The organism is Pseudaminobacter salicylatoxidans, from assembly GCF_003148475.1.
Taxonomy (GTDB): domain Bacteria; phylum Pseudomonadota; class Alphaproteobacteria; order Rhizobiales; family Rhizobiaceae; genus Pseudaminobacter; species Pseudaminobacter salicylatoxidans.
Map to the genome: position 1 here is coordinate 1 of NZ_QGGG01000015.1, position 113,548 is coordinate 113,548.

At 61.9% G+C, this 113,548-nt stretch carries 106 protein-coding genes, 2 tRNA genes and 1 pseudogene (1 of these 109 cut by a window edge); 61 read left to right on the forward strand and 48 right to left on the reverse strand.

All coding sequences use genetic code 11. From position 1 onward, the window contains the following. Positions 1-95 precede the first annotated feature (95 nt). Both C7441_RS18550 and C7441_RS18555 read left to right on the forward strand, forming a co-directional pair. Positions 96-458, forward strand: a pseudogene (locus C7441_RS18550) (transporter); the annotation flags it as partial. A gap of 645 nt (positions 459-1,103) precedes the next feature. Further along, positions 1,104-1,928 carry a tetratricopeptide repeat protein gene (locus C7441_RS18555; RefSeq protein ID WP_109614234.1) on the forward strand — a complete coding sequence of 275 codons (825 nt, stop codon included), beginning with the start codon at positions 1,104-1,106 and terminating at the stop codon, positions 1,926-1,928. A 295-nt stretch (positions 1,929-2,223) separates the two neighbouring features. Here C7441_RS18555 and xth read toward each other — a convergent pair whose 3' ends face one another. Together xth and erpA are read right to left on the reverse strand one after the other, a co-directional pair. Further along, on the reverse strand, positions 2,224-3,033 hold the full coding sequence (gene xth, locus C7441_RS18560) for an exodeoxyribonuclease III (RefSeq protein WP_109614164.1): 810 nt from the start codon (positions 3,031-3,033) through the stop codon (positions 2,224-2,226). 210 nt (positions 3,034-3,243) lie between these two features. Continuing rightward, a complete protein-coding gene (gene erpA / locus C7441_RS18565; protein ID WP_019170479.1) occupies positions 3,244-3,594 on the reverse strand; it encodes an iron-sulfur cluster insertion protein ErpA in 351 nt (116 codons plus the stop codon). A gap of 76 nt (positions 3,595-3,670) precedes the next feature. Here erpA and C7441_RS18570 point away from each other — a divergent pair, with 76 nt between their 5' ends. From C7441_RS18570 to C7441_RS18630, 13 genes are all read left to right on the forward strand, one after another. Then, positions 3,671-4,885: a deoxyguanosinetriphosphate triphosphohydrolase gene (locus C7441_RS18570; RefSeq protein ID WP_109614165.1), complete on the forward strand. Its 1,215-nt coding sequence runs from the start codon at positions 3,671-3,673 to the stop codon at positions 4,883-4,885. 50 nt (positions 4,886-4,935) lie between these two features. Then, complete coding sequence (gene argS / locus C7441_RS18575; protein ID WP_109614166.1) at positions 4,936-6,693, forward strand: arginine--tRNA ligase; 1,758 nt, start codon at positions 4,936-4,938, stop codon at positions 6,691-6,693. Between the two features lie 114 nt (positions 6,694-6,807). After that, a complete protein-coding gene (locus C7441_RS18580; protein ID WP_109614167.1) occupies positions 6,808-10,002 on the forward strand; it encodes an SPOR domain-containing protein in 3,195 nt (1,064 codons plus the stop codon). 124 nt (positions 10,003-10,126) lie between these two features. Further along, positions 10,127-11,146 (forward strand): beta-N-acetylhexosaminidase, encoded by a 1,020-nt coding sequence (nagZ, locus tag C7441_RS18585; protein WP_109614168.1) that lies wholly within the window; start codon positions 10,127-10,129, stop codon positions 11,144-11,146. Positions 11,147-11,217: 71 nt separating this feature from the next. Beyond that, positions 11,218-12,018: a segregation and condensation protein A gene (locus C7441_RS18590; protein WP_109614235.1), complete on the forward strand. Its 801-nt coding sequence runs from the start codon at positions 11,218-11,220 to the stop codon at positions 12,016-12,018. Beyond that, positions 12,015-12,758: an SMC-Scp complex subunit ScpB gene (gene scpB, locus C7441_RS18595; RefSeq protein ID WP_109614169.1), complete on the forward strand. Its 744-nt coding sequence runs from the start codon at positions 12,015-12,017 to the stop codon at positions 12,756-12,758. The genes C7441_RS18590 and scpB overlap by 4 nt, the downstream gene beginning before the upstream one ends. A gap of 304 nt (positions 12,759-13,062) precedes the next feature. Next, complete coding sequence (locus tag C7441_RS18600) at positions 13,063-13,290, forward strand: twin-arginine translocase TatA/TatE family subunit (protein ID WP_019170472.1); 228 nt, start codon at positions 13,063-13,065, stop codon at positions 13,288-13,290. A gap of 30 nt (positions 13,291-13,320) precedes the next feature. Further along, positions 13,321-14,001, forward strand: coding sequence for a Sec-independent protein translocase protein TatB (gene tatB, locus C7441_RS18605; RefSeq protein WP_109614170.1), 681 nt, complete (start codon positions 13,321-13,323; stop codon positions 13,999-14,001). Then, positions 13,998-14,864 (forward strand): twin-arginine translocase subunit TatC, encoded by an 867-nt coding sequence (gene tatC, locus C7441_RS18610; RefSeq protein WP_109614171.1) that lies wholly within the window; start codon positions 13,998-14,000, stop codon positions 14,862-14,864. Before tatB ends, tatC begins: the two co-directional genes overlap by 4 nt. A gap of 59 nt (positions 14,865-14,923) precedes the next feature. Next, positions 14,924-16,234, forward strand: a complete 1,311-nt coding sequence (serS, locus tag C7441_RS18615; protein ID WP_109614172.1) for a serine--tRNA ligase — start codon at positions 14,924-14,926, stop codon at positions 16,232-16,234. Continuing rightward, positions 16,234-16,992, forward strand: a complete 759-nt coding sequence (surE, locus tag C7441_RS18620; protein WP_019170469.1) for a 5'/3'-nucleotidase SurE — start codon at positions 16,234-16,236, stop codon at positions 16,990-16,992. The genes serS and surE overlap by 1 nt, the downstream gene beginning before the upstream one ends. Beyond that, entirely contained in the window at positions 16,989-17,642 is a 654-nt protein-coding gene (locus C7441_RS18625) for a protein-L-isoaspartate(D-aspartate) O-methyltransferase (protein WP_109614173.1), read from the forward strand. The genes surE and C7441_RS18625 overlap by 4 nt, the downstream gene beginning before the upstream one ends. Positions 17,643-17,799: 157 nt before the next feature. Then, entirely contained in the window at positions 17,800-19,032 is a 1,233-nt protein-coding gene (locus C7441_RS18630) for a M23 family metallopeptidase (protein WP_109614174.1), read from the forward strand. A gap of 92 nt (positions 19,033-19,124) precedes the next feature. Here the strand turns inward: C7441_RS18630 and C7441_RS18635 are convergent, their stop codons facing one another. Beyond that, entirely contained in the window at positions 19,125-20,000 is an 876-nt protein-coding gene (locus C7441_RS18635; protein WP_109614175.1) for an ATP-binding protein, read from the reverse strand. Between the two features lie 268 nt (positions 20,001-20,268). Here C7441_RS18635 and yajC point away from each other — a divergent pair, with 268 nt between their 5' ends. Genes yajC through C7441_RS18650 form a run of 3 tightly spaced genes read left to right on the forward strand, consistent with a single transcriptional unit; the run spans position 20,269 to position 21,868 of the window. Continuing rightward, entirely contained in the window at positions 20,269-20,610 is a 342-nt protein-coding gene (yajC, locus tag C7441_RS18640) for a preprotein translocase subunit YajC (RefSeq protein ID WP_019170465.1), read from the forward strand. 24 nt (positions 20,611-20,634) lie between these two features. Further along, the gene (locus C7441_RS18645) at positions 20,635-21,021 is read left to right on the forward strand and encodes an Mth938-like domain-containing protein (protein WP_019170464.1); all 387 of its coding nucleotides are present in this window, start codon (positions 20,635-20,637) and stop codon (positions 21,019-21,021) included. A gap of 1 nt (position 21,022) precedes the next feature. Then, positions 21,023-21,868: a phytoene/squalene synthase family protein gene (locus C7441_RS18650; RefSeq protein ID WP_109614176.1), complete on the forward strand. Its 846-nt coding sequence runs from the start codon at positions 21,023-21,025 to the stop codon at positions 21,866-21,868. 21 nt (positions 21,869-21,889) lie between these two features. Here the strand turns inward: C7441_RS18650 and C7441_RS18655 are convergent, their stop codons facing one another. The 4 genes from C7441_RS18655 to C7441_RS18670 form a co-directional block, all read right to left on the reverse strand. Beyond that, the gene (locus C7441_RS18655; RefSeq protein ID WP_109614177.1) at positions 21,890-22,402 is read right to left on the reverse strand and encodes a GNAT family N-acetyltransferase; all 513 of its coding nucleotides are present in this window, start codon (positions 22,400-22,402) and stop codon (positions 21,890-21,892) included. 14 nt (positions 22,403-22,416) lie between these two features. Beyond that, positions 22,417-23,826, reverse strand: coding sequence for a methylenetetrahydrofolate--tRNA-(uracil(54)-C(5))-methyltransferase (FADH(2)-oxidizing) TrmFO (gene trmFO / locus C7441_RS18660; protein ID WP_109614178.1), 1,410 nt, complete (start codon positions 23,824-23,826; stop codon positions 22,417-22,419). A 340-nt stretch (positions 23,827-24,166) separates the two neighbouring features. Next, entirely contained in the window at positions 24,167-24,307 is a 141-nt protein-coding gene (locus C7441_RS18665) for a DUF1127 domain-containing protein (RefSeq protein WP_019170460.1), read from the reverse strand. A 71-nt stretch (positions 24,308-24,378) separates the two neighbouring features. Beyond that, positions 24,379-24,519 carry a DUF1127 domain-containing protein gene (locus C7441_RS18670; protein ID WP_019170459.1) on the reverse strand — a complete coding sequence of 47 codons (141 nt, stop codon included), beginning with the start codon at positions 24,517-24,519 and terminating at the stop codon, positions 24,379-24,381. 235 nt (positions 24,520-24,754) lie between these two features. On the opposite strand from C7441_RS18670, the gene C7441_RS18675 reads away from it, so the two are divergent. Both C7441_RS18675 and C7441_RS18680 read left to right on the forward strand, forming a co-directional pair. Then, positions 24,755-25,867, forward strand: coding sequence for a DUF2157 domain-containing protein (locus tag C7441_RS18675; protein ID WP_170125186.1), 1,113 nt, complete (start codon positions 24,755-24,757; stop codon positions 25,865-25,867). Then, complete coding sequence (locus C7441_RS18680) at positions 25,867-26,442, forward strand: GDYXXLXY domain-containing protein (protein ID WP_109614180.1); 576 nt, start codon at positions 25,867-25,869, stop codon at positions 26,440-26,442. The genes C7441_RS18675 and C7441_RS18680 overlap by 1 nt, the downstream gene beginning before the upstream one ends. 68 nt (positions 26,443-26,510) lie before the next feature. Here the strand turns inward: C7441_RS18680 and C7441_RS18685 are convergent, their stop codons facing one another. Together C7441_RS18685 and C7441_RS18690 are read right to left on the reverse strand one after the other, a co-directional pair. Continuing rightward, the gene (locus tag C7441_RS18685) at positions 26,511-27,398 is read right to left on the reverse strand and encodes a class I SAM-dependent methyltransferase (protein WP_244916201.1); all 888 of its coding nucleotides are present in this window, start codon (positions 27,396-27,398) and stop codon (positions 26,511-26,513) included. A 165-nt stretch (positions 27,399-27,563) separates the two neighbouring features. Beyond that, positions 27,564-27,648: transfer RNA gene (locus C7441_RS18690), tRNA-Leu, on the reverse strand. 368 nt (positions 27,649-28,016) lie between these two features. On the opposite strand from C7441_RS18690, the gene tig reads away from it, so the two are divergent. Beyond that, entirely contained in the window at positions 28,017-29,492 is a 1,476-nt protein-coding gene (gene tig, locus C7441_RS18695; protein WP_109614236.1) for a trigger factor, read from the forward strand. A 104-nt stretch (positions 29,493-29,596) separates the two neighbouring features. Here tig and radC read toward each other — a convergent pair whose 3' ends face one another. Together radC and map are read right to left on the reverse strand one after the other, a co-directional pair. Further along, on the reverse strand, positions 29,597-30,352 hold the full coding sequence (gene radC, locus C7441_RS18700) for a RadC family protein (RefSeq protein WP_109614182.1): 756 nt from the start codon (positions 30,350-30,352) through the stop codon (positions 29,597-29,599). A 48-nt stretch (positions 30,353-30,400) separates the two neighbouring features. Continuing rightward, complete coding sequence (map, locus tag C7441_RS18705; RefSeq protein WP_019170453.1) at positions 30,401-31,228, reverse strand: type I methionyl aminopeptidase; 828 nt, start codon at positions 31,226-31,228, stop codon at positions 30,401-30,403. A 582-nt stretch (positions 31,229-31,810) separates the two neighbouring features. On the opposite strand from map, the gene guaB reads away from it, so the two are divergent. Beyond that, positions 31,811-33,313 (forward strand): IMP dehydrogenase, encoded by a 1,503-nt coding sequence (guaB, locus tag C7441_RS18710; RefSeq protein WP_109614183.1) that lies wholly within the window; start codon positions 31,811-31,813, stop codon positions 33,311-33,313. A 137-nt stretch (positions 33,314-33,450) separates the two neighbouring features. Here guaB and rnd read toward each other — a convergent pair whose 3' ends face one another. Both rnd and C7441_RS18720 read right to left on the reverse strand, forming a co-directional pair. Next, complete coding sequence (gene rnd, locus C7441_RS18715) at positions 33,451-34,605, reverse strand: ribonuclease D (protein ID WP_109614184.1); 1,155 nt, start codon at positions 34,603-34,605, stop codon at positions 33,451-33,453. A gap of 93 nt (positions 34,606-34,698) precedes the next feature. Continuing rightward, complete coding sequence (locus C7441_RS18720) at positions 34,699-35,931, reverse strand: MFS transporter (protein WP_019170451.1); 1,233 nt, start codon at positions 35,929-35,931, stop codon at positions 34,699-34,701. A 198-nt stretch (positions 35,932-36,129) separates the two neighbouring features. Here C7441_RS18720 and aspS point away from each other — a divergent pair, with 198 nt between their 5' ends. Then, a complete protein-coding gene (aspS, locus tag C7441_RS18725; protein WP_109614185.1) occupies positions 36,130-37,920 on the forward strand; it encodes an aspartate--tRNA ligase in 1,791 nt (596 codons plus the stop codon). 114 nt (positions 37,921-38,034) lie between these two features. On the opposite strand, the gene C7441_RS18730 is transcribed toward aspS, so the two are convergent. Beyond that, complete coding sequence (locus C7441_RS18730; protein ID WP_109614186.1) at positions 38,035-39,216, reverse strand: hypothetical protein; 1,182 nt, start codon at positions 39,214-39,216, stop codon at positions 38,035-38,037. A 172-nt stretch (positions 39,217-39,388) separates the two neighbouring features. On the opposite strand from C7441_RS18730, the gene parC reads away from it, so the two are divergent. Beyond that, complete coding sequence (gene parC / locus C7441_RS18735) at positions 39,389-41,668, forward strand: DNA topoisomerase IV subunit A (RefSeq protein WP_109614187.1); 2,280 nt, start codon at positions 39,389-39,391, stop codon at positions 41,666-41,668. A 165-nt stretch (positions 41,669-41,833) separates the two neighbouring features. On the opposite strand, the gene C7441_RS18745 is transcribed toward parC, so the two are convergent. After that, positions 41,834-42,118 (reverse strand): winged helix-turn-helix transcriptional regulator, encoded by a 285-nt coding sequence (locus C7441_RS18745; protein WP_170125191.1) that lies wholly within the window; start codon positions 42,116-42,118, stop codon positions 41,834-41,836. Positions 42,119-42,576: 458 nt separating this feature from the next. Here C7441_RS18745 and C7441_RS18750 point away from each other — a divergent pair, with 458 nt between their 5' ends. Then, positions 42,577-43,041 carry an aminoacyl-tRNA deacylase gene (locus tag C7441_RS18750; RefSeq protein ID WP_109614237.1) on the forward strand — a complete coding sequence of 155 codons (465 nt, stop codon included), beginning with the start codon at positions 42,577-42,579 and terminating at the stop codon, positions 43,039-43,041. A gap of 414 nt (positions 43,042-43,455) precedes the next feature. Next, positions 43,456-44,439 (forward strand): cell division protein FtsZ, encoded by a 984-nt coding sequence (gene ftsZ / locus C7441_RS18755; protein WP_019170444.1) that lies wholly within the window; start codon positions 43,456-43,458, stop codon positions 44,437-44,439. A 52-nt stretch (positions 44,440-44,491) separates the two neighbouring features. Here ftsZ and C7441_RS18760 read toward each other — a convergent pair whose 3' ends face one another. From C7441_RS18760 to gpt, 6 genes are all read right to left on the reverse strand, one after another. Then, a complete protein-coding gene (locus tag C7441_RS18760) occupies positions 44,492-44,770 on the reverse strand; it encodes an acylphosphatase (protein WP_109614190.1) in 279 nt (92 codons plus the stop codon). Between the two features lie 231 nt (positions 44,771-45,001). Continuing rightward, a complete protein-coding gene (gene groL / locus C7441_RS18765; protein ID WP_109614238.1) occupies positions 45,002-46,630 on the reverse strand; it encodes a chaperonin GroEL in 1,629 nt (542 codons plus the stop codon). A gap of 385 nt (positions 46,631-47,015) precedes the next feature. After that, entirely contained in the window at positions 47,016-50,804 is a 3,789-nt protein-coding gene (locus C7441_RS18770) for a vitamin B12-dependent ribonucleotide reductase (protein ID WP_109614191.1), read from the reverse strand. A gap of 610 nt (positions 50,805-51,414) precedes the next feature. Then, positions 51,415-52,950 (reverse strand): inorganic phosphate transporter, encoded by a 1,536-nt coding sequence (locus C7441_RS18775; RefSeq protein WP_109614192.1) that lies wholly within the window; start codon positions 52,948-52,950, stop codon positions 51,415-51,417. 97 nt (positions 52,951-53,047) lie between these two features. Beyond that, positions 53,048-53,539, reverse strand: coding sequence for an NUDIX hydrolase (locus C7441_RS18780; RefSeq protein WP_109614193.1), 492 nt, complete (start codon positions 53,537-53,539; stop codon positions 53,048-53,050). A gap of 213 nt (positions 53,540-53,752) precedes the next feature. Further along, the gene (gene gpt, locus C7441_RS18785) at positions 53,753-54,250 is read right to left on the reverse strand and encodes a xanthine phosphoribosyltransferase (protein WP_026060044.1); all 498 of its coding nucleotides are present in this window, start codon (positions 54,248-54,250) and stop codon (positions 53,753-53,755) included. 227 nt (positions 54,251-54,477) lie between these two features. On the opposite strand from gpt, the gene C7441_RS18790 reads away from it, so the two are divergent. Beyond that, complete coding sequence (locus C7441_RS18790; protein ID WP_109614239.1) at positions 54,478-55,098, forward strand: glutathione S-transferase family protein; 621 nt, start codon at positions 54,478-54,480, stop codon at positions 55,096-55,098. Positions 55,099-55,104: 6 nt separating this feature from the next. On the opposite strand, the gene C7441_RS18795 is transcribed toward C7441_RS18790, so the two are convergent. Further along, complete coding sequence (locus tag C7441_RS18795) at positions 55,105-55,944, reverse strand: universal stress protein (RefSeq protein WP_170125187.1); 840 nt, start codon at positions 55,942-55,944, stop codon at positions 55,105-55,107. A gap of 84 nt (positions 55,945-56,028) precedes the next feature. After that, positions 56,029-56,778: a competence/damage-inducible protein A gene (locus C7441_RS18800; protein ID WP_109614195.1), complete on the reverse strand. Its 750-nt coding sequence runs from the start codon at positions 56,776-56,778 to the stop codon at positions 56,029-56,031. Positions 56,779-56,960: 182 nt separating this feature from the next. On the opposite strand from C7441_RS18800, the gene wrbA reads away from it, so the two are divergent. Continuing rightward, the gene (gene wrbA / locus C7441_RS18805) at positions 56,961-57,560 is read left to right on the forward strand and encodes an NAD(P)H:quinone oxidoreductase type IV (protein WP_109614196.1); all 600 of its coding nucleotides are present in this window, start codon (positions 56,961-56,963) and stop codon (positions 57,558-57,560) included. Positions 57,561-57,660: 100 nt separating this feature from the next. Here wrbA and C7441_RS18810 read toward each other — a convergent pair whose 3' ends face one another. From C7441_RS18810 to C7441_RS18820, 3 genes are all read right to left on the reverse strand, one after another. Next, the gene (locus C7441_RS18810) at positions 57,661-58,761 is read right to left on the reverse strand and encodes an NADH:flavin oxidoreductase/NADH oxidase (RefSeq protein WP_109614197.1); all 1,101 of its coding nucleotides are present in this window, start codon (positions 58,759-58,761) and stop codon (positions 57,661-57,663) included. Between the two features lie 60 nt (positions 58,762-58,821). Next, a tRNA-Leu gene (locus tag C7441_RS18815) sits at positions 58,822-58,906 on the reverse strand. Between the two features lie 59 nt (positions 58,907-58,965). Next, positions 58,966-59,847, reverse strand: a complete 882-nt coding sequence (locus C7441_RS18820) for an alpha/beta fold hydrolase (protein WP_170125188.1) — start codon at positions 59,845-59,847, stop codon at positions 58,966-58,968. 245 nt (positions 59,848-60,092) lie between these two features. Here C7441_RS18820 and ade point away from each other — a divergent pair, with 245 nt between their 5' ends. Continuing rightward, positions 60,093-61,907 carry an adenine deaminase gene (ade, locus tag C7441_RS18825; protein WP_109614199.1) on the forward strand — a complete coding sequence of 605 codons (1,815 nt, stop codon included), beginning with the start codon at positions 60,093-60,095 and terminating at the stop codon, positions 61,905-61,907. Between the two features lie 28 nt (positions 61,908-61,935). Here the strand turns inward: ade and C7441_RS18830 are convergent, their stop codons facing one another. Continuing rightward, positions 61,936-63,093 carry an alpha/beta hydrolase gene (locus C7441_RS18830; protein WP_244916202.1) on the reverse strand — a complete coding sequence of 386 codons (1,158 nt, stop codon included), beginning with the start codon at positions 63,091-63,093 and terminating at the stop codon, positions 61,936-61,938. 143 nt (positions 63,094-63,236) lie between these two features. Further along, positions 63,237-64,694 carry a TrkH family potassium uptake protein gene (locus C7441_RS18835; protein ID WP_109614201.1) on the reverse strand — a complete coding sequence of 486 codons (1,458 nt, stop codon included), beginning with the start codon at positions 64,692-64,694 and terminating at the stop codon, positions 63,237-63,239. A 181-nt stretch (positions 64,695-64,875) separates the two neighbouring features. Here C7441_RS18835 and ilvA point away from each other — a divergent pair, with 181 nt between their 5' ends. From ilvA to C7441_RS18850, 3 genes are all read left to right on the forward strand, one after another. Then, on the forward strand, positions 64,876-66,132 hold the full coding sequence (ilvA, locus tag C7441_RS18840; RefSeq protein WP_109614202.1) for a threonine ammonia-lyase IlvA: 1,257 nt from the start codon (positions 64,876-64,878) through the stop codon (positions 66,130-66,132). Further along, positions 66,129-66,671 carry a DUF1697 domain-containing protein gene (locus tag C7441_RS18845; RefSeq protein ID WP_109614203.1) on the forward strand — a complete coding sequence of 181 codons (543 nt, stop codon included), beginning with the start codon at positions 66,129-66,131 and terminating at the stop codon, positions 66,669-66,671. The genes ilvA and C7441_RS18845 overlap by 4 nt, the downstream gene beginning before the upstream one ends. Before the next feature lie 381 nt (positions 66,672-67,052). Beyond that, the gene (locus C7441_RS18850; protein WP_109614204.1) at positions 67,053-68,456 is read left to right on the forward strand and encodes a DEAD/DEAH box helicase; all 1,404 of its coding nucleotides are present in this window, start codon (positions 67,053-67,055) and stop codon (positions 68,454-68,456) included. Positions 68,457-68,546: 90 nt separating this feature from the next. On the opposite strand, the gene C7441_RS18855 is transcribed toward C7441_RS18850, so the two are convergent. Then, complete coding sequence (locus C7441_RS18855) at positions 68,547-69,368, reverse strand: SDR family NAD(P)-dependent oxidoreductase (RefSeq protein ID WP_109614205.1); 822 nt, start codon at positions 69,366-69,368, stop codon at positions 68,547-68,549. Between the two features lie 162 nt (positions 69,369-69,530). Here C7441_RS18855 and C7441_RS18860 point away from each other — a divergent pair, with 162 nt between their 5' ends. Then, positions 69,531-70,565 (forward strand): cysteine synthase A, encoded by a 1,035-nt coding sequence (locus tag C7441_RS18860; RefSeq protein ID WP_109614206.1) that lies wholly within the window; start codon positions 69,531-69,533, stop codon positions 70,563-70,565. Next, positions 70,565-71,308: an alanyl-tRNA editing protein gene (locus C7441_RS18865; protein WP_109614207.1), complete on the forward strand. Its 744-nt coding sequence runs from the start codon at positions 70,565-70,567 to the stop codon at positions 71,306-71,308. The genes C7441_RS18860 and C7441_RS18865 overlap by 1 nt, the downstream gene beginning before the upstream one ends. 28 nt (positions 71,309-71,336) lie before the next feature. Here C7441_RS18865 and C7441_RS18870 read toward each other — a convergent pair whose 3' ends face one another. Beyond that, entirely contained in the window at positions 71,337-71,591 is a 255-nt protein-coding gene (locus C7441_RS18870; protein WP_146201528.1) for a hypothetical protein, read from the reverse strand. A gap of 313 nt (positions 71,592-71,904) precedes the next feature. Here C7441_RS18870 and sseA point away from each other — a divergent pair, with 313 nt between their 5' ends. From sseA to C7441_RS23855, 4 genes are all read left to right on the forward strand, one after another. Then, the gene (gene sseA, locus C7441_RS18875; protein ID WP_109614240.1) at positions 71,905-72,756 is read left to right on the forward strand and encodes a 3-mercaptopyruvate sulfurtransferase; all 852 of its coding nucleotides are present in this window, start codon (positions 71,905-71,907) and stop codon (positions 72,754-72,756) included. Between the two features lie 36 nt (positions 72,757-72,792). Then, on the forward strand, positions 72,793-73,359 hold the full coding sequence (locus C7441_RS18880) for a GNAT family N-acetyltransferase (protein ID WP_210205678.1): 567 nt from the start codon (positions 72,793-72,795) through the stop codon (positions 73,357-73,359). Positions 73,360-73,477: 118 nt separating this feature from the next. Beyond that, on the forward strand, positions 73,478-74,035 hold the full coding sequence (locus C7441_RS18885; protein WP_109614209.1) for an OmpA family protein: 558 nt from the start codon (positions 73,478-73,480) through the stop codon (positions 74,033-74,035). 331 nt (positions 74,036-74,366) lie between these two features. Then, the gene (locus C7441_RS23855; protein ID WP_146201529.1) at positions 74,367-74,639 is read left to right on the forward strand and encodes a hypothetical protein; all 273 of its coding nucleotides are present in this window, start codon (positions 74,367-74,369) and stop codon (positions 74,637-74,639) included. 104 nt (positions 74,640-74,743) lie between these two features. Here C7441_RS23855 and ald read toward each other — a convergent pair whose 3' ends face one another. Beyond that, the gene (gene ald, locus C7441_RS18890) at positions 74,744-75,859 is read right to left on the reverse strand and encodes an alanine dehydrogenase (RefSeq protein ID WP_109614210.1); all 1,116 of its coding nucleotides are present in this window, start codon (positions 75,857-75,859) and stop codon (positions 74,744-74,746) included. A gap of 147 nt (positions 75,860-76,006) precedes the next feature. Between ald and C7441_RS18895 the strand changes: the two genes are divergently transcribed. Together C7441_RS18895 and C7441_RS18900 are read left to right on the forward strand one after the other, a co-directional pair. Beyond that, complete coding sequence (locus C7441_RS18895; RefSeq protein WP_109614242.1) at positions 76,007-76,480, forward strand: Lrp/AsnC family transcriptional regulator; 474 nt, start codon at positions 76,007-76,009, stop codon at positions 76,478-76,480. A 130-nt stretch (positions 76,481-76,610) separates the two neighbouring features. Beyond that, on the forward strand, positions 76,611-78,590 hold the full coding sequence (locus C7441_RS18900; protein WP_109614243.1) for a bifunctional 2',3'-cyclic-nucleotide 2'-phosphodiesterase/3'-nucleotidase: 1,980 nt from the start codon (positions 76,611-76,613) through the stop codon (positions 78,588-78,590). Positions 78,591-78,709: 119 nt separating this feature from the next. Here C7441_RS18900 and C7441_RS18905 read toward each other — a convergent pair whose 3' ends face one another. Both C7441_RS18905 and C7441_RS18910 read right to left on the reverse strand, forming a co-directional pair. Next, positions 78,710-79,072: a hypothetical protein gene (locus C7441_RS18905; protein WP_019170416.1), complete on the reverse strand. Its 363-nt coding sequence runs from the start codon at positions 79,070-79,072 to the stop codon at positions 78,710-78,712. A 463-nt stretch (positions 79,073-79,535) separates the two neighbouring features. Next, positions 79,536-79,760, reverse strand: coding sequence for a hypothetical protein (locus C7441_RS18910; protein WP_019170415.1), 225 nt, complete (start codon positions 79,758-79,760; stop codon positions 79,536-79,538). 385 nt (positions 79,761-80,145) lie between these two features. Between C7441_RS18910 and C7441_RS18915 the strand changes: the two genes are divergently transcribed. Together C7441_RS18915 and C7441_RS18920 are read left to right on the forward strand one after the other, a co-directional pair. Continuing rightward, complete coding sequence (locus C7441_RS18915) at positions 80,146-80,439, forward strand: Dabb family protein (protein WP_109614244.1); 294 nt, start codon at positions 80,146-80,148, stop codon at positions 80,437-80,439. Between the two features lie 357 nt (positions 80,440-80,796). Then, on the forward strand, positions 80,797-81,045 hold the full coding sequence (locus C7441_RS18920) for a ParB N-terminal domain-containing protein (RefSeq protein WP_019170413.1): 249 nt from the start codon (positions 80,797-80,799) through the stop codon (positions 81,043-81,045). A gap of 16 nt (positions 81,046-81,061) precedes the next feature. Here the strand turns inward: C7441_RS18920 and C7441_RS18925 are convergent, their stop codons facing one another. Further along, a complete protein-coding gene (locus C7441_RS18925) occupies positions 81,062-81,910 on the reverse strand; it encodes a protein-L-isoaspartate O-methyltransferase family protein (protein ID WP_109614211.1) in 849 nt (282 codons plus the stop codon). Between the two features lie 274 nt (positions 81,911-82,184). Between C7441_RS18925 and C7441_RS18930 the strand changes: the two genes are divergently transcribed. Next, the gene (locus tag C7441_RS18930; protein WP_109614212.1) at positions 82,185-82,397 is read left to right on the forward strand and encodes a hypothetical protein; all 213 of its coding nucleotides are present in this window, start codon (positions 82,185-82,187) and stop codon (positions 82,395-82,397) included. 62 nt (positions 82,398-82,459) lie between these two features. On the opposite strand, the gene C7441_RS18935 is transcribed toward C7441_RS18930, so the two are convergent. Continuing rightward, positions 82,460-83,992, reverse strand: a complete 1,533-nt coding sequence (locus C7441_RS18935; RefSeq protein WP_109614213.1) for an acyl-CoA carboxylase subunit beta — start codon at positions 83,990-83,992, stop codon at positions 82,460-82,462. A 132-nt stretch (positions 83,993-84,124) separates the two neighbouring features. Next, positions 84,125-84,565, reverse strand: coding sequence for a lactoylglutathione lyase (gloA, locus tag C7441_RS18940; protein WP_109614214.1), 441 nt, complete (start codon positions 84,563-84,565; stop codon positions 84,125-84,127). Between the two features lie 216 nt (positions 84,566-84,781). Between gloA and C7441_RS18945 the strand changes: the two genes are divergently transcribed. The 5 genes from C7441_RS18945 (at position 84,782) to C7441_RS18965 (ending at position 88,247) form a co-directional block, all read left to right on the forward strand. Next, on the forward strand, positions 84,782-85,375 hold the full coding sequence (locus C7441_RS18945; RefSeq protein ID WP_109614215.1) for a cold-shock protein: 594 nt from the start codon (positions 84,782-84,784) through the stop codon (positions 85,373-85,375). A 145-nt stretch (positions 85,376-85,520) separates the two neighbouring features. After that, positions 85,521-86,018: a DUF192 domain-containing protein gene (locus tag C7441_RS18950; protein ID WP_109614216.1), complete on the forward strand. Its 498-nt coding sequence runs from the start codon at positions 85,521-85,523 to the stop codon at positions 86,016-86,018. Between the two features lie 94 nt (positions 86,019-86,112). Next, complete coding sequence (locus C7441_RS18955) at positions 86,113-86,883, forward strand: alpha/beta fold hydrolase (protein WP_109614217.1); 771 nt, start codon at positions 86,113-86,115, stop codon at positions 86,881-86,883. Between the two features lie 170 nt (positions 86,884-87,053). Beyond that, positions 87,054-87,902: a serine O-acetyltransferase gene (gene cysE, locus C7441_RS18960; protein ID WP_109614218.1), complete on the forward strand. Its 849-nt coding sequence runs from the start codon at positions 87,054-87,056 to the stop codon at positions 87,900-87,902. Positions 87,903-88,043: 141 nt separating this feature from the next. Then, positions 88,044-88,247, forward strand: a complete 204-nt coding sequence (locus tag C7441_RS18965; protein ID WP_019170404.1) for a DUF3126 family protein — start codon at positions 88,044-88,046, stop codon at positions 88,245-88,247. Positions 88,248-88,275: 28 nt separating this feature from the next. Here the strand turns inward: C7441_RS18965 and C7441_RS18970 are convergent, their stop codons facing one another. Beyond that, complete coding sequence (locus C7441_RS18970) at positions 88,276-89,004, reverse strand: hypothetical protein (RefSeq protein ID WP_109614219.1); 729 nt, start codon at positions 89,002-89,004, stop codon at positions 88,276-88,278. A gap of 170 nt (positions 89,005-89,174) precedes the next feature. On the opposite strand from C7441_RS18970, the gene C7441_RS18975 reads away from it, so the two are divergent. After that, positions 89,175-89,705, forward strand: coding sequence for a gamma carbonic anhydrase family protein (locus C7441_RS18975; RefSeq protein ID WP_109614220.1), 531 nt, complete (start codon positions 89,175-89,177; stop codon positions 89,703-89,705). Positions 89,706-89,811: 106 nt separating this feature from the next. Here C7441_RS18975 and C7441_RS18980 read toward each other — a convergent pair whose 3' ends face one another. From C7441_RS18980 to C7441_RS18990, 3 genes are all read right to left on the reverse strand, one after another. Continuing rightward, positions 89,812-90,420, reverse strand: coding sequence for a transglutaminase-like cysteine peptidase (locus C7441_RS18980; RefSeq protein ID WP_170125189.1), 609 nt, complete (start codon positions 90,418-90,420; stop codon positions 89,812-89,814). A gap of 275 nt (positions 90,421-90,695) precedes the next feature. Next, positions 90,696-91,328 carry a PilZ domain-containing protein gene (locus C7441_RS18985; RefSeq protein WP_109614245.1) on the reverse strand — a complete coding sequence of 211 codons (633 nt, stop codon included), beginning with the start codon at positions 91,326-91,328 and terminating at the stop codon, positions 90,696-90,698. Positions 91,329-91,431: 103 nt separating this feature from the next. Beyond that, positions 91,432-92,067 (reverse strand): PAS domain-containing protein, encoded by a 636-nt coding sequence (locus C7441_RS18990; RefSeq protein WP_019170399.1) that lies wholly within the window; start codon positions 92,065-92,067, stop codon positions 91,432-91,434. Between the two features lie 357 nt (positions 92,068-92,424). Here C7441_RS18990 and C7441_RS18995 point away from each other — a divergent pair, with 357 nt between their 5' ends. Then, a complete protein-coding gene (locus tag C7441_RS18995; RefSeq protein WP_109614222.1) occupies positions 92,425-93,159 on the forward strand; it encodes a rhomboid family intramembrane serine protease in 735 nt (244 codons plus the stop codon). Between the two features lie 121 nt (positions 93,160-93,280). After that, complete coding sequence (locus C7441_RS19000; RefSeq protein ID WP_109614246.1) at positions 93,281-93,712, forward strand: CBS domain-containing protein; 432 nt, start codon at positions 93,281-93,283, stop codon at positions 93,710-93,712. A gap of 137 nt (positions 93,713-93,849) precedes the next feature. Here C7441_RS19000 and C7441_RS19005 read toward each other — a convergent pair whose 3' ends face one another. Next, positions 93,850-94,107, reverse strand: coding sequence for a YjhX family toxin (locus C7441_RS19005; protein WP_109614223.1), 258 nt, complete (start codon positions 94,105-94,107; stop codon positions 93,850-93,852). A gap of 301 nt (positions 94,108-94,408) precedes the next feature. Between C7441_RS19005 and gatB the strand changes: the two genes are divergently transcribed. The 4 genes from gatB to C7441_RS19025 all read left to right on the forward strand — a co-directional run bounded on the left by gatB (position 94,409) and on the right by C7441_RS19025 (position 97,482). Next, entirely contained in the window at positions 94,409-95,911 is a 1,503-nt protein-coding gene (gatB, locus tag C7441_RS19010; RefSeq protein WP_109614224.1) for an Asp-tRNA(Asn)/Glu-tRNA(Gln) amidotransferase subunit GatB, read from the forward strand. 1 nt (position 95,912) lies between these two features. Then, positions 95,913-96,395, forward strand: a complete 483-nt coding sequence (locus C7441_RS19015; protein ID WP_019170394.1) for a GNAT family N-acetyltransferase — start codon at positions 95,913-95,915, stop codon at positions 96,393-96,395. A gap of 123 nt (positions 96,396-96,518) precedes the next feature. Next, a complete protein-coding gene (locus C7441_RS19020; RefSeq protein WP_026060036.1) occupies positions 96,519-96,917 on the forward strand; it encodes an NADH:ubiquinone oxidoreductase subunit NDUFA12 in 399 nt (132 codons plus the stop codon). 121 nt (positions 96,918-97,038) lie between these two features. Further along, positions 97,039-97,482 carry a DUF2155 domain-containing protein gene (locus tag C7441_RS19025; protein ID WP_109614225.1) on the forward strand — a complete coding sequence of 148 codons (444 nt, stop codon included), beginning with the start codon at positions 97,039-97,041 and terminating at the stop codon, positions 97,480-97,482. Between the two features lie 9 nt (positions 97,483-97,491). Here C7441_RS19025 and aat read toward each other — a convergent pair whose 3' ends face one another. The 6 genes from aat to C7441_RS19055 form a co-directional block, all read right to left on the reverse strand. Further along, positions 97,492-98,109: a leucyl/phenylalanyl-tRNA--protein transferase gene (gene aat, locus C7441_RS19030; protein WP_019170391.1), complete on the reverse strand. Its 618-nt coding sequence runs from the start codon at positions 98,107-98,109 to the stop codon at positions 97,492-97,494. A 114-nt stretch (positions 98,110-98,223) separates the two neighbouring features. After that, entirely contained in the window at positions 98,224-99,567 is a 1,344-nt protein-coding gene (gene accC / locus C7441_RS19035; RefSeq protein WP_019170390.1) for an acetyl-CoA carboxylase biotin carboxylase subunit, read from the reverse strand. A gap of 7 nt (positions 99,568-99,574) precedes the next feature. Continuing rightward, the gene (accB, locus tag C7441_RS19040; protein WP_109614226.1) at positions 99,575-100,048 is read right to left on the reverse strand and encodes an acetyl-CoA carboxylase biotin carboxyl carrier protein; all 474 of its coding nucleotides are present in this window, start codon (positions 100,046-100,048) and stop codon (positions 99,575-99,577) included. A gap of 30 nt (positions 100,049-100,078) precedes the next feature. Further along, positions 100,079-100,510: a type II 3-dehydroquinate dehydratase gene (aroQ, locus tag C7441_RS19045; RefSeq protein ID WP_026060035.1), complete on the reverse strand. Its 432-nt coding sequence runs from the start codon at positions 100,508-100,510 to the stop codon at positions 100,079-100,081. Between the two features lie 160 nt (positions 100,511-100,670). Beyond that, the gene (locus tag C7441_RS19050; protein WP_019170387.1) at positions 100,671-101,465 is read right to left on the reverse strand and encodes a DsbA family protein; all 795 of its coding nucleotides are present in this window, start codon (positions 101,463-101,465) and stop codon (positions 100,671-100,673) included. Between the two features lie 158 nt (positions 101,466-101,623). Continuing rightward, a complete protein-coding gene (locus C7441_RS19055) occupies positions 101,624-103,021 on the reverse strand; it encodes a M48 family metalloprotease (protein WP_109614227.1) in 1,398 nt (465 codons plus the stop codon). Between the two features lie 139 nt (positions 103,022-103,160). Between C7441_RS19055 and C7441_RS19060 the strand changes: the two genes are divergently transcribed. Further along, positions 103,161-104,309, forward strand: coding sequence for a pyridoxal phosphate-dependent aminotransferase (locus C7441_RS19060; RefSeq protein ID WP_109614228.1), 1,149 nt, complete (start codon positions 103,161-103,163; stop codon positions 104,307-104,309). Between the two features lie 22 nt (positions 104,310-104,331). Further along, entirely contained in the window at positions 104,332-105,261 is a 930-nt protein-coding gene (locus C7441_RS19065; RefSeq protein ID WP_109614229.1) for a glutaminase, read from the forward strand. Between the two features lie 107 nt (positions 105,262-105,368). Here C7441_RS19065 and C7441_RS19070 read toward each other — a convergent pair whose 3' ends face one another. Continuing rightward, complete coding sequence (locus tag C7441_RS19070; protein WP_109614230.1) at positions 105,369-108,440, reverse strand: Rne/Rng family ribonuclease; 3,072 nt, start codon at positions 108,438-108,440, stop codon at positions 105,369-105,371. A 119-nt stretch (positions 108,441-108,559) separates the two neighbouring features. Between C7441_RS19070 and C7441_RS23860 the strand changes: the two genes are divergently transcribed. The 4 genes from C7441_RS23860 to prfB all read left to right on the forward strand — a co-directional run. Then, positions 108,560-108,805: a hypothetical protein gene (locus tag C7441_RS23860; protein ID WP_146201530.1), complete on the forward strand. Its 246-nt coding sequence runs from the start codon at positions 108,560-108,562 to the stop codon at positions 108,803-108,805. 286 nt (positions 108,806-109,091) lie between these two features. Continuing rightward, the gene (locus C7441_RS19075) at positions 109,092-110,324 is read left to right on the forward strand and encodes an N-acetylmuramoyl-L-alanine amidase (RefSeq protein WP_425326601.1); all 1,233 of its coding nucleotides are present in this window, start codon (positions 109,092-109,094) and stop codon (positions 110,322-110,324) included. Between the two features lie 213 nt (positions 110,325-110,537). Then, positions 110,538-113,000 (forward strand): penicillin-binding protein 1A, encoded by a 2,463-nt coding sequence (locus C7441_RS19080; RefSeq protein ID WP_109614232.1) that lies wholly within the window; start codon positions 110,538-110,540, stop codon positions 112,998-113,000. A gap of 127 nt (positions 113,001-113,127) precedes the next feature. Then, positions 113,128-113,548, forward strand: a protein-coding gene (gene prfB, locus C7441_RS19085; protein ID WP_109614233.1) for a peptide chain release factor 2 whose coding sequence is annotated in 2 segments (ribosomal slippage) — positions 113,128-113,193 and positions 113,195-113,548 — 1,131 coding nt in all (it continues 711 nt past the right edge of the window). Because the reading frame shifts where the segments join, the coding sequence is not laid out codon by codon here.

A 113,548-nucleotide genomic window follows, 5' to 3' on the forward strand; every position in this document is an offset into this window, starting at 1 on the left:
CTTGACCAGTCATCATCGAGAGAAAATGCGCGTTTCATCTCGATGTTGAATCATCGAAAGCGCAAAACGCCAACCCTTAAGTTAGCGCCTATGGGCCTTGCACCCCTCACCATAGAGATACGTCGCTCGACCTCCTTTACCGTGACGGCTGGACCGTTATCGGCGGCGTCGGCCACAAGTTCAGCGACCAGTTGGCAGGGGCTGTCAGCCTTTCCTGGGATAGAGGCACCACCACCGGGTTTGGCTATCAGACCGACAGCTGGACGCTAGCCAGCGCGGCCGCTTACACGCCCTTTCCCAATGTCGAGCTGCGGCTGGCCGGTGCGCTGGGTGTTCTTACCAGCGGCTCCTCCCGGAAGGTCGTGCGTGACGGAATCGAATACGGCAAGGAAATCTCCTACGATTTCGGTAACGATGTTGTCACGGCTTTCCAGGCCGGTCTAAAGATAAAATGGTAACCATTTGGAAATGCTGCATGAAAAAGCCGGGTTCAGCCCGGCTTTTCCATATTTGGAACACGGCATTTTGTTAAGGGACCGGAGAGGAGAATGCCCCCGCGCTTTCCCGATGGGCGAGCGGAAGGCGGAGTGGACCCTGTGGCTTGTGGTTTTTGCGCAACAGTCCTTATGGAAGCAATCCGCTACAAGGGGCGCGGGCCAATTTGCCCCGTTGCCGCCACAAACCCGGAGCACCTCCAAAGGGTCTTCGGCGAGGAATGAGACCGGGACGAAGCGACCGCGTTTTCGCGGCATGGGAAAAGATGGACGCCAGGCTGCTGCATTCGATAGCGACATCGCCGAACCGCTCTGCATATGGAGCGGCAGCATATGCTTTCGAATCCGTGCCGGCGCCGAAGTTTTGCTTTCATAGCCGTGGCGAGAGTTGCCGCGGCATTCGCGCGCTCTACACTTCTTCGCTGCGTCTGCGCGAAACGCGGGAAGTGGCTGTTGCCACCGCGACCGGTCGCCAATGCGGGATTGTCGCGGCAACGGGCGGGATACCTGCCCGGCGCGAAGTGGGAATTTTTGCCCGCCATCGGGTTTGCCCGACCGTGGGCCGTCATGCGGACAGGCATGACGGTGGTACGAAAGAAACGCACTGCCATGCAGATAAGTGATGTCGTGAGAAACGCCGTTTTGTCGGCGGTCGTCGTTGCTGCGGCGAGCTTTGGCTTTGCCAGCGGCGCGATGGCATTCGACGACCAGGTGTTTGACGATAGCGGCGCGGTGAAGCCCAAGTCGAGCCCATGGGCGGTGTTCCAGTTCGGTTTCTCGGCCTACAAGAACGGTCACAAGGACCAGGCCGTGGAGGCCTATCGTTACGCGGCAGAGAACGGTCAGATCGGCGCGACATGGAAGCTTGCCCGCATGTATGCGGAAGGCGATGGCGTTGATCGCAACGACTACGAAGCCTTCAAGTTCTTCAGCGAAATCGTGGATCAGGACGTCGAGCCGGGCAGCCCGGAGGAAAGCTATGTGTCCGACGCGCTGGTGGCGCTTGGCAGCTATCTGAAGAAGGGCATCCCCGATAGCCCGGTCAGGGCGAACAAGATTGCCGCGCAGGAGTATTTCATGCGCGCCGCCGCCAACTATCGCAACCCGGACGCCCAGTACGAAATGGGCAAGATGTTCCTGAAAGGCGAGGGCGGCGTGAAGGCCAGCGTTCGCCAGGCCGGGCGCTGGCTGCAACTGGCGGCGGAGAAGGGACATGCCGGCGCGCAGGCAACGCTCGGCAACCTGCTGTTCCAGTCGGGCAAGGTCGTTCGCGGGCTTGCCATGATGACGGCCGCCCTGGAGCGCGCAACGCCGGACGATCAGATCTGGATCCGGAACATGCAGGAAGAAGCTTTTGCCCTTGCCGGCGAAGCCGACCGGCGCACCGCGATCGCCCTTGCGGAAGATATTTTGACCAAGGGCAGCACGCAGTAAGCTCGGCAAGTATTCGGGATGCCGGTTTTTTAATCTATCGTAAAATCAATCAGATAGAACAGTTTTCGGATTCAATCTGGTAGCGGATTTTGCAGCCAGACGGCATCGTCTGGCGTCGCGTAAACGTAGCTAAGAAAACCAAGCTGGACAGCGGAAACCGCGCTCGTCAGAATGCCCGCTGCTCCAGACCGTGATGCCGAAAAGTCCGAAGGGTTTTCGGGCGACATCATGGTCTATCTAATTGATTTTTCTGCATGTATGTGACGCCAAGCGCTTCCATTTGGCTGCAACATGCCTAAGCGGCCTTGTCTGTTGCCGCCGGGGCAAGCGCCAGTTCCGCCACGACCGGAACGTGATCTGATGGTTTTTCCCACGCGCGCACATGCTTTTCGATGGTCGAGGATGAAAGGCGGTTTGCAGCCTCCGGCGACATCATCAGGAAATCGATGCGGATGCCGTTGTTCTTCTGCCAGGCACCGGCCTGATAGTCCCAGAAGGTATAAGTGTCGGCTGCGTCGGTCACCGCGCGCGTGGCATCTGTGAAGCCGAGATTGACGAGCCGTCGCAGGCCTTGCCGGCTCTCCGGCTGGAACAGCGCATCCCCCAGCCAGGCATCGGGGTTGCGGGCGTCGATGGGTTCTGGGATCACGTTATAGTCGCCGCCCAGCACAAGCGGTTCTTCCAGCAGCAGCCTTTCGGTCGCCCATTTCTCCAGCCGTGCCATCCAGGCGAGCTTGTAGGGGAATTTCTCGGTGTCGATCGGATTGCCGTTGGGCAGGTAGAGCGAGACCACGCGCAGCACGCCCTTGTCGGTCGAGAACACGCCTTCGATGAAGCGCGCCTGCTCGTCGCTATCGTCTCCCGGCAGACCGCGAATAACCTCATCGAAGCGGAGCTTCGACAGGATCGCGACGCCGTTGAAACCCTTCTGGCCATGCGTTTCGACATGGTAGCCGAGCGCCTCGATCTCGGCGCGCGGGAACTGCTCATCCACCGATTTGATTTCCTGGAGGCACACGATGTCGGGCGCGCTGTCCCTCAGCCACACAAGCAGATTCGCCAGACGCGCCTTCACGCCATTGATGTTCCAGGTGGCAATTTTCATGAAAACCGAACGATTGTTGGAGCTGAGTCTTGAATCGGGGCCGATAGGTGGCCGAGTCTGCAATATCCGACGGCGGAAGGGAACCCGCAGCCCACACGCTGCGCCCGCTTGTTGACATTTCGGCAGATGGGCGCGTCATCCGAATGTTTGCTGGGGGCAGCAAAAAAGCCGTCCGAAGACGGCCTTTTCATGCAAGTGGATTTCGACCGGTCAGATCGAGAAGCTGGTGCCGCAACCGCAGGAGGCTACGGCATTCGGATTGCGAATCTGGAAGGACTGGCCCATCAGGTCATCGACGAAGTCGATGACCGAGCCGCCCATATAGACCAGCGACAGGTCGTCGATCAGCACGACGGCGCCGTCTTTCTCGATGGCGACATCATCGTCGTTGCGGGCATCGACGAGATCGAATTTGTAGGAAAAGCCGGAGCAGCCGCCGCCTTCTACCGCGACCCGAAGGGCGATCTTGCCGGGGTCGGCGGAAACGATTTTGGCGATCCGCTTTGCCGCGGCGTCGGAGATTTCTACATTCTTCATGGTGGTCTTGGCGTCAGCGCCCATCGGCGTCACCTTGCTTTCGCGTTGTTACCATAGGTATGAAGCGACACGAGGCAAGTCAACCGCGACGGCACGGGACATGGCGAACGAGCTTGGCAATATCGGTTTCGGATACCGACCGCGTGCGCCCTATGCATGCGATCCCTCGCGTTCGCGCGGCCGCCTGGTGCCTGAGATCGAGAGCCCGACGCGCACGCCCTTCCAGCGTGACCGCGATCGCATCATCCATTCGACGGCCTTTCGGCGGCTGAAGCACAAGACGCAGGTTTTCATCGCCCATGAGGGCGACCATTACCGCACGCGGCTGACCCACACGATCGAGGTGGCACAGATCGCCCGGGCACTCGCGCGTGCGCTGCGTTGCGACGAGGATCTGGCAGAGGCGGTGGCGCTGGTACACGATTTCGGCCACACGCCCTTCGGCCATACCGGCGAGGATGCGCTCAACGAGAAGATGGCGGAGTGGGGTGGGTTCGATCACAACGCCCAGTCGCTGCGCGTGGTGACGCGGCTGGAGCGTCGCTATGCCGAGTTCGACGGTCTCAACCTGAGTTGGGAGACGCTGGAGGGGCTGGTCAAGCACAACGGCCCGCTGGTGGACGCCAACGGCAACGGCTTGCATGGCGAGGTGCCTCAGGCCGTTCTCGATTTCAGCGAGTTGTTCGATCTGGAGCTCGACAAATTCGCCAGCCTCGAAGCGCAATGTGCGGCAATTGCCGACGACATCGCCTACAACACCCACGACATCGACGATGGCTTGCGTGCAGGCCTGCTTACATTCGACATGCTGGAGGATGTAGCGCTGCCGGCATCGATCCTGAAGGTCGTGCGCGACCGCTATCCGGCGCTGGACGAGCCGCGTATCGGTCATGAACTCATGCGCCGCCAGATCACCATCTTCGTTGAAGATGTCATCCGCACCGCGACTGCGCGGCTGGCCGCACTTTGTCCGACGAGCGTGGAGGAGATCCATGCCGCCAAGGCAGCCATGGTCACGTTCTCGGACGAGATGATCCCGGTGGAGAAGGAATTGAAGGCCTTCCTCTACAAGAACATCTACCGACACGACGAGGTGATGCGGGTTCGCCAGGGCGCGGACCAGATCGTGCGGGAGCTTTTCGACGCCTATTTCGATGATCCGCGGCAGATGCCGGAAGGCTGGCGCGAGGGGCTGGATCGCGCCGAAAAACGGGTCAAGGCACGCCATGTCGCCGATTTCCTCGCGGGCATGACCGACACCTACGCGATCAAGGAACACCGACGTTTGTTTGACCGAACGCCCGATTTGGGTTAGGCGAAATCGTTTTTCCCGGCTCTTGCAGCCGAATTTCCAGAGCAGGCATCATGAATATCTTCGCCGATTTCAACGAGCGGGTCATAAAGGTCGTGGAAGGACTCGACCTCAACGACAAGGATGGCAATGCGGTCGACCTGACGCGCATCGCCGTCGAGCCGCCGCGAGATGCCTCCCATGGCGATCTGGCGACCAACGCTGCCATGGTGTTGGCCAAGCCCACTGGACAAAATCCGCGCGCGCTGGCCGAGAAGATCGCCGAGGCGCTGCGTCAGGACAAGGATGTGGCGGCGGTCGATGTCGCCGGTCCGGGGTTCGTGAATATGCGGCTCACCGACGGCTTCTGGCAGTTGCACCTGCAGGGTGTGCTTAAGCTCGGCACCGATTTCGGCCGCTCGACGGTCGGTAAGGGCACCAGGGTCAATGTCGAGTATGTCTCGGCCAATCCGACCGGACCGATGCATGTCGGCCATTGCCGCGGCGCGGTGGTGGGTGACGCGCTGGCCAACCTGCTCGGCTTTGCCGGTTTCGAGGTGACCAAGGAATATTACATCAACGACGCCGGCGCGCAGATCGACGTGCTGGCCCGCTCGGTCATGCTGCGCTACCGCGAGGCGCTGGGCGAGGACATCGGTGAAATACCGGCTGGCCTCTACCCGGGCGATTATCTGGTGCCGGTCGGGCAGGCGCTTGCCAGGGAGTTTGGCGACAGCCTGCTGCGCAAGCCGGAAGCCGAAGCGGTCGCCATCGTCAAGGAACGCACCATCGAGGCGATGATGGCCATGATCCGCGAGGATCTGGCGATGCTCAACGTGCATCACGAAGTGTTCTTCTCCGAGCGCAGGCTGCATGCCAATGATGCGGCCGCGATCCGTTCGGCTATTACCGACCTGACGCTGAAGGGCCATGTCTACAAGGGCAAGCTGCCGCCGCCCAAGGGCCAGAAGCCCGAGGACTGGGAAGACCGCGAGCAGACCCTGTTCCGCTCGACCGAGGTTGGTGACGACATCGACCGGCCTCTGGTCAAGTCGGATGGAAGCTTCACCTATTTCGCCGCCGACGTCGCCTATCTGAAAGACAAGCTGGAGCGCGGCTTCGACGAAACGATCTTTGTGCTGGGCGCTGACCATGGCGGTTACGTCAAGCGCATGGAGGCGCTCGGGCGGGCTCTGTCGGGCGGGAAGCTCAAGCTGACGGTGCTGCTGTGCCAGCTCGTGAAGCTCTACCGCAATGGCGAGCCGGTGCGCATGTCCAAGCGCTCGGGCGATTTCATCACGCTGCGCGAGGCGGTGGAGGAGGTCGGTCGCGATCCGATCCGCTTCATGATGCTCTATCGCAAGAACGATGCGCCGCTGGATTTCGACTTTGCCAAGGTGACGGAGCAGTCGAAGGACAATCCGGTGTTTTATGTGCAGTACGCTTCGGCGCGCTGCCATTCGGTGTTCAGGCAGGCCGGCGAGCAACTGGGGGAGGCGGCCTTCGACCGCGCTGTGCTGGCGTCCCACGCCGCGCTATTGACCGACGAAAGCGAAATCGGGCTGATCCGCAAGCTTGCCGAATATCCGCGTTTGATCGAATCCGCGGCACTGGCACAGGAGCCGCACCGGCTGGCGTTTTACCTGTTTGATCTGGCCTCGACCTTCCACGGACACTGGAATCGCGGCACGGATAACCAGGACTTACGTTTTGTTAAGGTTAACGACCGAGAATTGACGCATGCCAGACTTGGGCTGGTGCAGGCCGTATCGGATGTTTTGACGTCCGGCCTGGCGTTGATCGGGGCCGAAGCGCCCACGGAAATGCGCTAGGATTTCGCGGGAAACCCGCGGAAAACCTGTCACCTTTTGCCCACATTGCGCTGGTAAGGCCCAACCTTACGCGACGTCCAGGACGCGCGGATAGTGCGAGTTTCGGGAAAGAGTATGGCAGACACAACCCAGCTGAGAGTCGCCGATCAGGACGGTTTTGCGGACAACGATCCGTTCGCAGAACTGACCCGGATCATGGGATTTGACCCGCGGGAGCCTGTGCGGCAGCCTGAACAGACGCCCGCGCCTGCCGCGAGGGTGGAGGCGCAGTCTGCAGATATTGTCGGTGATGATTTCGGCATCGATCTCGAAAAGGAATTGATGGGCGAATTCGGGCTGGATGAAGGCGGGCAGGCCGACGCTCCCCACTATCCACAGCCCGGCCAGTCCTATGCGGCTCCTGAGCCGGCTTATGAAGCCGTCGAGCCGGCGCAGGCCTACCAGCCGGCAGCCTATGCGCCCGAAACGGAAAGTGTCGAGCCCGCTGCCAGCCATGGGGTCGATGCCTTTCAGGAGCAGGGCTATGACGCCGGTCAGGTCCAGTTCGAGCCGGTCGATTCTGTCGTGGAAGGCTATGCGTCGGAAGCAGCCGGGCATTTCGAAACCGCGCCGGTTGTGGAGACGGCCGATGACTACGCGGTCGAGCCTTCCTTCGACGCGGCCGTTGCCGCCTCGATGGAAGACGAGCTGGGGTTGGCAGGGGACTGGGTTGTCGATGAGCCTGCGCTGACGGACGACAACAGCCCGGCCGAAGAGCCTCGGATAGACGCCTACGAACCGTCTTTCGAACCTGCCTATGAACCCGTGGCAGCCTATGATCGCGCCGACGCGACCTTCGACGAGCCGGTTGCTGAGGAAGCCGCATCCGGCGGCGACTGGCAGCCTGCCGTAGACGCAGCGCCAGCCCATGCCTCCGAGGAAGGCTGGAACGTATCCGCCTATGCGCCGCAGATTCAGCCGGAGCCGGAAGTGCAGGCACCGGCGTACGATGCCGAACTCGCGGCCGAGCAGGATTTTGCCGAGGATTTCGATGCCGCTCTGGCCGAAGTCGATATGGATTTCACGGCGGTGCCGCTGGCTTCCGCTGGTGGCTCCTCCTTCGATGCGTCGGTTCTCCACGCGCAGGAGCCATCCTTTGCAGCCGATCCGGTAGCGGCGGATGAGCCTTCCACTGCCGGATCCAGTCTGGAAGACGAACTGAACGCGCTTTTGGGCAACATGGCCGCGCCGCTGTCGGTCTCCCCGGAGCCCGTCGTTGCTGCGAACGAACCAGAGCTTTCCTTCGAAAGCGCTGCTTTCGCGGCGGATGCCGTCGAGGTTCAGCCGGAACTCGTTGCCGAGACACCGGTAGAGGAACCGGCGTTCACGCAGGCACGCAGCGACTATGGCTATGCGCGCGGCAATTTCCGCATTCCTACCGAGGATGATGCCATGCCTGCGCAGGCCGAAGCATTCCATCCGGCCGAACCGGAAGCGGTCTATGCCGAGCCTGCCTTTGCGGTCGAAGCGGAACCGGAACCTGTTGCCAGCGCGGAGCCGGATATGGATTTCAACTTCGACGACGATGCGTTCGAAGAGGCTTTCGCCAGCTCGATCGGGGATGAGGACGCGGCCGCAACCCGTCAGGTTGAGGAGCCTCAGGCGGTTGCTACGGAACCCGACCCCTATGCGGAACTTGCGGCGCTGACCGCGTCGTTCAAATCCCAGTCAACCGCATCATGGAACCAGCCGGTGGCTGAACCCGCACCGGCCGCAGCAGAGCAGCAAGCATCGTTTGAAGACATGAATATCCAGCAAAGCGCCTATGCCGCTTCGAACGAGGCCCATAATCCTGCCGGCTATGACGATTATCCGGAAATCGAGACGATCGACGTTCCCGAACAGGCGGTCGCGCTGGCGGACGATCTCGACATTCCTGAGCTTCCTTTCGAGGAAGATGAGCCGGTCGCGGCGGCCTTTGACGATCTCGATGCCGAGTTTGCCGGGATTCTCAACGATATGAGCGCGCCGGAACCTGCTCCCGCCCCGCAGGCGGCCAAGCCGGCCATGGCCAGCGACGTCGATGATTTCGTTGCCGAGTTCGAGCGGGAGTTCCAACTCGATAACAACACCTACAATCAGGGCGGCTACGCCCCGGCCGCTGCCGGTCTGGCCGCTGCTGCCGGTGCCTTCGGCGCGGCTGCAGCCGCGTCGCGAACCGGAGCTGCCGGCGCGCCGGCGCAGGCTTTTGCCGCGACCGACGGAACGTCTGCTGGCGGGCAGTATCAGTATCCGCCTATGGACGATTTCGAATACGACCCGGACGCCCAGGACGACATGATGCCTCCGGCCTATGCCGCGCAGGAGCAGCGTCCGCGGCGCGGCATGCTGATTGCCGCGATCATCGGCGGCGTGGTGGTGCTTGGTGGCGTCGGTGCCTTTGCCCTGTCGGGTGGCGGCGGTTCGGGTGCGCCAGCCGTCATCACGGCCGACCAGAGTCCGATCAAGGTGCGGCCGGAGAATCCGGGCGGTGCCGCGGTACCCAACCAGGACAACAAGGTCTATGACACCGTCGCCCGCACGTCCTCGAACGAGCCGGCCCAGCAGCGTCTCGTGACCACCGCCGAGCAGCCGATCGACATGGCTGCGCAGGAAGAGACGCCGCTGGACGAGGAAGACACGATTGTCGGAAGCGACGAGGGCATCGCGCCCGCCGCCGGTAAGTCCGAAGATCGCATCCAGCAGGCGATCCAGGAAGACAGCGGCTCTGCGCAGCATGCGGAAGTCGCTGCCGTTGCGCCGCGCAAGGTCCGTACCATGATCGTGAGGTCTGACGGCACGCTGGTTCCGCGCGAGGACCCGGCTCCGGCCGTCGATCCGGCCACGACATCCTCTGAAGGCGCGCCGGTCGCGAATGAACCGGTTCCGGCTGAAGCAACGATGGCTCCCAAGGTGGCCGCCCAGCCGTCTTCGACGCCGGCATCCGTGGCGATTGCCCCAAGCCGTCCGTCCGACCAGCCGGTGAACGTGGTCGGCGAGGTCAAGCCTGATCAGGTTGCCGCCCTCAACACCAATGCAGGTGCGGCTGGCGAGTGGGCGATGCAGATCGCCTCGCAGCCGACCGAAGCGGCCGCGCAGGCCTCCTATCAGGACCTGCTGCGTCGCTATGGCAATGTGCTCAACGGCCATCAGGCCAACATCGTCAAGGCCGAGATCGCCGGCAAGGGAACGTTCTACCGTGTCCGCGTTCCGGCGCAGACCCGCAACGACGCTATCTCGCTTTGCGAGAGCTACAAGGCAGCCGGCGGCAATTGCTTCGTCTCGAAGTAATCGTCGCGGCACAATCTGAAACAACCGAGACCGGCGCGATCCTTCGCGCCGGTCTTTTTTGATGGATCGACCGCCGAATCCATAAGGATTCCCTGAATTCCACCATTGCTCTAATCTGGATGCCATGACCGAATCAAAATCGATGATCCTCGGCTGTGCCGGGAAATCGCTGACGCCGGACGAGATAAGTTTCTATCGCGACGAGCGGCCGTGGGGCTTTATCCTGTTTGCCCGCAACATCGGCGAACCGGAACAGATCGGCGATCTTGTCGCCGCATTGCGCGACAGCGTCGGTCGCGTCGATGCGCCGGTGTTCATCGACCAGGAAGGCGGGCGCGTGCAACGACTGCGACCGCCGCTTGTGCCGAACTATCCGGCCGGTACGGAGATCGGCGCGCTTTACAGGCGTGACCGGGAGGCGGGACTGCGCGCGGCCTGGCTGCTGTCGCGGCTCCACGCTTTCGATCTCACGCGCTTCGGTATCACGGCCGATTGCCTGCCGGTGCTGGACGTGCCGGTCGAGGGCGCAAGCGACGTGATCGGCTCGCGCGCTTATGGCAAGGACCCCGAAACTGTCGCGGCCCTCGGCCGCCCCGCCGCCGAGGGACTGATGGCGGGTGGCATGCTGCCGGTCATGAAGCACATTCCCGGCCACGGCCGTGCGACGCTCGACACCCATCTCGCGCTGCCGACCGTCGACGCATCGCTGGATGAATTGCGGCGGCACGATTTCGCGCCCTTCAAAGCGCTCAGCCATCTGCCCGCCGCAATGACGGCGCATGTGATCTATTCCGCTGTGGACGCGGACAATCCCGCAACCACATCAGGCAGGGTGATCGGCGAGATCGTTCGCGGCGAGATCGGGTTCGATGGGCTGCTGATCAGCGACGACACCTCCATGAAGGCACTTTCTGGGGATTTCCCGACGAAAGCGGCTTCGATCCTTGCGGCGGGCTGCGATCTGGTCCTTCACTGCAATGGGGTCATGGAGGAAATGGCGGGCATCGCGTCGCGCACAACCGTGCTTTCAGGCAAGTCGCTGGAGCGGGCCGAGCATGCCCTGACCTTTATGAAGACGCGCGACACAGCCGACGAGGCCACGTTGCGTGCGGAATTCGCAACCTGGTTCGAGGCGGTGGCATAGGAACAGCGCCGGAAGGAGAAGGCACCAACTTGGCGGAAGCCGCGGAAAACAAGGCCATGAAGGCCGCGCCGATGGACCGTCTGTGGACGGAGAACGAGGAAGCGCGTGGCGTCAGCGAGCCGTCGCTGCTGATCGACATCGCAGGCTTCGAAGGCCCGCTCGATCTGCTTCTGCATCTCGCCCGCAACCAGAAGGTGGATCTGTCGCGCATTTCGGTGTTGGCGCTGACCGAACAGTATCTCGCCTTCATCGATACCGCCCGTGCCGTGCGACTGGAGCTTGCCGCCGACTATCTGGTGATGGCGGCGTGGCTGGCCTTCCTGAAATCCAAGCTGCTGATCCCGAAGCAGCCCGATGACGAGGGCGAGAGCGGCGAGGAAATGGCCGCCGTGCTGCAGTTCCGGCTCAAGCGACTGGAGGCCATGCGCGATGCGGCCGCGCGTCTTGTCAACCGCAACCGCCTGGGCCGCGACGTGTTTGCGCGCGGCATGCCCGAAATCGTGGTGGTGGAAAAGCGCAACGAATATTCCGCTTCGCTCTATGATCTGCTTACGGCCTATGCCGTCCAGCGCCAGCGTCAGGCCATCACCAATGTACAGATCGCCAAGCGCGGCGTGTGGTCGCTGAAACAGGCGCGTGACGTGTTGAGCCGCCTGATCGGCGAGGTCAGGGAGTGGACGGCTCTCGACCAGTTCCTGATCTCCTACATGACCACGCCGCAAGACCGTGCGACGGCGATTGCCAGTTCCTTTGCCGCGACGCTCGAACTGGTGCGCGAAGGGCATGTCGAAGTCAGGCAGCAGGATGCGTTCGCGCCGCTTTACCTGCGCAGCCGCAGCCCTGCCGCCAATGCAACCGAAGGTGCGTCATGAGCAGCAACGGCACCAACGCAACCGTCATTTCCTTCGTATCCGGTGAAAAGGTCGATACGACCGATGAGGAAAGGACGGTCGAAAACCGCGACTTCGCTGAAATCGTTCGCATGGCAGAGGCCATCGTTTTCGCCAGCGCCGAGCCGGTCAGCGAACGGGCGTTGGCCGCGCGTCTGCCGGAAGGGGCCGACATTCCCGCCGCAATGGCGGAACTGCAGCGAATCTATTCCAGCCGGGGCGTCAATCTCGTGCGCGTGGCGGGCGCCTGGGCGTTCCGTACGGCTGGCGACCTCGCTTTCCTGATGAGCCGGGATGCGGTGCAGCAGAAGAAGCTGTCGCGCGCGGCGCTGGAGGTTCTGGCCATCATCGCCTATCACCAGCCGGTGACGCGCGCCGAAATCGAGGAAATTCGCGGCGTCGAAACCTCCAAGGGCACGCTCGATACCTTGCTTGAAACCGAATGGGTGCGCATGCGCGGGCGTCGCCGCACGCCGGGCCGCCCGGTCACCTATGGAACGACCGACAGCTTTCTCGATCATTTCGCGCTGGAGGAAATCCGCGACCTGCCGGGCATCGAGGAACTGAAGGGGGCGGGGCTGCTTTCGGCGCGCATGCCGGCGAACTTCTCAATTCCGATGCCGCCGACCGATCCGGACGAACTGTCCGACGAGGAGGATCCGCTGACCGATGTGGATCTCGAGGAGCTTGGGCTGTTGACACCGCGCGCGCTGGATGATTGACCAGTGGCGGGTGTATCGGGGGCTGGTTCCTGCGTGAAATTTCGTGATTGCGAGCAGACAAAAGCCGGCCCGCGCGTATATGGCGCGCAAAACATGCTGCGAATTTCGCCTTTTGTCGTAGAATTGCCGAAAGGTGCCGCTTCGATGGGCGAGGCGGTCGCGCCGCTTGGCTCATGCTGCGGCGCATTGTCCGCAAATACACGTGACATCTGGCTTTCGGCGCGCACTCTGACGTAGTTCTGTTTGAAACGCGTCGCGAAAGCGCATAGATCAGTCTCAGGAAATCGTTCGAGAGAGAGTTACCATGGGTTCCTTTTCAATTTGGCACTGGCTCATCGTGCTGGTTGTGGTTCTGCTGCTGTTCGGCCGCGGCAAGATACCGGAACTGATGGGCGACATGGCCAAGGGCATCAAGAGCTTCAAGAAGGGCATGTCCGACGAGGACAATGACGAAAAGGCCGCCGATGCCCGCACGGTGGAGCATCGCGCCGACGAAGCCATCCAGGCTAAAGAAAAGACCAGCAAGAGCTGAGATGCCTTTCGCTAGTCGGGTTCGATAGCCATGTTTGATATCGGCTGGAGCGAGATGCTCGTCATCGCGATCGTTTTGATCGTGGTCGTCGGGCCGAAGGATTTGCCGCGTATGCTGCGCACGTTCGGTAAGACGACGGCGAAGCTGCGGGGCATGGCCGGTGATTTCCAAAGGCAGTTCAACGAGGCCCTTAAGGAAGCGGAGCTTGATGACGTCAAGAAATCCGTCGATGAGTTGCGCGGCCTCAATCCTGCCTCGGAGATCAGGAAGCAGCTCAATCCCTTCGAGAAGGCCGCGTCCGATATCCGCTCCGGGCTCGACAATGCCTTGAAGTCGACGCCGGCGCCGCAGCCCGCCGAACCCGTAAAGGCCGGCGCCGCCGCAATGCCCGGTGTCGCCGGGCCTGATGCCATGCCTGCCGCACCGGCCTTCCCGGCGGCTTCGTCCGAACCGGCGGGAACCGCTGCCAAGCCGAAGAAAAAGGCAGCGGCCAGGAGCGGAAGCACCAAGGCTGCATCGAAGGCCGTTGACGCTTCCGCGCCCGCAAAGACGGGCGTCAAGACCAAGCCGGCCGCCGCCAAAACGGCAGCCAGCGCTTCGAAGGCCCCTGCCAAGGCAGCCGCCGACAAGCCCGCAAAACCCAAGGCAGCCGCCGCCCCCAAGGCGAAGAAAGCTGCCGCTGAAAAGACATCTGCTGGAAACGCCAAGTGACTGATGAGCAAGACGAAATCGAGAAGTCGTCAGCGCCGCTGATCGAGCATCTTGTCGAATTGCGCCAGCGACTGATCTGGTCGCTTGGCGGATTCTTTGTGGCGTTCCTCATCTGCTTCTTCTTTGCCAAGCATCTGTTCAACCTGCTGGTCGTCCCGTTCAAATGGGCCACCGCGTGGGCCGGGCTCGACCCGCACAAGGTGGAGCTGATCTACACGGCCCCGCAGGAGTTCTTCTTCACGCAGATCAAGCTGGCCATGTTCGGCGGCATCGTGATTGCCTTTCCGCTGATTGCCGCGCAGATCTACAAATTCGTTGCGCCTGGCCTCTACAAGAACGAGCGCCGCGCCTTCCTGCCGTTCCTTATCGCTTCGCCCATCCTGTTCCTGATGGGCGCGTCGCTGGTCTATTTCTTTTTCACGCCCATGGTCATGTGGTTCTTCCTGGCCATGCAGCAGGCGGGGACGGACGACCAGGTGCAGATTTCGCTGCTGCCCAAGGTGTCGGAATATCTCAGCCTCATCATGACGCTGATCATCTCTTTCGGCCTGGTCTTCCAGTTGCCGGTGGTGACGACGCTTATGGCGCGCGTAGGACTTTTGTCCTCTCAGGCACTGGCTGACAAGCGCAAATGGGCGATCGTGCTGGCCTTCGTCGTGGCTGCCGTTCTGACGCCGCCCGATCCGGTCAGCCAGATCGGTCTTGCCCTTCCCACTATCCTTCTTTACGAGGTCTCCATCTGGGCCGCCCGGATGATCGAACGGAATCGCGAGCAGGAACGCGTGGCGAAGGAAGCTGCCGACGAAGAAGCGAACAAGAAGGCTTCGTTGTCGGAGGCTGGCGACGGCACCACGGCAAGCTGACCGTTTCGATCCGCTGTCGCGGCCATGTTTGAAATCATGTTGCGACCGGATTTTTTGCCATGCTCGATATCAGATGGATTCGCGAGAACCCCAAGGCCCTCGTTGATGCATTGATGAAGCGAGGTCAGTCGGCGCAATCGGCCCAGGCGACCGTCGACGACCTGCTGCTGAAGGACGAGGAGCGCCGCGCGCATCTGGGCGAACTGCAGGTCAAGCAGGAACGCCGCAATGCCGCCTCCCGCGAGATCGGCAACGCCATGCGCAATGGCGATTCGGCGCTGGCCGAACAGCTCAAGCTCGAAGTCGCCGACATCAAGAGCTTCATCCAGAATGGCGAGGCGCGCGAACGCGAACTCGACAAGGCGCTGGATGACGCTCTGGCCGTGATGCCAAACCTGCCGCTGGAAGACGTTCCCGTCGGGACCGACGAGAAGGACAATGTCGAGCTGCGCAAGGTGGGCGAGGTCAAACCGCGCCCGAACTGGGTGAAGGAGCATTTCGAGATCGGCGAAGCGCTTGGCTTCATGGATTTCGAGCGTGCGGCAAAGCTTTCAGGCTCACGCTTCACGGTGCTGCGCAGCCAGCTCGCGCGGCTCGAGCGTGCACTCGGTCAGTTCATGCTGGACCTGCATACGACCGAACATGGCTACACCGAGGTTCAGGTGCCGCTTCTGGTGCGCGACGATGCGCTGTTCGGCACGGGCCAGCTTCCGAAGTTCGAGGAGGACCTGTTCTTCGTGCCGCACGGGGAAAGCCGTCTCGGCCTCATCCCCACGGCGGAAGTGCCGCTGACCAATCTGGTGCGTGAGGAAATCCTCAATCAGGAGCAGCTCCCGCTGCGCATGACGGCGCTGACGCCCTGCTTTCGCTCCGAGGCTGGATCGGCCGGGCGCGACACGCGCGGCATGCTGCGCCAGCATCAGTTCTACAAGGTCGAGCTGGTTTCCATCACCGATGCCGAAAGCTCGATTGCCGAGCACGAGCGCATGACACAATGCGCCGAAGAGGTGCTGAAGCGTCTCGGGCTGCCGTTCCGCACGGTCGTGCTGTGCACCGGCGACATGGGCTTCGGGGCGCGCAAGACCTACGACATCGAGGTCTGGCTGCCGGGCCAGAACACCTATCGCGAAATCTCCTCGTGCTCGGTCTGTGGGGATTTCCAGGCGCGTCGCATGGATGCCCGCTACCGCGTGAAGGAGGAAAAGGCGACCCGCTTCGTCCACACGCTGAACGGCTCCGGTACGGCCGTGGGCCGCGCGCTGATCGCGGTGCTGGAGAATTACCAGAACGAGGATGGCAGCGTAACCATTCCTGAAGTTCTTCGTCCTTACATGGGCGGCGCCGAGAAGATCGAAGCGAACCGTTCCTGATGCGTATCCTTCTGACAAATGACGACGGCATCCATGCCGAGGGCCTTGCCTGTCTGGAACGCATAGCGCGCACGATCTCGGACGATGTCTGGGTGGTCGCGCCCGAGACGGATCAGTCCGGCTTCGCGCATTCGCTGTCGATTTCGGAGCCGCTGCGCCTGCGCCAGGTGAGCGAAAAGCACTATGCGGTGCGCGGCACGCCGACCGATTGCGTCATCATGGGCGTGCGCAAGATCATGCCGGAGCCGCCGGACCTGATCCTGTCGGGTGTCAATTCCGGGGCCAACCTTGCCGACGATGTGACCTATTCGGGCACAGTTGCCGGTGCGATGGAAGGGACGCTGCTCGGCATTCGCTCGATTGCGCTCAGCCAGGCCTACAATGTGGTGGAGCAGTCCCGGCTCGTGCCATGGGAAACGGTCGAGACGCTCGCACCCGCACTTTTGAAGAAGCTGCTGGCGATCGATCTGCCTGCTGGCGTTTTCCTGAACCTGAATTTCCCGAACTGCCTGCCGGAAGAGGTGGAAGGCCCCGTCATCACCAGCCAGGGACGGCTCGTCCATAGCCTCTGGATCGACGAACGCGCCGACGGGCGCGGCTTTCCCTATTACTGGCTGCGCTTCGGGCGCGAAGCGCCTGAACTGAAGGAAGGCACGGATATTCATGCCGTGCGCGGGCGGCGCATCTCGATCACGCCGCTCAAGCTCGATCTTACCGCCCATGAAATCCGGGATCAGTTGACGAAGGCACTGGGATGAACAGCCCTTTCGATGACCGCGAAGGTTTCGCCGCCTTTCTGCTGAGGCTACGCGGCCGCGGCATCGTACCGAAGGACCTCATCGCTGCATTCGAGGCCACGCCGCGTCGCGCCTTCATCCAGCCGCAATGGCACGACCTTGCATGGTCGGAACGCATGCTGCCCATCGAATGCGGAGAGACGATGGAAGGGGCCGACCTGCAGGCCGCCGTCATCGCCGCTCTCGGGATCGAGCCGGGCAGTCGCGTGCTCGAGATCGGCACCGGCTCGGGCTATACCGCCGCCGTCATGTCGCGGCTTGCCGCGCGCGTGGTGACGGTCGATCGCTTCAAGACACTCAGCGAACAGGCCACGCAGCGTTTCGAGGCGCTTGGAATAGCCAACGCATTTGTCCGCCAGGCGGATGGTTCGAACGGCTTGCCCGGCGAGGGGCCGTTCGACCGCATCGTGGTGTGGGCGGCTTTCGAGAGCCTGCCGCGCCCCTTCGTCGATCAGCTTTCCAGCGGTGGGGTGATGGTCGCTCCCATCGGCCCCGCCGAGGGCGAGCAGCTCATGGCAAAGCTGACCAAGCTCGGCAGCCGTTTCGAACGAGAGGACATCGGCGTCGTGCGCCTGCAGCCGATGGCGCAGGGCATCGCCGCCGCGATCTGACGGCCGGCCCGGATTTCCTTTCCGATGGACGATTGCACGACCGCCTCTCGAAGCCGGAGCGTCCGATCTCGCTGCTGCGCCCGCCTCTTAACCGACCAGTAACATTAACGCGCTTTAATCATGGTCAGTTTGGTTAATGGGTACGCGGGTTATTGCGATGCGGTTCAGTATTTTGTCCAGAAACGAACGCATTTTGGTGCGCGGCGCCGCCCTTTTCGTGTTGGCCAGTGCGACTGCCGGCTGCAGTTCGCAGGTGGCGCGATTCGGCGGCATCGACGACATCTATACGGCGTCGACACCTCAATCGACGCAGGTGGCGCCAATCGCCGCCGCGCAAACCACTCCGGTGACACGCGGCGCACTGACGCCGGTTTCCTCGCAGCCGCTCCCGCCGCCGACCCAGCCCGCATCCGTTGCTTCCAGAACTGCGCTTGCCCCAGCGCCCCAGGTTGAACAGCCGCGTAGCGTCGCCGCTGCGAGGCCGCTCGAGCCGGCGCCGGAGCGGGTTGCTGACGCGCGGCCGTCGAATCCGGCAAGGGACAGCCTTCCGTCGCGGGTTCCGCAGCCGGCTCCGTCCGAAGGTCGCCTCGGCGTGCTGCCGCAGACGCCCAAGCTGAAAGAGGGGGAGAGCGGGCTTGCATCCAACGCGCCGGCCAACAGCAACGCGCAGGCGGCATCCGCACCCGGCACCTATCGGGTGCAGGAGGGCGACACGCTGACCCGGATCGCCCGCAACCATGGCGTCACCACCACGGCGCTGAAGCAGGCAAACGGCTTGAACGATGGCATCGTCCGCATCGGACAAACCCTGCGTATTCCCACAGGCGGCGCGACTACGGTTGCCGCGGCGACGCCCGCCAAGCCTGAACCCGTGACCGCGGCCAAGGCGGAGCCCGCCAAGCCTGCGACTACGGCGCCCGAGACGGCTAAGACCGTTTCCTACACGCCGCCCAAGAAGTCCGAAAAGGTCATCGAGCAGGCAGAGCAGGTTGCCGCGATCGCGCCGGAATCGACCGGCATCGGCAAGATGCGCTGGCCGGTGCGTGGCCGCGTGATCTCGTCCTATGGCAAGGGTGGCGGCAAATCCAACGACGGCATCGACATCCAGGTGCCGGAGGGCACGTCGATCAAGGCTGCCGAAAACGGCGTCGTGATCTACGCGGGCGACGGTCTGAAAGAATTCGGCAATACCGTTCTGGTGCGCCATGAGGATGGCCTGGTCACCGTTTACGGCCATGCCAGCCAGTTGAAGGTTTCGCGCGGCGAGAAGGTCAAGCGTGGTCAGGAAATAGCGCTGTCGGGCATGAGTGGCAGCACGGATTCGCCCAGGCTGCATTTCGAGGTGCGCAAGAACTCGACTCCGGTCAATCCGTCCGGCTACCTTGAATAGGCGGCAGAGCATGATTCCGAAAAAAACCCGCTCTCATGCAGGGCGGGTTTTTCGTTTCCGGACGGAAGGTCGAATCTCCGTTCCGGGGCGGCTCAGTCCTTCAGTGGTTGTCCCAGCCGGCCGGCGAGATCCTGGATGAACTGCCATGCGACGCGGCCTGAGCGGCTGCCGCGGGTGGTCGCCCATTCCAGCGCCTCGGCGCGCAGGGCATCCGCTCCGATCCTGAGGTCGTGGTAGCGGGCATAGCCGCTGATCATGTCCAGATATTCATCCTGCGAGCATTTGTGGAAACCGAGCCACAGGCCGAAGCGGTCCGACAGCGACACCTTCTCCTCGACCGCTTCGGACGGGTTGATGGCTGTGGAGCGCTCATTGTCGATCATGTCGCGCGGCAGGAGATGCCGGCGATTCGACGTCGCATAGAAGATGACATTGGTCGGCCGCCCCTCGACGCCGCCTTCCAGCGCTGCCTTCAGTGACTTGTAGGACGTATCGTCGTGGTCGAAGGACAGGTCGTCGCAGAACAGGATGAAGCGGAAGGGCGCCGCCTTCAAAATGTTCATCAGCTTCGGCAGCGTATCGATGTCCTCGCGATGGATTTCGATCAGCTTCAGCGGCGCTGCATCCTTGTGCTCGGCATTGATCGTCGCATGGGCCGCCTTCACCAGCGATGACTTGCCCATGCCGCGCGCGCCCCACAACAGCACGTTGTTGGCCGGCAGGCCGGCGGCGAAGCGTTCGGTGTTGTCGACCAGGATGTCGCGCACCCGATCCACGCCGCGGATCAGGCCGATATCCACCCGGTTGACGCGCTGGACGGGTTCGAGGAAGCCCGGACTGGCATTCCAGACGAAGCAATCGGCGCTGTCGAGATCGGTTTGCGGCACCGGCGCTGGCGCCAGCCGGCCAACGGCCTCGATCAGCCTGTCGAGCTTTTCCGTCAGCGTTTCCAAAGTGTTGTCGGTCATCCTGCAATCCATCTTCCTGAGAGCGCGGACCTTAGATCAGTAGAGGGCGGTTCGATTGAGCCACCTGTCGTTACGGCAGCGTCCAGGTGAACCTACAGGTGCCGTGCTGCCCGTAGAGCTCCATCAAGCCTGTAACATGCGTATTAGCGCCGGAAAAGCTGCCCTTTCAGCCGCTTGCGCGGTTGCAAAGGTGGCTCCAACCACTATATTCCGCGCAACTTTCGCAAACGGCCCGGAGGGGGCCTTTCTCAATTTTCAGGAGTTTATGATGTTCGTGACACCGGCATACGCACAGGGCGCAACCGGCGCCAGCCCCGACATGCTGATCAGCGTTTTGCCGTTCGTCCTGATCTTCGTGATCATGTACTTCCTGATCATCCGCCCGCAGCGTCAGCAGCTCAAGAAGCGCGGCGAAATGCTGGCCGCCATTCGCCGTGGCGACACGGTGGTCACCGGCGGCGGTCTCGTGGGCAAGGTCACCAAGGTGGTGGGCGATCATGAACTCGAAATCGATCTCGGCGGCGGCCTCAAGGTGACCGCGATGCGTTCCACCATTGCCGAGGTTCGCGTGAAGGGCGAGCCGGTGGCCAACCAGAACGCGAAGAACTAAGCGTTCTTCGCCAGGGCATGACTCATGGCCGGGATTATCATCCGCGAAGCGCATTTTCCCGGCCGGGCACCGATCGAAGCCTATGGCAATGGCGGCTTCCGCTTTGCGGATATGTCGCATCGCGGCTCGCTGCTGTGCCTGCCTTCCGGCATTTATGGCTGGGAGCCCGCGGATAGCGCCGCACTTGCCGTCGCGGATTTCGAACGGGTTCTTGAAGAGGCCGCCGATATCCAGATTTTGCTGGTCGGCACGGGACGTGACTTGCGGCCCCTGCCGCAAGCTTTGCGCACCGCCTTCCGGAACCTGAACATTTCCTCCGATCCCATGTCCACCGGTGCGGCGGTCAGGACCTACAATGTGTTGCTGGCCGAGGACCGCGCGGTGGCCGCAGCCATGATTGCCGTCGATTGACATGGACGATCATGCCGGCATCGTGATGAACGCGGTTCGTGCTGCCGATCGCGACCGTTATCTCAGCGCCCTTTATGCGCCCGAGAACAAGCGTCCTGCGCTGTTTGCCCTCTATGCCTTCAATGCCGAGATCGCAGGCGTGCGCGACCGCATCCGCGAGGCGCTTCCGGGCGAGGTGCGGTTGCAATGGTGGCGCGACGTGCTCGAAACCGGCACGAAGCAGGCGGCTGCCGGCCATCCCGTCGCGGAAGCGCTGGTCGAGGCCATGGCGAAGCACCAACTGCCGCAGGCGGCGTTTGCCAATTATCTCGAAGCACGCATATTCGACCTCTACAACGACCCGATGCCGTCACGGAACGATCTCGAAGGCTATTGCGGCGAAACCGCGGGGGCGATCATCCAGCTTTCGGCCATGGTGCTGGATCGGGAAGCCGCGAGCGAATTTTCCGCGCTTGCCGGCCATGCCGGTTGTGCGCAGGCAATTGCCGGCTTGCTGCGCCTCCTGCCGCTGCACCGCGCGCGGGGACAATGTTTCGTGCCGCGCGATATCCTCGCGGCGGTCGGGTGCTCGCCGGAAGAGTTCATCGCGGACGGCGGCGGGCACGGGGTCGAGGGAGCTCTCGCGGCCATGATCGCGCTTGCGGTCGAGCATCTGGCCGCTTTTGAGAAGGGTGCGGGCACATTGCCCGCATCGCTGCGTCCTGCTTTCCTGCCCGTGGCTCTAACCGGTGCATATCTCAACCGGCTGCGCCGGATGGGAAGCAAGGCAGTTGCTGAGCATGCCGAGGTGGCCGCGTGGAAGCGGCACGCGATCCTCTTCCGCCATGCCGCGCGCGGCTGGAAATAAGCGGGCAACCCGTTGTTGCCTTCAGGAAGTTGCTGAAACGCACCGCGTGTGGAACAGAATGCGGGGTTCTCCACGCGCGTTGAAATAATCTCTGCGCAAGTCGTGGAGACGCTCAGCCACTGCCATCGAGGGACCATTCTCCGGTGAGACGATCGAACCGACCTGCTTCTCGTCCGTAGAGCGGAAGGCGAAATCGAGCACGGCGCGGGCGGCCTCGATGGCGTAACCCCTGCCACGATGCTTCGCCGCCAGATGGTAGCCGATTTCCAGAACCTCTTCTTCGCCCGCGCGCTGCCATGTGAGCCCGCAATCGCCGATAAGTTCGCCTCCGTCCAAGGCCAGCGCCCACAGGCCGAAACCATGCTCGGCATAGTTGCCGAGATTCCATTCCACCCAGTCATGCGCGGCCTGTATGTCTTGCGTGGCAGGATAGAATTGCCGCGCCAGCGGATCCGCGAAGATGGACCATATGGCTGGCACGTCTTGACGCCTCATCTGGCGAAAGGTCAGCCTTGCTGTCGGGGACGGGAGCATGACGGCTTGCGGTGTCAGGCGGCAGCCTCGGCCTGTTCGCTGAGGCCCAGCCAGGTCCGGCAATCCGCAAGCGCACGCGCGGTGATCGCGTGACGCTTGGCCACCGTCTTGTCCTTGCCGCGTAGGCGCTTGCCTTCAATCTTCGGGGCCTCGACGGGCGGGAACAAGCCGAAATTGATGTTCATCGGCTGGAACGACCGCTTTCCCGGCTCATCGTCGGACACAATGTGGCCGCCGGTGATGTGGTTCAGCAGCGCGCCGAAGGCTGTGGTGACGGGTGGCGTCGAAACCATCTGCCCTTGCAGTTCGGCAGCGGCGAAGCGTCCAGTGAGCAGGCCGACGGCGGCCGATTCCACATAGCCTTCGCAACCGGTGATCTGGCCGGCAAAACGCAAGCCGGCTCGGCCCTTGAGTTGCAGCGTTGAGTCGAGCAGCGTCGGTGAATTGATGTAGGTGTTGCGGTGAAGCCCGCCAAGTCGCGCGAAATCCGCATTCTCCAGCCCCGGAATCATGCGGAAGATGCGCACCTGCTCGGCATATTTCAGCTTCGTCTGGAAGCCGACCATATTGTAGAGCGTGCCCAGCGCATTATCCTGCCGGAGCTGGACGACCGCATAGGCCTTGACGGTCGGATTGTGCGGGTTGGTGAGGCCCATCGGCTTCATCGGCCCGTGGCGCAGCGTCTCCACACCGCGCTCGGCCATGATCTCGATGGGCAGGCAGCCATCGAAATAGGGCGTGCCTTCCCATTCCTTGAATTCCGTCTTGCCGCCATCCAGCAGCGCCTGCACGAAGGCTTCGTACTGCGCCTTGTCCATCGGGCAATTGATGTAGTCCTTGCCGGTGCCGCCGGGGCCGACCTTGTCATAGCGCGACTGGAACCAGCAGGTGTTCATGTCGATCGTGTCGAAATGCACGATCGGCGCAATGGCGTCGAAGAAGGCCAGCGCATCCGCGCCGGTGCGCTGCGCAATCGCTTCGGCCAGCGAGGGGGCGGTAAGCGGGCCGGTGGAGATGATCGCCTGTTCCCAGTCTTCCGGCGGTAGTCCGGCCACTTCCTCGCGCTGGATGGTGATGAGCGGATGGGCTTCGAGCTTCGCGGTAACGGCGGCCGAAAAGCCGTCGCGGTCAACCGCCAGCGCGCCGCCGGCCGGAACCTGGTGCGCGTCGGCGCAAGCCATGATCAGCGAGTTTGCCAGCCGCATCTCTGCATGCAGCAGCCCGACGGCATTCGCCTGCGCGTCATCGGAACGGAAGGAATTGGAGCAGACCAGTTCGGCCAGGCCGTCGGTCTTGTGGGCATCGGTGCCGCGCACCGGACGCATTTCATGAAGGGTGACGGGCACGCCGGCCTGTGCCGCCTGCCAGGCAGCTTCCGAACCGGCCAGACCGCCGCCGATGATGTGCAGGGGTTTGTTTGTCATGGGTGGGAAATAGGCTGATGGAGGCAGGAAATCAATCGAGCTTGCACGGCCTTGCCCTGAAACGACAACACCCGCCGGGGGAGGAGGTTCCGGCGGGTGTCGTTAGAGTGGTCAGTGACGGGAGGAGGATATCACTGGCCTTATTCATCGGGGCCTGGGAGGAGGTAGGCGCCGACGAAATTTCTTTCGCCGTTTGGAGGGCGCGAAGACCCTGGGAGAACAGCACCTGCCGGGGGAGGAGGTCCGGCAGGTGCCGTTTGGGGTGGTCAGTGACGGGAGGAGGATATCACTGACCTTATTCGCCGGAACCGGGAGGAGGATTGCTCCGGCGAAATTCAGATTAGATCGAGCGGCGAGCGACCGAATGAATCTCGCTACGGTTGATGCCGAGGTCGTTCAGCTCGCGATTGGAAAGGCGGCTCAGCTCGGAGACGGTCTCGCGGTAGCGGCGCCAGTTGCGGAAGTTGCGAAGGATGTTCATTTGTTCTTGCTCTCTATATTGCCTGCATGGCCGGACATGGGCCGAATGGCCCGGTATTCAGATCGAACCGATCAGATCGACTTGCGCGCGACGAAGGGAATGTCGCTGCGGTTGATGCCGAGGTCGGTCAGTTCGCGGTTCGTAAGGCGGCTCAGCTCGGAAACGGTTTCACGGTAGCGGCGCCAGTTGCGATAATTGCGGATCAGGTTCATTGTTGGGCTCGTTTCGTCTTCAATTCATTTGTCAATCGCTGTGTACGCCGCGTAGATAGTCCTGTCCGTCATGCTTTAAAAGAGCCGTGGTTGCATGGCAGCAATGCGTTTTGTGCATTGCAACATTAATCGGTTTTAGAGGCTGTGGCGCAATTGTGACCGGATCGTAGAAATCCTGTGACAACAACGGTTTAGGCGTGTTCTTTTTGCATCGGTCAAGTCTGGAAGGTACGCATTGGCACCATATTCAGCACGGGTGAGACAGGATATCGCACGCTGGGTCGATAAGGGGCTCATAGATGCTGCGACGGGACAGGTTCTTGCAGGCGATGTCGAGGCAAACGAAAGCCGTCTTTTCAGTTTCGGTTTCGTTTTGGCTCTCATGGCCGCGTTGCTGCTGGGAGCGGCGCTTCTGCTTCTGGTCGCCGCCAACTGGGAAGTCATTCCGCGCCTGCTTCGGGTGACGGGCCTGTTCGCTATTATTGTCGTCAGCTATGTCGGCGGTGCGCTGCTGAAGCGCCGAGGGCAGGGCGCCATTGCAGAAGCGTCGTGGTTGGTCGGTGCGGCCGCCTTCGGCGGCTCGATTGCGCTGATCGGGCAGATGTATCACCTCGATGGCGACGAAAGCGCAGCCATGCTGGCCTGGTGCGTCGGCACGGCATTCGCGGCCACGATGCTGCGTTCGGGGCCGCTCACGGTCGCTGCAGCCGGTATCGGAACGGTCTGGATGGTGGTGACGGTTTTCAATGATTGGGATCTGCACGCGCTTCCGCATTTATTTGTAGTCATCGCGGCGATCGTGTGGTTGATCTCCTACTGGACCGGGAGCATCCGGGCGCGCCATGTCATATTGCTGTCGCTCATTCTCTATGCGGGCCTGTTCGGCATCCTCCACGATGCGACGGGCACGGGTATCGCTTTGGCGATGATATCTGCGGCGGTGTTTGCTCTGGCGGTCTATCTGCCGCAGCGCGTGGAGGCAGTGGTTCGCTTGCGCGGCCGCTTGGCCGTTCATTGCCTGATCGGCTTCCTGTGCGGACTTGCCATGGTCCAAATCGATCAGGTCGACGAGGCCGGACGTCTCGTCATTGCAGCCCTTGTCACCTTTGGCGGCGTGGCTGCGGCGCTCTATCTCGCAGGGCGTGACAGCCGGATGCTGCGCTGGATCGCCTATGCGGGCTTCGGGCTGGAACTGTGCTTCCTTTATATAGTGATGATCAGCAGCATGTTGGGCACGGCCGGCCTGTTCCTCGCTTCCGGCATCGTTCTGGGCATCATTGCAATCGTCATCATCCGGGTCGAAAGACGCATCAAGGACGGCCCCCTCAAGCAGGCGGGAGCAGCATAATGACCGGAAGCAGGCTCTTGATCTCGGCAATAGTCCTTTCCCTGCTGCAGGTCGGTTTCCTGGGCTGGACGATCGCATCGCGCGCCATGGTCCTGCGCAGCGGACAGGAGGTGCTGCTGAAGGTGGAGCCGGTCGATCCGCGCGATCTGCTGCGTGGCGATTTTGTCCGCCTTGGCTATGAAATCTCCGATGTCCCGGCCGGTCTGGTCGTCAATCGTGGTGCCCAGGCACAAACGAACGGCATGATCCGCGTCCGTCTGCGCAAAGGCGCGGACGGCTTCTGGCATCCGGTTTCGGCAGCATTGGGCAGCAGCCTGCCCGCAGCGCCCGCCGACGGCGAGGTGGACGTTCTTGGGACCATTTCCTCCGGCCTGCCGCAAGACGAGCACGCCACGTTGCGCATCGACTACGGCATCGGCCGTTTCTATCTGCCGGAAGGCGAGGGCAAGGCGATCGAGCGCGACATGCGCGTGCGCAGCTTCGGCATAGTGGCTGCCGTCAGTGCTGACGGCGCGATGCAGATCAAGGCGCTGATGGACGGCGACAGGAAGCTGTTTTCCGAGCCGCTTTACTGAGGCTCCCCGGCCCGCTTTGCACGCGGGCCGGGCATTGCCTGTTTCGGGTCACACGCGATGGCCGCTCCTCACGCCTTGATGGCGATGATGGACTTGTTGAGCTTGGCGAACTTCTCGTGGCTGATCGCAGCATCGGGGAACAATGCAGCCATTTGCCGCGAAGACAGCAGCCTGTGGTGCTGGATGATGTCTTCGGCTTCTGCCTTGTCTTCGATGCGGCGGAAAAAGCCGAGGGAATAACGCATTATCAATGTGCAACGGACTCGTTCCGGCAAATATTGGAAGCCAGGAAAGCGGAAATGCGGTTCGTACGGGAACCAGTAATTCGGTGTCTGGACATAATAGCGCGGCGCGAGTCGGCGCGTATTGTCCGCGAATGCCTGCATGTCTGCGTAGGCGCCGACATGCTCGATCACCGAATTCGAGTGCACGAAGTCGAATTCCTGCCCTTTGAACAGGTCAGGATCGGTCGCGCTCATCTGGTGATAGGTGAAGATACCGCCATTCTCAGTTGAGGCTTCCAGCGTATTCACGATGGTGATGTGCAGGCGGTTGCGATTGGCTTCGATGAATTCCTTACCGATGTTCCAATAGGTTTCCGTCCCGCCCAGGTCGAGAATACTTGCCGATCCCTTTTCATCGATAATGGACTTCAGGATATTTCTAATTGTCGCGAAACGCCTTTCTCGAAACTTAAACTCGATACTGTTTCGATTGGTATAAGGATCAATTTTCGGTTTTGCTAATATATTTTCAAATATATCGCTTGCGCTCATGGCTACAGCTCGCGCTCCATTGCTAATTAACCGGTTGTTAACCGTTTTATTCGCCCTGTCCATCTCCGTGCGTAAATTACCGGAAAATATGGTAAATACGCGCCCAGGTTCGGCCGACAGGGAAACTTCAGGTTTTCTGTCGATGCGGAACGGCAGGCGCCTAAAATTCGAGCTGGCCAAGAGCAATTTGCGCCCACCACCCCTGATTGCATACAGAATTTCACCGCTCTGTGACGCTTGAGGCTCAGCTTCTCGCAAAAAGCTGTCGCGAGATCTTTCTGTGCGACCGCCCGCTTAAAACGCAGACATCACCGGGCGCGGCATTTCATCGAGGTCGGGAAGAGGTGGTGCGGATGAAGGGACTCGAACCCCCACGCCTTTCGGCACCGGAACCTAAATCCGGGGCGTCTACCAGTTCCGCCACATCCGCAGGTGCGGTCGCAAATCTCACGCGGCCATCATTATGTCAATGTCGCAATCGAACGATAGGTGTACAAGAGTGTTTTGAAAGGGCGGTAACGCGCGAAGAGTGTTGAAAAATCGGTCCGTCTATGACAAAAGGCGTGTCGAATGTGACGGGTTACAAATTCACGCTTCGAGCGAATGTGGTAAGAAGCAGCCAAAACAAAGACTTACCCAAGTTCTGGAGCGCATCGAGAGTAATTGCTGTGTTGATGGCAAAACCATCCTGCACATATTGCTTCACCCGCACCGAAGGACTATCCCGCCACGAAAATCTCCGCAGGTCGAGCGGTATGCCGTTTGCCCCGTGGCAGTCGTGAAAACAAAGGTTTGATGATGCAGGTAACCGAAACTCTCAATTCCGGTCTTAAGCGCGAAATCAAGGTAGTCGTTCCGGCCGGCGATATGGAAGCCAAGCTCGTCGAACGGCTCAACGATGCCAAGGACAAGGTTCGTCTCAATGGCTTCCGGCCGGGCAAGGTGCCGCTGCAGCACCTGCGCAAGGTCTATGGCAAGTCCTTCATGGCCGAGGTCGTGAACGAGATCCTGTCTAATTCCACGCGCACCATCATCGCCGAGCGTGGCGAGAAGGCCGCCATGCAGCCCGAGGTCAGCATGACCGAGGACGAGAAGGAAGCTGAGAAGATCCTGGCCGGCGGTGCCGACTTCGAATTCCAGCTTGCCTATGAAATCGTCCCGACCATCGAAATCCAGGATTTCAGCAAGATCGCCGTGACCCGTCCGGTCTACGACGTGCCGGAAACGGAAGTCGACGATCAGGTCAAGCGCATCGGCGAATCCTCGCGCTCCTACGAGCCGAAGGAAGGCAAGGCCGCCGAAGGCGATCGCGTCACCATCGACTATATCGGCAAGATCGACGGCACGCCTTTCAATGGCGGCACGGGCTCCGATCAGCCGCTGGTTCTGGGTTCGAAGGAATTCATCCCCGGCTTCGAGGATCAACTCGTCGGCATCAAGGCCGGCGATGAGAAGGTCATCACCGTGACCTTCCCGGAGGAGTACGGCGCCGCGGAGCTGGCCGGCAAGGAAGCCACTTTCGACATCACCGTCAAGGAAGTCGCCAAGCCGGGCGAACTCGAAATCAACGACGAGATGGCCAAGAACCTCGGCCTCGAATCGCTGGAGCGCCTGCGCGAGATCGTTCGTGGCCAGATCGAGAGCCAGTTCGGCTCGATGACCCGCCAGAAGGTGAAGCGCCAGCTTCTCGACCAGCTCGACGAGAGCTACAAGTTCGAGGCGCCTTCGAAGCTCATCGAAGCGGAGTTCAACAATATCTGGGAGCAGGTCAATCGCGACCTCACTGCTGCCGGACGCACCTTTGCTGACGAAGACACCACCGAAGAGGAAGCCCGCGCCGAATACCAGCGTCTGGCTGAGCGCCGCGTGCGCCTTGGCCTGGTGCTTGCCGAGATCGGCGAGAAGGCGGGCGTGCAGGTGAGCGATGAGGAGATGCAGCGCGCGCTGTTCGACGTCGTGCGCCGCTATCCGGCCAACCAGCAGCAGGAAATCTTCGAATTCTATCGTGGCAACCCGAATGCGCTTGCCACGGTGCGCGCTCCGCTCTTCGAGGAAAAGGTCATCGACCATCTGCTGACGCAGATTTCCGTCACCGACCAGAAGGTGAGCAAGGAAGAGTTGATGGCCGACGACGAGGACGAGGCCGCCGAGGCCAAGCCTGAGAAGAAGACCAAGAAGGCTGCCGCCAAGAAGGCCGACGACGCTGCGGCCGAAGAGCCGAAGAAGAAGGCAGCGCCGAAGAAGAAGGCCGCCAAGGAAGGCGACGCCGAATAAGGCGCTCTTTCAGAAATGATAATGAAAAGGCCGTCCGGATCGGGCGGCCTTTTTCTTTGCCTGTCTGTGCGCCTTGCCGGTGCTCAGGTCGTGAGGACCGCTGATCAGATCAGCAGCAGGCCCTTCATGCTGGCATGACCGTTCTTGCCGATGATGATGTGATCGTGCACGGCGATGCCGAGCGGCTTGGCAATCTCGATGATGGTCCTGGTCATCTCGATATCGGCGCGCGACGGTGTCGGGTCGCCGGAGGGATGGTTGTGCGCGAGAATGATGGCCGTGGCCGATAACTCCAGTGCGCGACGCACCACTTCGCGCGGATAGACGGGGGTGTGGTCCACCGTTCCCATCTGCTGCACCTCGTCGGCAATCAGCGCGTTCTTTTTGTCGAGAAAGAGGATGCGGAACTGTTCGCGCTCTTCAAACGCCATCGCGGCACGGCAGTAGTCGAGCACCTGGCTCCATGAGGACAGCAGCTCGCGCCCGCGAATTTCGCCTCGCGCCATGCGCTGCGCCGCGGCCGCCACGATCTTGAGGTCGAGCGCGGCGCCTTCACCGATATTTTCCACCTCCCGCAGCAAGCGTTCCGGTGCGCCAAGCACTTCCGCGAGAGATCCGAAGCGTTTCAGCAGCGCCTTGGCGCGTTCCTTGGTGTCGGCGCGCGGGATCGAACGGAACAGCAGCAGTTCGAGGATTTCGTAATCCGAGAGCGTGTCAGGCCCGGTCTGCCGGAAGCGCTCGCGCAGGCGCTGGCGATGGCCGAGATAATGCGGCTTCTCTTCCGACGGTGGGGAAGGTTTCAGGTCTCGCGGCGGCCGTTCGGCGAAAAAACTGCGCTCATCGTTGCGGTCATCGACCATGCAATCCCCCCGGCTTGCTCGCCGCACGTGACGGCGTCCGGAAGGATATTAGAAAGGCAGGCCCGGCCGGTCGAGCCCCTTGGGCGACAGCGTGAAAATTTCGCAACCATCTGCGGTTACGCCCACGGTGTGCTCATACTGCGCCGAGAGCGAGCGGTCGCGCGTGACGGCGGTCCAGCCATCGGAGAGCACCTTCACATGCGGCCGCCCGAGATTGATCATCGGCTCGATGGTGAAGATCATGCCTTCGCGCAGTTCGACGCCCTCGTTGGAGTTGCCATAGTGCAGGATGTTCGGCGCGTCATGGAACAGCAGGCCGACGCCGTGCCCGCAGAAATCGCGCACCACCGAACACCGCTCGCCTTCCGCATAGCTCTGGATGGCAGCACCGATCGCGCCGGTGCGCGCGCCGGGCTTCACGGCCGCAATGCCGCGCAGCAGGCATTCGTAGGTCACTTCCAGCAGGCGCTCGGCGGCGCGCTTGATGGTGCCGACCGGATACATGCGGCTTGCGTCGCCATGCCAGCCGTCGAGGATGTAGGTAACGTCGATATTGACGATGTCGCCGTCGCGCAGCGGCTTGTCGTCGGGAATGCCGTGGCAGACGACGTGATTGATCGAGGTGCAGGTCGACTTCGTGTAACCGCGATAGTTCAGTGTGGCGGGCAGAGCGCCATTGTCCATGCCGAATTCGAAGACGAAACGGTCGATCGCGTTGGTCGTCACGCCGGGCTTGACGATGTCAGCCAGTTCGTCGAGGCAGCGCGCGGTCAGGTTGCAGGCCTTGCGCATGCCCACGAACGCATCCTCGCCGTAAAGGCGAATCTGACCGGTATTGCGAAGCGGTGCCGTTGCGGCGTCCAGATAGGTGACCATGTGATAAAACCTGCGTGTCGAAAGGCGGGTGCGCGAAAACCCGGGACCGCCATGATGTGACACCTGAGGGCGTTTTCTTCAAGCCCAAAGGCGATCAAAGGCACGAAATGCGACCGATTGCTCCGCATGGAAAGGGGTTCTCGGGTCGGTATCGGTGGCTGCGGCCACGTGTAAGGTGTTCATCCAGTATTATGCCTTTCTCGGCGAGGGGCGGGCCAAAGCGCTGATTTCTGTCGGTTACAGATCATGAGACGCTTTGTGGGGAGTTGACCGCAGCCGGGACCGAAGGCAATTTGTCGCCCGTGCCGCAAGCCATGGTAGCGGCGGCGCCGTGGATCGGGGGACCATCGAGGCTTTTGCGTTCGATGACGTGCCGGATTCACGACGGTGATGCCGGTTTCGGGCGGGGGGCTTGGAACCGGCATCATCCATCCGATCTTATATCGATGGGAAAACGCAGGCCGTGCCGCTTTCCTTCGCGGGATAGACGTGATACGAGCCGGTGCCATTCCTGACGGAAACAGACGAGTCGACGCTGCTCATCCCGAGTACAGCGCGCGTTTCCCGTATCGAGGGCTAGGCATGGCAAAGATCATAGAAACCGCAACCGGCGCCACGGCGCTGACATTTGATGACGTGCTCCTGCAGCCCGGTCACTCCGAAATCATGCCCGGCCAGACGGACATCGGTACCGTGATCGCCGGCGACATAGAGCTGAACATTCCGATTCTTTCGGCCGCCATGGATACGGTGACAGAGGCAAGGCTCGCTATCGCCATGGCGCAGGCTGGCGGTATCGGCGTCATCCATCGCAATTTCACGCCGGCCGAACAGGCCGAGCAGGTGCGGCAGGTCAAGAAGTTCGAATCCGGCATGGTGGTGAACCCCGTCACCATCGGTCCCGATGCAACGCTGGCCGATGCCCAGGCGCTGATGCGCGCGCACGACATTTCCGGCATTCCCGTGGTCGAGAAGGGCGGTACAGGCGGCCATAGAACCGGCCGCCTCGTCGGCATTCTCACCAATCGCGACGTTCGGTTCGCGAACGATCCGGCCCAGAAGGTCCATGAACTGATGACCCGCGAGAATCTGGTCACGGTGAAGGACAATGTCGATCAGACCGAAGCCAAGCGCCTGCTGCACCAGCACCGCATCGAAAAGCTGCTGGTGGTGGACAATGACGGCAACTGCATCGGCCTCATCACCGTCAAGGACATCGAGAAGTCGCAACTCAATCCCAACGCGTCGAAGGATTCGCAAGGCCGCCTGCGCGCGGCTGCGGCCACCAGCGTGGGCGATGACGGCTTCGAGCGTGCCGAGCGCCTGATCGATGCCGGCGTGGACCTTTTGGTCATCGACACCGCGCACGGCCATTCCCAGCGCGTGCTGGATGCGGTGACGCGGGCCAAGAAGCTCTCCAATTCCGTGCGCATCATGGCCGGTAACGTCGCGACCGCCGACGGCACGCAGGCGTTGATCGACGCCGGCGCAGACGCGGTGAAGGTCGGCATTGGGCCTGGCTCCATCTGCACCACCCGCATCGTCGCGGGCGTTGGTGTGCCGCAGCTTTCGGCGATCATGGCCGCCGTCGAAACCGCGCATAAGGCAAGCATCTCCGTCATCGCCGACGGTGGCATCAAGTTCTCCGGCGATCTCGCAAAGGCGCTTGCCGCCGGCGCCAGTGCGGCCATGATCGGTTCGCTTCTGGCCGGCACGGATGAAAGCCCCGGTGAGGTCTATCTCTATCAGGGCCGTTCCTTCAAAGCCTATCGCGGCATGGGCTCGGTGGGTGCGATGGCGCGCGGCTCGGCCGACCGCTATTTCCAGGCGGAAGTGCGCGATACGCTGAAGCTGGTGCCCGAAGGCATCGAAGGGCAGGTGCCTTACAAGGGCCCCGTCGCCGGCGTCCTGCATCAGCTTGCCGGCGGCCTGCGCGCCGCGATGGGCTATGTCGGCGGCGCCAACCTCACGGACTTCCGCGACAAGGCGACCTTCGTGCGCATTTCGACAGCGGGCTTGCGCGAAAGCCACGCCCATGACGTGACGATCACGCGCGAAAGCCCGAACTATCCCGGCAGCTTCTGATCGAAAAGATCACGTTAAAACAATAGCTTGGATGCGATAAAATATCATCGCACTCAAGCTCAGTCGCCCAAAGAAAAGCGGCCGCCCCGATCCCGGAGCGGCCGCTTTTGCTTGGAGAGTCCCGGCCTCGACCGGTGTTATTTGGTTTCGAACACGACCACCTTGCGCTGTTCGAATTTCACGCCGAGTTCGCCGCGGACGAGCCGTGCCGCGTCGTTGCCGAACACTTCCCGCCGCCAGCCGTGCATGGCCGGCACGTCCGCCTTGTCACCCTGGGCGGCGATGCGATCGATGTCGTCGCTCGATGCCAGCACCTTGGCGGCCACGCCTTCCTTTTCGGCAATCTGGCGCAGCAGCACCTTGAGCAGTTCGGCGGCGGCATTGCTGCCTTCCGGCGCGTGCTGTTGCTTGGGCAGCCTGGGCAGTTCTTCCTTGGAAAGCTGCAAAGCCTTGTTGACGATCTCCAGCAGCGCGGCGGCGGTGGAAGAGCGTTCCCACCCCTTCGGCACGGTGCGCAAGCGTCCCAGTGCATTGGTGTCGCGCGGCTGCTGCTGGGCGATTTCGTAGACTGCATCGTCCTTCAGCACCCGCCCGCGCGGCACGTTGCGTTCACGGGCCTCACGCTCGCGCCAGGCGGCGACGCCTTGCAGCACGGCAAGTTCTATCGGCTTGCGCACGCGCATCTTGAGGCGCTTCCAGGCGTCGTCCGGATGCGGGTCGTAGGTTTCGCGGGAGGTCAATACCTCCATCTCCTCGTTGAGCCAGTGGCTGCGATTGTCGCGCTCGAGTTGCCCCTTGAGATGCTGATAGACGTCAATCAGGTGGGTAACATCGGCCAGTGCGTAGGAAAGCTGCTTTTCGGTGAGCGGGCGGCTGCGCCAGTCGGTGAAGCGCGACGACTTGTCGAGATGTGTCCCGGTGACCTTCTGGACGAGCTGGTCATAGGAGACGCTGTCACCGAAGCCGCACACCATGGCCGCCACCTGCGTGTCGAACACCGGGTGCGGGATGAGGTCGCCGAGATGGAAGATGATCTCGATGTCCTGCCGGGCGGCGTGGAAGACCTTCTCCACCGCGCTGTCGGCCATCAGTTCGAAGAACGGCTTGAGGTCGATGTCCGGCGAAAGCGGGTCGATCAGAGCGGTCACGCCCGGCGCAGCCATCTGTATCAGGCACAGTTCCGGCCAGAAGGTGGTTTCGCGGATGAACTCGGTGTCGACCGTCACGAAAGCCGATTTGGCGAGCGCGGCGATAGCGGTTTCAAGCTCTTGCTGAGTGGTTATGACGTGCATGAAATTTCTTTGGAAAGAAAGGAAAGTCCATTTCCTTTCAGTCCGAAGGCCGTTCGTCAAGCTTTGCGAGGAATTTAGAGCGTCTGCCCGGTGCTACCTTCCGCCATCGCCCCTGCGCCGCGCCAGCCGCGCAAAAACCGTCGATGTGCGCAAAAGGGCGATAAAGTGGCTGCGCCGGCTGGCGGGGACAGGTTCGCTGACACCCATGCGGTAGAAGATGATGACGATGAAAACGGCATAGACCGCAGCCGTGAAACCGAATAGCGCCTGGGGGCCGAGAAACTCCATCACGGTGGAGGCGGCGAAGGGGCCGCCGATGGCGCCGATCGAATAGAAAAGCATCAGCGCGGCATTCACCAGCACGAATTCATGGCTGTCGGCGCGATCGTTGGCATGCGCGGCCGACAGCGAATACAGCGGCATGGCGAAGGAGCCGAAGATGAACACCAGCACCATGTTGGTTGCAGGGTCGGTGCCAGCAAAGCTGGCCAGCGCGACAGCTGCAAGCATTGCAAGGAAGGTGGTGAGAAGCAGAACCTTGCGGCGGTCCCACCGGTCGGAAAGGCTGCCCAGCGGATATTGGATGAGCGCGCCGCCGATAATGCCGACGCACACGAAGGTCACCACATCCGCAACCGACATGCCGATCTGCTCGGCATAGACGGGCGACAGCGTGCGGAACGCGCTGTTGGTGATGCCGACCGCGACGCAGCCGATGGCGCCGACCGGCGAAATACGCCAGACGCGTACCAGGTCGAGCTTGACGTCCTCGGGCGCTTTCGGATTAGAGCGGTCGCCGAGCGACACCGGCACCAGCGAAAGGGTGATCATGATCGACATGATGGCGAAGATGGCGAAGCCGCCGGCGCCGAAGACGGGAATCATGAACTGCGCGCCTGTCACCGACCCGATGTCGATGATGCGATAAAGCGCGAGCAATCGTGCGCGGTCGTGATTCTTCGCGCCTGAATTCAGCCAACTCTCCATGACCGTGAACAGGCCGGCGAAGCAGAAACCGGTGACGAAGCGCATGGCGGACCACATCACCGGGTCGATGACCAGTACGAGCAACAGCGTGACCGCCGAGGCGATGGCGGCGAGCGCGGAGAAGGAGCGCACATGCCCGACTGACTTCATGATGCGCGAGATCGCCATGCAGCCGAGCAGGAACCCTGCGAAATAGGTGGTTCCCATGAAGCCGATGACCGTGGGGGAAAAGCCTTCCTGCGCCCCGCGCAGCGCAATCAGCGTGCCTTGCAGGCCGTTGCCGCCCAGCAGGAACCCGGCGGCGATGAGAAGGGGGATCAGCGGTCGAATGGAGGACATCAGGCAACTGTCTGGTGAACGAGCCCGATTTGTGGACCATAGGTGAACGCTTTGCCAGCATCAAACCGACGCCAAATGATCCAGAACGCGCCATCGCCTTGACAAAACACTGCGCCCATGCGCTTTTCGGCCGAATTTTCCGGCTGTGCACGCATATGTGTCCGCATGGCCAAGCAACCCTCCTGACCGGAATTCATCATGCATCGTTACCGCACTCATACTTGTGGCCAATTGAGAAAATCGGATGTTGGATCGGTCGTTCGGCTGTCGGGCTGGGTGCATCGCGTCCGCGACCACGGCGGCCTGCTGTTCATTGACCTTCGAGACCACTACGGCCTGACCCAGATCGTCGCCGATCCGGATTCACCGTGCTTCAAGATCGCCGAGACCGTTCGTGGCGAATGGGTCGTCCGCATCGACGGTGAGGTCAAGGCGCGCACCTCCGAGACGGTCAACACGAACCTTCCCACCGGCGAGATCGAGATTTTCGCCCGCGAGATGGAAGTGCTGTCGGCCGCCAAGGAGCTGCCGCTGCCGGTCTTCGGCGAGCCGGACTATCCGGAAGACATTCGCCTGAAGTACCGCTTCCTCGACCTGCGCCGCGATACGCTGCACAGGAACATCGTGCAGCGCACCAGGATCATTGCCGACATGCGCAAACGCATGGGCGAGGTGGGCTTCACCGAATATTCGACGCCGATCCTGACGGCCTCTTCGCCGGAAGGCGCACGCGATTTCCTCGTGCCGAGCCGCATCCATCCGGGAAAGTTCTTCGCGCTGCCGCAGGCGCCGCAGCAGTATAAGCAGCTTCTGATGGTGGCCGGCTTCGACCGCTATTTCCAGATCGCGCCCTGCTTCCGCGACGAAGACCCGCGCGCCGACCGCCTGCCGGGCGAGTTCTACCAGCTCGACCTCGAAATGAGCTTCGTGACCCAGGAAGACGTCTGGGACACGATGGAGCCGGTCATGCGCGGCGTGTTCGAAGAATTCGCGGAGGGTAAGCCGGTTACACAGAAGTTCCGCCGTATCCCCTACGACACGGCCATCCGCACTTACGGCACCGACAAGCCGGACCTGCGCAACCCGATCGAAATCCAGGCGGTCACGCAGCACTTTGCTGGTTCGGGTTTCAAGGTGTTCGCCAACATGATCGCCAACGATCCGAAGGTCGAGGTGTGGGCGATCCCCGCCAAGACCGGCGGCTCCAGAGCTTTCTGCGACCGCATGAATTCCTGGGCGCAGGGCGAAGGTCAGCCAGGCCTCGGCTACATCTTCTGGCGCAAGGAAGGCGAAAAGCTCGAAGGCGCCGGCCCCATCGCCAAGAATATCGGCGAGGAACGCACGGAAGCGATCCGCACGCAGCTCGGTCTTGAGGACGGCGACGCCGCCTTCTTCGTCGCCGGCGACCCCGCCAAGTTCTACAAGTTTGCCGGCGAGGCGCGCACCCGTGCAGGCGAGGAGCTGAACCTCGTTGACCGTGACCGCTTCGAACTGTGCTGGATTGTCGATTTCCCCTTCTACGAATGGCTCGAGGACGAGAAGAAGATCGACTTTGCCCACAATCCGTTCTCGATGCCGCAGGGCGGACTGGAAGCCCTCACCAGCCAGGACCCGCTGACCATCAAGGCCTACCAGTACGACATGGTCTGCAACGGCTTCGAAATCGCGTCGGGTTCCATCCGCAACCAGCTTCCGGAAGTGATGGTCAAGGCCTTCGAGCTGACCGGCAAATCGCGCGAGGAAGTCGAGGAGCATTTCGGCGGTCTCTACCGTGCTTTCCAGTACGGTGCGCCGCCGCATGGCGGCATGGCGGCCGGCATCGACCGTGTTGTCATGCTGCTGGTCGGCGCCAAGAACCTGCGCGAGGTGACGTTGTTCCCGATGAACCAGCAGGCGCAGGATCTGCTGATGGGCGCGCCCGCCGAGGCCACGCCGACGCAGCTTCGCGAACTCTCGCTGCGCATCATGGCGCCTAAGAAGGAAGATTGAGAAACGCCCGCAAGCGATTCTCACGGCAACAAAAAAGCCCGGCAGCGATGCCGGGCTTTTTTGTGTTTTGCGATCAGCTGGCCCAGATCCCGAAAGGAGAGCAGAGCCTACGCGTCATTCCTCGTTGGCGCGTACCGTGACGCCCAGCGTCTTGGGCAATTCCAGTGGCGCGGACATGGCGCCCGCCGCGATGAGCGCGAACGGCACCGGCGAGCCCGGCTCGGCCTTCACCGCGATGCTCTGCGGTTCGTCGAGGAACTGGCCGACTGCCGCCGTGATCTGGCCAGAGAGTTCGGGGTTGTTGAGCTGTGCCGTCAGGAAAGGCACGATCGCCTTGGCCTGGTTGGCGATGTCCGAAGGCTTCACGCCCTGCTGCCTGGCCATGTAGTCCAGCACCTTGCCGGTCAGCGAATCGTCGTCGAAACGGATCGTCGCGCCTTGCAGCGTCAATTGCTGCATCAGCCCAAGCGCTGCGAGGCCAAGGGTGGAATTGTCGGTTTCGGGTTGTTCGGCGATTTTCTTCTGCAAGTCCTGCATCGACTTCAGGAAGGCTGGCGTATAACCGCCCATACCGAAGGTAAGGCCCAATGTGCCCGCGTTGTCGACCGTGACGTCATATTGCGACAGCGACATCGTGCCATCGGAAGGCTGCCACGAGCCGGCAGCTTCGATATAGCCGCTGATGTTCCGGTAGCCGAGACCGTCGAGAACCGCTTTCGACTGCGGGTCCTCGACGCCGCTCAGATCGGCGGTGAATTTTTCCACCGAACCGGTGAATTCCATCGCCTTTCCGTCCTTGGGGGGCGTGACCTCCACCGAGAGGTTGGACAGCGAAAACACTGGCTTGTCGGCCGACTTGACGTCGAGACTGGCGAGCGACGCGGAATCGTACATCAGCATCGAGGCAACCACATCGGACGAGCCGGCAGCCGGCAGTGACACACCCGACAGCACCAGCGGGCTGAGTTCGACATCGGTCTTGTCCTCGGTGAACCGATACGGCTCGGTGCTGACCGTATCGATCCTGTAGCCTCCGTTTTCCTCCGCGACCCCTTCGAAGGTCACGTTGCCGATCGAAAGCCGCTCGTTTTCGCCCGGTGTGCCGAGGGTGACGCCTTCCAGGACCATTTTGGACGTGTCGCCACTGACGGCTTGCCAGTCCATGTCCATGCTCTGCGCCGCCAGCAGTTCCTTCAGCCGATCGGCAACGGCCGCAGCGTCCTGCGCATAGGCCTGCAGAGGCATGGATATGAGGAAGGTCGAAAGTGCAAGCTTTTGAAAAGTCGAGCGGATCATCAGCCGTGGTCCTTGATATTATTACGCCGTTAGCGGTTACATGCTCAAAGTTCGCAAAAAAAGGCAATCGGAAGATGGCGCATCTTCGCTGGCTAAAGCTGGTGCGTGGGCTTGCGCTTTTGCTTCAATTCGCCCTCTTGCCGCGAATCGCAGGGTCGGATAACCGAAAACCATGGGAAAAGGGCTCTTGCCGCCGGGTTCCGGCGATGGCGATCATATTGAACCGGTCGATCTGAAGAAGGCGCTGGAAGAGCGTTATCTTGCCTATGCGCTGTCGACCATCATGCACCGCGCACTGCCGGATGTACGCGATGGGTTGAAGCCCGTGCACCGGCGTATCATGCATGCGATGCGGCTTCTGCGCCTCAACCCCGATCAGGGCTTTGCCAAGTGCGCCCGCATCGTCGGCGAGGTGATGGGTAAATTCCACCCGCATGGCGACCAGTCGATCTATGACGCTTTGGTGCGCCTGGCGCAGGACTTTGCCGTGCGCTATCCGCTGGTCGACGGACAGGGCAATTTCGGCAATATCGATGGCGATAACGCCGCTGCCATGCGCTATACCGAAGCGCGTATGACCGAAGTGTCGGTGGCGCTTCTGGAAGGCATCACCGAGGATGCCGTCGATTATCGCCCGACCTACAATGAGGAAGACGAAGAACCGGTGGTTCTGCCCGGCGCCTTCCCGAACCTGCTGGCCAATGGCTCGTCGGGGATCGCGGTCGGCATGGCGACTTCGATCCCGCCGCACAACGCGGCCGAACTGTGCACCGCCGCCCTTCATCTGATCGAACATCCCGACGCCACCGTCGATGACATCGTCAGCAAGGAGCCGGGCGACGGGCTGATTCAGGGACCTGATTTCCCGACGGGCGGCATCATCATCGACAGCCGCGCCGCGATCCTGGAAGCCTATGAAACGGGCAGGGGCTCCTTCCGCGTGCGCGCCCGCTATGCGGTGGAGGATCTCGGCCGTGGAACCTGGCAGATCGTCGTCACCGAAATTCCCTATCAGGTGCAGAAGTCGCGCCTGATCGAGAAGGTTGCCGAACTGCTGCTGGCCCGCAAGCTGCCGCTGCTCGAAGACATCCGCGACGAGAGCGCCGAGGACATCCGCCTCGTGCTGGTGCCCAAGAGCCGCACGGTCGATCCCGGCCTGCTGATGGAATCGCTGTTCAAGCTCACCGAGCTTGAAAGCCGCTTCCCGCTCAACATGAACGTGCTGTCGCGCGGCAAGGTGCCGAACGTGCTGTCCGTCAGAGACGTGCTGCGCGAGTGGCTGGAGCATCGCAAGGAAGTGCTGGTCCGCCGCTCGAGGCACCGGCTTGCCGAGATCGAGCGCCGGCTGGAAATCCTCGCCGGCTATCTCATCGCCTATATCAACCTCGACGAGGTGATCCGCATCATCCGCGAGGAGGACGAGCCCAAGCAGGTGATGATGGCCCGCTGGTCGCTCACCGACGTGCAGGCCGAGGCGATCCTCAACATGCGGCTGCGCGCCTTGCGCAAGCTGGAAGAGATCGAGATCCGCAAGGAGCACGACGCGCTCAGCGCCGAGAAGGCCGAGATTGAGCGGTTGCTGGCCTCCGATGCCAAGCAGTGGAAGACGATCGCCTGGCAGGTCCACAAGGTGCGCCGTGATTTCGGTCCCGAGGAAAACCCGGACATGGGCAAGCGTCGTACCACCTTTGCCGACGCACCGGAGCACGACCTGACCGACATCGCGCAGGCGATGATCGAGAAGGAGCCGGTCACGGTCGTCGTCTCGGAAAAGGGCTGGCTGCGGGCCATGAAGGGCCATCTCAGCGATTATTCGCAACTGTCGTTCAAGGAAGGCGACAGCCTCAAGCTCGCCTTCCATGCGCAGACCACCGACAAGGTGCTGGTCTTCACCACGGGCGGCAAGTTCTACACCATCGGAGTTGACAGGCTGCCGGGCGGGCGCGGACATGGCGAGCCGATCCGCATCATCGTCGATATGGATAACGATCAGGATATCGTCACGGTCTTCGTGCACGATGCCCCGCGCAAGCTGCTGCTGGTTTCGCGTGATGGCAACGGCTTTGTCGTGCCCGAGCAGGACGTTGTCGCCAACACCCGCAAGGGCAAGCAGGTGATGAACGTCAAGCTGCCCGATGAGGCCAAGCGGTGTATTCCGGTGACGGGCGACCATGTGGCAATCGTCGGCGACAACCGCAAGCTGCTGGTGTTCCCGCTTTCCGAGATTCCGGAAATGACGCGCGGCAAGGGCGTGCGCCTGCAGCGCTACAAGGATGGCGGCGTGCTCGACATCAAGCTTTTTGCCATGGCCGATGGGCTGAGCTGGCAGGATTCGGCCGAGCGCACTTTCGTGCGCAGCCGCGAGGAGCTGATGGAGTGGATCGGCAACCGTGCCGCGGCCGGACGCATGGTGCCCAAGGGGTTTCCGCGTACCGGCAAGTTCGGCAACTGAGGGCGGTTCGCGTCTGATCAGGGCAGGGGACAGGCGTCGTCCTCCCCGGTTTGGTCGTAATTCCAGAGCCTTTTCAGCAAAAGTACGAAGCGGTTTTGCGTCCGGAAATGCGTGGAAACAAATAGATAGAGTGGTTCCGACGAGTTCCTAAAAACAGGAATCGCTCTAGTTGCGCGACATCGGGCCGTATTGCTTCGACCACGCAATCAGCGCCTCGAAAACCGGGCGCAGGCCATGAGCGGCCTCGGTGATCTCATATTCCACGCGCGGCGGCTTTTCCTCATAAGCGGTGCGCTTGACCAGCCCATCCGCCTCCAGTTCGCGCAATTGTACCGTCAGCATATGCTGGGTGATTCCCGGAAGCGCCCGGCGAAGCTCGCCGAAGCGATGTGTGCGCTGGGCCAGCGCCCACATGATCTCGACCTTCCACTTGCCCGTCAACGGCCGCATTGCTTCGAGAAACGGTTGGTAGGGATATTGCTCCCGGTACGCCGTCTGCAGTGCTTTATCGTCGACTTTTTCGTTCATGTAAGTCTCAAAAAATCTTGCTTGGAAACTTCGCCCTCCCGAAGAGTGCGCGAGAATGATCGTTTCCATACCGGAAATGAAGCGGCAACGTGGCCCGATATGGCCGCTTCCCGTCACGTTTTATTGATGCGGCCGCGCGGTGGCTGAAGCGAATGTGATGAGCCCCTGCCGACACTGCATTCCACTGGCCCCGAAGCCCTGATGGGTGTATCTTTTCGGAGTTGACTGACCCGCCCATGCAGGATGGGTCATGCGACCAGCCGGCGATGTGGCAGGGAGCCGACGCCGGGCGCAGCGCAGGGAATGCTGCCCGTCCACTTTCGGAAAATCCTTGCCGCCGGTTTGCCGTGCCGGCCGCAAGGACGCGAAAGGAGACGGATATGGGCATTGCGCTGACGATGCAGGAATATCTGGAAGATAACCATGTCCCCTATGACATAGCGCGCCATGGCAAGACCGGCTCGTCGGCGATGACCGCCCAGGCGAGCCATGTTCCAGGCAATGAGATGGCAAAGGGCGTGGTATTGAGATGGGACGGCGGCTACCTGCTGGCCGTTGTGCCGGCCACAAGCCACGTCGATCTTGAGCGCGTGCGCAAACTCGTCGGCGAGAAGGTGGAACTCGCCACCGAAGACGAGACGAGCACGCTGTTCCCCGACTGCGACACCGGTGCCGTGCCGATCTTCGGCGCGCCCTACAGGGTGGCTTGCGTGGTGGACGACAAGCTCGACATGCGCAAGGACATCTATTTCGAAGGCGGCGACCATCGCACGCTGGTGCATGTTTCGCGCGACGGCTTCGAACGCCTGATGTATGGCATACCGCATGGCAGGATCAGCGGGTAGCGGCTCTCAGGGCCCATTGCCCGCGAACGCAAGGGGTCGGCGACGAGGCCGGCCCCTTCGCGGTTGGAATGGAGCATCGGGCCGCAAAGAGGACCTCGGCTTTCGGTTCGCTGCGTGACCAGAATTTCGTGGATTTTCCTTAATATGCCGAAAGCGATCTCACGCGCTTTCGGAAGGATGCTTAGCGTCGCCAAGGACACAGGCTGGCGGGCAAAAATCACACACTGCACCCACATCCTCCCAATCCATTGAGGATCGCGGCAACTGCGCACTGGTTTGCGCCCTCATTCCTTGAGATGGTCGCACTTAATAAACTGATTCTCCTTCGTTCGGCCGCATTTATGGCTATCCGCTCCGCTGAACGGCCGGGGAACCCAGGCTTGAAAGCCGCAGCCTAAGGAACAAGACGCAGCAATGACCACGCCCAACAAAGCCGAAATCTCCGAAATGAGACCGCGCCTGACCGTCATCGGTGTGGGCGGCGGGGGTGGAAATGCCGTTAACAACATGATCTCCGAAGGATTGCAGGGCACCGAATTCATCGTTGCCAATACCGATGCCCAGGCGCTGACCATGTCGAAGGCGCCGCGCCTCATCCAGCTTGGCACGCATGTGACCGAAGGGCTTGGCGCCGGCTCCCTCCCGGAGATCGGTTGTGCGGCGGCCGAGGAATCCATCGACGAGATCATGGATCATCTGTCGGGCACGCATATGTGTTTCGTCACTGCCGGCATGGGCGGCGGCACCGGCACGGGCGCGGCTCCGGTGGTCGCACGCGCGGCGCGCGAAGCCGGGATGCTGACGGTCGCGGTGGTGACCAAGCCGTTCGACTTCGAGGGGCGCCGCCGCTTGCAGGTCGCCGAAAACGGCATCGAACTGCTGCGCCAGTGCGCCGATACCGTGATCGTTATCCCGAACCAGAACCTGTTTCGCGTCGCCAGCCAGAACACGACGCTGGCTGATGCCTTCGTGACCGCCGACCGGGTGCTCTATTCCGGTGTGTCCTGCATCACCGACCTGATCGTGAAGGAGGGACTTATCAACCTCGACTTCGCCGACGTGAAAGCGGTGATGAAGGATATGGGCCGCGCCATGATGGGCACGGGCGAAGCCACCGGCGACGGCCGTGCGCGTATGGCCGCCGAGGCGGCAATCGCTAATCCGCTTCTCGACGAGGAATCGATGCGCGGCGCCAAGGGCGTGCTGGTTTCGATTTCCGGCGGTCGCGACATGACGCTGTTCGAGGTCGATGAAGCCGCCACCCGCATCCGCGAGGAGGTGGATGACGATGCCAATATCATCGTCGGATCGATTTTCGATCCGAGTCTTGAGGGCGTGTTCCGGGTATCTGTCGTGGCAACCGGCTTGAGTGGACGCGGCGCCGAACTCGTCGGCTGAGAACGTCTTTTGCGAAAGGCCGCCCGGTCTGATGAACGGGCGACCATAGCACTTAGCCGGTAATGACGAACCGCGCCGGCAGCTCGTCCATTTGCACGTCGTCGAATTCGACGGTGGCGACCGCGGCGCCCGCAGGGCCGCGCCACAGCCTTTCCAGCATCGCGCCAACGGCATCTTCCGATCCGGCCAGCAACGCGCTCACAGACCCATCTGCCTCGTTGCGCACCCAGCCGACAAGATCGAGCTTCTCGGCTTCCCGCAGCGTCCAGACGCGGAAGCTGACCCCCTGTACGCGACCGGTGACCCTGGCCCTGACGATCCTGCGTTCCAATCTGCTGCTCCAGTTTTTCTTAAGTGGGATTTGGCGCCAATAAGAACGGTTGCAACCGGCCTCCGTTATTTTCCAAGCCTGTCAGGTTCATTATGTGCCGAGTAGAGGAGGAGCGGTTGAATTCGTCCCGTGCGCGTCGGCAATGAGCGGAAGCAGACGCTATAACGGGTTTTGTTCAAGCCAGCTCGTCACGTCGGCCATGCCCGATGGTCGATCCAGCGAATTTCCGGTTCAGAAGTCCATATTGGCGCCGCCAGGCATGGCGGGCGCATGGTCTCTGGGCGGTTTTTCGGCGATCATCGCTTCGGTTGTCACCAGAAGGCCGGCGATGGACCCTGCTCCTTGCAGGGCCGTGCGCACCACCTTGGCGGGATCGATCACACCTTGCTTGAAGAGGTCGCCGAATTCATTGGTCTGGGCATTCCAGCCGTAGGCGAGGTCGCTCTTGGCGCGCAGCTTGCTGATGATGATGGAGCCTTCCATGCCCGCATTTTCAGCTATCTGGCGTGCCGGCGCTTCGATGGCCCGGCGCACGATCTCGGCGCCGACGCGCTGATCGTCATTTGCCAGATTCATCCTGTCCAGCGCGCTGCCCGCACGCAGCAAGGCCACGCCGCCGCCCGGCAATATGCCTTCCTCCACCGCCGCGCGGGTGGCATGCAGCGCGTCGTCGACGCGGTCCTTCTTCTCCTTGACCTCGACTTCGGTGACGCCGCCGACATGGATCACGGCAACGCCGCCGGCGAGCTTGGCAAGGCGCTCCTGCAGCTTCTCGCGGTCATAATCTGAGGTGGTGTCTTCGATCTGCTGCTTGATCTGCGAAATCCGGGAGCGGATCTCATTCTTGCCGCCGGCGCCGTCGACGATGGTGGTGCTTTCCTTCTCGATCATGATCCTTCGGGCGCGGCCAAGCATGTTGAGGGTGACGTTTTCGAGCTTGATGCCGAGGTCCTCGCTGATCGCCGTGCCGCCGGTCAGGATAGCGATGTCCTCCAGCATGGCCTTGCGACGGTCACCGAAACCCGGCGCCTTGACGGCGGCGATCTTCAGGCCGCCACGCAGCTTGTTGACCACCAGCGTGGCCAGCGCCTCACCCTCGACATCCTCGGCAATGATGAGCAGTGGCTTGCCCGACTGCACGACGGCTTCCAGAATTGGCAGCATGGCCTGCAGGTTGCTCATCTTCTTTTCGTGGATCAGGATGTAGGGATCGTCGAATTCGACCCGCATCTTGTCCTGATTGGTGACGAAATAGGGCGAGAGATAGCCACGGTCGAATTCCATGCCCTCGACGATTTCCAGCTCGGTGGCTGCCGTACGGGCCTCTTCGACCGTGATCACGCCCTCATTGCCGACCTTTTCCATCGCCTTGGCGAGGAAGCGGCCGATCTCGGCGTCGCCATTGGCCGAGATGGTGCCGATCTGGGCGATTTCGTCATTGCTGGTCACCTTGCGGCTGTTGGCCCTCAGCTCCGCGACGACTGCTTCGACTGCGGCATCGATGCCGCGTTTCAGGTCCATCGGATTGCGGCCGGAGGCGATCGCCTTGTTGCCCTCCTGGACAATGGCCTGCGCCAGAACGGTCGCGGTGGTGGTGCCGTCGCCGGCAGTATCGCTGGTTCTGGAAGCGATTTCGCGAACCATCTGCGCGCCCATGTTCTCGAACTTGTCGGCAAGCTCGATCTCCTTGGCGACGGAGACGCCATCCTTGGTAATGCGCGGGGCGCCGAACGACTTGTCGATGACGACGTTGCGGCCCTTGGGGCCGAGCGTGACCTTCACCGCATTGGCGAGAATGTCGATGCCGCGCAGCATTTTCTCGCGGGCTTCGCCGTGGAACTTGAGTTCTTTCGCTGCCATTTCGACCACCCCTTCGGTAAGCGGTTTGCAAACGGCCTGAACGGCCATGCATTTGCGTGACATGGCTTGCACATATGTGCGCGTATTCGAGCTAGTCCCGGGAATTCAGCGTTTCAAGAGGGCACAGGCGATTCCGCATGCCTGTAGCCTTCGACCTTGGTCCAAGCGGTCGGCACCGCACGGGCAGGGCGTCGAAACCGGTTTCAGGATCGACAGGATTTGTTCACTTTGTGTTCTACGGCATTTTTCCGGGCACCGAAGCGCCCGGAATGCATTGTTTTGCAGTGCCGCCCAAGGGCAGGGCCGTCGCTGGATGGCCCAGCCTTGACCGTTGATCTTGACCTGACGCGCGCCAGGTCAAGATTGTTGTCAGTCAAGCGCGTTCTTAGCTGCAGCCGCTGGTTGCGCCGCAGGTGTCGCACTTCTCGCAGGTGCCGTTGCGGACCATGGTGAAGTTCTGGCATTCCGAGCACATATTGCCGGTATAGCCCTGCATGATCGCGCGGCTGCGGCGCTCGGCGGCCTTGGCCTTGGCGTCGGCCGCTTCCTTGGCTGCCGCGTCGGTGAAGAGGGCCGAAGCGGCATCCCCATGGGCTTCCTCGGCAGGCACTTCCTTGGCCCGCTCCTCATAGTCGCGCTTGAAGGCGGTGGCCTCTTCGGCAAGGCCGGCGGCTGCCGGCTTCAGCGCGGTGGCACCCGACGAGATCGGATGCACATTCGCGGCATAGGGCGCGGTGCGGGTTGTGGGGGTGGGATTTGCCGCTCCGCCAAACCCCTTGGGTTCGGCGCTGGAGATGCCGGACACCAGCTTCACCGGCGACACGCCGCGGTAAAGCCCCTTGGAGAAGGGCGTCGCCTTGCCTTCCGAGATGCCGCGTCCCAGCGACGTGTTGGAGAAGTCGCTGGTGTCGACATGGGCGAGATCGTTGCGGCCGAGATAGGAAACGGCCAGTTCGCGGAACACATAGTCGATGATCGACGTGGCGTTCTTGATCGCGTCATTGCCGATGACCATGCCGGCCGGCTCGAACTTGGTGAAGGTGAAGGCCTCCACATATTCCTCGAGCGGCACGCCATATTGCAGGCCGAGCGAGATGGCGATGGCGAAATTGTTCATCATGGCACGGAAGGCGGCACCCTCCTTGTGCATGTCGATGAAGATTTCGCCCAGCCGACCGTCGTCGAACTCACCGGTGCGCAGATAGACCTTATGGCCACCGATGAGCGCTTTCTGGGTGTAGCCCTTGCGGCGGTTCGGCAGCTTCTCACGGTCGCGCACCACCTTCTCGACCACGCGTTCGATGATCTTTTCGGTGATGGCCACGGCCTGGGCGGCAGCGGGTGCGGCCACCAGCGCCTCGACGGCCTCGTCGGCTTCCTCTTCATCGTCCTCGATGAGCGCTGCGTTCAGCGGCTGCGAGAGCTTGGAGCCGTCGCGGTAGAGCGCGTTGGCCTTCAGCGCCAGCTTCCAGGACAGCATATAGGCGCTCTTGCAGTCCTCGACGGTCGCATCGTTGGGCATATTGATGGTCTTGGAGATGGCGCCCGAGATGAAAGGCTGCGCGGCCGCCATCATGCGGATGTGGCTTTCGACCGACAGGTAGCGCTTGCCGATCTTGCCGCAGGGATTGGCGCAGTCGAACACCGGATAGTGCTCGGCCTTCAGGAAAGGCGCGCCTTCGAGCGTCATCGCGCCGCAGACATGGATGTTGGCGGCCTCGATATCCTTCTTCGAGAAGCCCAGCGCGGGCAACATCTCGAAGGAGAAGTCGTTGAGCTGCTCGTCGGTGAAGCCGAGCGCCTGCTTGCAGAAATCCTCGCCCAGCGTCCACTTGTTGAACACGAACTTGATGTCGAAGGCGCTCTTGAGCGCTGCATTCAGCGCCTCGATCTTCTCGTCGGTAAAGCCCCTTGCCTTCAGCGTCGAGGGGTTCACGCCCGGCGCCTGGTTGAGATTGCCGTGACCGACCGCGTAGGCCTCGATCTCGGCGATCTGGCTTTCGGTGTAGCCCAGCGTGCGCAGGGCTTCCGGCACGGCGCGGTTGATGATCTTGAAGTAGCCGCCGCCGGCAAGCTTCTTGAACTTGACCAGGGCGAAGTCGGGCTCGATGCCGGTGGTGTCGCAGTCCATGACGAGGCCGATCGTGCCGGTGGGCGCGATCACGGTTGCCTGGGCATTGCGGTAGCCGTTCTTCTCGCCGAGTTCGATGGCGCGGTCCCAGGCAAGGCGGGCATGCTCCATCAATGCGGCCTGCGGGCAGTCCTCGGCCACCAGCGGCACCGGGTCGACCGACAGGTTCTCATAGCCGTACTTCTCGCCATAGGCCGCGCGGCGATGGTTGCGCATCACGCGCAGCATGCTGTCGGCGTTGCGCTCGTAGTCGGCGAAGGCGCCGAGTTCGCCGGCCATCTCGGCCGAGGTGGCGTAGGCCACGCCGGTCATGATCGCGGTCAGCGCGCCGCAGATGGCGCGGCCTTCCTTCGAGTCATAGGGAATGCCCGAGGTCATCAGCAGGCCGCCGATATTGGCGTAGCCAAGGCCGAGCGTACGGTACTCGTAGGAAAGCTTGGCGATTTCCCTGGACGGGAACTGCGCCATCATCACCGAGATCTCGAGCACGATGGTCCACAGGCGCACTGTGTGCTCGTAGGCAGCGATGTCGATGTCGCTATTGGCCTGCCGGTAGGGCAGCAGGTTGATGGAAGCGAGGTTGCAGGCCGTGTCGTCCAGGAACATGTATTCCGAGCACGGGTTCGAGGCGCGGATCGGGCCGGCCGCCGGCGAAGTGTGCCAGTCGTTCATGGTGGTGTTGAAGTGCAGGCCCGGATCGGCCGAGGCCCAGGCGGCGTAGCCGATCTTCTCCCACAGGTCGCGGGCCTTCAGCGTCTTGCCGACCTTGCCGTCGATGCGGCGGATGAGGTTCCAGTCGCCGTCATTTTCCACGGCGCGCAGGAAGTCGTCCTTCACCGAGACAGAGTTGTTCGAGTTCTGGCCCGACACGGTCAGATAGGCTTCTGAATCCCAGTCGGTGTCGTAGGTCTTGAAATCCAGCGACGCGTAGCCCTGCTTGGCGAACTGGATGACGCGGTAGATGTAGTTTTCCGGCACCGCGTTCTTCTTGGCGGCGCGGATCTCGCGCTTCAGTGCGGTGTTGATGGTCGGATCGAAGCAGTCGTCGTCCTGACCTTCGCAGTTCACGCAGGCCGCCATGATCTTCGTCAGGTGCTGCTTGACGATCTTAGAGCCGGTGACGAGCGAAGCGACCTTCTGCTCCTCATTGACCTTCCAGTCGATGAAAGCCTCGATGTCGGGGTGGTCGGCATCGACGATCACCATCTTGGCGGCGCGGCGCGTGGTGCCGCCCGACTTGATGGCACCGGCGGCACGGTCGCCGATCTTGAGGAAGCTCATCAGGCCCGAGGACTTGCCGCCACCTGAAAGCTTCTCGCCTTCGCCGCGCAGGTGTGAGAAGTTGGAGCCGGTGCCCGAGCCGTATTTGAACAGGCGCGCCTCGCGCACCCACAGGTCCATGATGCCGCCCTCGTTGACGAGGTCGTCACCCACCGACTGGATGAAGCAGGCGTGCGGCTGCGGATGTTCGTAGGCCGACTTGGATTTGGTCAGCTTGCCGGTGAAGGGATCGACGTAATAATGGCCCTGGCCGGGGCCGTCGATGCCATAGGCCCAGTGCAGGCCGGTGTTGAACCACTGCGGCGAGTTCGGAGCCACGCGCTGGGTGGCAAGCATGTAGGACAGTTCGTCCTTGAAGGCCTGCGCGTCGGCTTCGGAGTTGAAGTAGCCGCCCTTCCAGCCCCAATAGGTCCAGGTGCCGGCGAGACGGTCGAAAACCTGGCGGGCGTCGTGTTCGGAGCCGAAGCGCTCGTTTTCAGGCAGCTTGGCGAGCGCATCCTCGTCGGCCACGGAGCGCCACAGGAAGGAGGGGACGTCGTTTTCCTCTATCCTTTTCAGCCGGGCGGGCACGCCGGCCTTGCGGAAATATTTCTGGGCGAGGATGTCGGCCGCGACCTGTGAGAACTGCGCGGGCACGTCGATATCATCGAGCCGGAAGACGATCGAACCGTCCGGGTTCTTGATCTCGCTAATCGCTTTGCGGAATTCGATCTCCGCGTAAGGCGATTGTCCTTCCTTGGTGAAACGCCGCTCGATGCGCATGGGTCGGTCCTCAAGTCCCTATATATAGCACCTATCCACAGGAAGCCCTCGCAGCTTCCATATGTAGGTGCATGCCCTTCAAAATCACAGCCCAACCGTCACGGCGAGCCTTCGGTCCTCGTGACGGTCACAGGCACCCGTTCCGTCCTTGCGTGACGGTCCAGAGCACCTTTTGCGGCCGACCCGAAGGTCCTGCTCCAACGGTTGGTTGGTGAGTCCCTCATCAGAGGGGGTTTCACACTACCTTGTGTCAGAGTGCGGTCGCAACACTAAATATAGTGCTAACAACTAATTTTTTCCATTGCCAGACGGCATGGCACGCGACAAAGAAACCGGAAAAAAAGGTCATGCGTCAGCTCACCGTCGAAACGGGCAAGACCGCCATAACGCCTGAAAATCCGGGAAAAGGACCGACTTCAAAAAACCCGCCGGCCATGCCCTGAACGAGGGCACGTGGCTTATATGAGACGACTCGGATTTCATCGTCAAGGGTTCGTTCCCCTAACTTTTATGACCCCCAATATCTTGTGTGTCACTTGTGTGGATAACGGGGACAGGCAGCCGGCAAAAAAATTGCCTGGCAGTTGCCGGAGTGGTCGGGTCGGCCGATTTAGGAAAATATACCCAACGTGAAGAACACCATCGCGGCGAGCAAGGCGGATGCCGGCACCGTCGTCGCCCAGGCCGTCAGGATGGTTATGAGATGCGCGCGGCGAACCAGCTTGCGTCGCTTGATCTCCTCCGCGGAAGGTTGCTTGCGCGGATTCTCATCCGAATCGTCCTCGTCGTCGGCCTCCGCCAGCACCTTGCGCCTGCCGCGCTTGCGCGCCTGTTTACGCTCCAGATAAGCGTGGCGATGGCGGGAATGGGTGTTGTACCATTCACGGAAGAAACCGACGCCGAATACAGCGCCCACGGCGATATGGGTCGAACTGACCGGAAGCCCCAACCATGAGGCCGCCAAGACGATGACGGCAACCGCCAGCGCCACCGAATAGGCCCGCATGGGGTTGAGCTTGGTGATTTCGCTGCCGACGATGCGGATGAGCTTCGGCCCGTAGAGCAGCACACCGCAGGAAATACCGAACGCTCCGATCATCATCACCCAGAGCGGGATTTCGACCACATCGGCGACCTGCGCCAGCCGCGACGCATGGACGATGGCCGCGAGCGGGCCGATGGCGTTGGCCAGGTCGTTTGCGCCATGTGCGAAAGACAGCAGTGCGGCAGCGCCGATCAGCGGAAGGCGGAACAGGTGCCGCAGCGAACGGGTGCGATTGTCCATGCCTTCGGACTGGCGCCGGATGAAGCGGTGCGATGCGAGCCATGCTAGCGCAAAGCAGCCGATGCCGGCGAGCATCCTTGCCTGCCAGCCACTGTCCGTCGCAAGCCGGGACACGAGATAGGCGGCGAAGCATCCGGTCATCAGCGCAATCAGCACCGGTATCCAGCGGCGGCCGGCCGCGATCTTGTCGTCCTGATAGATGATGAAGGTCTTCACGAAGGCCTGGAAGCCGATGGCGAGGGCCGCGCCGAGAAGCGGTGTGACGAGCCAGTTCAGCGCGATCGTGCCGACCGACAGCCAGTTGACGGCGCCGAGCCCCATTGCCGCCGCGCCGCCGCCCACGACGCCGCCCACCACCGCATGCGTGGTCGAAACGGGCGCGCCGATCCAGGTGGAGAAATTGATCCACAGCGCCGAGGAAATCAGCGCCGCAAGCATGAGCCTGATCAGCAGCGCGGGGTCGGAAACCGCAGCCGGCGGCACGATTTCGTTGGAAATGGTGGTGACGACCGTGTCGCCGGCCACCAGCGCGCCGACGATCTCGAAGATCGCCGCCATTGCCAGCGCGCTGGTCATGGTCATGGCGTTTGCACCCACCGCCGGGCCGACATTGTTGGCGACGTCGTTGGCGCCGATATTCAGCGCCAGATAGGCGCCGATCGCCGCGCCCACGACGACGACGAGCGCGCGCGGCTCGCCCAGCATATGGTAGGAGGCCAGCACCGAGGCCAGCACGAGGAAGACCAGCGCCAGGCCCGGCGCCACCAGACCGCGCGTCACGAAGCCGGTGGCTTCCTCGATATTGGCGAGCCGACCCAAATCCTTGTCCACCGTATGCTTGCCGCGCGAACCGTCGCTCATGGCCGCATCAGCACTGCAAGGCGCGGGCCGGAAAATCCAGCCGCAGAGAGAAGGAGGATATCAGTGAAGTCACGCATGCCGAACAGCCTGAACGGCATCAGGCAGCGTTTTTATGACGCCGCTGACCGAAGTCCGCGATGATCTCGCCGAGATCGGGTTCACGCACCAGCGTGGCGGCGCGCGCGGCGGAAAACCATTCGCGCCGGCGTTCATGGCTCTCGGGCCAGTCGGCTGCCGTCTCGCGCACTTCCATGGGAAAAACGCGTACCTCGCAGCGGCGGGCCATGCCCGACGACAGCACCTTGCCGTAAAAATAGCTGCCCTCGGACACACGCGACATGACGCCGGAAATGCCCGCCTCCTCGGCGGCTTCACGCGCGGCGCTTTCAAAAAGCTCTTCTCTGCCCTCCGGCCAGCCCTTCGGCAGCACCCAGCGGCCGGTGTCGCGGCTGGTGATGAGCATGATCTCGATCTGCCCGGCACGCTCCCGCCACGGCAGCGCAGCCACCTGCACACGGCTCGGCATGCCCCCGAAGAGACGCCGCACCTGCTCGGCAAGTCGATTGCGCGTGGAGTGGCTGAAGAGCATTCGTTCTGATCTTTCCCGGGGTATCTCCGATTCGTTTGCCGTCTCACGAATATCAGGGTTAATTACGTGTAATAAAAGTAAAAAAACACATAATCCCGACGATGTTCGGGCGCTGTCTCTCTGTCTGTACGGAAAAAGGGGCAGCGCATGGCGCTGCCCCTTCATATAGGCTCTTCGGGCAGCTCTTGCCAGCCGCCGTTGCGGTGGCTGGGGTCAGCTGCCGCGGTCGTCCGAGATCGGCTTCTGGTAGGTGAAGCCCATGTCCCAGGGGAAGTAGATCCAGGTGTCCTGCGACACTTCGGTGACGAAGGTATCGACCAGCGGGCGCCCCTTGGGCTTGGCATAGATGGTGGCGAAATGCGCCTTGGGCATCATCGCCCGCACGATTGCGGCGGTCTTGCCGGTGTCGGTGAGGTCATCGACGATCAGCACGCCTTCGCCTTCGCCCTCCAGCAGGGCAGGGTTGATTTCCTTGAGAACCTGCAACTGCCCCTGCGAGGTGTAGTCGTGATAGGAGGCCACGCAGACCGTCTCGATCAGGCGGATACCCAGCTCGCGCGAAATGACGGCTGCCGGCACCAGGCCGCCGCGCGTGATGCAGACGATCGCCCGCCATTGTCCGTTGACGCCGGCGAGCCGCCAGGCAAGGGCGCGGGCATCGCGATGGAACTGGTCCCAGGAGACGGGGAACGCTTTTTCGGGAAGGGACATGAAGCTCGGCACTCCGCTGGCGCGCTGCGGCGCATTGATTGGGGAATGCGGGCGCAATTAGCCGGAAAGACCGTCATTTGGCAAGTCTTTCTGCTGCTTTCGGCGTCGTGAAAAGCCATGTCTCAGCCCGGTGCAGCCGGACTTGCGCGGTCTGTTCATGTGTGATCTGTGCCATTGATTGGAAGGCGGGCGAGGTGTCGCCCGGCGTGCTCCAAGCGAGGTGTGACATGCTCAAGATCTGGGGCCGCGGAAATTCCAACAATGTGAAGAAGGTGCTGTGGTGCGCCGAGGAACTCGGGCTGGCTTACAAGCACATCAATGCCGGCGGTGCCTTCGGTGTGGTCGATGAGCCGGCCTATCGCGCCATGAACCCGAATGGCCTCGTGCCGTGTATTCAGGATGGCGATTTCGTCTTGTGGGAATCCAATGCCATCGTGCGCTATCTGGCGGCCCGATATGGCGAAGGCGGGCTTTGGGCTGTCGATCCGCAGGCGCGTGCGAGCGCCGACAAGTGGATGGACTGGACGACGTCCTCGCTGGCGGCGCCGTTCCGCGACGTGTTCTGGAACATGGTGCGCCTGTCGCCCGACAAACGCGACGTGGTGGCCGTGGAAAAGGGGCTTGCCGCCTGTTCGCGGCTGTTTTCGATCGTCGATGACGCATTGGCGGGGCAGCCATATCTTTCAGGCGGACAATTCGGCATGGGCGATATCCCGCTGGGCGGCTTCACCTATGCATGGTTCGAGATGCCGATCGGGCGGTCCGACCTGCCGCATCTGCGGGCGTGGTACGACCGGCTGGCCGCACGCCCGGTCTACCAGAAGACGGTGATGATCCCGCTGACGTGAAACGGTTCAGCGCGACATGAAGGTGGCGACAGGCATCGACTGGAGAACGGTGCGGGTGACGCCTCCGAACAGGAGTTGCCGCAACCATGAATGGCTGTAGGCGCCCAGCACCAGCAGGTCGGCGCCGCGCGCCGCGATGCGTTGCTGCAGGATCTGGTCGATGGAACGGCCATTGGACGTCTCGGCCGCGACATTGATATTCACCCCGTGCCGGGCGAGCGCGGTGGCGATTTCCTCGCCGGAGGCCTCGGAATCGTATTCGGCATCCTCCGGCGGGTCGATGACGAAGACCTCGACATGGTCCGCCTCCATCAACAGGGGCAGGGCGTCGAATGCCGCGCGCGCCGCCTCGCGGCTGCCGTTCCATGCAATCAACACATTGCGATAGCTGCTCAGCGAAGGGCCCGCATGGGGCACGATCAGCACGGGGCGCCCGGATTCGAACAGCAGGGCGTCGACATCGGCAGTCGCGGTCGAATCCGCATGCGGGTTGCGTTGCGCGGCAATCGCCAGGTCGGCGCAGCGCGCGCTGGCTATGCCCGAATGGGCGCTGTCGCCGGAAAAACATTCCAGGCTGCGCCATTCATAGGAGACGTTGGCATCCCTTATGCGCCTGCGGAAATCCGCCTGCAGGGCTTCGGCGCGCTCCTTGTTGACCTCGGCGGTCGCCTGCAGGAATTCGGTATCGGGAAAACCTACGGCGGATGTGTAGGCGACGGGAAGAGCCTCGGCATGCACGCCTATCAAGTGCCCCTGGAATCGGGTCGTCAGGGGGATGGCGCAGTCCAGCACCCGCTCGGCATCGTCCTTGCTCTGGATGATGGCGACGATCGTCTTGAACGGCATTGCGGCCTCCGTGAACATTCAGGTTCCGGTGGCAAAACTCTAGCACAAGCTTTGAGGTTCCGCACGAACATCCTGCGGCAAGGATCAGTCCGGCTTTGCGATTGCCTTTATGCCCGCCACCATGGTCGCGACTTCGCTGCGCGCTGCCGCCAGCGCTTCCGCCGAGCGGGCACGCACGACCAGTTCGGTGCGGAAGGTGCCGTCCAGATATTTCGGGTAGGAGCCGATAATGGTGTCGGGATGGCGTTTCTGGATTTCCGCCAGCGGCCCGCCGATCACCCCTTCGCCGAACGGGCACTCTATGGTTGCCGACAGCAGCTTCGCGCCGGTCTTCAATGTCGGCACGACATTGTCGAGCATTGCCTGGAAGATCGACGGCACACCGGCCATCACATAGACATTCCCGATGTGGAAGCCCGGCGCCATGGATACGGGATTGTCGATATGCCCGGCGCCGCGCGGCATGCGCGCCATGCGCTTGCGCGCGTCGGTGAATTCCATGCTGCGGCTGGCGTAATTGGCCTCCAGCATCGCATAGGCCTTGGCATCGTATTCGCACGGCACGCCGAAAGCCCTGGAGACGGAATCGGCGGTGATGTCGTCATGGGTGGGACCGATGCCGCCGGTGGTGAAGACGTAGGTGTAACGCGCGCGAAGCGCGTTCACCGCGGTCACGATCTCGTCTTCCTCGTCAGGAACGATACGTACTTCCTTCAGGTCGATGCCGACCGCGGTCATGACGTCGGCGAGGTGGCCGATATTGCGGTCCTTGGTGCGCCCCGACAGGATTTCGTCACCGATGATGATCATTGCGGCGGTGACGATTTCGGTCATGGCACGGCTCCGGTCTGTGGCTGTCCACGTCACATAACCCGAGGCGAGGGCAGCCGGCAATGGTACGCAAACGGTGAACGATCCGTCGGCAACTTCGGAATTTTCAATGAACGGTTCAGCCGGTACACCTCGCTCAGCGCGGCTCAATACCGCGACGGAATTGTCGATACAGGAGACACGCAATGGCAAAAGTTTTGGTTCTTTATTATTCGAGTTGGGGGCACATGGAGCAGATGGCCAGGGCCGCCGCGCAAGGCGCGCGCGAGGCCGGCGCGGACGTGACCGTCAAGCGCGTGCCGGAACTCGTCCCCGATACCGTCGCCAAGGCCGCCCACTACAAGCTCGACCAGGAGGCACCGATTGCCGAGCCGCTGGAGCTTGAGAACTACGACGCCATCATCATCGGCACCGCCACCCGCTACGGAACCATGGCAGCCCAGATGAAGAACTTCCTCGATCAGACCGGGCCGCTCTGGGCAAGGGGAGCGCTGGTTAACAAGGTCGGGTCGGCCATGGTTTCCACCGCCACACAGCACGGCGGCGCGGAACTGGCGCTCGTCAACGTCCAGACCCACATGCAGCATCACGGCATGATCATCGTGCCGCTGTCCTACGCCTATCAGGGGCAGATGGGCAATGATGTGGTGCGCGGCGGCGCGCCTTACGGCATGACCACCACCACCGATGGCGACGGCTCGCGCCAGCCTTCCGCACAGGAACTGGAAGGCGCGAAGTTCCAGGGCCGTCGCGTAGCCGAGATCACCGCCAAGCTGCACGGCTGATTGTTTCAGCAGCACATATGATTGCGGGCGGCTCCTGATGGAGCCGCCCGTTTCGCATTCAGGTCATGGTGACGAAAAACTACCTGGAAACAATCGCTTATCAGGATTTCCGGGTCCAATGCCGCATGAACGGTTCGCCGCGCAGAAGCTGCGGGGCCGGATGGAATTCGTGGCCCAGCGTGGCTGCCGCGCGCCATGGCCAGCGCGGATCGGCAATGAGTGCGCGTGCCACGGCCACCATATCGGCCTTGTTCTCGCGGATGATGCCGTCAGCCTGACGGGCGTCGTCGATCAGCCCCACCGCACGTGTTGCGATGCCCGCGCCCTCGCGCACGGCTGTCGCCAGATGCACCTGATAACCCGGACCGGTCGGAATCTTCTGGAGCGGTGAGTTGCCGCCGCTGGAACAGCAAATGTAGGCGGCGCCCGCTTCCTTGTAGGCGCGTGCGACTTCAACGGCGTCCTCGACCGTGAAGCCGCCATCGACCCAGTCGGTCACCGACATGCGTGCGCCCATCATCAGTTCGGGCGCGGCCTCGCGCACCGCTCTGGCGACGGCAACCGGAAAGCGCATGCGGTTTTCCAGTGAACCGCCCCATTTGTCGGTGCGCTTGTTGGAGAGCGGCGAGAGGAACTGGTGCAGCAGATAGCCATGTGCCGAATGCAGTTCGATGAAATCGAAGCCGGCGCGTAGCGCACGCTGCGCCGACTCGGCAAAAAGCGCAACGATGCGCTCGATGCCTGCCTCGTCCAGCGCCTGTGGCACCTGCCAGCCCTCATCGAAGGCGATTGCCGATGCCGAAACGATCGGCCACGGGTCCTCGGTTGGCCCGAGGGCGTCGCCACCCTCCCAGGGCCGGCGGTTGGCGGCTTTGCGGCCGGCATGGGCGAGTTGGACGCCGAATTTCGTGCCCGGCGCAGCCACGCGGCGGGCGGCGTCGAGTGTGCGTTTGGCGGCGCCCTCGTTGTGATCCGAATAGAGGCCGAGGCAACCATGGGTGATGCGGCCGCGTCGCTCGACATCCGTCATCTCGACGGTCACCATGCCAGCGCCCGACATTGCAAGATTCATCCAGTGCTGCAGGTGCCAGTCGGTGGCCGAGCCGTCATCGGCCGAATATTGGCACATCGGTGCGACCGCGATGCGATTGGGGAAGTCGAGATTGCCGAGCGTGATGGGAGAAAAGAGGTTTACCGTCATGCCAACTCCGCGAAGTGGCAGGCAGCGGGGCGGGAGAGGCCGGGCTGCCCGCTGATTGGGTGGTGCGGACGGCGGGACTTGAACCCGCAAGACCAGAGGTCGGCAGATTTTAAGTCTGCTGCGTATACCATTTCGCCACGTCCGCGCTGGCGACACTGGTAATCATGGCGCGCGAGATTGCAAGCCCCGGCAGCGGCGTTTCGTTCAGGGGGAGGCCTGCTTGGTGGTTTCCTTCGAACCGGTTTTGAGGAAATCCAGCACCGACCTGTTGAAGCCATCCGGGTCCTGCAGAAGTGCGAAATGATCGACGCCGGGCAGGATAACAAGCTTTGCGCCGGGAATGGTCGCGGCCATGTATTCTGTGTGCTTGCGCTTGACGGAACGGTCATGATCCGCAGCCACGATGGTTGTCGGCACGCGGATGCCTGCCAGTTGCGCGGCGCTCCAATGCGGATCGTTAGCCCACATGCTGTTGAGTTCGGCCACAAACAGCGGAAGCCGCCAGGGCGTGGGGGACAAGCGGATATAATCGCCCCAGGCGCGAACGAAGAATGCCGCGAAGTTCCAGTTCAGGAAGGCGCTGGTCGAGACCGCGCTCGCATCCGTATGCGCTCCCTGCACATAAACTCGGGTGAGCCTCTCGGGATGCTTCATGGCTATGTCGAGGCCGATCACGCCGCCGTCGCTCCAGCCGACCAACGCACATTTGTCGATTTTCAGGTAATCGAGCAGGGCCAGGTAGTCGGCAGCCATCAGGTCGTAGCTCAGGGGCTGGTCGCCGCGCGTGGAGCGGCCATGGCCGCGGCTGTCTGCAACAATGACCTTGTAGCTCTTCGAAAGAACCGCCACTTGGCGCGACCAGACATCGGCATTGCTGAGGCCGCCGTGGATAAGCAGCACGGGTTCGCCGGCGCCATAGACCGCATAATACATCTCGATGCCGTTTACGGCGGCAAAGCCGCTAGCGTCGGCTGGTTGCATCCGGCCGGGCTCCGGTAATGTCTTCCATGGCTCGCTCGCAAATGCCGGAAGCGCTATCATCACGATAAGCAGTTGAAATGCCATTGCAGTCCATAGAGTGCGCATGTCCGCCTCGGTTCGATGCTGCGGTCAAGTGGCCTTCGCCCGGAGAATATCAACGGCAATCGCTGGGAAGCTTTGGCCATATGATGAAGCAATGGCGAATATGAAGGCAATTACACACGCAAATCCGGACGGTTATAGATATATATTGAAGCCGGCTGGCAAGGGCCGCTTCCACTCCGTCAGGCGGATGGCCGCTGGTCAAATCATCGCGAGCTTGGCACAGTCGGCCAAACGGGAGTTCTATCATGGCAAGACGGGAATTCAGCGCGCCGAAACCCTGGGCGGAGATGGCACCGGCGCTGGTGGACGTGGCGATGGGGCGCAAGCCCGCCGATCTGGTGGTACGCAACGGCCGCTGGGTCAATGTGCATTCGGGCGAGATCATCGCCGGCACCGACCTGGCGATCGTCGGCGGCCGCTTTGCCTATTGCGGACCGGATGCGAGCCACACGATAGGGCAGGGCACGAAAGTGGTCGATGCCGGCGGCCGCTACCTCGTTCCGGGTCTTTGCGACGCGCATATGCATGTCGAAAGCGGCATGGTGACGGTAACCGAGTTCGCCCGCGCGGTGATCCCGCACGGCACGACCTCGATGTTCATCGACCCGCACGAGATCGCCAATGTGCTCGGCCTCGAAGGCGTGCGGCTGATGCATGACGAGGCCATCGCCATGCCCGTCAACGTGCATGTGCAGATGCCGTCCTGCGTGCCGTCCGCGCCGGGTCTGGAAAATGCCGGCGCCTCGCTCGGGCCGGAGGATGTGGCCGAGGCGATGAGCTGGCCCAACATCATCGGGCTCGGCGAGGTGATGAATTTCCCTGGTGTTGCCGCCAACGATCCGGTCATGGTCGGCGGTATCGCGGAGACGATGAAGGCGGGCAAGACCATTGGCGGGCACTATGCCTCGCCCGATCTCGGCCTGCCTTTCCACGGCTATGTCGCCGGCGGCCCCGAGGACGATCACGAAGGCACGCGTGTGGAAGATGCTGTCGCCCGCGTGCGGCAGGGTATGAAGGCCATGCTGCGGCTCGGTTCGGCCTGGTATGACGTCGCAACCCAGATCAAGGCCGTCACGGAGCAGGGGCTCGACCCACGCAACTTCATCCTTTGCACGGATGACAGCCATTCCGGCACGCTGGTGCATGACGGCCATATGGATCGCGTCGTCCGCCACGCCATTCAGCAGGGCCTGAAGCCGGTGACGGCGATCCAGATGGCGACCATCAACACTGCCCAGCATTTCCGGCTGGAGCGCGAACTGGGTTCCATCGCGCCGGGCCGCCGCGCGGATCTCCTGATCGTTTCCGATCTGGCGGAGATGAAGATCGATGAAGTCTACGGTCGCGGCGTACGGCTGGCCAGGGGCGGCAGGCTGGAGGTGGATATCCCGGCTTATGACTATCCTGCCACCGCCAGGAACACGGTGAAGCTCGGCAAGAAATTGACAGCCGCGGATTTCGACATCGCGGCCCCCGCCGGCGCCAATGAGGTGCGCGTGCGCGTCATCGGCGTGATTGAGAACCAGGCGCCGACGCGCGCGCTTGAAGCCGATCTGCCGGTCGAGAACGGACTGGTCGGCATGGATCGCCGCAACGATGTCTGCCAGATCGCGCTGGTGGAACGCCATCGCGGCACCGGCGGCGTCACCAACGGTTTCGTCTCCGGTTTCGGCTACATGGAAGACTGCGCGCTTGCTTCAACCGTGGCGCATGACAGCCACCATATGATCGTGGTCGGCACCAACAAGGACGACATGGCAAGGGCCGCCAACCGGCTGGGCGAAGTGGGCGGCGGCGTGGTGCTGTTCTCCAAGGGCAAGGAACTGGCGCTGGTCGAAATGCCCATCGCCGGGCTGATGTCCGACCAGCGCGCCGAAGTGGTGGCGGAAAAGGCGGAAAAACTGGTCGAGGCCATGCGTGCCATGGGTTGCACCCTCAACAATGCCTACATGCAGCACTCGCTGCTGGCGCTGGTGGTGATCCCCGAACTGCGCATCTCCGATGTCGGCATCATCGACGTGACCAGGTTCGAGAAGGTCCCTTTGTTCGTCGAGGGGTGAGGAGGGGCACCTTCGCGCCCGCCGGTTCTCAGCGCGCGCCCGCAACCACCACGTTGAGCACCTCGAAAGGTGTGGTGATCACGATCTCGGCGGCCGAGCCGATGGCCTGCGTGATGCCGCCGGCAAAGGTGCCCAGACGGTCGCCCACCTGTTCACCGGTGCCGAGCGACCCGTCCTCGAGCAGCTTCTCCCCGAGCAGCCTGACCAGGACGGGATTGTCCGCAAATTTCGTGTGGTTCAGCCTGTCGCCGGCGGAGGCGTTGCTGAGGTCGATGACGGTAACGCCAAGTGTTGCCAGGTCGGCGGCGTTTTCATAGCCGCCGACACGCGGTTTGTTACCCGCGATGATGCGTGACAGGTCGAGCGCGCGGTCGTTGGTGGACAGGAACAGGAAGAAGGGCTTGTCCGGCTTGCCGTAGCGCCGCATCTGGCTCTTGAAGACGTCGACGTCGATATCCGGTGAGGCGAGCACCACGTCGCCAAGCCGTCCGTTGAGGTCGCGGTCGTTGGTGATGGCGAGCTGGCGCAGTGCTTCCATGGCCGCCCAGGTGCCCATCGAGTGGGCGATGATGTCGATGCGCTTGGCACCTGATTGCGCCACCATGCGCAGGGTCTGCTCCAGGGCGTCACGGGCCGCGGTGGCGCTGTTGTTGTCGTAGACATAATCGACCACGCGGCCGCCGGAAGCCCAGGAGAACAGAACCGGCGTTCCGGAATATCCTGCATCGTGGGCTATCTGCGTCAGCCGGTAGACGGCGCTGTCGAACGAGGTGTTGTAGCCGTGCACGAAAACGAGTGCGCGTCCGCCACGCTTGGCGATGTCTTCGCGCAGCGCCTTTGAAAAGCCGCCGGCGCTGTCGAAAGTAGTAACCTTGTGCGCGGTGAAATATTTCGACGGATCTGCGCTTTGCCCGCCACTGCGGCGTTCGATTTCGCCGGTCTTGTGGATCGCCGGGACCGTCATGTTCACTTCGGCGAAGCTGACGGTCGCGGAGCGAGAGCCCGAAAACACTTCCTTGGGGTTGGCGGCCTTGGCCCGTGTGGTGGCGATGAAGATTTCGTGTTCGCCGGCAATCGCGTTGGCAGGAACGTCGACGATGCGGTTGGCGATCAGCTCGCGCGTCTGCCCGGCGCAGCCTGTGACAAACAGCGCCAGCGCGACCATGCCAAACCATCTGGCAGACATATTTCGAAACATCGCCCGCTCCGGTCCGTCCCCATGGAAGTTTGATAACTTCCCGCGCCCGGATGGTCCAGCCGGGGGTGACTGCCTATCCACCGTGAAGCGTCGGGTGTTGCCATCCGGCGACAGCGACGAGCGGTGGCGGATCAACGCCCCCAGAACGTTGGCGTGAACACCACGAACACGGCTAGGATTTCCAGTCGGCCAAGCAGCATTGCGGCCGAGAGTATCCACTTCGAGGCATCCGGCAGCGCCGCGTAGTTTCCGACGGGGCCGATGATCTCACCCATGCCGGGGCCGACATTGGTGAGTGCCGCCAGAGAGCCGGTCATGGAGGTCGTGAGGTCGAGCCCGGTGGCGGAGAGCAAGATGGTCGTGATCGCCCAGAGTACGAAGAAGGCCGAGATGAACAGAACCACGCTGCGCTGCATGTCATCGTCGATGGTGCGGTCGCCGTAGCGCACGGGCTGTACCGTATTGGGGTAGATGAGGCGGCGCAGGCCGTTGCCCATAAGTTCGAACAGCACCAGAAAGCGATAGGCCTTGATGCCGCCGGTGGTCGAGCCAGAACAGCCGCCGAGGAAGGTCGCCACGAACATGCAGGCGACCGCGAAGGGCCCCCATCGGGTATAGTCGTCGCTGGCGAAGCCGGTTGTCGTGATGATCGAGATGAAATTGAAAGTCGAATGGGTCAGGGCGCTGAAGAACGGCATGCCGAGATTGATGCGAAGATAGATCGCAACGAGGATCGAGAAGGCGATGCAATAACCCGCGAACACCCGTATCTGAGGGTCACGCAGGGCATCCGTACGGCCGCGCACGAGGATCAGGATCATGATCGAGAACGGCAGCCCACCGATGAACATGAACAGCGAGGCGATCCACAATACCGATGGTGTGTTGGCATAGCGGGCGAACGACGTATCGTGGGTTGAGATGCCCCCGGTCGCAAGCGTCGACATTGCGTGGTTGATGGCATCGAAGCCGGTCATTCCGGCGGCGGCGTAGCAGACCGCGCACAGCATCACCAGCGTTGTGTAGATGCCGATCAGGCTGACGGCAAAAGTCTGGAAGCGTTCGAAGGGACGATCCTCGATGTCCGAGGATTCGATCTTGAAATAGGAAACGCCGCCGATCTTCAGAAACGGCAGCAGGAACAGGCCCAACGCGATAACACCGAGGCCGCCCATGAAATTCAGCAGCGAACGCCACAGCAGCAACCCCGGCGGAGCCTGGTCCAGGCCGTTGATGACGGTGGAACCCGTGGTGGTGATGCCGGACACCGATTCGTAGAAGGCGTCGGTCACGCTCATGTCGAGCGAAGAGGCAAGGAACGGCACCGCACCCGCGATCGCCAGCGTCAACCATAGCAGGTTGACCAGCAGGAAGCCGAAGCGCGTCGTCGCCTGCGGTGGATGGCCTTGCGTGGCCAGCGCCACCGCCATTGCCAGGCCACCCATGAACAGAGCCGAAAAGCCGAAGGCGCGCCAATCGTTGTTGCCGTAATAAAGGTCAACTACCGCAGGGATGAGCATGGCTGCCGAGAGGTAGATGGCAAAGATTGCGGCAACATGGATCGCGGCGCGAACGGCTGTTCTATTCACGGATAGGCGGGACCCCACTTGTCGAGACGCCAGCGTTCAAAATGTGTCGATCCGGCGGCAAGGTCGCGACAGTGGCGTCATATGGCCGAATATGCAATAGGCGTGCAAAAGCCGCCGAAAGTTCCGTGTGGATCGCGCGATGGGCATTGAGCGGTGGCAGCCGAAAACGGAGCGACGAGCGATGACGAATTTTCTCGAAGGGGTCGCCGGGGCAACTGTTGCCGTGCACGAACTGTTCGCCGAGACGCCGCTGCAGCAAAACGCCTATCTTTCGCGCAAGACCGGCGCCCATATATTCCTGAAGCGCGAGGACCTTTCTCCCGTTCGCTCCTACAAGATCAGGGGCGCGTTCAATTTCTTCCGCAAGACGCTGGCCGCTGGTAACCGCGCCGAACTGTTCGCTTGCGCTTCCGCCGGCAATCACGCGCAGGGCTTTGCCTATGTCTGCCGTCATTTCGGCAAGAAGGGCGTGGTCTTCATGCCAGTCACCACGCCGCAGCAGAAAATCGACAAGACGCGGCTGTTCGGCGGCGAATTCGTGGAAATCCGGCTCGTCGGCGACTTTTTCGACGATTGCTATCGCGCGGCCATCGAATTCACGGAAGCGTCCGGCGCGCATCTGGTGCCGCCTTTCGATCACAAGGATATCATCGAAGGGCAGGCTACCGTGGCCGCCGAGATACTTGCGCAGATGCCGGAGGGCAGGGCGCCCGACATGGTGTTCCTCCCGATCGGCGGAGGCGGCCTTGCCGCCGGCGTCACGCGTTATCTGCGCGAGGAGGGAACCTCCTCCCGCTTCGTGTTTTGCGAGCCGGCCGGCGCGGCGAGCCTGAAGCAGGCATTGCGGACCGGCAAGCGGGTGAAGCTCGATCAGGTCGACAATTTCGTCGATGGCGCGGCGGTGGCCGAGATCGGCCGTGAGCCGTTCCGTCATCTGAAGGAGTTTTCGGAAACCGATGTACGGCTGGTGCCGGAAAACCGACTCTGCGCGACCATGATCGAGATGCTCAACATTGAGGGTGTGGTGCTGGAGCCGGCAGGCGCGCTGACCATCGATGCGCTGAAGGATTTTCCGAAGAAGGAAATCAGGGGAAAATCCATCGTGCTTGTCATTTCCGGCGGCAATTTCGACTTCGAGCGTCTACCGGACGTGAAAGAGCGGGCGCTGCGGTTCGAAGGGCTGAAGAAGTATTTCGTCTTCCGTTTCCCACAGCGGCCGGGCGCGCTGCGCGATTTCCTCGACCTGCTTGGCCCCGACGACGACATCACCCGCTTCGAATATCTGAAGAAATCGGCGCGCAATTTCGGCTCGGTGCTCATCGGCATCGAGACGAAGGACCCGCGCAACTTCGCCGTGCTGGCAAAGCGTTTCCATGAAGCGGGCTGGGCCCATCAGGACATCACCGACAACGAGACGCTGGCGGGGTTCATCGTATGAACGAAACCTATGTCGTGCTCTTTCGCGGTGTGGGCGGTGCGACGCAACTGCCCACAAAGCCTTTGAAGGAAGCCCTGGCAAAGGCTGGCTACGCAAATGTGGCCACTTACATCAACAGCGGCAATGCCGTGCTCATCTCCGACCGGCCGGAAGCCGAAACCGCCGCCGATATCGCCGGAATCGTCAGGCGCGAGTTCGGATTTGAAAAGGACATCATGCTTGCGACCCTTAATGCGTGGTCGAAGCTTGTGGCTGAAAACCCGTTCCCAGAGGCGGTGGACGCGCCGACGACGCTGCATGCGTTCATGCTCTCGGACGTGCCTGCGCAGGAAGCCGTCGATGCGCTCGCCGCCAGGACAGTGGGACGCGAGCGCATCGTCGTTGCCGGAAAAGTGCTTTATTTCCACGCACCGGACGGATTTGGCCGATCGAAGTTGCCGCCCGTGGTCGATCGAACGCTTAAGGTCGTTTCGACGGCGCGCAACTGGAACACGGTTCGGGCGCTCGAGAGCCTGGCACGTCAGGCTGGCGCGCGATAGTCGTCTGCGACCGGTTCGATGCCGAAATAGATAGTCGCCGACCTTGCAGAAAAACGCGCTGCCTGAAACGACGTTTTTGCAGTGCAGCATAAATCTGGTTGCTTTTTGCGGCCAGATCGCCCATATGCGGCAACATAGGCGCTTGGGCCGGAAAGCCGGCTTTCCCCATCGATGGGACAGGTTGCGTCTGTTTTCTTCCTCTTGACCCGATCGGTCAACGAAGGAAAAGCCCTGCGAACATGGGGTTCGCGGGCACGACAGCGCAACCGAGCGAGCTTCAAATTGGCTCGCCGCCTTGTCGTTTCCATAAAACATTTCGCCGGCAGGTAGCGCCTTGCCGCGCGTATTTTTGCGGTTCGTGCCGCATGAAAGAAGAATAAATTGACGATTGAAAATACTGCGGAGCAGACCGGTTTCGCCGCACTCGGAATCACCGGCCCGCTCCTGAAGACCACTGCCGGCGCCGGCTTCGACAATCCCAAACCCATTCAGGCCGAGGCCATTCCTCCGCTTCTCGAAGGCCGCGACGTGCTGGCCATCGCCCAGACCGGTTCGGGCAAGACGGCTGCTTTCAGTCTGCCGATCCTGTCGAAGATCATCGCGCTTGGCACCAAGCGCCTGCCCAAGACGGCGCGCGCGCTGATCCTGGCGCCGACCCGTGAGCTTGCCGTGCAGATCGAGGAGACGATCCGCGTTCTCTCTAAGGGCTTGCATATTTCCACTGCGCTGGTGCTCGGTGGCGTCTCGCGCTTCTCGCAGGTCAAGAAGATCGCTCCCGGCGTCGACGTGCTGATCGCCACGCCCGGCCGTCTGGTCGATCTCGTGCGCGAAGGCGACGTGAACCTGTCGCAGACGCAATGGCTGGTGCTGGACGAAGCCGACCGCATGCTCGACATGGGCTTCATTCATGACGTGAAGCGGCTGGCCAAGGCGACCCACAAGGACCGCCAGACCGCGCTGTTCTCGGCCACCATGCCAGACGAGATCGCGACACTGGCGCAAGGCATCATGAAGGAGCCGGTGCGCGTCGAGGTTGCCCCTCAGGGCACGACCGCCGCCGAAATCAAGCAGAGCGTGGTGCTGGCCCGCACCAGGCAGAAGCGCAAGATCCTGTCGGCCATGCTCGCCGACGAGGCCATGCGGCAGGTGATCGTCTTTGCGCGCACCAAGCATGGTGCCGACCGCGTGACCCGCGACCTGGAGCGCGACGGTTTCGAAGCCGCCGTCATCCATGGCAACAAGTCGCAGAATGCCCGCCAGAAGGCGCTGAACGGTTTTCGTGACGGAAGCGTGCGCATCCTCGTCGCCACCGACATTGCCGCGCGCGGTATCGACGTTCCGGGCATCAGCCATGTGGTGAATTTCGACCTGCCGGACGAGGCGGAGAGCTATGTGCACCGCATCGGCCGCACCGGTCGCAACGGCGCGGACGGCATCGCGATCACGCTGTGCGATCCGACCGAGAACGCCAAGCTGCGTCAGGTGGAAAGGATCATCCGTATGAAGCTGCCGGTTGCAGCCGACCATCTGGACGAGCCCGATCCGCAGCCCGCACCGCGTCCGCAGGGTGCGCGCCCGCCGGTTACGCCGGCAAACGACCGCGCCGCCCCGCGCGGCGATAAGCAGCGGCCGCATGGTCACAAGCCGCGCGGCAACAATGGTGGAGGTTTCGGCAAGAAGCCGGCCGTTGCCGGTGAAGCTACGGGCGAAAAGCAGCAGGCCCGCAAGCCGTTTCGCGGCAAGCGGCGTGGTTTCGGCAAGAAGCCGGCGACACGCGCGGCATAAAAGCGCCTGATTTCGAGCGCTGGATTTCAATTCGGCCGGGGTAATGCTCCGGCCGTTTTTGTTGCACGCTCCGATCCGCGCCGGAGACGGTCAGTCGCGCAGTTTGCGCGGTGCCGCCAGAGGGCGTTTCTTCCAGCCGGTGAGGTGGTGGATGATGCGGTAGCGCAGGGCAAAAGGCAGCATGGCCAAAAGCTTCATCGACCATGTGAAGCGCCACGGAAAACTCGTTTCGAAGCCGCCGCTGTGCAACGCCTTCACCATCCGGCGGGCGGCGTGCTCCACCGGCATCAGGGCTGGCATGGCAAAATGATTGCGCGCCGTTAGCGGCGTGTCGATGAAACCCGGATTGATGACCTGCAGGCGGATGTTCATCTTGTCGAAGTCGTGCTTCAGTGCCTCGGCGAAGTTGTTCAGCGCGGCCTTTGATGCGCCATAGGCCGCAGCCGAAGGCCAGCCGAAATAGCACGAGGCCGAACCCACCAGAACGACCTGGCCGCGCCCACGCAGGCGCATCCGGTCGGTCACAGGCGCCAATCCGTGGATCACGCCGAAAAGATTGATGTCGAACGTGTTGATGATGTTGAGCGCATCGAGCCGTTCGCCGCGCGTGGGGTGATAGATGCCGGCATTGAAGATCGCGAGTGCGATTGCACCCGCTTCCTTCTCGATTGCCGCGACGAGCTTGCGCATGCCGGCCCCGTCCGTCACGTCGCAGGGAAAGGGTATGATCCTGCCGGGCAGGCCAATCGCGTCATTCGCCAGTGTGGCGAGCCGTTCCTCGTCACGCGAGGTGACGGCCACCGTATAGCCTTGCGAGGCAAGGTCGCGGGCCACCGCCCGGCCGATGCCGGTGCTTGCTCCCGTTATCCATGCCACCCCGTCGCTGGGGTTTGCCCGGTACAATGCCGCCATACGTTGACTCCATGATCGCCACCTACCTACTGTCATCGCCGTGCGATGGAAAGGGCGTCAGAATGCGCTTTCGGTTTAGCGCGCCGCTGGCGGAATTTCTTTCCTTGAAAGCGCGCGCATCGGTTTTTACTGTCCGCCTTTGACAGATAAAGGAATTTTTCCATGCATCCTTCGGTAATCGAAGCTATCGGCAACACGCCGCTGATCAGGTTGAGACGCGCCTCGGAAGAAACAGGCTGCGAAATCCTCGGCAAGGCGGAGTTCATGAATCCGGGCCAGTCGGTGAAGGACCGTGCCGGCCTCTTCATCATCGACGATGCGGAAAGGAAGGGCCTGCTGAGACCGGGCGGTGTCGTGGTGGAAGGCACGGCCGGCAATACCGGCATCGGCCTTACCGTCGTTGCCAAGGCGCGCGGTTATCGCACCGTGATCGTGATTCCCGACACGCAGAGCCAGGAAAAGAAGGATGCGTTGCGCTTGCTCGGGGCGGAACTCATCGAGGTGCCCGCAGTGCCTTACAAGAACCCGAACAACTATGTGAAAGTATCCGGCCGGCTTGCCGAGCAGCTTGCAAAAACCGATTCGAACGGAGCGATCTGGGCAAACCAGTTCGACAATATCGCCAATCGCGATGGCCATATCCGGACCACGGCGCAGGAAATCTGGACCCAGACCAACGGCAAGGTGGACGGTTTCGTTTCGGCTGTGGGTACCGGCGGCACCCTGGCCGGCGTGGCGGCCGGGCTGCGCGAGAAGAGCCGCAACGTCAAGGTCGCGCTGGCCGATCCGCTGGGAGCCGCCCTCTACAGCTATTACACCAACGGCGAGCTGAAGGCCGAAGGTAGCTCCATCACCGAAGGCATCGGGCAGGGACGTATCACCGCCAACCTCGAAGGTTTTACGCCGGACTTTTCTTATCTGATACCGGATGAGGAAGCGCTGCCGATCATTTTCGATCTGGTGCAGGAAGAGGGACTCTGCCTTGGCGGCTCCACCGGCATCAATATAGCCGGCGCCATCCGTCTGGCGCGCGAACTGGGGCCGGGACACACCATCGTGACCGTGCTGTGCGACTACGGCACGCGCTATCAGTCCAAGCTGTTCAATCCCGAGTTCCTGCGCACGAAAAACCTGCCCATTCCCGAATGGATGGACCGGCAGCCCGAAATTTCCGTCCCGTTCGAGGCGGTCGCGTAATGGCATATATGACGAACGCGGTTTTTCGCGACGACGCCTATCTGGCCGAGGTCGATGCGACCGTTCTCGCCGTCAACGACCGTGGCGGCATCATCCTCGACCGAACCAATTTCTACGCCACGTCGGGCGGCCAGCCGGGCGATACCGGTTTCCTGACACGTGGCGACGGCAGCCGCATTGCCATTGCCGCAACCGTTACCGGCGAGACCAAGAACGAGATCATTCACGTTCCGGCCATCGACCAGCCCTTGCCCGAGCCGGGCGAGAAGCTGGCCCTTTCCATCGACTGGCCGCGCCGGCATCTCCTGATGCGCATGCACACGGCCTGCCACCTGCTGTCGGTGGTGTGTCCGTTCCCGATTACCGGTGCGGCGGTGGCGGAGGATGATTCGCGCGTGGATTTCGATCTGCCGGACGCGGGCTTCACCAAGGAAGAGGTGACCACGCGGCTGATGGAGCTGGTGGCGGCCGACCATCCGGTTTTCACGCGGCTCATCACGGAGGAAGAACTTGCCGCCAATCCGGGACTGGTGAAGTCGAAGAATGTGCGTCCGCCGGTCGGAACAGGCCAGATTCGGCTGGTCTGCATTGGCGAGAATGCGCTGATCGACAGCCAGCCTTGCGGCGGCACGCATGTGCGCGCCACCGGCGAGATCGGCGAGATCCACATCGGCAAGATCGAAAAGAAGGGACGCGAAAACCGCCGCTTCCGCATCCGCTTCGGTGCGCTGCCGGCGCAGTGACAGCTACGCCGGGCCTGCCGCCCCTGTGTCAAGTCGGGCTGGCTTGACGCATTTCATAGAAGCTTGCGCGCTCGTCCCAGCGGGTCAACAGATCCTGGGCGGCGCGCGGCACCGACACGGGATCGTTGGCTTCCGCCCGCAGCGGCGTCAGCCGCTTGCTGTTTTCAAAAGTCATTACCCAGATGAACTCGACTTCGTCGTCGGAAACGCGGCGCAAAAGCTCCATGTTGCGATAACCGGGCAGTTTCAACCCTTCTATCGCGGGAAACATCAGCGTTTCCATCAGGTGCTCGTAAGCGTCCGCCTTGTCGGGGGTGGTGTAGCTTCGCCAAATCCGTCTGATCACGCTCGTTACCTTCCTCGTACCGCTGCCCACCGCGAAGCAGACCCGAAGTGGGGTGCTTCGTCAGGCGGTGCAAGAGGCAGTCCCTCAAAAAGTGACGAAATTGTGTAGGTGCGACACGGGTTTGTCCGATTGCTGACATCTTGCGCGTGTTGAGGTTGATCAAGGCGGCCGTCGCATTGTCCGTTTAGACTGATGCGGATATGGATTCGTATCGTTGCGCGTCATGGAACCGCGCCAAAGGGAGCAAGACATGTCCGAGACCAGCCCTTTCGTCGTCGATGCAGACTGGCTTCAGTCGCGACTGGGATCGCCGGGCCTCTCGATCGTGGATGCGTCCTGGTATCTCCCGGCCCAGAAGCGCAACGCGCGCGATGAATATGACGCGGCCCATATACCGGGCGCGGTCTTCTTCGATCTCGATGCGGTCGTGGATCCCGATTCCGACCTGCCGCACATGCTGCCGCGCCCGAATGTCTTTGCCCAATATGCGGGCGCAATGGGCATTTCGGCCGATGACACCATCATCGTCTATGATGGCCCCGGCTTCTTCTCGGCGCCGCGCGTGTGGTGGATGTTCCGCGTCATGGGCGTCTATCAGGTCTATGTGCTTGATGGCGGCTTCGACCGCTGGAAGGCGCAAGGCCGGCCGGTGACTGCCGAGCCGACGAAAAGCGCGGCCAATGTGTTTTATCCGAGCTTCGATGCGTCGCGCGTGGTCTCGCTTGCCGACATGCGCCGGATCGTGGAGAGCGGGGCCGTCCAGATCGGCGATGCCCGTTCGCCCGGTCGCTTCGCAGGCGCCGAGCCCGAGCCGCGGCCCGGCATGCGCGCCGGCCACATGCCGGGAGCGAAAAACGTACCTTTCTCGGCGCTGTCGCGAGATGGCGAGTTCCTGCCGCTCGACGAGCTTCGCGAGGTGCTGGAGAAGGCGGGCATCGATCCGGACAAGCCGGTCGTCACATCCTGCGGTTCCGGTGTCACCGCTGCTGTCATCACGCTGGCGCTGGAGAGCCTCGGAAACACCGACACCAGGCTGTATGATGGGTCCTGGACCGAATGGGGCGGACAGGCGGATACGCCTGTCGTGACCGGCAAGGACTGATCATCTTCGAGCGGATTGAAAGGTGTTGACCAGCGCATGATCGACGACGACACGGAAAAGACCATCCCGGTCACGGTCACATTCCTGGAAATGAGCGCGCCGCCGGCCTCTTATCCGCCGCTGCCGTACAACAGGCAGGTGGCGTTGCTGCGCACGCGCGACATCCCCTTGCATTTCTATCGCTATCTGATGGACCGCGTGGGGCGCAAATGGCACTGGGTCAACGCCTTGAGGCTGGACGATGAGGAACTTGCCGCCGGCCTGCATCGCGAGGATCGCGATGTGCGCGTGCTTTATCTCGACGGCGCACCGGCCGGTTTCTTCGACATCAAGCCGCATCTGCCGCAGGAAGCCGAGCTTGCCTATTTCGGCATGATGGACCACGCCATAGGGCAGGGGCTGGGACGTTGGTTTCTCGGCGCGGCTATCGAAGCCGCGTGGTCTCACGAGCCGCGTCGCGTTTCGGTGCAGACCTGCACCATGGATCACCCCGCCGCGTTGCCACTCTATCAGAAGTTCGGTTTCTCGCCCATTGGCCAGAAACAGGAGGTCGTGCGCACAATGGCCTTTGCCGAGCGGGCTGCCAGCGTCATGCGGCCCTGAGGGCCTGCGCTCTTTCACAACCTGGTCTGAAAGCTCCGTTCATCAAGCCTTCAGCTTGGTGCGGGCATGTTCGCCGCCATCAAGACGGCCGCACGGCCAATGCCAAGGAGACCATCGCATGCTTACCCGTCGTCACTTTGCTACCGCCATGATTGCGCTGATCGCCGCGCCGGCCATTGCTTCCGCCCAGGGTACCATGCCTTCGGCATCCCAGATCGAACGCAGGCTGGAGGCCGGTCCCAGCCGCAGGCTGCGTCCCGAGCAGCGCGTGACCGTGCGCGAATTCAAGCGGCGCCCGGAATTGCGTCGCATGGCGCCCTCGATCGACATTCAGGCGATCAACTTTGAATTCGGCTCGGCCGGGGTGCCGAACTCGCAGTACCACAAGGTCGAACAGATCGCCGATGCACTCAAGCGCGTCTTGCGTCGCCGGCCCGGCAGCCAGTTCCTGATCGAGGGTCACACCGATGCGGTCGGTTCGGCCGCTTCCAATCAGGTCCTGTCCGAGCGTCGCGCCGAATCGATGAAGCGCGTGCTGGTGCGCCGGTTCCGTATTCCTGCCCGCGTACTCGAAACGGTCGGCTACGGCGAGGAATTCCTGCTTGTGCCGACGCAGAACGAGAACTGGGAAAACCGTCGGGTGACTTTCCGCCGGATCGACGATTTCGTGCGCTGACCTCAGCACGTTTCAAGCCCCGATTCTGTAGCCGCCGGTGAGCTTCGCCGGCGGCTTTTCATTAGCCGGAAACGCGGAATGGCAATGCTTTCCAAGTCACTAACGCGATCACACGGAACCGTGAGCCGGCGTCAAATGGCATCGCGCTCTTGTGATTGGTATGGCTGCCGGTCCGCGCCTATCTCAACGGTGTCGGGATGCTTCCCGGAGTGTTGTATTCCGGGATCAAGTGGCGGGTCGACGGGCTTGATCGGGGTTTATGGCCGCCATGCATTTCCGCGCCGATCCATCCATCCATGGATGGATTGCCGTTGTTATGAGGAGAAGTGAAATGAGAAAATTGCTGTTTGCCTCTGCGGTTGTCTTGCTAGGAACCGGTGCGGCTTTGGCCGATTCCGCACCGTCTTCCTCTATTGTGAACCCGGACCACGTCATCATGGAAACCTATGCCCAGGCTCGGACCACGGGTGATACGTACCAGCCTTCGACGATCGTCCATCAGCCTCGGTTCGACTACAGTAGTGCTGCCGCCATCCGGGCGCCCAGCGCTTATCCGAGCAACTTCAATGCGCGCGGTGGCGATGCGGCGCCTCCGCTTCATTGAGCCGTTGCATTTATTCCAGCAAGCCCGCAAGGGCTGGCGACCAATCGAGGGCGACGGATCACTCCGCCGCCCTTTTCTTATGCTTGTGCCCTCCGGGCAGGCGTTCAGGCCGCCAGCACCGTTTTCGGTTCCGCCATCTCGTAGCCCAGCGCTTCGGCTACCGCACGATTGGTTATCCTGCCCTTATGAACGTTGAGACCGTTGCGCAGATGGAGGTCGTCCACCAGCGCCTTCAGCCCCTTGTCAGCAAGCAGCAGCCCGTAATGCAGCGTTGCGTTGTTGAGCGCATGCGCCGACGTTACCGGCACGGCTCCTGGCATATTGGCCACACAATAATGGATTATGCCATCGACCTCATAGGTGGGGTTCGCATGTGTGGTCGGATGCGAGGTTTCGAAGCAGCCGCCCTGGTCGATCGCGACATCGACCAGCACCGAGCCTTTCTTCATGCCCGCCAGCATTTGGCGTGACACCAGTTTTGGCGCCGCCGCTCCGGGTATCAGAACGGCCCCGACCGCGACGTCGGCCGAGAAGCATTCCTCTTCCAGCGCTTCGACGGTGGAGTAACGGGTGTTGACGCGCCCGTTGAATATGTCATCGAGCTCGCGCAGGCGCGGAATAGAGCGGTCGAGAATGGTGACATCGGCGCCAAGCCCCACTGCCATCTTGGCCGCGTTGAGACCGACCACCCCCCCTCCGATAATCGCCACCTTGGCCGGCAGAACGCCCGGCACGCCGCCCAGCAACACGCCGCGACCGCCATTGGGCTTCTGCAACGCGGTGGCGCCGGCCTGAATGGCCAGGCGGCCGGCGACTTCCGACATCGGCGCCAGCAGCGGCAGGCCGCCGCGATCGTCCGTCACCGTTTCATAGGCGACCGCCGTGACACCGGAGGCCAGCAATCCCCTGGTCTGTTCGGGGTCTGGGGCAAGATGCAGATAGGCATAGAGAATCTGCCCTTCGCGCAATTGCGCCCATTCGTCAGGCTGCGGCTCCTTCACCTTCACGATCATGTCGCAGCGGGCATAAATCTCTTCCGCGGTTCTTGCGACAGCCGCGCCGGCCGCACGGTAGGCATTGTCATCGGCGCCTATACCCGCGCCTGCGCCGCTCTCCACCAGAATGTCATGGCCGTGGGCAACATATTCGCGTACAGAGCCGGGTGTCAGGCCGACGCGATATTCATTGTTCTTGATTTCTCTGGGGCATCCGACGCGCATTTCAGCTCCTCCGCTGTTACGTTACGTTCGGGCAAATCCATGAAATCACAGATTTGGCCGTGCATCCTTGCGAATTTCATTGCTGTTCGTGCGTAGAGTGGATAATCCTTGCGCAAGGAGCATTATTTTTCGCAGAAAGAACGAATAATGTCGCTGGACAGGATCGATATCGCCATTCTTGACGCTTTGCAGAAGGATGGACGCATTCCCAACGCAGCCTTGGCCGAACGGGTGGGGTTGTCCCAATCGGCCTGCTCACGCCGCCTGGACAATCTGGAAAAGAGCGGCGTCATCCGTGGTTATCATGCCCGGCTTTCCAATGCCGCACTGGGGCATCAGATGACCGCGATCGTCCACATCTCGTTGTCGGGACAGTTCGAGAAAACGCTCTCGGAGTTCGAAGCGGCCATCAAGCGATGCCCGAACGTGCTGTCCTGCCATCTCATGTCGGGCGAATATGACTACATCCTGCGCATCGCCGCGAAGGACCTCGCCGACTACGAGCGCATCCACAAGGAATGGCTCACGGCAATGCCGCATGTGACCAAGATCAATTCCTCCTTTGCGCTGCGGGAAATCATCGACCGTACCGCCCTTGGCATGAAGCCGGAACTGGCCTGACCTTTTCTCCGCTCTGGTGCGCGAACGTCATTCGCTTGTCACGCGCGCCTGCTGGACTCGAAAGAAAATCGGCGCGAAACTCCGCGTTTCGGCGTCGATTTTTTTCGACCAGTCCAGGGAGGGAGTTTTCATGTCGCAGATGCTTCATTCGGTTTCGCGCCGTTCGTTTATGGCGGGCTCTGCCGCGTTCGGCGCACTGGTGATGCTGCATCCGTTTTCGGCGCGCGCGCAGGCCAATCAGGCCCATCTCAGGATCATGGAGACCACCGACATCCATGTGAACGTGCTGCCCTACGACTATTACGCCGACAAGCCCAACGACACGATGGGTCTTTCGCGCACAGCCTCGCTGATCGACGCCGTGCGCAAGGAGGCCACCAACGCCATGCTGGTCGACAATGGCGACCTGCTGCAGGGCAGCCCGATGGGTGACTATATCGCCTATGAGAGGGGCATGAAGGAGGGCGATCTCCATCCGATCATGAAGGGCATGAACCTGCTCGGCTACGAATGCTCGACGCTCGGCAACCACGAATTCAACTATGGCCTCTCTTTCCTCGACAAGGTGCTGGCCGGCGCGAATTTTCCCTTTGTCTGCGCCAATTTGATCCGCGGTACCGAGCTTGCCGCCAATCCGCGCGACGACAAGCTCTATCTCAAGCCCTATGTGATCCTCGACAAGAAGATCAAGGACGGTGCGGGCGAGGAACATCCGATCCGTATCGGCGTCATCGGCTTCGTGCCGCCGCAGGTCATGGTCTGGGACGCCAAGAACCTGACCGGCAATGTCATGACCCGTGACATCGTCGAGACCGCCAGGGCATGGGTGCCGCAGATCAGGGAAGACGGCGCCGACATCGTGATTGCGCTGTCGCATTCGGGGATCGACGCCAAGCAGAGCGACATGATGGAGAACGCGTCGTTCTTCCTGGCCGGCGTGGAGGGCATCGACGCGGTGTTCACCGGCCACCAGCATCTGGTGTTCCCCGGCAAGAAGGATTTCCAGGGGCTGGAGGGCGTTGACACCGAAAAGGGCACGCTGCAGGGCAAGCCGGCCGTCATGGGTGGATTCTGGGGTTCGCATATGGGCCTGATCGACCTCCTGCTCGAGCGTGACGGCAAGAACTGGCGCGTCATTTCCGCGACCTCGGAAGCGCGGCCGATCTATGAACGTGTCGACAACAAGAACAAGGCTCTGGTCGAGGACGACCAGCGCATTGTCGATGCGCTCAAGGAAGATCACGAAGCCACGCTTGCCTATGTGCGCCGCCCGGTCGGCAAGACATCCGCGCCGCTCTATTCCTATTTCGCGCTGGTCGCCGATGACCCCTCGGTGCAGATCGTCAGCCAGGCGCAGACCTGGTACATCAAGGATCTCCTGAAGGAGACCCAGTGGAAGGACCTGCCGGTGCTCTCGGCTGCCGCGCCCTTCAAGGCGGGTGGCCGCGGCGGGGCGGATTACTATACCGACGTGCCCGCCGGCGATATCGCCATCAAGAATGTCGCCGACCTCTATCTTTATCCGAACACGGTGCGGGCGGTGGAGATCACCGGCGCGCAGGTCAAGGAATGGCTGGAAATGTCGGCCGGCATTTTCAATCAGGTCGAGTCAGGCAAGGCGGATCAGCCGCTCATCAATGCCGGCTTCCCGTCTTATAACTACGATGTGATCGATGGCGTGACCTACAAGATCGATCTGTCGCAGCCGCCCAAATATGACACCAAGGGCGGGGTGGCCAACGCCTCGGCCAACCGCATCAAGGATCTGATGTTCGAAGGCAAGCCGATCGATCCGGAGGCGAAGTTCGTGGTCGCCACAAACAATTACCGTGCTGGCGGTGGCGGCAACTTCCCCGACATCAACGAATCGAAGATCATTTTCGAAGCGCCCGACACCAACCGCGACGTGATCGTGCGCTATATCGTGGAGCAGAAGACCATCAATCCTTCGGCGGATGATAACTGGTCCTTCACGCCGCTGGCCGATACGAGCGTGATCTTCGAGACCGGCCCGAAGGCGAAGGATTTCCTGGATCAGGTCAAGGGCGTGAAGATCGAAGCCGCAGGCGAGGGCGCAGATGGCTTTGCCAAATTCCGCATCACGCTCTGACGCTCGGCATGGTTCCAGAGGGAGCGGTTTCAACGCTTCCGTGGAAGCGGGGCCGATCAGACGCAAGAAGGGCGGCAGATTGCTCTGCCGCCCCCTTGTCAACCTGCGCTGGCAGCAGATCAGCGCTCGATAATCTCATCCTGCGGGTTGACGACGACTGAGGAGGGGGCCGCGTCACCGCCACGCAGGTTGTGCGTAGTCGTCGCGAAACCACCGAACCCGGCAGCGCCAGTCAGGTCAATCGAGCTGGGCGGGGTGACCACGACCGAGGAAGGGGCCGCGTCTCCACCGCGCAAATTGTGGGTTGTGGTGGCGAAGCCGCCGAAACCCGCCGCCCCTGTGATGTCGATATTTGTCGGCGGATGCATCAGGATGACGGGTGGAGGGGCATCGCCGCCTCGGGGGTTGTAGATTTGCGCGTTGGCCATGGAAGCGCTTGACGCTATCAGGGCTGCAACGATGGGGATGACGATCTTCTTCATGGTACTTCTCCGATTTCTGTTCGCCGGTCGGCCTTGCGGCCCTCGAGCGATGGACTTTCGGAAGAGAAGTCTGGGAGGACTTGGGTTCCTTGCTTGGTAATACGTCCCCGAGATAGGACCAACTACGATCCCTTTCCAATCAATCCCGCGCGATGCTGCGTTCACTGCGCGTCACGTATTCGTGTGTCGGGTAAAACCCGTGTACCTGGTGAGGCTTTTCCGTGGTCGGCCCAGGCGGAGCGGAAACCAGATTTTCGAAGATATTGTTTTAAAACAAATAGATAGAGCGTTGTGCTGTTTCCGAAAACACGCCATCACGCTCCAGGCGGTGGAGACGGCCTGGGAGGTAGCCGTCTCCGGCACGGTGCGCATCGATGCGACGCTGCAAAACGTGCCTGTATTTTGTGGCCGCGAAACCTGCGCCGCCACAGCGTCCGCCGCAAAGGGCGGAAGATCGACCCGATTAGCGGTTGTCGGCGCGCTGACGGATGATCTGGGCGCGCTCCTGCTGGTTGGTCGCACCGGCCGGCGAGGAGATCGCGGCGTTCGACGAATAGTCGATATTGGTCGGATGATTGACCACTACCGATGCCGGGGCGGCGTCATGACGAACGGCCTGCGCATCCTGGGCAGCGGCAATGCCGGTGGTCAGGACGAGGGCGGAAAGGGCAATGACTGTCTTCTTCATTTGTATTCTCCAGAGCTTGTTTTGATTGCATGCGCGAGCGGGGAAATACGGCAGCCGCGGGTCAATTCTCCTACGGCGGTTCCGGTCGGTAACGTCTTGGGGGACCCTCTCACCTTGCGATCAATGACGCTCATATGGAGGATCAGACCACGAAAAATAAGCCGGCTGAGGATCAACAGAACGCGATAAAATCGGCACCCCGATCACGCGAACGTGTTCGATCGTTCGCGGGCTGCGAAGTCGGGGGAAGGGCTCAGGCGTTTTCGGCCACGCCTGCGACAACTGCATGACAACTCCCGCAGAAGCCCGAACGGCCCGTGGAGAAATTGCATTGACGTGCTGGCTGCGGAGCTCCAAAAGATGCGCGCATCAGCAGGAGGCGGCATTGATCCGGCATATCGTATTCTTCAGCGTGCGCGAGGGAGAGGAAGTCGAAACCGTCCGCGCCGGACTCATGGCGCTCGCGGACATTCCCCACGCGGACCATTTCGAAGTGACGCTGAACACCAAGGTCGATCCGATGTGCGATGCCATCGATCTCGTCGTCTATGCGGAATTCATCGACGCGGCGGCCCTTGCCGCCTACAAGGCCCATCCGCTCTACGCGGAAACGACGCGCAAGGTGCGGCCCATGCGTGAGCTGCGCTTTTCCGCCGATGTGGTCGCCGAGAACCGGTAGAGCAATAATACCTGTTCCAGAATAGTCCCGGCATGTGGCGGTTGCACGAAATCGGGACAGGCGCGGTTCGATCGCCTTGTCTCGTAATGACCCAATGCGCCTGACACGCGGGGCCAAAACCCCGCATTTGTACGGTTTTCCTGCAATGGCGGCCATTGGCACGGCAATTGCGTCACTGTCTATGCAAGGCGGGGGCTTTGCCGAGGCAGTTTCGACGCTGCTTCCGGAAAGAAGGGGTGGGCGCTCGGTCGGAGCATGACATCGGTTCATGCCCGACCGGGTTCCTTGTTGGGGCGGCATGGACATGTCGCCTCGACAGGCCCATCTTGTGGTGGGGTCATCCTTGCAGGCAACATCATGCTCATTCCACGAAAAATCCCGATAGACGAGATTTACGTTCCGGCCGCGCGCCGCAAGACGTTGCACCCGGAGACGGTGCGGCTGATTGCCGAAAGCATCGTCGAGAACGGCCAGCAGACGCCGATTCAGGTGCGTCATGACGGCAAGCGCTATGTGCTGATCGAAGGACTGCATCGCTTGGAGGCGTTGAAATGGCTCGGCGAGACGACCATCGACAGCTATCTGGTGCAGGCAAGACGGCATTAGTTCGGGATCAAACGTTTCAGGTCGCCGCAGCCTGGAGATCGCGGGAGGAAAACCAGAGATCGCGATAGATGGCCACGGCCGTTTCATCCGGCTCACGCTCCTCGGTCGGCCAAACGGAGGCGACGAGATGCGCCTCATGACGGTCGGGTGTCCTGCGGCAGTCGCCCAGGCTGGAGGCGCCCACGCAAGGGATGAACCAGGAGCCCATCAGCGGCTGTGCGCGATAGCCTTCGTCCACGCGCCGGATGAGCAGCGCGAGGCCGATCGTTTCCGAAGGCCGCCAGGGAAATATCAGGCGCCCATCCGGCCGTAACGCACGCAGCCACGACAAGGGCGGGCAGGTGGCGCCGGCATTCACATAGATCAGGTCGCTCGACGGGATCGGCATTCGCGTGGCGTCGCCGGAAGTAACCGATACGTTTGTATAGGAGGCGAGGTTTCGTTGCGCCTGTTGTGCGAGGCTGTCCTCGATCTCGAAGGCCGTGACATGACCGTCCGGCAGCACCAGAAGCGAAAGCATTGCCGTATAATAGCCCGTGCCCGCGCCGATATGGCATACCTGTTCGCCCGGTTGGGGAGATACGGCTCCTATCCAGGCCGCGTGAAGATAGGGCTCGCCATTGTTGATGCCCTTGGCGATATCAAGGGCCACCAGCGCGTTCTGGTAGAGATAGATCGGATCGTTGTCGGGCGTTTCGACATAATAATGGTCGACCAGGATGTTCCACGGCCCCGGAGGCATGAAGGCCTCGCGCGGCACGGCCTCGAACACCTGCCGCAAACGTGGATCGCTGGAACGGCTCGCTGTCGCCATCAGGTCGGCATAGAAGGACCTTGCCTTCTTCAAATCCCTTGCGCTCGACATGCCTGCCTCCACTGAGCGCTGTCAATGGAATGCCTGTGTGCGGGTGCCGTCAATGGCAATGCTACCCCCAAGCCGGGATGCCGCCTATGGCGCCCGTGTAATGCCATGCTGGCGCCAGACGATTCCGTCTGGCTGCAAAATGCTCTAGGCTCGGCCGACTCAAGTGAGTCGAAGTATCCGCGTCGGTCGCGGATTATGCGCAAGGCTGGCGCAAGCGACCATCCGCAAAGTGTTCGTACCATCCGGTGTTTTGGCAATTGGCAAGGGGAAGCCGATGCAGACCATGGTCGAAGACTGTCTGAAGCCGCGCCTGACGGAGCGCGTGGACATTCTCACCGCGATCAATATCCTGCGCTCGCGCGGGTATGAGCAGGACGCGCTGATCAGCGAAATCACGCGGCTGTTCTATGTCGATCTCGACGAATTCAATTCGGTCATCGGCTGGCTTGAGCACGGGTCCGAACGCCGCGAGGCAGCGTTCTCCTAGTTCCTCTCCCCGAGCTGAAGCCAACCCGACATGGCGGCACCGTTTCGGGTGCCACTGCCCCATTACAGCGGGATGTTGTCGTGCTTCTTCCAGGGGTTCTGGAGGTCCTTGTTGCGCAGCATCCTGAGCGCGCGGGCCACGCGACGGCGTGTCGAGTGCGGCATGATCACCTCGTCGATATAGCCGCGTTCGGCCGCGACGAAGGGCGACAGGAAGCGATCCTCATAGGTTTTCGTGTGCGCCGCGATCTTCTCCGGATCGCCAATGTCCTTGCGATAGATGATCTCAACCGCGCCCTTGGCTCCCATCACCGCGATCTGTGCGGTCGGCCAGGCATAATTCATGTCGCCGCGAAGATGCTTCGAAGCCATGACGTCGTAGGCGCCGCCGAAGGCCTTTCGGGTGATGACCGTGACCTTCGGCACGGTGGCCTCTGCATAGGCGAACAGCAGCTTGGCGCCGTGCTTGATCAGGCCGCCATATTCCTGGCTCGTGCCGGGCAGGAAACCCGGAACGTCCACGAAGGTCACGATCGGGATGTTGAAGCAGTCGCAGAAGCGCACGAAACGCGCGGCCTTGCGGCTGGCATCGGAATCCAGAACACCCGCCAGCACCATCGGCTGGTTGGCGACGAAACCGACCGTGCGGCCTTCCATGCGCCCGAAGCCGGTGACGATGTTTTTGGCGAAGCTTGGCTGGATTTCGAAGAAGTCCCCTTCATCGACCGTCTTCAGGATCAGTTCCTTGATGTCGTACGGCTTGTTGGCATTGTCGGGGATCAGCCGGTCGAGCGACATGTCGTGCTCGGTCACCGATTGGTAGCATTCGATCTCAGGGATGTCGGCGGTGTTGGAGGCGGGTAGGAAGTCCACGAGCCGGCGCATCTGCAGAAGCGCCTCGACATCATTGTCATAGGCGCCGTCGGCGATCGAGGATTTGGTGGTGTGGACGGAAGCGCCACCCAGTTCCTCGGCGGTCACGGTTTCATTGGTGACGGTCTTCACCACGTCCGGGCCGGTGACGAACATGTAGGACGTGTCGCGCACCATGAAGATGAAGTCGGTCATGGCGGGCGAATAGACGTCGCCGCCGGCGCATGGGCCCATGATGACGGAAATCTGCGGGATAACGCCGGAGGCCAGCACATTGCGCTGGAAAATCTCGGCGTAGCCGCCGAGTGCGGCCACGCCCTCCTGGATGCGCGCGCCGCCGGCATCATAGAGACCGATGATCGGCGCGCGGTTGCGCAGGGCCATGTCCTGCACCTTCTGCACCTTCTCGGCATGCGCCTCCGACAGCGAGCCGCCGAATACGGTGAAATCCTTGGCGAAGAGATAGACCGGCCGGCCGTTCACCGTGCCCCAGCCGGTTACGACGCCATCGCCGGCGATCTTGCTCTTCTCCATGCCGAAGTCGGTCGAGCGGTGCTCGACATACATGTCGAACTCCTCGAAAGACCCTTCGTCCAGGAAGATTTCGATACGTTCGCGAGCGGTGAGCTTGCCCTTGGCGTGCTGTGCCTCGACACGGGCCTTGCCGCCGCCCATGCGGGCTATCTCGCGGCGGCGCTCGAGTTCCTTCAGCACATCCTTCATGACGAAACGCTCCCTGGGAAAATCCTTTGCCAGCGGTGTTAGCACGCCGGAGGGGGAGCGCAAATATTCCAGGGATATTCCAGGGTTGGAACGGTGCGCCCCGCCGCGCTTGGGGCGAGGCGCGCGACCCTCTTACCAGGAGCCGGTATTGGCCATCGAAGCCCAGGGTTCGGCCTTTTCCCTGGCCGGTCCCTTCTGCAGCAACTCGATCGAAATGCCGTCTGGCGACTTGATGAAGGCCATGTTGCCATCGCGCGGCGGGCGGTTGATGGTCACGCCCTTGTCCATCAGGCGCTGGCAGGTCTCGTAGATGTCGTCGACCTCATAGGCGAGGTGGCCGAAATTGCGGCCGCCCTTGTACTCTTCGGGATCCCAGTTGTAGGTGAGTTCCAGCAATGGCGCCTGTTCGGCAATGCCCGACTGCTCGTCGACCGGCGCGGCAAGGAAGATCAGCGTAAAGCGCCCCTGTTCGTTTTCCGAGCGGCGGACTTCCCTGAGGCCCAGCTTGTTACAGTAGAAATCCAGCGAAGCGTCGACATCGGCGACGCGAACCATTGTGTGCAGATAGCGCATGTTTCAATCCTTGTTCTTGCTGCGGGAACATAGGGCGGGTGGTCGGTTGCGGGCAACCCGCAAATCGGCCGACCCCGTGTCGGGAAAGCTGATCCACAGTATTGCGCTGTCGAAATGGCGAAAAAAACGGTCTCGGCTCTTGCACATCGCTGAATCCGAAGTGTTAATCTGTGCTTAAGAATCATTGGCGTTTGTAATCGAGAAGAGGTGCGATCGATGGGGGAGAGAGCCTCTTTCGCGGGGCGAGACTTGGCCGGGGGCGATGCCTTTAAACGTGACGAGACTGGTGAAGGCGTCGATCTGATCGAAGTCTCGGGGGCCATTAAGTGGTTCGACGTGGCCAAGGGCTACGGCTTCATCCTGCCGGATGACGGCGGGTCCGATATTCTCCTCCATGTCACCTGCCTGCGCCGCGACGGCTTCCAGACGGCACTCGAAGGCGCGCGTGTCGTGTGCCTGGTGCGTCAGGGCGAGCGCGGCCTGCAGGCTTTCCGCGTCCTGTCGATGGACAATACCACCGCGATCCATCCGGCCGAGACGCAGGAAACGCGCACGCATGTCTCCGTCGTGCCCGAAAGCGGGCTGGAGCGCGCGCTGGTGAAGTGGTTCAACCGCACCAAGGGCTTTGGCTTTCTTACGCGCGGCGAGGGCACCGAGGATATCTTCATCCATATGGAGACGTTGCGCCGCTATGGCCTGACCGAACTACGCCCCGGGCAGGTGGTGCTGGTGCGTTTCGGGCGTGGCGACAAGGGCCTTATGGCCGCCGAGATCCACCCCGACATCGGGACCCCGCCTATCGCTCACTGATCGCGTCCGGGCGATCCGCAATGTGATCGTGGAAAGCCGGTCTGAACAGGCCGGCTTGTTTTGTATGGGGCTATCGTGGGCTATATGGTCCGGCGCTGCGCGGGCGCTGATCCAGCCAGCCGAACATCGTCGAACAGGAACCGCCATGCCTCTCAAAATCTGGTCCACCGTGTTCTTTGCGCTGACGCTCGGGTTCGTGGCGGCGTTCTTGCTTCCGCAGTCGGCCATCGCCGGGCAGCCAATGATCCTGCCGACCGATCCGGCACCGCTGGTGGCGGTGACAGCCGGGGGCGAGCGCAGCTTCTCGATAGAAATCGCCCAGGATGATCTCCAGCGCGCCGCCGGATTGATGTTCCGCGAGTGGATGGCCGACGACCATGGCATGTTGTTCGTCTTCGACCAGACACAGCCTGTCGGCTTCTGGATGAAGAACACGCCGATGCCTCTCGATCTCGTTTTCGTCAGGGAGGATGGCAGCGTGGAATCCGTGGGGCACGGCGAACCGTTCTCGGAAGCGCTGATACCTTCGCGCGGACCGGTGCGCTTCGTGCTTGAATTGAAGGCCGGCATCGCCGAAAAAGCCGGCATCAAGGAAGGCGTCCAGTTGCGCCATCCCGCCATCGCCGCCGCCTCGGCCAACTGATCCGTCGCGGATGGCGCTTTCGGGAGGGCAATGCGGGCGTCCGTGGACCGGCTGCCGGCCACCGCGAGGCTGCAATTCAAGGGGATAAGCGAGCGTGACTCAATTCTTCACTCATGACGGCTTCGAGCTTGCCTTTATCGACCGCGCGCCAGCGCAGGGAGAAGGACAGCCGGTGCTGCTCATCCATGGTTTTGCCTCCAGCCATCTGGTGAATTGGGTTTCGCCGGGCTGGGTGAAAACGCTGACAGAGGCCGGCTATCGAGCCATCGCCCTCGACAATCGCGGACACGGCCTGTCCTCCAAGAGCTATGAGGCGGACGACTACACACCTGAAAAGATGGCGAGTGACGCGGCTGCCCTGCTTGACCATCTCGGCATCGAGCACGCCCATGTGATGGGCTATTCGATGGGCGCGCGCATTTCCGCCTTCATGGCGCTGGCCACACCCGAAAAGGTTACGACGCTGGTGTTCGGCGGTCTTGGCTTCGGAATGATCGACGGGGTCGGCGACTGGGACCCGATCGCCGACGCGCTGCTGGCTGACGATCCGGCGGCGATCGGCCACACGCGCGGAAAAATGTTCCGTGCCTTCGCCGATCAGACGAGAAGCGACCGCAGGGCGCTCGCGGCCTGCATTTCCACCTCGCGCGCCGAGCTGACCGAAGCCGAGGTTGCCCGCATCATGCAGCCCACGCTGATCGCCGTGGGCACCACGGACGACATTGCCGGCTCGCCTGAGAAGCTTGCGGCGCTGATGCCCAACGCAATCGCCTTCGACATCGAGGGCAGGGACCACATGCTTTCGGTGGGGGATCGCACCTTCAAGAAGCGCGTGCTGGAGTTCTATGCCGACAATCCGCTCTAGGCCCGCTCCGACCCGACCGATGGTTTTCGGGAGGGATTGTTTTGCGCATCTGCTTGAAACGGCGACATACATAGCCATTTCAGGCTAGGATAAGGAAAATTGAGTTCAAAGCTGCCGACGCGCAGCCTATATGTTTGCCGGACGAGAAAATCCGGCGACGGAGACAACCGATGACCACAAGCAGCGCCCCGCGTACCGGCACACTCAAGCCGATCGACCCTATCTGGAATTCCATACGCGATGAAGCAGGCGAGGCGGCCTCGCGCGATCCTCTGCTTGCTGCCTTCCTCTATTCGACGATCCTCAATCAGAGCAGCCTCGAGGATGCGGTGATCCATCGCCTTGCCGAGCGGCTTGGGCATGAGGATCTGCGCGCCGATCTCATCCGCCAGACGTTCAGGGCGATGATCGACGACAATCCGGACTGGGCGACCACCGTGCGCGTCGACATCCAAGCCTACTACGATCGCGATCCGGCCTGCGACCGCTTCCTGATGCCGGTTCTCTATTTCAAGGGCTTCCACGCCATCCAGACGCACCGGCTGGCGCATTGGCTGTGGCATCGCGGCCGGCGCGATTTCGCGTTCTACCTGCAAAGCAGGTCTTCCTCGGTCTTCCAGACCGACATTCACCCCGCCTCGAAGATGGGCAAGGGCATCTTCATAGATCATGCCACGGGGCTGGTGGTCGGCGAGACGGCGGTGATCGAGGACGATGTGTCGATACTGCACGGCGTGACGCTTGGCGGCACCGGCAAGACGGGCGGCGATCGTCATCCCAAGATTCGCCATGGCGTGCTGATCGGAGCCGGGGCCAAGATACTCGGCAACATTGAAGTCGGTCATTGCTCGAAGATCGCGGCCGGTTCGGTGGTGCTGTCGCCCGTGCCCCACAACAAGACGGTGGCCGGCGTGCCGGCGCGCGTGGTGGGCGAGACGGGTTGTGACGAGCCCTCGCGCCAGATGGATCAATTCCTGCCTTCGCAGGCGATGGACCACGTCGTTACCTTCGACATCTGACACCCGCGTGCCCGCGTTTGCGCGGAACCGGATGCAGCGTCGGTTTGTCCGGTGGTTTGTTCCCGCGTCGCCTTTACATCGCCAAGCCCGGCGTGCCAGAAGCGCCATTCATTGAACCAACCCGCCATCGGGAGAAAACTGTTGAAGCCGGAAGAAATCAGAAAACTCGACGCATATTTCAAGCGGACGTTCCAGAATCCGCAACTGCAGGTGAAGGCGCGCCCGCGCAAGAACGATTCCGCGGAGGTCTATATCGGCGACGAGTTCCTCGGCATCGTCTTCAAGGACGAGGATGATGGCGACTACAATTTCTCCATGGCCATCCTCGACATCGATCTGGGCTGATTGCTCAGGAAAAACCGGCCGTTGATGTTCAATGGCCGGTTTTCAGATATTGCGCCGCCTTGGCGCGAACGGCCGCCTCCAGTTGCGGCCATTCAGGCAGGAATTCTCGCGGAAACCGATAGGTGAGGCTGAGTTGCCTGCCCAGATGAATGTCCCGTTCGCATGGCGCAAGGGATTCCTCCGCGGCAGGTCCGCTCAGGCATCGCGCCACAAAAGGGGTATCGCCCGGTCGCGTGGCAACGGCCAGAACCTCGTTCACATAGCCTGACTTTTCCTTGAAATCGTAAAGTGTGACGCCGCCCTTGTCCGGCATGCCCGGCTGCTCGATCAGCGCGGCATAGATCGGCGCGAAGCGGCCGCCCATATCGCGCGACATCATGCGCTCCTCGAACGACAGGAACAGGATGTGCCGGGAGCCGCCGGCATTGTTGAAATCGTTGCGTGCGGCTTGCGAATAGCCATCCATGTCAGGCCAACGTAGGTAGAGATCGAGCCGCGAGGCGACGCCGTCATGCCGCGCCTTCTCGAAACGGATGGCATTGGCGGGAACGGATAGCACATCGTTGCCGATGACGATTTCGTGCGGCGTGCGGTCCTCGGTGTGACCGGCAAGGGCGATTGTGCGGCCGAGCCATTTGCCGCCGACATTGATCGCGATGGAAAGCGCTGCAAGCGCGGCGAAAGCGCAGAAAAGCTTCGGCAGGAGAGGGGCGCTTTGCGACCTTTCCTTGTCCTGCGCCATCGCGGCCTGTGTCATTGCGTGTTTCCTGGAAAGCGCGAACGGCGCCGATATCAGGCTGCCGGATGAGAGCCTGAACTGTGCAGCTTCATGGTAAATGGCTGGTAAATGCGTTGCCCGCTTGGCTTGGCGGGCGGCTTCCCGTAAGCGTGACCCGCAAACACGCCGACCAGTATCCGGAGGAGCAAATGCCGCTTTATGCCATCGACGGGAGCCGTCCAGAATTCGAGGACGAAGAGAGCGCCTGGATTGCGCCCGACGCCAGCGTGATCGGCGAGGTCTGGATGGGGAGCGGTGTCAGTGTCTGGTTCGGCTCGGTCGTCCGCGGCGACAACGAGCCGATCCGCATCGGGCAAGGCTCCAACGTGCAGGAGCATGTGGTGATGCACACCGACCCCGGCTTCCCGCTCACCATTGGCGCGGACTGCACGATCGGCCACAAGGCGATGCTGCATGGCTGCACGATCGGCGACAACAGCCTGATCGGCATGGGCGCGATCGTGCTCAATGGCGCTCGCATCGGCCGCAACAGTCTGGTCGGTGCCGGCGCTCTGATCACGGAAGGCAAGGAGTTTCCCGACAATTCGCTGATCGTCGGGGCACCGGCCAAAGTGGTGCGAACGCTGGATGACGCCACGATTGCCAGGCTGGGGCAGTCGGCCAGGCATTATGTGGCCAACGGCAAGCGGTTTCGCGAGGGGCTTGTGCGACTGGACTAGAAATTGACGGCGAGGCCGGATCAGGGCTTCGTTCAAGAACAAAGCCGGCTCGGGATGCGAGCCGGCTCGAAAGCCTGACACTTGACGGAAAGCAGGGACGTTGCCGTCAGCGAAGGCTCGCCACCGCGTCGGCGCGACCGTCGTTGATCTGGATCCAGACACCCGAATTGTGTTCGGACTGGCGCTTCAGATAGGTGTAATCGGTCTTGCCCCAGGCCAGAACCTGCGGCTCCAGATTGTCGAGGATGAACTCGCCGCTGCCGGTGCGTACGGTAAGAACGGCATGGCCATCGCCGTTCGGCTGCCGCACCACCGTGATCAGGAGGTCGCCGGCCGGAACGCCCAGCGCCATCAGGCGGCGGCGCTTTTCCAGGACGTAGTCTTCGCAGTCGCCTTCGTTATTGTCGGGATAGGCCCAGTGCTCTTCCTGACCGTAGATTTCCATGTCGGTGCGCGGCGCGACTTCCGTGTTGACGGCTGCGTTGACGTCGATCATTGCCGCCCACAGCTTGCGCGTCAGTTCGATGGGCTTGCGCCGCGGCGTCTTCTGATTGCACTCATCCGGCAGGCGCCGGCAGAACTCATAGTGTCCCACGGGCTGCGTGGTGCGGCTGCCGACATGCATGAAGGGCTCGGCGGCATTTGCCTGAGCCATTGCTCCGCCCAGTCCCATCAATGCCGCGAGAGCCACGATTATTGCTTTTGTTCTTGTCATTATGAAACGTCCCTGTTTGACGCCACAATGACAGGGTCGGATTTATTCCGCGCAAATCCGTGAAGTAGATATTGAATGGTGGGTGAAAGGATTTGGAAACAAGTTCGGTGAAGCCAAGTATAAAATTAATATAGAATTATGGTTGAAATTGATTGCGAGTGGCAGCAAATCATTAAGCTTGACGTTTTGTTGCCGGATGTACGGTTGCCGCAAACGAAAAGACCGGCCAGTGGCCGGTCCTGATGGTGGCAGGGAAATTCTGTAGGCGGTTTGGATCAGCCGCCGCGATTGAATTCGGAATCCAGCGTTTCCGGCCGCTGCACGACCGCGAATTCGATGGCGACCCCATCCTCGAAATGGCGCACCACCTGTCCGCGCATGGTGCCGAGCATCACCTGAACGCCGATGGCGGGTTTTACGTCGATCTCGACCGCCGCGCCCGAGAGCGACAGGTCGATGATGCGGCAGCGATACTGGCGTCCGTCGCCGAGTTGGAGCGTGCTCATCGGGTTGCGCGGCGCGATACGTTCGTGGCGGCGATCTTCGGGCAGGGCCAGCTCGTGCTTGTTGGCCAGCCAGGTGAGCTGCGCGGCGAGCTTGTCGCGCTTGCGGTCGGAGGCAATGATGGTCATGGCAAAGCCGTCGGGCAGTATGCGCGTGATGACGCCCTCGATGCGGCCGACATGGTCGAGATAGGCGATTACCTTTTCGCCCGGTTCGCCGACCTCATTGCAGCGCAGCGCGACATTGCCCGGCGACATATCCACGACCTGGCAAGGATGCTCCGTGCGGTCCTCCAGCATGAGACGGCCATAGATATTCACGCGGACGCGTTGGAAATTACGCCGTTCCGCCGCCGATGGCGTGTAGTTGATCGCCGCCGATCTGGTTGTCTGTCTCTGCTGCATGCATACGCCCTCGCGCTTGCGCGCGACCAATCCCATGCGGGAAAAATACGGTTATACAGGTTAACAAACGTGTAAGTGTCAACGCGGGTGCGCGGGCCGGCTCCTATTCGTCCAGCCCGCCCTTCAACACCACGAGATGGCGGATGCGACGCGCGCCCATGGTTTGGGCGGCATCGGCAAAGGCACTGTCGCTTGGTGCAAGCGGCGGCACGGTGACTGCCGGCCGGTTTTTCAGGAACATCGGCTCGCGATCCGGATCGATGACGCGGACCGATTCGATCAGCGCTTCCACGATAGGGTCCGCACCGAGCCAGAAGGGCTTGTAGCAGGACGTGACGATGCCCAGCGCGCGCGGGTTCTCCAGCCCGCCCTCCAGCGGCAGGAGCAGCAGTTCGAATGCCGTTGTGCGGCCGGTCAACGAGCGGCCACCGAAGGCCACGACAACCACCGACTTGGAATGGAACACATCATAGGCAAGCCGGGCGATCAGTCGCTGGTCCTTGTCGCGCCACAGCGAAGGGAAGGAGAAGCCCTTCAACTCGCGTCCATAGGTTGCGCACAGGCGCGTGCCGGCAAGGCGGAAGATCGCTTCGCCGCGTGTGTCGCGCTCGAGGATGAAGGTGTCGGCCAGCAGGCCCTTGATGTCGGCCGGCTCGATTTCGGTACGCTTCGGCGCTGGGCGACCATCGCGCAATCGGTTCCAATAATGGAACAGGTCGATTGATCCGTCTTGTTTCATGCTGCTCCGCTCCGCGCAATCTGCCGTCTTGTGTCCCAATGGCGAACAGAAAGCCGTCGTTCGATGATCTACATGCTCGGCGAAGCACGTTGCGTGCCAGCCCGGTTATCGGTTTGTTAACCGTTCGGGGCCGTTAAGGTTAATGACTGGTATACGTTGCCAGCCTATCCGGCTTGTGGCACCGTGAATTCACTCCAGCAGCAGGTCGCCAGGGCGGCCGATGGCACTTCAGTCAGAGTTTTTTGGTTGAGCCTGAGGTTCGACCGGCCGTTCCGGGGAAGCCCTGAACGGCTTTTCTTTGTGATTCGTGCGCGCTTGCTCTAAAGGCGGGGCAGGAACCAATGACTGGATTCGTAGATGAACAATGCGAGCCCCGAAGAGCGTCCTCGCGACGCCGGATTTACGCGCGGCGGACGTGAGCCGGTTTTCAACCTGCCGGGCATCGTGTTGCTGGCCATCGGGCTTTGCGTTGGCATCCATCTCATCCGCGTTTACCTGCTGACCCCGCAGCAGGATATTGCGCTGCTGATCCGCACGGCGTTCATTCCGATCCGCTATTCCGGCGCGTTCGACCTGGACGTCTATGCCTTCACTAGCCCTGTCACCTATTCCTTCCTGCATGGCAGCTTTACGCATCTGCTTGTCAACATGGTGTGGCTGGCTGCCTTCGGTTCTCCGCTTGCCAACAGGCTGGGTGCAGTCCGCTTCTCCCTGTTCTGGATCGCAACGGCGGTTGCCGCCGCTGCCTTGCACTACAGTGTGCATATGCTGGATCAGGCGCCGCTGGTGGGCGCATCCGGCGCTATTGCCGGCATGATGGGTGCGGCCGCCCGCTTCGGTTTCCAGATCGACCGCTCGTCGGGGCAGGGCGCGTTTTCGGGCGCACCGCTGCCGGTATCCATGGTGTTTCGCTCGCGAACGGTCATGACCTTCCTGATCGTGTGGATGGCGGTCAACTTCGCAACCGGCATTATCGGCTTTGCGCCGGGCGTGTCGGACCGCATCGCGTGGGAAGCCCATGTGGGCGGTTTCATTGTCGGGTTCTTCGGCATCCGCCTTTTCGACCGCCGCAGCGAATTCGCTTCGCGCTGACCTCTTCGCCTGCGCCTTGCGCGCATCGCGCTTGAAATGCACAATGGCTGAGAGCACGATGCAACATGCGGAGCGTGCTCATGCGGGAGCGCGCTCCGACTGGAAAACAGAGGAGGAGCCTATGACGGTCAAGTCGATTCTCGAAGCCAAGGGGCACGACGTATTCACGTACGGACCCAACGAGAAACTGGCCGATGCCATCAAGCTCCTGGCCGAACACAGGATCGGCGCACTGGTGATCACCAATGGCGATCGCAAGATCGTCGGCATCCTGTCCGAACGCGACGTGGTGCGCGTTCTCGCCGATCAGGGGGCTGCGGCGCTGGAGCAGCCGGTGCGGGCGGTGATGACGCCGAAGGTGAATATCTGCAACGAGAACCACACGGTCAACGAGATCATGGAGATCATGACGAATGGCCGTTTCCGTCACTTGCCGGTCGAAAAGGATGGTCGCCTGGATGGCATCGTCTCGATCGGCGACGTGGTGAAGCGCCGTATCGAGGATGTCGAGCGCGAGGCTGAGGAGATCAGGGCCTATATCGCTACAGCCTGAGGGGTCGCCCATCGGCCTCGGAGCATGATCCCGAAAAGTGGAACCGGTTTTCGAAAAAGATCATGCTCAATAGATGGAGCCTGACGACGATTCGAGAAAACGTCGCCAGGCTCCAGCAGATCGGTTGGCGATTCAGCCTACCTGTTGTCCGGCTGCGAGCGGACCAGTTGCAACCCCCGCCGCGTTATGCGGTAGGGGCCTCCACTGGAGGACGCGATTGCCTTTTTACGTTTAAGACTGCGGAAGATCTGCAGTGTGAGGTCTGGATAAGCCCAGCCGTCACGCGTAAGGCACCATAGCTTCTCGATGCGCCTGTTGTCGTCCTTCTCGAGTTCGATCCGCCCGCCCTGTGCAAGCAGGTGCAGGATGCGCTGTTCGTTGCGCGGTATGTCCATCTTCTGAAATTCCCGGAAAACCCTGGCCGAGCGGCCAGCACAAGAAATCGCGCACGCAAACGATGCGGCGCGAGGTTGCTCGAGGTTTTCTGCCCTGCCTTCCTGCGAAGGTCAGGGCCTCACCGGGACTGAGAAGACGTGAACATCCAGACTCCATAAGGATGCCTGCGCCTATAGCGCAAACAGATGGAAATCTCCAGCGCAGGCTTTATGCTTGTTTCGAAAGCTGGTTTGGACTAGCGAAGTGTAGCTCTCAAATATACGTTTTTTGCGTATCCTCGATACCAATATGCAGGCCTAAATGACCCTTATCGATACCCGCACGCCAGACCCGAAACGCCTTATCCCCGGCGCCACCGGGGATTGGGAAGTGATCATCGGCATGGAAGTCCATGCGCAGGTAACGTCGAACGCCAAGCTGTTCTCCGGCGCATCGACCTCCTTCGGTGCCGCTCCCAATGCCAATGTCAGCTTGGTCGATGCCGCCATGCCGGGCATGCTGCCGGTCATCAACGAGGAATGCGTCAAGCAGGCGATCCGCACCGGTCTTGGCCTGAAGGCCCAGATCAACCTCAAGTCGGTCTTCGACCGGAAAAACTATTTCTATCCGGACCTGCCGCAGGGCTACCAGATCTCGCAGTTCAAGCAGCCTATCGTCGGCGAGGGCAAGATCATCGTTTCGGTGGGGCCGGACAAGAAGGGCGAGTTCGAGGACATCGAGGTCGGCATCGAGCGCCTGCATCTGGAACAGGATGCGGGCAAGTCGATGCACGACCAGCATCCGACCATGTCCTATGTCGATCTCAACCGTTCGGGCGTGGCGCTGATGGAGATCGTGTCCAAGCCGGACCTGCGCTCGTCGGATGAGGCCAAGGCCTATCTCACAAAGCTGCGCATGATCGTGCGCTATCTGGGCACCTGCGACGGCAATATGGACGAAGGCTCCATGCGCGCCGACGTCAATGTCTCGGTACGTCGTCCGGGCGAGCCTTTCGGCACGCGCTGCGAGATCAAGAACGTCAACTCCATCCGCTTCGTCGGCCAGGCCATCGAATATGAGGCCCGCCGCCAGATCGCCATTCTGGAGGACGGCGGCTCGATCGACCAGGAAACACGCCTGTTCGACCCGACCAAGGGCGAGACGCGCTCCATGCGCTCCAAGGAAGAAGCGCACGATTATCGCTATTTCCCCGATCCGGACCTGCTTCCGCTCGAATTCGACCAGGCCTATGTCGATGCATTGGCGAAGGATCTGCTCGAACTGCCCGACGACAAGAAGGACAGGCTCGTCAGCTCGCTTGGCCTCTCGGCCTACGATGCCTCGATCCTGGTATCGGAGAAGGCTATTGCCGACTATTTCGAGAAGGTTGCAGCCGGCCGCGACGGCAAGCTGGCGGCCAACTGGGTCATCAACGATCTGCTGGGCGCACTGAACAAGGCGGGCGGAGACATCGAAAACGCTCCGGTTTCGCCCGATCAGCTCGGCGGTATCCTCGATCTCATCAAGGAAGGCACGATTTCCGGCAAGATCGCGAAGGACCTGTTCGAGATCGTCTGGAATGAAGGCGGCGATCCGAAGGATATCGTCGAAAAGCGCGGCATGAAGCAGGTCACCGACACCGGCGCCATCGAAAAAGCCGTGGACGAGGTGATTGCAGCCAATCCCGACAAGGCCGAACAGGCGCGCGCCAAGCCCACCATGGCGGGCTGGTTCGTCGGGCAGGTCATGAAGGCGACGGGCGGCAAGGCCAATCCGCAGGCTGTCAACGATCTGGTCAAGGCCAAGCTCGGGATCGTCGAGTAGCATGTTCGTCCGCTCCGCCGGTGAACGCGACCTGGCAGCCATTCATGAGCTGCTTGTCGAGACTTGGCATGCGACCTACGACGTGATCTACGGCCGCGAGCGCGTGAACGAGATCACCGGCGAGTGGCACTCGATACCCGCGCTGAAGGCCCGTCTCACCAGGCCGAATTCCGAATTCGTGGTGGTGGATGACGGTGAACGCATCTGCGCCATGGCTTTTGCGGCGGCCACCTCGGACGGCAAGACGGTGATCCTGCAGCAGCTTTATGTGCGCACGGATTGCCAGCGCCGCGGGATCGGGCGGATGCTGCTGGACGAGATCGAGGACTGTTTCCCCGATGCGCGGCTGATCCGCCTCGAGGTCGAGCCCGCCAATGCGCAGGCGCTCGCCTTCTACGAAGCCAACGGCTTTCGCGCCATCGGCGACGCTGAGGCGGATGCAACCGGGGTCGCTTCGCTCCTGCTGGAAAAACATCTGGCCTGAGCGGCCCGGAAGCGGGCAAGACCCGCCCGCGCCGGCCGCGAAACTGTTCTAAAGCCTTGCCTTCCCGGCGTGTGGAAGCCATAAGGCATCAAGTTGATGAACGCGCTTGCCGCGAGGAATCCGATGAAGAAATTCTTCCTGCAGTTTTTTACCTGGTGGAACGGGCAGACGCTCGGCACCCGTTTCCATACCTGGCGCCGTGGCGCCGAGGTCGGTCGTGACGATCAGGGCAATATCTACTACGAGGGCGGCACCGATTCGGAAGGCCGCACACGTCGCTGGGTGATCTATAACGGCGTGGCCGAAGCTTCGCGCATCCCTGCCGGTTGGCACGGCTGGCTGCATCACCGGGTCGACACGCCGCCGTCCAGGGAGAACTATAAGCCGCGCGATTGGCAAAAGCCGCACCAGCCGAATCTCACCGGCACCGCTGCTGCCTATCGGCCCAAGGGCTCGGTGCTGGGCACCGGCCATCGCCCGCAGGTGACGGGCGACTACGACGCCTGGACGCCCGGTTCGTGATACACACGTCGGCGAGGTGTTTTCTCGCCACATTTCACGTTTAACCGCTAGTGAACGTGGAACGGCGAGATTCCCTGTCGGGAACAGCCATATTCGAGGCGCAACGACCGGTATTTTCCATATGATGCTGATTGGCCGAACTTCGCTGGGAAAACGGATCGCGACCGCCTCTACGCTGTCGGCCATCGCGCTTGCGGTGCTGGCTATCCCGGCCCAGGCCGAGCGCATCACCAATCCCGTCGCCGAGTTCGCCGGCCTCGACAAGATCACCGGCCGCATCACCACCTTCGATGTCTATGTCGACGAGACGGTGCAGTTCGGCGCGCTGCAGGTCACGCCGCGCGTCTGCTATTCGCGCGAGGCAGGCGAGGAGCCGCAGACCGATTCTTTCGTCGAAGTCGATGAGATCACGCTCGACCGCAAGGTCCGGCGCATCTTCAACGGCTGGATGTTTGCCGAAAGCCCTGGCCTCAATGCTGTCGAGCACGCCGTCTATGACGTGTGGCTGAAGGGCTGCAAGGACAAGTCCGACGTGCCGGCCCCGGACACAGCCAAGCGCAACTGATTTCCCGCGCTAAGGGTAGAAATCGGCTTCGCCCCGAAGTCCTTCCTCCAGCATCCTCTCATATTTGGCGCGCGGCACATCGATCGCGCCGAACCGCTTGAGGTGCTCGGTGGTGAACTGCGTGTCGAGAAGCACGAATCCGCGCTCCTTCAGCCGTTCCACGAGATGCACGAGGCAGACCTTGGATGAATCCGTCTCGCGCGAGAACATGCTTTCACCGAAGAAAACCCGGCCGAGGCTGACACCGTAAAGCCCGCCGACAAGCTGTCCGGCGTGCCAGGCTTCGACGGAATGGCAGTGGCCGAGTTCATGGAGGCGGATATAGGCTTCGCGGATCGGCTGGTTGATCCAGGTCGTCTCGCGATCCGTGCGCGATTCCGCGCAACCGTCGATCACGCCGGCGAAATCGCTGTCGATGCGTATGTCGAAGCGGTGCTGGCGGATGGTCTTGCGAAGGCTCTTCGGCACGTGGAACGTGTCGAGCGGGATGAGACCGCGCGTCTCCGGTCGCACCCAGAAGACTTCCGGATCGGTCGCGCTTTCGGCCATCGGAAACACGCCTGACGCATAGGCTTTCAACAGCAGGTCGGGCGGAATGCGGTAGCCGGGACCGTAGGGTCGGGTCATTGGACCACCTCCAGCAAAACGGCACCCGCAAGGCGGGTGCCGTTATCAATTCGGTCTGGCCTGCCGCAACTCATTGCTTCTTCCCGGATGCTCTTCATTCGGGAAGATAATACGCTATTCCGTGGCGGCGAGATGCTTTTCCAGCCAATGGATGTCGTAGGCGCCGTAGGCGATGTCGATATTGCCGACCAGGTCGCGGAATAGCGGCAGCGTCGTGTTGATCCCGTCCACGACGAACTCGTCCAGCGCGCGGCGCAGGCGCATCATGCACTCCACGCGGTTGCGGCCGTGCACGATCAGCTTGCCGATCAGGCTGTCGTAATAGGGCGGGATCTTGTAGCCGGAATAGACGCCCGAATCGACGCGCACGCCCAAACCGCCGGGGGTATGGAAATGCGTGATCGTGCCGGGCGACGGCGCGAAGGTGCGCGGGTCTTCCGCGTTGATGCGGCACTCGATGGCATGGCCCTGGAAGCGCACTTCCTCCTGCTTTACCGACAATCCGCCGCCGGAGGCGACGCGGATCTGCTCGTGCACGAGGTCGATACCGGTGATCGCTTCCGTGACCGGATGCTCCACCTGCAGGCGCGTGTTCATCTCGATGAAGTAGAACTCGCCGTCTTCATAGAGGAATTCCACCGTGCCGGCACCGCGATAGCCGAGTTCGGCCACCGCTTTGGCGCAGATCTCACCGATGCGACTGCGCTCTTCCTCGTTGAGGGCAGGGGAGTTGCCCTCTTCCCACACCTTCTGGTGGCGGCGCTGCAGCGAGCAGTCGCGCTCGCCCAGATGGATGCCGTTTCCTGCGCCGTCGCCGAACACCTGCACTTCGATGTGACGCGGCTTCTCGAGATATTTCTCGATATAGACGGCATCGTCACCAAAAGCGGCGCCTGCTTCGGTGCGGGCCGTGTGAAAGGCGCTTGCGAGTTCGGCTTCGCTGCGCGCCACCTTCATGCCGCGGCCGCCACCGCCGGCCGAAGCCTTGACGATGACCGGGTAGCCGATTTCGGCCGCGAGGCGCTTGGCCTCAACCTCGTCGGTGATGGCGCCTTCGGAGCCCGGCACGACAGGAATGCCGAGGCGCTTTGCGGTGCGCTTGGCCTCGATCTTGTCGCCCATGACGCGGATGTGGTCGCCTGAGGGGCCGATGAATGTGATGTTGTGCGCGGCCAGAATGTCGGAGAACTTGGCGTTCTCGGCGAGGAAGCCATAGCCCGGATGCACGGCATCGGCGCCGGTGATCTCGCAGGCCGCGACGATCTGGTGGATGTTGAGATAGCTGTCGCGCGAAGGCGGGGGGCCGATGCACACGCTCTCGTCGGCGAGGCGCACATGCATGGCGTCGGCATCGGCGGTCGAATGCACGGCCACGGTCTTGATGCCAAGCTCCTTGGCGGCACGCAGGACACGCAGCGCGATTTCGCCGCGATTGGCAATGAGAATCTTCTGAAACATCCCGGACCTATTCGATGACGACCAGCGGCATGCCGTATTCCACCGGCTGCGCATCCTCGATCAGAATGGCCTTGACCGTTCCGGAACGTGGCGAGGGGATCTGGTTCATCGTCTTCATGGCTTCGATGATAAGCAGTGTCTGGCCTTCCTTCACGGTCTGGCCGACCTCGATGAAGGGGGCTGCATCCGGTGCCGGTGCCAGATAGGCGGTGCCGACCATGGGCGAGGGCACGGCGTTCTTCGACAGGTCCGCCTGCGCGGGCGCTGCCGCAGCCGGAGCGGCGACGGACGCCGGAGCCGCGGCGGGAAGGGCAACCGGAGCAGGTGCCGCGACAGCGGCGTGAACGACGGGCGCGTGGCGCGAAACGCGCAGCTTCAGGTCGCCCAGTTCGACCTCAATCTCGGACAGATTGGTGTCGTTCAGGATATCCGCCAGATCGCGGATCAACTGCTGGTCAACACCGGTCTTTTTTATCGACATTTTAGAGCCTTCTTCTTCTGATCCGCCCGCTTACAGACGGTCGGCGAGCGCCTTGAGCGCCAGTGTGTAGCCAAGTGGGCCGAAGCCGCAGATCATTCCGACCGCGACAGGCGCGATCATGGAGACATGCCGAAACGGTTCACGTGCGTGGATGTTGGAAAGATGCACTTCCGCCACCGGCAGCGAGACCGCGCGGATGGCGTCGTGGATGGCGATTGAGGTATGCGTGTAGGCGCCAGCATTGATGACGATGCCGGCAGCCTTGTCGGCTGCTTCCTGTATCCAGTCGACCAGATCGCCTTCATGATTGGACTGGCGGAACTCTATGGCAATTCCCAGCTCGGCGCCCGCCTTGCGGCAGTCGTTCTCGATGGCCGACAGAGTGTCGCCGCCATAGATGCCGGGCTCGCGCTTGCCGAGCATATTCAGATTTGGGCCGTTTAAAACGTAGACCGTTTTCAAAAATATGACCTTTCCCGCGCCGATCGCCAATCGGCGCGCCGCAATCTCTATAATTGGCTTGATCGGCCGCGAAAAGAGCGCACGGCCGTTCTTGTCCACAAGCGTGCGCTTTTTGAGGCCAAGCGCACAGAAAAGCCAGAAATCGGGCGCCGGCGCCTGCTTACTTGGTGGCGGCTGCGATCTTTTCCTGCAGTGCTTCCTTGCCCAGAGCGCCGAACACCACCTCGTCGCCGATCACGTAGGACGGCGTTCCGCTGATCGCGAGCTTGTTGGCAAGGTCATAGGTGCGCGAAAACGCCTCGATGATGGCGGGGTTCTTCATTTCCTCGCGTAGCTTCGCCTCGTCCGCGCCGAGCGACAGCGCGATCTTGATGGCGCTCGCCTCATCGGCGCGGCCCTGGCCGCCGAGAAGCTGGTTGTGGAACTCGCCATATTTCTCCGGCATGAGCGCGCGGAAGGCCATGGATACGACATGCGCCTTTTGCGAATCGGGCCCGAGGATGGGGAATTCCTTCAGAACGAAGCGCAGGTCGGGGTTCTCGGCTGTCAGCGCCAGCATGTCCTGCTGGGCGCGTTTGCAGTAGCCGCAATTGTAATCGTAGAATTCGACAATCGTGTATTTGCCGTCCGGGTTGCCGACGATGCCGTCATAAGCCGAGTTGAAGATTTCGGCCTTGTCCTGTTCGATCACCTGGCGGTGGGCGAGACGTTGCTGTTCGTCGCGCTTGTCTTCCAGCGCCTGCTGAACGTCGAGCAGGATTTCGGGATTGGCCAGCAGATATTCGCGCACGATGTTCTCGACATCGCCGCGATCGAGCTGGCCATTGGTGCTGGCGGTGACGATCTGCGTGTCGGGAGCGGCCACGCGCGGCTGCCCCGACACGAAGCCGAATGCCAGCATGGCAAGAGAGGCGGCGATGCCGGTCGTGCTCAACAAAATAGCCTTGCTGTTCATTCCAATACGTCCTTGCCTTTGCGTCTCGCCGGAAAACCATCCGGGAGAAGGAGAATCTGTCTGGCTGCGATGCATAGCAGGAGTTCGGCTTCGAACGGGTAAATTAGCTGTGCACCATGCGAATTTCGGCCGGCCTGCAAGCCCGCCGGCAGTCAGGATCACTTCTTCTTGCTGCCCTGGCGGGAATTTATGATGTCCTGCGCGCGAATCCAGCCCGGAGTGCCTCGCTTGAACTTTTGCTGTGCCCGTGCCGCAAAGATTTTCGCGTCCTGATAGGCACCGCTGTAATAGTGTCCTTCGGCCGTTGCGAGTTCGGCTTCGCCGATGTCGCCGAGCTGGCCATAGGCCTGCGCCAGATAGCGATAGCCGGTGGCGTTCTCGCGGTCGCGGTCGAGCCCGGTGCGGATTTGCGTCACGGCCTTCTTCAGCGAATCCGGGGTGCCGATGGCAAGCAGCGCCTGGCCGTAGGAAATGGGCAGGACGCCGGACTTGACCTGGTCGAGCTGCACCGCCCTGGCATAAGATTCCGCTGCCTTGGCCGGCTGGTTTGTCTTCATCAGCGCGTCGCCGCGCAATTCATGAAAATAGGGGTTCTTGGGCTGCTGCTTGAGCAGCGCATCGATTTTTGGCAGCGCTGCGCGCGCGTTCCCGTAAAGATAGGTCGCCATGGCGTTGCCATATTGCGCCGCAAGGCCGGTCGGTTCCTTGCGGAACAGTCGTGAAACTGCCCCCTGTCCCTCCGTGAACACCGCGATCTTGGCGCGCATCATGTCGTGCCGAAGCTGCAGGGCGGGCGAATCCTTGCGGTCGTAGTAGGGACTGTTCTTGGCGAGCTGCTCAAGATTGGAAATGCGGTCTCGCGGCGTCGGGTGGCTGATCTGGTAGGGATCGACCCGCGCGCCGGAGAGCGACAGGGCGCTCTGGAAACGCTCGAAAGTGGTGAGCATGCCCTTGGCCGACTGTCCGGTGGCTGCAAGATAGGTGATCGCCGATCGGTCGGCGGTCGTTTCTTCCGTGCGCTGGTAGCCCAGCAAGCCGCGTCGGGCCATTTCGCCGCCACCCATTGCGATGCCGCCGCCGGCTTGCGCCAGCTCGCCGGATTTGGTGGCGGCACCCGCCACGATTGCGCCGGCGCCCAGCAGGCCGGCAACGATCGCCATGGTCTGGGCGCGTGCAAGCTGCTCGCGCAGACGCTCCTGATGGCCGCCGGCGATGTGACCAGCCTCATGCGCGATGACGCCTATGATCTCGTTCGGCGTCTCGGCCTGAAGCAGTGCGCCGGTGTTGATGAACATGCGCTGGCCAGCCACGAAGGCGTTAAAGCTGCGGTCGTTCACCAGAATAATACTTACGCCGGGACGCAGGCCCGCCGCCTTGAAGATCGGCCTGGCATAATCGCGCACCAGCGCCTCGATCTCGGCATCGCGCACGACGGAAACCCGCCCTTGCGCGAATGCGTCGACGGACGCCGAAACGGCGATCGCCGTGGCCAGAGAAATCGCGGCGACCGAACGGGCCGCCTTTGAAACCAATGAAGAAAGCGAAAGTGCCTGCATAGTGAAAACCACTGGTAAACGAGCAAGTGAGCGATGAAAAGCTCGGCGGCAAAACTTCGTGAACTTGTGATCCCCACACCAATCGGGCATTTGTGCGGCGCATGCCCTATTTGATCGCGAAAAGAGTTGGATTGAAATAATGGTTGTTGCGCTTTCGAAACGTGGCGAGGTGGAGCCATTCCACGCCATGGACGTTCTGGCCGAGGCCAATCGCCTGAAGGCACAGGGCGTGCCGGTAATCTCGATGGCGGTCGGCCAGCCTTCCGATCCGGCGCCGCAGGCCGTGCGCGAAGCGGCGGCGCGGGCACTGCGCGATGGCCGTATCGGCTATACCGATGCGCTCGGCACCGCGGCGCTCCGGCAGGCGATTGCCGCGCACTATGTCGAACACTATGGCGTGGAGGTATCGCCGGCGCGCATCGCCGTCACCACCGGTTCGTCGGCGGCATTCAACCTGGCGTTTCTGGCCATGTTCGATCCCGGCGACAAGGTCGCAATCGCAGCGCCCGGCTATCCTGCCTACCGCAACATCATGGCCGCGCTCGGTCTCGACGTGGCCGAGATCGAGCTTGACGGCGCAGCCTATCTGACCGCCGACCACCTTGAGGCGGCGCACAAGGCAGGGCCCCTGAAGGGCGTGCTTTTCGCAAGTCCCGCCAATCCGACCGGCGCGATTGTCCCCGAAAAGGAGCTGGGAGAACTGGTCGCGAAAGCCGAAAAGCTCGGCATTTCAGTCATTTCCGACGAGATTTATCACCGTCTTGCCTATTCCGGTCCGGACATCACGGCACTTTCCCTGAGTGATGACGTGACCGTCATCAACTCTTTCTCGAAATATTATTGCATGACCGGCTGGCGCATCGGCTGGATGGTTCTGCCCGAAAAACTGGTGCGGCCTGTCGAGCGGATACAGCAGAGCCTCTACATCTCCGCCCCGGAGCTTTCGCAGGTGGCAGCCGCGCAGGCCTTTACGGCAACGCCCGAGCTGGAGGCGGTGAAGGCGCGCTATGCGGCCAATCGCGAGCTGCTGATGCGACGCCTGCCGGAGCTTGGCTTTGCGCTCGCAGCCCCCATGGACGGGGCTTTCTACGCTTTCTGCGATGTTTCGCGTCTGACCAATGACAGCATGGAGTTTGCACGCCGCATGCTGGCGCAGGCACATGTGGCGGCAACGCCGGGACGTGATTTCGACACGCTTGCCGGCCATCGCTTCATGCGCCTGTCCTATGCGGGGAGTCATGACGAAATGGTCGAGGCGGTAGCCCGGATCGAAAACTGGCTGAAATAGCACAGGCAGAGAGGCGAGTGCCGTGGCGGAACTGGAAGAGGTGCTGCCCGCTCTGGCGGAGGAAATGGCGGCCAGAACCGATCGCGGCGAGGTCGCCGACTATATCCCGCAGCTACGCAAAATCGATCCGGACCGATTCGGCATCGCAGTCGCACTGAATGACGGCCGGGTGATCACAGCCGGGGACGCCGACGAAGCCTTCTCGATCCAGAGCATTTCCAAGATGTTCACGCTCACGCTGGCCCTCGGCAAGGTGGGCGACGCGTTGTGGCGGCGGGTAGGTCGCGAGCCTTCCGGCAACCCCTTCAATTCCATCGTCCAGCTCGAGCATGAGTTGGGTATTCCGCGCAATCCCTTCATCAATGCCGGAGCTATCGTCGTCACGGACGTGCTGCTGGCTGGCCACCAGCCGCGCGAGGCGCTTGGCGAGATACTGCGCTTCATCCAGTTCCTGGCGGATGACGACGGCATTGCCATAGATCGCGAGGTCGCTGCCTCCGAGCGCGCGACGGGCTACCGCAATTTCGCGCTGGCCAACTACATGCGCGCCTTCGGCAACCTCCAGCACGAGCCCGAACTGGCGTTGGGCGTCTATTTCCACCATTGCGCCATCGCCATGAGCTGCCGCCAACTGGCGCTGTCCGCGCAATTCCTTGCACATGAAGGGCGCAACCCTGCAACCGGTCACTCGGTTGTCTCGGCCGAGCGGGCACGGCGCATCCTGGCGCTGATGCTGACCTGCGGCCACTATGACGGCTCCGGGGATTTCGCATTTCGCGTCGGCATTCCGGGCAAGAGCGGCGTGGGTGGCGGAATAATCGGCATCGTGCCGGGCGTGGCGTCGATTGCCGTCTGGTCGCCGGGCCTTAACGAAAACGGAAATTCCAGGCTGGGCTCGATCGCACTGGAAAAGTTGACCAAGGCGATGAACTGGTCGGTCTTCGCCCCCTGAAGGAAGCGCGACAGCCCCCGGAGGGCGAGCCTCCCGAATAGCTATCCAAGAAAAATCCCGCGCATCATGCGATGCGCGGGATTTTCGGTTTCAGATCTTCAGCCCTTTCAGAAGAAGCTCTTGCGCTGCCACCAGCCGGTGCGCTTGGGCTTGTCGTCAGCTTCGGCCTGCGGCTCTTCCGTGGGCTTCGCCGGCTCGGCCGGTGAAGATTCAGCCGGCGTAGGTTCGGCTTGGACAGGCGTGGCCGCTTCTTCAGACGCGGCTTCCGGCTCCGCCGCCGGCGTTTCCGGGGCTTCCGGTGCAGGCGCGGGCTCGGCTGCCGCCGCCTTGCGGCGCGTGGTCCTCGGCTTGCGTGCCGGCTTTTCCTTCACCGGTGCCTCGGTCGTTTCGGCGGCGACCGGTTCGGCCGTGGTCACGGCTTCGTCGGCGGCTGCCTTCTTCGTGCGTGTCGTGCGACGTGCCCGCTTGGGCTTCTCCGCCGGCGCTTCTTCCGCCGGGGCGGTTTCAGCCACGGCTTCAGCCGGTTCCGCGACGCTTTCCGTTGTGTCCTGGTCGGCGGCAGGCTCTTCGACGGCGGCCTCGCTTACGGCAACGGCCTCTGCTGCTGCTGCGTGTTCTCCAGCCTCAGCCAACTCCGGTTCACCTTCGGTCTCATCCGAGGATGTCTCATCGTCGGCGGAAAGCTCTGCCTCGTCCTTGCGGCTGCGGCGTCCGCCACGCTTGCCACGGCGGCGCTTCTTGCGCTCGCCTTCCTCACCATCCGCGACGGCTTCCGCCTCGGCAGGTTCGGCGGTTTCTTCGCCCTCGGACACCTCGATGTCATCGGAAGCAGCGGCGTCCTCGGCAGCATGTTCGCGGTCACGATCCTTGCCACCGCGCCGGCGACGACGCTTGCGCCGCTTGCGGTCGCGATGCTCTTCATCCTCCGCCTTATCGGCGTGCGTTGCCTGCTGCTCGAGTTCCTCGTCCTCTTCCTCGACGATGATCTCGTCTTCGACCTCTTCCGGCTCGATATAGGTGGTGGTCGGCAGCACGTGCTGCGGCGCGACCGGCTTTTCGACCACTGCGCCACGCGAGATCGCATAATGCTGCGAGCCGAGCGTATCATCCGGCTCGAAGGAAATGGTCAGGCCGAAGCGCTGCTCCAGTTCCACCAGCGTGCTGCGCTTGTGGTTGAGCACGTAGAAAGCCGTGGCGGCCGGCGTGCGCACCGTGATGTGGTGACGCGCATCCTTCAGCAGGAATTCCTCGATCGCGCGCAGCACCAGCAGCGCCACCGACGAGTCCGAGCGGACATGCCCCGTTCCGCCGCAATGCGGGCAGGGCTTCATGGTGGATTCCAGAACGCTGGCGCGGATGCGCTGGCGCGACATCTCCATGAGGCCGAAATGCGAGATGCGGCCGACCTGGATGCGCGCGCGGTCGTTCTTCAGGCAATCCTTGAGCTTCTTCTCGACCGCACGGTTGTTGCGGTTCTCCTCCATGTCGATGAAGTCGATGACGATGAGCCCGGCAAGGTCGCGCAGGCGAAGCTGGCGCGCCACTTCCTCAGCCGCTTCCAGATTGGTCTGGAGCGCGGTGTCCTCGATCGAGTGCTCCTTGGTCGAGCGGCCGGAGTTGACGTCGATGGCGACCAGCGCCTCGGTCTGGTTGATGATGATGTAGCCGCCGGATTTCAGCGTCACCTGCGGCTGCAGCATGCGGTCGAGCTGCGCTTCGATGCCGTTGCGGGCAAGGATTGGCGTCGCGTCGCGATAAGGCTGAACCACCTTGGCGTGGCTCGGCATCAGCATCCGCATGAAATCCTTCGCCTCGCGATAGCCTTCCTCGCCGGACACAAGGATTTCGTCGATGTCCTTGTTGTAGAGGTCGCGCACCGAACGCTTGATGAGGCTGCCTTCCTCATAGACGAGCGCCGGGGCGACCGACTGCAAGGTCAGCGTGCGGACGTTTTCCCACATGCGCATCAGATATTCGTAGTCGCGCTTGATCTCGGCGCGCGTGCGGCTTTCGCCGGCGGTGCGCAGGATCACGCCCATGCCCTGCGGCACTTCCAGTTCCTGCACGACCTCCTTCAGACGCTTGCGGTCCTGGGCGTTGGTGATCTTGCGCGAGATGCCGCCACCGCGCGCGGTGTTGGGCATCAGCACGGAATAGCGGCCGGCCAGCGACAGATAGGTCGTCAGCGCCGCGCCCTTGTTGCCGCGCTCTTCCTTGACCACCTGCACCAGCAGAATCTGGCGGCGCTTGATGACTTCCTGGATCTTGTAGTGGCGGCGCAGCGGCTTGCGGCTGCTGCGCATCTCTTCCATCGTGTCCTCGGCGCCGACGACCTCGATGCCGTGATCGTCGTCGTGCGAGCTGTTGACTTCCTCGACATGGCCGTGCTGCTCGTCTTCGGCGTGACCGTCATCGCTCGTGACCGTGCCATCTTCGGTGGACGCCGTTGCCGGCTCCGACACGACATCGGCGACGATGGCCGCTGCCATGGACGATGGACCGGATTCTCCCTTGTGCTCTTCGTCGGACGCCTCGTCCTGGTCGGAAGAGTTTTCTTCGGAAGCACCTGCCGTGCCTGCCGCATCGTCTGCGACCGTTGCGGCCTCCTGCGGTTCCGCCGGATCGGTTTCTTCGCTGGCCTCCGCCGGCTCCTCGCCGGCCGTCTCGTTCAGGGCCGGGGCTTCTTCGGTCGCATCCTCTTGTCCGATTTCGACCGGCTCGTCGGAATCGCCGTCTGCCGAAGCTTCTTCGCCTTCGGCGGCATGCTGCGTGCCGTCGCCATTGCCGTTGCGGCCGCGATTCTTGCCGCGCCGGCGTTTGCGGCGGCCGCGCTCGTGGCGCTCATCGCCGTCGCCATTTCCATTCCCGTTGCTGTCGTCGTCATCCTCGGCGTCCTCGGCCTCGGCACGCAACAGCGCCTGACGATCCGCCAGGGGGATCTGGTAATAATCCGGGTGAATTTCGCTGAAGGCCAGGAAGCCGTGCCGGTTTCCGCCATATTCGACAAAAGCTGCCTGAAGTGAGGGTTCTACGCGCGTTACGCGAGCGAGATAGATGTTTCCTTTGAGTTGCTTCTTGTCTTGAGATTCGAAATCAAATTCTTCGATGCGATTACCGCGAACGACAACAACTCGTGTTTCCTCCGGGTGGGAGGCGTCTACTAACATCTTGTTGGGCATTATCTTGTTTCCTGCCGGCCGCCGCCAACCGCGTCAGTGACAGCGAAACGCGCTGCCATGTATGGGGGGGGAGAGGCGTGCCGGACGCTTGAAAGCCCGTAGGTGGATACCGTCGCGCCATGGAAGAGACGCCCGCTGCCCACTTGGCGCGGTCATGTGCGACCCTTTCCGGAATTGCGCTCGAAATCATCGGTACCCTTGCGGACCACTTTGAACCAAAGCCCGGAAAACCGGACCAGCTTTGTTTTGCTCCTGTTGAGCCGGCGCAGGACATGATCCGTCCCGGCCGTTTTCCTCGCGCCAAGAAGTCCCGCATCCGCGGAAACATCTTCACGAAATCCGTCGCGACCATCTCACGCCCTTGAATCGCCGCCGCGATTGGAGCTGTTTCGTCGCTTGACCGAATATGGAAACTGCGCCGTTACAGTTCCAGGCATTGCGATGGTCCAATGTCGCTTTTATGATCTGCCGGGGTTCAACGCAACCCTGATTTCTGTTGTCGGCAAAAGCCGTTGCACCACACGAAAAGGCTGTGGAGCACGCTCGAAAAGGCTTGGTTAACCTTATCCGGATACCAATCGTTAATCCGAATTCGGGCCTTTGCGGCCAATGCATATTCGGCGCAACGATCGTGTACAGGGTGCGTGAACAGTGGAAATCAGACTTGCTGATGTCCGGCGGAGGGTCGTTTCCTACGTCTTCCTTTTGGTCTTTCTGCTGGCCGGACTGACGGGCGTCACGATCGTTTCCGCTACAGCCGCGCCGCTCGAAGTGACGAGCTACAAGATGGCCGGGGATGCCGCGCATATGCGTGTGGTCATGAATTTCGACCGTGAACCGGAACCCAGATGGTTCCTGTTGCGCGGACCCCACCGGCTGGTGATCGATCTTCCCGATGCGCATTTCTCCCTCGATGCGAAGGAGTTGAAGGCGCGTGGCCTGATCCGCAGCGTTCGTTACGGCCGGATCGGCGAGGGGGCTTCGCGTCTCATCCTTGCCACCAAGGGCCCGTTCGTCGTGGACAAGGTGGACATCGCGGCAAACGAAGACACGCCGGGCTATCGTCTTTCCATTGATCTCACCGCTGCGTCGGAGCGACAGTTCGAGGAAGCGCTGGCCGTGCAGGCGCAGACCACCGGGTCGACCACGACGCCCGGAGCAGAGCCCGCAATTCAGGAAAAGCGCGCCGAGAAGCGTTTCACCATCGTCATCGACCCCGGTCACGGCGGTATCGACGGCGGCGCGGAGGGACTGCACGGCACGGTTGAGAAATCGATTACGCTTGCCTTCTCGCGCCAGCTCAGGGAGCGTCTTGTCGGCGAGGGCAAGTACGACGTCTACCTGACGCGGGACAAGGACGAGTTCCTGCGGCTGGATGAGCGCGTGCGCATCGCCCGCCAGCACGAGGCCGACCTGTTCATCTCCATTCATGCCGACACGATCCGCCTGAAAGGAATTCGGGGGGCGACGGTCTACACCGTCTCCGACAAGGCGTCCGATGCTGAGGCACAGGCCCTGGCCGATCGCGAAAATCTTTCCGACAAGCTCGCAGGCATCGAGATAGAGGAGGAAAACCACGAAGTGGCCGACATCCTGATCGAACTGATCCGTCGCGAAACGCACAATTTCTCGCTGAAATTTGCGCATTCGCTGGTGGGCGAACTGTCGGACACGGTCGGCCTCATCAACAATCCGCATCGTTCGGCCGGTTTCCGGGTGTTGAAGGCTCCCGATGTGCCGTCTGTTCTCATCGAACTCGGTTATCTGTCCAATCCGGAGGATGAAGAACAGTTGCGCGATCCCGACTGGCGTGGCAAAGCAGCCGAAAGTATCGCCAGGGCGGTAGACGCTTTCGCCGCCGCCAGAATGGCGGTGGGTGGATAAGGCGCTATGTGCGCTATCTATCTGCTATCGGGCGTTGCACAGGCACAACACCGTGCAGCTTAATGCGGCATATTCGGCACGGCCGGACAGATTTGCCCCATTTTGCCCACATCGGGGCGACATTGCTGCGCCTTAGCGGATCGGGATGGTCTGGCGCCTTGCAGTGTGCTGCTTTTTTGCAGAGGAATTCCCGAATCTCGGACTGGAGCGGGCATGATTCGTCTAATCGGCTATTTCTTTGGCATCGGCACCATGCTGGCATTGCTGGTTGCGGCAGGGGTGGCGCTGTATGTCAGTCACCTGACGAAAGACCTGCCGGACTATGAGGTGCTGGCGCGCTACGAGCCCCCGGTAACGACCCGAATTCACGCTTCCGACGGTGGGTTGATGGGCGAGTTCGCGCGCGAGCGTCGCCTGTTCCTGCCGATCCAGGCTATTCCGGATCGCGTCAAGGCTGCATTTCTGTCGGCCGAGGACAAGAATTTCTACAATCATCCCGGCATCGACGTGACCGGTCTGGTCCGTGCGATTGTCACGAATTTCCAGAACATGGGGTCCGGCCGTCGTCAGGTGGGTGCATCCACCATCACCCAGCAGGTGGCCAAGAACTTCCTGCTGACCTCGGACCAGACCTATGAGCGCAAGGTCAAGGAGATGATCCTGGCCTTCCGCATCGAGCGCGCCTATTCGAAGGATCGCATTCTCGAACTCTATATGAACGAGATCTTCTTCGGCATGGGCGCCTATGGTGTCGGCGGTGCCGCGCTGACCTATTTCAACAAGTCGGTGAACGAACTGACCGTGGCCGAGGCCGCCTATCTGGCGTCGCTGCCGAAAGGACCCTCGAATTATCATCCTTTCCGCCACACAGATCGCGCGCTGGAGCGTCGCAACTGGGTGATCGACCAGATGGTCGAGAATGGCTATGTCTCGCGCGAGGACGGCGGCAAGGCAAAGTCCCAGTCGCTGGGCGTTAATCTGCGCCGCAACGGCTCCTATGTGTTCGCGGGCGAGTATTTCACCGAGGAAGTGCGCCGCGAGATCATCGCTCGCTATGGCGAGAACGCCCTTTATGAGGGCGGGTTGTCGGTGCGCACCACGCTCGACCCGAAGCTTCAGCGGCTTGCCCGCAAGGCCATGCAGCACGGCCTGATCAAATTCGATACGCTGCGCGGCTATCGTGGGCCGGTGACGCATATCGACGACATGTCCGGCGATTGGGGCGTGAAGCTCGGCGAGGTAAAGCGCCTGAGCGACATACCCGAATGGCAGGTCGCAGTCGTGCTCGACAGCTCGGCTTCCGGCCTGACCATCGGCCTGCAGCCTGAGCGTCAGGCCTCCGGCGCGCTCGTCGAAGAGCGCGTGAAAGGCACGGTCGCCAAGGAAGACATGAGCTTCGCCATGCGCCATATGGTGAACGGCAAGCGCGTGAAAGCGAATTCCCCCGCCGATGTGCTGTCATCCGGCGATGTCGTCTTCGTGGAAAAGAAGGATGGCTCGGAAAACCGCTACATACTGCGCCAGCCGCCGGAGGTGTCGGGCGGTCTCGTTGCCATGGACCCCCATACCGGCCGCGTGCTGGCGATGGTGGGGGGCTTCTCCTATTCGCAGTCCGAGTTCAATCGCGCCACGCAGGCCATGCGTCAGCCGGGTTCCTCCTTCAAGCCGATCGTCTATTCGGCGGCGCTGGACAACGGCTATACGCCTGCCTCGGTCATCATGGATGGCCCCATCACCATCCATATCGGCAACACGGTGTGGTCGCCGAAGAACTATGACGGCAAAGGCGCCGGCCCCTCGACGCTGCGTGCCGGCATCGAGCGTTCGCGCAATCTGATGACCGTTCGCCTTGCCAACGACATGGGCATGAAGCTGGTGGCTGAATATGCGGAGCGCTTCGGCGTTTACGACAAGATGCCCCAGCACCTGGCGATGTCGCTCGGTTCCGGCGAAACCACGGTCATGCGCATGGTCTCGGCCTATTCGGTGATGGCCAATGGCGGCCGCCAGATCAAGCCGTCGCTGATCGACCGCATTCAGGACCGCTACGGCAAGACCGTCTACAAGCATGACGAGCGCGGCTGCGAGGGCTGCGATACCGGCGAATGGTCGGACGGGGCGGCAGAGCCGACGTTGATCGACAATTCCGAACAGGTGCTCGACCCGATGACGGCCTACCAGATCACGTCGATGATGGAAGGCGTGGTCATTCGCGGCACTGCCGGTACGCTCAGGGAACTCGGCCGTCCGATCGCTGGCAAGACCGGCACCACCAATGACGAGAAGGATGCCTGGTTCATCGGCTACACGCCCAACATCGTTGTGGGCCTCTATATGGGCTATGACAAGCCGCAGCCGCTGGGCAAGGGCGCGACCGGCGGCGGCCTGGCCGCCCCGATCTTCAAGGAATTCATGACGGACGCCATGAAGGGCGTGCCGCCGGCGGAATTCAAGGTGCCGGAAGGCATGAAGCTGATCGCCATCAACCGCAAGACCGGCATGCAGGCAAATCCGGGCGATCCGGACACGATCATGGAAGCCTTCAAGCCAGGCACCGGTCCGGCCGATAGTTATTGGGTCATCGGCATGGGCGAGGATGGCTCCAACGGTTCGGGCGAGGCGTTGTCGCCACGCGCCAGCGAGGCCATCAGTCAGGGCGGCGGCGGCCTCTACTGACGAGCCGAACACGCAAGGATGGGCCGGCTGCGAAAGCTGGCCCATTTTGCTTTACAGGGCAGGGATGCCTGCCTATGTTCCGCGCCAAATCACTCCCTATCTATGCCGAAAGGACTGGAAAGCTGCCATGCGTGCAGAAACCGAAAAGCTTGTCGATGAAATCAAGCAGGCCATAAGCCTGCTGAGGAGGCATCTTTGACTGGGATCAGGCTCTAAAGCGGCTTGAATACCTGAACATGCGTTCCGAGGATTCCAGCCTTTGGGACGACCCGCAGGAAGCCCAGAAAATGATGCGCGAGCGTCAGAGTCTGGACGATTCGATCAACGCCATCACCGGTCTGTCACGGGCTTTGGATGACAATATGGGCCTGATCGAACTCGGCGAGGAAGAGGGCGATGAAAGCATCGTCTCGGAAGCGGAAGCGGCGATCCGCTCGCTTTCGGGCGAGGTGAAGGCCCGTCAGATCGAAACCATGCTTTCGGGTGAGGCCGACACAAACGACACTTACCTGGAAGTGCATGCCGGCGCTGGCGGCACCGAAAGCCAG

What these genes read in the sequence shown, in the direction of transcription:
- gloA (WP_109614214.1), bottom strand. Translation starts at nt 84,565, where the DNA reads ATGCGCTATCTGCACACAATGGTTCGCGTCGCCGATGTCGACGCTTCG.
- C7441_RS18830 (WP_244916202.1), bottom strand. Translation starts at nt 63,093, where the DNA reads ATGTCTGCCAGATGGTTTGGCATGGTCGCGCTGGCGCTGTTTGTCACA.
- C7441_RS18590 (WP_109614235.1), top strand. Translation starts at nt 11,218, where the DNA reads ATGGACCGTCTGTGGACGGAGAACGAGGAAGCGCGTGGCGTCAGCGAG.
- C7441_RS18895 (WP_109614242.1), top strand. Translation starts at nt 76,007, where the DNA reads ATGTCGCTGGACAGGATCGATATCGCCATTCTTGACGCTTTGCAGAAG.
- ilvA (WP_109614202.1), top strand. Translation starts at nt 64,876, where the DNA reads ATGACGAATTTTCTCGAAGGGGTCGCCGGGGCAACTGTTGCCGTGCAC.
- C7441_RS19025 (WP_109614225.1), top strand. Translation starts at nt 97,039, where the DNA reads ATGATGCTGATTGGCCGAACTTCGCTGGGAAAACGGATCGCGACCGCC.
- C7441_RS18555 (WP_109614234.1), top strand. Translation starts at nt 1,104, where the DNA reads ATGCAGATAAGTGATGTCGTGAGAAACGCCGTTTTGTCGGCGGTCGTC.
- C7441_RS18925 (WP_109614211.1), bottom strand. Translation starts at nt 81,910, where the DNA reads ATGTCGAGCGCAAGGGATTTGAAGAAGGCAAGGTCCTTCTATGCCGAC.
- sseA (WP_109614240.1), top strand. Translation starts at nt 71,905, where the DNA reads ATGTCCGAGACCAGCCCTTTCGTCGTCGATGCAGACTGGCTTCAGTCG.
- C7441_RS18845 (WP_109614203.1), top strand. Translation starts at nt 66,129, where the DNA reads ATGAACGAAACCTATGTCGTGCTCTTTCGCGGTGTGGGCGGTGCGACG.
- C7441_RS18975 (WP_109614220.1), top strand. Translation starts at nt 89,175, where the DNA reads ATGCCGCTTTATGCCATCGACGGGAGCCGTCCAGAATTCGAGGACGAA.
- C7441_RS18980 (WP_170125189.1), bottom strand. Translation starts at nt 90,420, where the DNA reads ATGACAAGAACAAAAGCAATAATCGTGGCTCTCGCGGCATTGATGGGA.
- C7441_RS18900 (WP_109614243.1), top strand. Translation starts at nt 76,611, where the DNA reads ATGTCGCAGATGCTTCATTCGGTTTCGCGCCGTTCGTTTATGGCGGGC.
- C7441_RS19060 (WP_109614228.1), top strand. Translation starts at nt 103,161, where the DNA reads ATGGTTGTTGCGCTTTCGAAACGTGGCGAGGTGGAGCCATTCCACGCC.
- C7441_RS18570 (WP_109614165.1), top strand. Translation starts at nt 3,671, where the DNA reads ATGGCGAACGAGCTTGGCAATATCGGTTTCGGATACCGACCGCGTGCG.
- C7441_RS18820 (WP_170125188.1), bottom strand. Translation starts at nt 59,847, where the DNA reads ATGCGCACTCTATGGACTGCAATGGCATTTCAACTGCTTATCGTGATG.
- C7441_RS18600 (WP_019170472.1), top strand. Translation starts at nt 13,063, where the DNA reads ATGGGTTCCTTTTCAATTTGGCACTGGCTCATCGTGCTGGTTGTGGTT.
- accB (WP_109614226.1), bottom strand. Translation starts at nt 100,048, where the DNA reads ATGTCGATAAAAAAGACCGGTGTTGACCAGCAGTTGATCCGCGATCTG.
- serS (WP_109614172.1), top strand. Translation starts at nt 14,924, where the DNA reads ATGCTCGATATCAGATGGATTCGCGAGAACCCCAAGGCCCTCGTTGAT.
- ald (WP_109614210.1), bottom strand. Translation starts at nt 75,859, where the DNA reads ATGCGCGTCGGATGCCCCAGAGAAATCAAGAACAATGAATATCGCGTC.
- groL (WP_109614238.1), bottom strand. Translation starts at nt 46,630, where the DNA reads ATGGCAGCGAAAGAACTCAAGTTCCACGGCGAAGCCCGCGAGAAAATG.
- rnd (WP_109614184.1), bottom strand. Translation starts at nt 34,605, where the DNA reads ATGCACGTCATAACCACTCAGCAAGAGCTTGAAACCGCTATCGCCGCG.
- xth (WP_109614164.1), bottom strand. Translation starts at nt 3,033, where the DNA reads ATGAAAATTGCCACCTGGAACATCAATGGCGTGAAGGCGCGTCTGGCG.
- accC (WP_019170390.1), bottom strand. Translation starts at nt 99,567, where the DNA reads ATGTTTCAGAAGATTCTCATTGCCAATCGCGGCGAAATCGCGCTGCGT.
- C7441_RS19055 (WP_109614227.1), bottom strand. Translation starts at nt 103,021, where the DNA reads ATGCAGGCACTTTCGCTTTCTTCATTGGTTTCAAAGGCGGCCCGTTCG.
- C7441_RS23860 (WP_146201530.1), top strand. Translation starts at nt 108,560, where the DNA reads ATGGAAGAGACGCCCGCTGCCCACTTGGCGCGGTCATGTGCGACCCTT.
- C7441_RS18680 (WP_109614180.1), top strand. Translation starts at nt 25,867, where the DNA reads ATGACCGGAAGCAGGCTCTTGATCTCGGCAATAGTCCTTTCCCTGCTG.
- C7441_RS18950 (WP_109614216.1), top strand. Translation starts at nt 85,521, where the DNA reads ATGCCTCTCAAAATCTGGTCCACCGTGTTCTTTGCGCTGACGCTCGGG.
- C7441_RS18720 (WP_019170451.1), bottom strand. Translation starts at nt 35,931, where the DNA reads ATGTCCTCCATTCGACCGCTGATCCCCCTTCTCATCGCCGCCGGGTTC.
- C7441_RS18635 (WP_109614175.1), bottom strand. Translation starts at nt 20,000, where the DNA reads ATGACCGACAACACTTTGGAAACGCTGACGGAAAAGCTCGACAGGCTG.
- C7441_RS18905 (WP_019170416.1), bottom strand. Translation starts at nt 79,072, where the DNA reads ATGAAGAAGATCGTCATCCCCATCGTTGCAGCCCTGATAGCGTCAAGC.
- gpt (WP_026060044.1), bottom strand. Translation starts at nt 54,250, where the DNA reads ATGTCCCTTCCCGAAAAAGCGTTCCCCGTCTCCTGGGACCAGTTCCAT.
- erpA (WP_019170479.1), bottom strand. Translation starts at nt 3,594, where the DNA reads ATGGGCGCTGACGCCAAGACCACCATGAAGAATGTAGAAATCTCCGAC.
- C7441_RS18795 (WP_170125187.1), bottom strand. Translation starts at nt 55,944, where the DNA reads ATGCCGTTCAAGACGATCGTCGCCATCATCCAGAGCAAGGACGATGCC.
- C7441_RS18770 (WP_109614191.1), bottom strand. Translation starts at nt 50,804, where the DNA reads ATGCGCATCGAGCGGCGTTTCACCAAGGAAGGACAATCGCCTTACGCG.
- argS (WP_109614166.1), top strand. Translation starts at nt 4,936, where the DNA reads ATGAATATCTTCGCCGATTTCAACGAGCGGGTCATAAAGGTCGTGGAA.
- cysE (WP_109614218.1), top strand. Translation starts at nt 87,054, where the DNA reads ATGACCACAAGCAGCGCCCCGCGTACCGGCACACTCAAGCCGATCGAC.
- C7441_RS18780 (WP_109614193.1), bottom strand. Translation starts at nt 53,539, where the DNA reads ATGCTCTTCAGCCACTCCACGCGCAATCGACTTGCCGAGCAGGTGCGG.
- C7441_RS18885 (WP_109614209.1), top strand. Translation starts at nt 73,478, where the DNA reads ATGCTTACCCGTCGTCACTTTGCTACCGCCATGATTGCGCTGATCGCC.
- C7441_RS18945 (WP_109614215.1), top strand. Translation starts at nt 84,782, where the DNA reads ATGGGGGAGAGAGCCTCTTTCGCGGGGCGAGACTTGGCCGGGGGCGAT.
- C7441_RS18865 (WP_109614207.1), top strand. Translation starts at nt 70,565, where the DNA reads ATGGCATATATGACGAACGCGGTTTTTCGCGACGACGCCTATCTGGCC.
- C7441_RS18800 (WP_109614195.1), bottom strand. Translation starts at nt 56,778, where the DNA reads ATGACCGAAATCGTCACCGCCGCAATGATCATCATCGGTGACGAAATC.
- C7441_RS19015 (WP_019170394.1), top strand. Translation starts at nt 95,913, where the DNA reads ATGTTCGTCCGCTCCGCCGGTGAACGCGACCTGGCAGCCATTCATGAG.
- C7441_RS18645 (WP_019170464.1), top strand. Translation starts at nt 20,635, where the DNA reads ATGGCCGGGATTATCATCCGCGAAGCGCATTTTCCCGGCCGGGCACCG.
- C7441_RS18855 (WP_109614205.1), bottom strand. Translation starts at nt 69,368, where the DNA reads ATGGCGGCATTGTACCGGGCAAACCCCAGCGACGGGGTGGCATGGATA.
- C7441_RS23855 (WP_146201529.1), top strand. Translation starts at nt 74,367, where the DNA reads ATGAGAAAATTGCTGTTTGCCTCTGCGGTTGTCTTGCTAGGAACCGGT.
- C7441_RS18670 (WP_019170459.1), bottom strand. Translation starts at nt 24,519, where the DNA reads ATGAACCTGATCCGCAATTATCGCAACTGGCGCCGCTACCGTGAAACC.
- parC (WP_109614187.1), top strand. Translation starts at nt 39,389, where the DNA reads ATGGGAAAAGGGCTCTTGCCGCCGGGTTCCGGCGATGGCGATCATATT.
- aspS (WP_109614185.1), top strand. Translation starts at nt 36,130, where the DNA reads ATGCATCGTTACCGCACTCATACTTGTGGCCAATTGAGAAAATCGGAT.
- C7441_RS18750 (WP_109614237.1), top strand. Translation starts at nt 42,577, where the DNA reads ATGGGCATTGCGCTGACGATGCAGGAATATCTGGAAGATAACCATGTC.
- C7441_RS18920 (WP_019170413.1), top strand. Translation starts at nt 80,797, where the DNA reads ATGCTCATTCCACGAAAAATCCCGATAGACGAGATTTACGTTCCGGCC.
- C7441_RS18870 (WP_146201528.1), bottom strand. Translation starts at nt 71,591, where the DNA reads ATGGAAACGCTGATGTTTCCCGCGATAGAAGGGTTGAAACTGCCCGGT.
- C7441_RS19000 (WP_109614246.1), top strand. Translation starts at nt 93,281, where the DNA reads ATGACGGTCAAGTCGATTCTCGAAGCCAAGGGGCACGACGTATTCACG.
- C7441_RS18970 (WP_109614219.1), bottom strand. Translation starts at nt 89,004, where the DNA reads ATGACACAGGCCGCGATGGCGCAGGACAAGGAAAGGTCGCAAAGCGCC.
- C7441_RS18650 (WP_109614176.1), top strand. Translation starts at nt 21,023, where the DNA reads ATGGACGATCATGCCGGCATCGTGATGAACGCGGTTCGTGCTGCCGAT.
- C7441_RS18860 (WP_109614206.1), top strand. Translation starts at nt 69,531, where the DNA reads ATGCATCCTTCGGTAATCGAAGCTATCGGCAACACGCCGCTGATCAGG.
- C7441_RS18990 (WP_019170399.1), bottom strand. Translation starts at nt 92,067, where the DNA reads ATGAAACAAGACGGATCAATCGACCTGTTCCATTATTGGAACCGATTG.
- surE (WP_019170469.1), top strand. Translation starts at nt 16,234, where the DNA reads ATGCGTATCCTTCTGACAAATGACGACGGCATCCATGCCGAGGGCCTT.
- C7441_RS18790 (WP_109614239.1), top strand. Translation starts at nt 54,478, where the DNA reads ATGCTCAAGATCTGGGGCCGCGGAAATTCCAACAATGTGAAGAAGGTG.
- C7441_RS18625 (WP_109614173.1), top strand. Translation starts at nt 16,989, where the DNA reads ATGAACAGCCCTTTCGATGACCGCGAAGGTTTCGCCGCCTTTCTGCTG.
- wrbA (WP_109614196.1), top strand. Translation starts at nt 56,961, where the DNA reads ATGGCAAAAGTTTTGGTTCTTTATTATTCGAGTTGGGGGCACATGGAG.
- ftsZ (WP_019170444.1), top strand. Translation starts at nt 43,456, where the DNA reads ATGACCACGCCCAACAAAGCCGAAATCTCCGAAATGAGACCGCGCCTG.
- yajC (WP_019170465.1), top strand. Translation starts at nt 20,269, where the DNA reads ATGTTCGTGACACCGGCATACGCACAGGGCGCAACCGGCGCCAGCCCC.
- C7441_RS18985 (WP_109614245.1), bottom strand. Translation starts at nt 91,328, where the DNA reads ATGCAGCAGAGACAGACAACCAGATCGGCGGCGATCAACTACACGCCA.
- C7441_RS19070 (WP_109614230.1), bottom strand. Translation starts at nt 108,440, where the DNA reads ATGCCCAACAAGATGTTAGTAGACGCCTCCCACCCGGAGGAAACACGA.
- radC (WP_109614182.1), bottom strand. Translation starts at nt 30,352, where the DNA reads ATGGTCGATGACCGCAACGATGAGCGCAGTTTTTTCGCCGAACGGCCG.
- C7441_RS18655 (WP_109614177.1), bottom strand. Translation starts at nt 22,402, where the DNA reads ATGCTCCCGTCCCCGACAGCAAGGCTGACCTTTCGCCAGATGAGGCGT.
- nagZ (WP_109614168.1), top strand. Translation starts at nt 10,127, where the DNA reads ATGACCGAATCAAAATCGATGATCCTCGGCTGTGCCGGGAAATCGCTG.
- C7441_RS18775 (WP_109614192.1), bottom strand. Translation starts at nt 52,950, where the DNA reads ATGAGCGACGGTTCGCGCGGCAAGCATACGGTGGACAAGGATTTGGGT.
- guaB (WP_109614183.1), top strand. Translation starts at nt 31,811, where the DNA reads ATGGCAAAGATCATAGAAACCGCAACCGGCGCCACGGCGCTGACATTT.
- C7441_RS19050 (WP_019170387.1), bottom strand. Translation starts at nt 101,465, where the DNA reads ATGAACAGCAAGGCTATTTTGTTGAGCACGACCGGCATCGCCGCCTCT.
- C7441_RS19020 (WP_026060036.1), top strand. Translation starts at nt 96,519, where the DNA reads ATGAAGAAATTCTTCCTGCAGTTTTTTACCTGGTGGAACGGGCAGACG.
- trmFO (WP_109614178.1), bottom strand. Translation starts at nt 23,826, where the DNA reads ATGACAAACAAACCCCTGCACATCATCGGCGGCGGTCTGGCCGGTTCG.
- ade (WP_109614199.1), top strand. Translation starts at nt 60,093, where the DNA reads ATGGCAAGACGGGAATTCAGCGCGCCGAAACCCTGGGCGGAGATGGCA.
- C7441_RS18665 (WP_019170460.1), bottom strand. Translation starts at nt 24,307, where the DNA reads ATGAACATCCTTCGCAACTTCCGCAACTGGCGCCGCTACCGCGAGACC.
- C7441_RS18930 (WP_109614212.1), top strand. Translation starts at nt 82,185, where the DNA reads ATGCAGACCATGGTCGAAGACTGTCTGAAGCCGCGCCTGACGGAGCGC.
- C7441_RS18580 (WP_109614167.1), top strand. Translation starts at nt 6,808, where the DNA reads ATGGCAGACACAACCCAGCTGAGAGTCGCCGATCAGGACGGTTTTGCG.
- map (WP_019170453.1), bottom strand. Translation starts at nt 31,228, where the DNA reads ATGGTCACCTATCTGGACGCCGCAACGGCACCGCTTCGCAATACCGGT.
- C7441_RS18630 (WP_109614174.1), top strand. Translation starts at nt 17,800, where the DNA reads ATGCGGTTCAGTATTTTGTCCAGAAACGAACGCATTTTGGTGCGCGGC.
- C7441_RS18995 (WP_109614222.1), top strand. Translation starts at nt 92,425, where the DNA reads ATGAACAATGCGAGCCCCGAAGAGCGTCCTCGCGACGCCGGATTTACG.
- aat (WP_019170391.1), bottom strand. Translation starts at nt 98,109, where the DNA reads ATGACCCGACCCTACGGTCCCGGCTACCGCATTCCGCCCGACCTGCTG.
- C7441_RS18810 (WP_109614197.1), bottom strand. Translation starts at nt 58,761, where the DNA reads ATGACGGTAAACCTCTTTTCTCCCATCACGCTCGGCAATCTCGACTTC.
- gatB (WP_109614224.1), top strand. Translation starts at nt 94,409, where the DNA reads ATGACCCTTATCGATACCCGCACGCCAGACCCGAAACGCCTTATCCCC.
- tatB (WP_109614170.1), top strand. Translation starts at nt 13,321, where the DNA reads ATGTTTGATATCGGCTGGAGCGAGATGCTCGTCATCGCGATCGTTTTG.
- C7441_RS18935 (WP_109614213.1), bottom strand. Translation starts at nt 83,992, where the DNA reads ATGAAGGATGTGCTGAAGGAACTCGAGCGCCGCCGCGAGATAGCCCGC.
- C7441_RS19080 (WP_109614232.1), top strand. Translation starts at nt 110,538, where the DNA reads ATGATTCGTCTAATCGGCTATTTCTTTGGCATCGGCACCATGCTGGCA.
- C7441_RS18745 (WP_170125191.1), bottom strand. Translation starts at nt 42,118, where the DNA reads ATGCGGCCGTTGACGGGCAAGTGGAAGGTCGAGATCATGTGGGCGCTG.
- C7441_RS18880 (WP_210205678.1), top strand. Translation starts at nt 72,793, where the DNA reads ATGATCGACGACGACACGGAAAAGACCATCCCGGTCACGGTCACATTC.
- C7441_RS18730 (WP_109614186.1), bottom strand. Translation starts at nt 39,216, where the DNA reads ATGATCCGCTCGACTTTTCAAAAGCTTGCACTTTCGACCTTCCTCATA.
- C7441_RS18910 (WP_019170415.1), bottom strand. Translation starts at nt 79,760, where the DNA reads ATGAAGAAGACAGTCATTGCCCTTTCCGCCCTCGTCCTGACCACCGGC.
- tig (WP_109614236.1), top strand. Translation starts at nt 28,017, where the DNA reads ATGCAGGTAACCGAAACTCTCAATTCCGGTCTTAAGCGCGAAATCAAG.
- C7441_RS19005 (WP_109614223.1), bottom strand. Translation starts at nt 94,107, where the DNA reads ATGGACATACCGCGCAACGAACAGCGCATCCTGCACCTGCTTGCACAG.
- scpB (WP_109614169.1), top strand. Translation starts at nt 12,015, where the DNA reads ATGAGCAGCAACGGCACCAACGCAACCGTCATTTCCTTCGTATCCGGT.